Source organism: Mycolicibacterium rutilum, assembly GCF_900108565.1.
Taxonomy (GTDB): Bacteria; Actinomycetota; Actinomycetes; order Mycobacteriales; family Mycobacteriaceae; genus Mycobacterium; species Mycobacterium rutilum.
Map to the genome: position 1 here is coordinate 2776262 of NZ_LT629971.1, position 111625 is coordinate 2887886.

Sequence of the window (111625 nt, forward strand, 5' to 3'; positions counted from 1 at the left end):
CCGGTCGACGAGGTGCTGCGACAGCGCGAGTTCGTCGGTCGCGAACCGCACCGCCTCCTCGGGCCTGCCCATCTCGACCATCGTGACGATGGTGTGCAGCTTGTTGGCCGCCTCGTGCGCCTGCGACCGCAGCGTGTCGGTCAGCACCTTCAGCGAGGTGAGTTCGCCCAGCGCGCCTTGCAATTCGGTGCGATCGCGGATCGTGACGACCTCGGAGTCCGGCGGCGCGGTCTCGACATGCGACCGGTTCACGACCAGCACCCGGTCACGGGTGACGTGCACCTCGTCGCGGGCGCCGGGGTCGGCGCTGCGCAGGAAGTCGGGCAGGTCGTCGCGGTCGACGGGCCCGGGCGGCAGCGCGAGCAACCGGCGCGCCTCGTCGTTGACCAGGGCCACGCCGGTGCGGTCGAGCACGATCAGGCCCTCGGACACCGAATGCAGGATCGCGTCGTGGTGTTCGTACATCACCCGCAGTTCGTCGGGCCGCAGCCCGTGCGTCTGACGCAGCAGCCGTCGCCGGATGAGCCAGACGCCGGCGAGCGAAACGGCAAGCGCCGCAACGCTGACGGTGACGATGATCGGCACCTGCGCGCGCCACCGGTCGGCCAGGCTGGTCTGCAGGATGCCCGCCGACACCAGGCCGACGATCCGGCCGGATCCGTCCCGCACCGGCGCGACCGCGCGGATCGACGGTCCCAGCGTGCCGGTGTAGGTCTCGGAGAACGTCTCGCCGCGCAGTGCCGGTTCGATGGTGCCGATGTACTTGGCCCCGATCTGCTGCGGGTCGGTGTGGGTGAACCGGGTGCGGTCCGGCGCCATGATCGTGATGAACGCGATGTCGGTCTCCCTGCGCACCGCTTCGGTCACCGGCTGCAGAACCTCGGTGGCCCTTCCCGATTCGATGGCGGCCGCGGTCGACGGTGAGTCCGCCAGCGCGGTCGCGATGCCGATCACCTGTTCGCGGGCCGCGGCGTCACCGTCCTGGCGGGCGTCCAGCAGCGCCAGCGCGCTGCCCGCGAGCACGATGACCGCGATCACCAGGATCTGCAGCGCGATGGCCTGGGTGGCCAGCGACCGGGGTCGCCACCTGTTCACGGCGCGCCCAGTTCGGCGGCGGCCACACCCAGGATGTCGTCGGCGGACCCGACGGCGACGAAGTGGCCGGCGCCCTCGACCTGGTGCCACACCGCCCCGGGCATCGCGTCGGCGACCGTCCGGTTGATCACCGCCGGCACCAGCAAATCGTCGGTGCCCTGCCACATGTGCACCGGGCGCTGGATCGCACCGACATCGAACGACCAACGGCGGTACAGCAATTCGGCGTCGCGCACCAGACCCGCCGAACCGTGCGCGAAGCACTCGGCGCAGGTGTCGCAGAACGCCGACTCGACACCGGGGCGGGACAGGACCTCCCGGTCGTAGTCGTTCACGCCGGCACGGATCTGCTTGGCGAACGAGGCGCGAAAACGTCTGGCGGACAGCCCGAGTGCGGCGTACATGAGCCGGAAACCGGGCCGGAACCGCAGCGCGAGCGTGCCGCCGAGCGCATCGATCCGCGACAGGTACCGCGCGGCCCAGTTGTCGCCGAAGGCGCCGTAACTGCCGCCGGCGATGCTGCTGACGTGGCGCAGCCGCGCGGGGTCGAGGTGGGCGGCCGCGGCCAACGCCCACGGCCCGCCCTCTGACCAGCCCGTGACGCCGAACGTCTGGCGGCCCAACGCGTCGGCGACCGTCAGCAGGTCGTCGGCCCAACCGGCATAGGTGCGTGGCCGCTGCGCGGTGGATCCGCCCATGCCCGGACGGTCGATGCACACGAACCGCACGCCCTGCCCGAGGGCCGCGTCCGAGAACAGTCGCGCCTCCAGTCGGCTGCTGGGCCCGCCGTGGTTGTGCAGGACGAGCGGCCCGGCCGGATCACCCACCTCGAGGTAGGTCAGACGGCGGCCGTCGGGCGTCGCGACCTCGCTGACCATCGCACCTCCGCTGAACGAAATGAACTAAAGCGTGACCTGGCTCACGTCGGGGTTGACCCTACTTGCAGACCACAGCTCGTGACCGGAGGTAGAAATGACCGTCCTCGACCGCCCGCCCGTACCCGAGCCGGAACAGCCGGCGCGAAAACGCGACCGCACGCACTGGCTCTACATCGCGGTGATCATTGCGGTGTTCGCCGGTGTCGGGGTCGGCATCCTCGCGCCCGGCGTCGGCAAAAGCGTCGGCGTGCTCGGCACCATGTTCGTCGACCTGATCAAGATGATGATCGCGCCGGTCATCTTCTGCACGATCGTGCTGGGCATCGGGTCGGTGCGCAAAGCCGCGACCGTCGGCAAGGTCGGCGGCCTGGCGTTCGTGTACTTCCTGGTGATGTCGACCTTCGCGCTGGCGATCGGGCTGGTCGTCGGCAACATCCTGCATCCGGGCACCGGGATGAACCTGACCGAGAGCGCGGCGGGCAAGGGCGCCGAACTCGCCGAGAAGGCGCACGAGGCCGGCGGCCTGATGGACTTCGTCGCAGGCATCATCCCGGAGACGCTGTTCTCGTCGCTGACCGCGGGCAGCGTGTTGCAGGCGCTGTTCGTCGCGCTGCTGGTCGGGTTCGCGCTGCAGGCGATGGGATCGGCGGGCGAGCCGATCCTGCGCGGCATCGAGCACCTGCAGAAGCTGGTGTTCAAGGTCCTGGTGATGATCCTGTGGCTGGCCCCGATCGGCGCGTTCGGCGCGATCGCCAACGTCGTCGGCCAGACCGGCTGGACCGCGGTGACCCAGCTGCTGGGCCTGATGCTCGGGTTCTACGTGACCTGCGTGGTGTTCGTGTTCGGTGTGCTGGGCGCGATCCTGCGGATCGTGTCGGGGGTGTCGATCTTCCGGCTGGTGCGCTACCTGGCCCGCGAGTACCTGCTGATCGTGTCGACGTCGTCGTCGGAGTCCGCGCTGCCGCGGCTGATCGCCAAGATGGAACACCTCGGTGTCGACCGCAGCACCGTCGGCGTCGTGGTGCCCACCGGCTACTCGTTCAACCTCGACGGCACCGCGATCTACCTCACGATGGCGTCGCTGTTCATCGCCGGTGCGCTGGGTGACCCGCTGTCGCTGCCGGAGCAGATCGGTCTGCTGGTGTTCATGATCGTCGCGTCGAAGGGCGCCGCCGGGGTGACCGGCGCTGGGCTGGCCACGCTGGCCGGCGGGCTGCAGAGCCACCGGCCGGACCTGCTCGACGGCGTCGGCCTGATCGTCGGCATCGACCGGTTCATGTCGGAGGCCCGCGCGCTGACCAACTTCTCCGGCAACGCGGTCGCCACCATCCTCGTCGGGTCGTGGACCAAGACCATCGACCGCGACCGGGTCGACACGGTGCTGCGCGGCGGCGATCCGTTCGACGAGCTGACGATGGTCGACGGCGCCCACGGCACCGAAACCCCTGCGGTACAGCGAGAGCCCGTCCCCGCCTAGCTGCACCGCCTCATCGAGACTGCGGGCAGATCGCACTTCCCCCGAACGCGATCTGCCCGCAGTTTCGGCTTTTTCGAAAAGGCGTTGAACCCTTCCGGGCACTGGCTCGTCGTACCGCGTGACGGCCACCGGGGCCGCGAGAACATGAAGGGAGCGCGTCATGCGCGCAACGCTGTTACTGATGACGGGATTCGCCGCGGCGGCCTGCGGGCTGATGCTCGGTCCCGCGGCCCACGCGTCGGCCGCGGAGTCCGCCCAGCTGACCATCGCCACGCTGGAAGCGCAGGGTTTCGATGTGCGGGTCAACAAGATCGGCAGCGCATCGCTGGACAAGTGCGTCATCACCGATATCCGAAACCCGCGTGAGCGAACGGAATTGGTGCGGCGCGGGGATGACTTGATCCAGGTGGTCGCGCAACGGTCGATCACCGTCACCGCCGACTGCTCGCGGCGGTGAATCACGAAGAAGCCCGGCCGGGCGATCCCCGGCCGGGCTTCTTACGTCTCAGCTCAGCGGGAGCAGTCCAGCGACACCGAGACCGGCTGGCTGGTCACCTGCGGCACCAGGAACTGCTGACCGCGCGCGCCGGGCCCGATGTAGGGCACCAACTGGCCGAACTGCTGGGGATTGCGCACGTTGGTCACCACGCAGTCCTCGATCGGTCCGGTGCCGATGCGGTCGATGGTGACCGTGTAGCCCTCGGACTGCAGCTTGTTGATCACCTCGGTCGCCGACTGCTGTTGCGCCGACGCCACCGCTGCCGGCGCGGCGAGCAGGCCGCACACGCCGGCCGCGGCGGCGATCATCCGTATGTTCCGCATGGGTCCATCATCCGCCATCAGCGCTCGGCGCGCTGATAGGCGGTCACCACCGCCGCGCCACCGAGGCCGATATTGTGCTGCAGCGCCGCGGTGACGCCCTCGACCTGCCGTTTGTCGGCGGTGCCGCGCAACTGCCAGGTCAGCTCGGCACACTGCGCGAGGCCCGTCGCGCCCAGCGGGTGGCCCTTGGAGATCAACCCACCCGACGGGTTGACGACCCAGCGGCCCCCGTAGGTGGTGTCGTTGTTGTCGATCAGCTTGGGCGCCTCACCCTCACCGCACAGGCCCAGCGCCTCGTAGAGCAGCAGCTCGTTGGCCGAGAAGCAGTCGTGCAGCTCGATGACCTGGAAGTCGGCGGGCCCCAAGCCGGACTGGTCGTAAACCTGTTGTGAGGCCTGCACATTCATGTCGTAGCCGATGACGTTTTTGGCGCTGCCGTCGAACGTGGACTCGAAGTCGGTGGTCATCGCCTGGCCGACGATCTCGACGGCCTGGCCGGCCAGCCCGTGCTTGTCGACGAACTCCTCGCCGGCCAGGATCGCCGCGCCCGAACCGTCGGACGTCGGCGAGCACTGCAGTTTGGTCACCGGATCGGAGATCATCCGGGCGGCCAGGATGTCGTCGAGGGTGTACTCCTCCTGGAACTGCGCGTACGGGTTGTTCACCGAGTGCTTGTGGTTCTTGTAGCCGATCTTTGCGAAATGTTCGGCGGTGCTGCCGTACTGGCGCATGTGCTCACGGCCGGCCGCGGCGAACATCCACGGCGCGACCGGCAGCGCGAATTCCTCGATCTCGGCGAGCGCCTTGATGTGGCGGCCCAGCGGCGGCTCGCGGTCCTCGGCGCCGCCGGCCAACGCGCCGGGCTGCATCTTCTCGAAACCCAGCGCGATCGTGCAGTCGGCGAGCCCGCCGCGGATCGCCTGCGCGGCCAGGAACAGTGCCGTGGAGCCCGTCGAACAGTTGTTGTTGACGTTGACGATCGGGATGCCGGTCATGCCCAGCTCGTAGAGCGCGCGGTTGCCCGACGTCGAGTCGCCGCTGCAGTACCCGACGAAGCCCTGCTGAACCTGCGAGTAATGCACACCGGCGTCCTCGAGCGCCTTCGTCCCGGACTCGCGCGCCATGTCGGGGTAGTCCCAGCCCTCGCGACGGCCGGGCTTCTCGAACTTCGTCATCCCGACCCCGACGACGAACACCTTCTGTGGTTTGGCGGGCATGTCCTGGCTTCCTCTCGGTACTGCTCGCTGCGGCGAGCAGACGCAGAATCCCACGAACCGGGGCTGGATTACGACGTTTTGCGTCTGCTCGCGGGAGGAAGTGGTGTAGACCTGCAGAGTAGCCTGCAGAGTAGAACGTGTTCTAGTTCGGAAGGAGTGGCCATGGGCCTGCGGGTCGTGCAATGGGCGACCGGAGGGGTCGGCGTCGCCGCCATCAAGGGCGTGCTCGAACACCCCGAACTCGAACTCGCCGGCTGCTGGGTGCACTCCCCGGACAAGGCGGGCCGCGACGTCGGCGACCTGATCGGCACCCAACCGCTCGGCGTGGTCGCGACCAACAGCGTCGAGGAGATCCTGGCGCTGGACGCCGACGCGGTGATCTACTCGCCGCTGCTGCCCGACCCGGATCAGGTGGCCGCGCTGCTGCGGTCCGGCAAGAACGTCGTCACGCCGGTCGGGTGGGTGTATCCCAGTGACCGGCAGGGCACCCCGCTGCGGGAGGCGGCGCTCGCGGGCAACGCGACACTGCACGGCACCGGCATCGCGCCGGGCGGGATCAGCGAGAAGTTCCCGCTGCTGTTCTCGGCGTTCTCCACCGGCGTGACTTTCGTTCGCGCCGAGGAGTTCTCCGATCTGCGCACCTACGAGGCGCCCGATGTGGTGCGCCATGTCATGGGCTTCGGTGAGGTGCCCGACAAGGCGCTGTCGGGGCCCATGCAGAAGCTGCTCGACGGCGGCTTCATCCAGGCGGTGCGGATGATCGTCGACAAGATGGGTTTCGCCGCCGACCCGAAAGTGCGGTCCTCACAGGAGATTGCGGTGGCCACCGCTCCGATCGAGTCGCCGATCGGGGTGATCGAGCCGGGCCAGGTCGCCGGGCGCAAGTTCCACTGGGAGGCGCTCGTCGGCGACGAACCGGTGGTGCGCGTCACCGTGAACTGGTTGATGGGTGAAGAAAACCTGGATCCGGCATGGGATTTCGGCCCGGAGGGACAGCGCTACGAGATGGAGGTGCGCGGCAATCCGGACGTCTCGATCGTCGTCAAGGGCTTCCAGTCGGTCGTGGGCGGCGAGGGGCCCGAGTACGGGATCGTCGGAACCGCCGCGCACTGCGTGAACTCGGTGCCCGCCGTGTGCGCGGCCGAACCGGGCATCGCGACCTACCTGGACCTGCCGCTCATCAGCGGGCGCGCGGCACCGGACCTGGCCTGACCCGCGGCGCCGGAGCCTGGCACACTCACGGGCTGTGACGAGACGAGCACTGGTGCTCGCCGGCGGCGGGCTGGCGGGCATCGCGTGGGAAACCGGCGTGCTGACCGGAATCGCCGACGAGGCGCCTGCGGCCGCGCAGGTGCTGCTGGCCTCCGACGTTCTGGTCGGCACGTCGGCGGGGTCGACAGTGGCCGCGCAGCTCGGCAGCGGGCTGGACCTGCCCGCGCTGTTCGACCGCCAGATCGCGCCGACGACGGCGGAGATCAACCCGGGGGCGGGCATCGAGGACATCACTGAGATCTTCCTGTCCGCGGTGACCGCGCCCGGATCGAAAACCGAGAAGCTGCAGCGGATCGGGGCGATCGCGCTCTCGGCCGACACCGTCGCAGAATCCGTGCGCCGCACCGTGATCGAGCACCGGCTGCCGTCCCACGAGTGGCCGGACCGCGAGCTGCGGATCACCGCGATCGACACGGCCACCGGCGAACTGGTCGCCTTCGACCGGACCTCGGGGGTGTCGCTGGTCGACGCCGTCGCCGCCAGCTGCGCGGTGCCCGGGGTGTGGCCGCCGGTGACGATCGGGTCCCGGCGGTTCATGGACGGCGGGGTGGGCAGCACGATCAACATGGCCGTCGCCGACGACTGCGATGTCGCGGTGGCGCTGCTCCCGCAGGGTGAGGCGTCGCCGTCGCCGTGGGGCGCGGGCGCCGTCGAGGAGGTGGCCGCGCGCAACGCGCTCGGGGTGTTCGCCGATGACGAGGCGCTGGCCGCGTTCGGCGCCAACCCGCTCGATCCCGCGTGCCGGGCCCCGTCCGCGCAGGCCGGCCGGGCGCAGGGCAGGCGGGTCGCCGCCCGGGTGGCCGACTACCTCGGTGTCTGATCCCCGGTGACGACGCCGGCCCCGGGCTCGGTGGGCGCCGGCTTCTTCTCCAGCGCGTCCAGCGCGGCGGTGGCCAGCTCGATCCCGACATCGATGACCTCAGCGGCGCGATGGAATTCCAAACTGCGACAAGCGGATCGGGGCACTTCGATGAGCAGGTCGGGCGGATAGCTGGCGAGCTGGTGGCGCGCGAGCGCCGCCTGGGCGATGTCGATCGTGCGGTTCATCACCTCGAAGCTGCCGAGCCTGGGCACGGTGACTTCGCGGGCCGCCTCCTTGGCGACCTCGGCTTCCTTGGTGGCGTCGACGAGTTCGTCGGTGCTGTCGCCGGACCGGCCGAACACCGTGCTGGACTCGAACAGCGCGGTGGTGCTGCGCCAGACCCGCGACAACCATTCCGTGCGCGCCCGCGAACCCGGTTCGGCGGGTTCCTCCGCGCCGCCCGCCTCGCTGCCGGCCAGCGACACCGCGATCGTGAGGTCGGCGTTGACGGCGGCGATCGGCGCCATCGGCAGCGGTTCGAGGATGCCGCCGTCGGCCAGCAGCCGGCCGTCGAGCACGTGCGGGGCGATGACGCCGGGGATCGCGATCGACGCGCGGATCGCGGCGTCGACTGGGCCGCGCTGCAGCCACACCGACTTGCCGGTGATGAGATCCGTCGTCACCGCGGTGTAGGGGATCGGCAGGTCCTCGATGCGGACCTCGCCGAGGATGTCGCGCACCGCGTCGAGGATCTTGGTCGCCCGCAGCACACCGGCCGCGGTGATCGACGGGTCGAGCAGGCGCAGCACCGCGCCCTGCGTCAGCGATTTCGCCCACTCGGAGAAGTCGTCGAGCTTGCCTGCCGCGTGCAGTCCGCCGACGAGCGCGCCCATCGACGACCCGGCGACGCCGACGATCTCGTAGCCGCGGTCCTGCAGTTCCTCGATGACGCCGATGTGGGCGTATCCCCGGGCGCCGCCGCTGCCCAGCGCCAGCGCTACCCGCTTGCCAGCCATTCCGTCATTGTGCGCCCGGCGGCCGGCCGGTTCAGCCGCACAGGCCTTCGGCGGCCGCCTGCACCGCGACGATGACGGCGGCCTGCCGCGGCGGGGGCAGCTGCGACCACGCGGTGTCGTAGGTGCCGGGCCCGGCCGAATCCGTGGACTGCAGCATCCCGAGATACGGCTCGATCTGGGTTTTCGGATCGCCGCCGCGCTCGTCCATCCACTGCTTGGCCGCCGTGCAGGCCTTGGAGTACTCCTCCTCGGTGGAGTCGGCGGGCGCACCGACCGCGGTGGTGACGCCGCCGGGGGAGACGGCGACCGATCCCGGTGCCGCCGTCGGGGTTTCCTCGCTCGTCGGCGTGGACGTCGACGGCGTGGTCGACGGTGCGGGGGTGCCCGAGCCGCCGTCGGTGCCCGACGAGCAGCCCGCCATGATGACCGCCGCAGCCACCGTCGCCGTGAGTCCGATGTGCCTGCCCATGAAGATCAATCTAAGCGCGCCGGTCGCGGGCGCCGGTCTCGGGCCCGTCTCCGGGCCGACTTTCTTTCACGGTGAATCTTTGTCGCGGACTCCGTCGGCCTGCGGTGATGGCACGCGGGTCGACGCCGCTCGAGCGGGACGGTGGCGAGCGGGTCGCGGGTTCGGCCAGACTGGCGGCCGTGATGAGTGGACGCCAGGAGTGTTGTCGGGCTTAGCGCCCCGCCCTGTCCGTCCGTCCTTTCTGGAGCTTTCCATGGCCACCCCTGCCGTTCTGTCCCCTGCTGCGCTGCCCGCCGTCTCCTCGCCGACCCGGCTGCGGCTGCCCGACCTCCTGCTCGCCACCGACCGCGCCGCCGACGACGTGCTCACCGGCCGCTACGACCACCTGGTGCCCCGCGGCGGCCCGCCGCGCGACGAGCGGTGGTTCACCCGCCTGCACGGCGACGACGAACTCGACATCTGGCTGATCAGCTGGGTGCCGGACCGGTCGACCGAACTGCACGACCACGGCGGCTCACTCGGCGCGCTGACCGTGCTGTCGGGATCGCTGCGCGAGACCCGCTGGGACGGTGGGGCGTTGCGGCGCCGACGGCTGACCGCGGGCGATCAGGCCGCGTTCCCGCTGGGATGGGTGCACGACGTGGTGTGGGCGCCGTCAGCGGTCGCTGCTCCGACGCTGAGCGTGCACGCGTACTCGCCGCCGCTGACCGCGATGTCGTACTACGAGGTCACCGACCGGAACACGCTGCGGCGCAACCGCACCGAACTGACCGACGCTCCGGAGGGCTGATCATGACGAGTCGTATCGACCGCGTGCTCGACGAGGCCCGCGCCCGGCTGCGCCGGCTGACGGCGGCGGAGGTGCCCGCCGCACTGCAACGCGGCGCGCTGCTGGTCGACATCAGGCCGCAGGCGCAGCGCGCCCGGGAGGGCGACGTGCCGGGGGCACTGGTGATCGAGCGCAACGTGTTGGAGTGGCGCTGCGACCCGACCAGCGAGGCGCGGCTGCCGCAGGCGGTCGACGACGACGTCGAGTGGGTGGTGCTGTGCTCGGAGGGATACACCTCCAGCCTCGCCGCGGCGTCGCTGGTCGACCTCGGCCTGCACCGCGCCACCGACGTGATCGGCGGCTACCACGCGCTCAAGGCCGAGAACGTTCTGGTCTAGGCGTTCTCGTCGCTCGACAGCAGCGGCCGCAGCCGCTCGGTCTTCTCCGGTGTCCAGCCCGGCGGCTGCAGGACCGCCGCCCACGCATTGGCGACGTCCTTGACGTAGACGTGACCGTGTCCGTCGGGCACGTCGACGGCCACCGCCATGTCGGCCGACACCTGAAGGAACGTCACCACCGGTATCCACTGCATGCGGCCCGAAACGTCGTATCCCCGAGGCTCTTTGAGCCAGTCGGGCTCGGCGAACAGCAGATCGGGATTCCACCAGGCGATCGGGTCAGAGGCGTGTTGCAGATACACCACCCGCGGCTGACCCCACGGATCGTCGGGCCGGCCGAGATTCTCTGCGCATGCGGCGAAGTGGACGTTCTCGCCCTTGTCGTAGATGGGCAGCCACATCGGCGAGCCGGGGTCGCGGTCGCGGGTCAGCTGCGTCCAGATCGTGTTGTTGAACGTCGGGCCACTGAACAGTGCGCCGTCGGTGCGGGCGATCAGGTTGTTGAGCGCCAGGAACGGGGCCTCGCCGCCGAACGAGCCCAGGCTCTCGCCGAAAACCACGAGCCGCGGCCGCTGTGCCTCGGGCAACTCGCGGATGAGTCCGTCGACCGCCTCGAAGAGCGCTTGTCCTGCCTGCCGCGCGTTCTCCTTGTCCACGAGGAACGACAGCCAGCTCGGCAGGAACGAGTACTGCATCGACACGATCGCGGTGTCGCCGTTGTACATGTACTCCAACGCCGAGGCCTCGGCCTCGTTGATCCAACCGGTGCCGGTCGTGGTGGCGACGGCGACTACGGCGCGGTCGAGCCCGCCCTTGCGCTGCAGTTCCTGCGCGGCCAGCGCGGCGGTCGCCTTGATCCCGTCGGCCGAATGCAGGCCCGCGTAGGCGCGGATCGGCTCGATCGCGGGCCGGCCGTTGAATTCGGTGAGGTCCTCGACCGTCGGCCCCGCCGAGACGAACACGCGGCCCTGATGGCCCAGCGACTCCCACGACACCAAGGAGTCGGGTCCGCCCGACCGCAGCGGTGACGTCGGCGCCGCGAAGTCGGGGTCGGCCTCGTCGTTGACCGCCGCGAACGTCTTGTTGATGGTGTCCATCGCGAAGCGCACCACGACGCCATTGAGCAGCGCGATCGACAACGCCAGCAGCAGCACCACCACGACGACTGCCGAAACCCGCGGCGGGGCAACGCGTTCGAGCTGGCGCACCAGAAAGCGCACCAGCCTGCCGATCAGCTGGCCGACCTCGACGAGCACGAACAGCGTGACGATCGACAGCACCGCGGTCAGCGGGTGATCCCAAAAGCCCATCCGCGGTACGCCGTTGAGGTCGCGTACCTCGTCCTGCCAGATGTGGAAGTAGACGATCATCAGGATCTGGCCGACCACGCCGATGACCACCAGCGCGATCCACGCGCTGCGCGGTGCGGGTGGGCTGGAGTCCCGCGAGAGCATGTAGCGCACCAGCCACACCACGAAGACGCCGAGCCCGTACCCGAACGCGCCCGCGCCGCCGCTGACCAGACCTTGGAACAGCGGGCCACGCGGAAGCAGCGACGGTGTCAGCGACAGCCAGATGAAGATGAGGCCGAGCGCGGTGCCGGTGAAGGTGTAGTGGCGCACCCACCAGGGCTTGTCGGGCTTGTCACCCGGTGTCGCCCGCATGTCGACGGCCGGGGTCGTCTCGTCGCGGGTGTCGGTCACCCCCGCAGATTAACGGTGGCGGAAGTTTGGTGGGCGCTTCTCGGTGAACGCGTTCATGCCCTCGGTCTGGTCGTCGGTCGCGAACGCCGAATGGAACAGCCTGCGTTCGTAGAGCAGTCCCTCGGCGAGCGTGGTCTCGAACGCCCGGTCGACGGCCTCCTTGGCCATCCGCGCCGCCGACAGCGACATTCCGGCGATGGTTCTGGCGATCGACGCGGCCTCGTCGAGCAGCGAGTCGGCCGGCACCACGCGCGAGACCAAGCCCGCGCGTTCGGCCTCCTCGGCGTCCATGTTGCGGCCGGTGAGGATCAGGTCCATGGCCTTGGCCTTGCCGATGGCGCGGGTGAGTCGCTGCGAACCGCCCATACCCGGAAGTACGCCCAGCTTGATCTCCGGCTGACCGAATTTCGCGGTGTCGGCGGCGATCAGCAGATCGCACATCATCGCCAGTTCGCAGCCGCCACCGAGCGCGTAACCGGCGACCGCGGCGATGGTGGGGGTGCGGGTGGCGGCGAATTTCCCCCAGGCAGCGAAGAAGTCGCTGCTGTACACGCCGGCGAACGTCAGGCTCGCCATCTCCTTGATGTCGGCACCGGCGGCGAACGCCTTCTCGTTGCCGGTGACGATGATCGCGCCGACACCCGGGTCGTTGTCCAATTCGGCTGCGGCGGTGGTGACTTCGTGCATCACCTGGCTGTTGAGCGCGTTGAGCGCTTTCGGCCGGTTCAGCGTGATGGTGGCGACGCGGTCGTCGCGGGTGACCAGAATCGTCTCGTAGTCGCTCATCAGAACTCCAGTTCGCGGTCGGCCGGCGCGAAATAGGCCTCGACGTCGGCGGGGGTGACGGCCGCCAGCGAGGCAGGCGACCACTTCGGGTTGCGGTCCTTGTCGACGACCTGGGCGCGGATGCCCTCGACGAAATCGTGGGAGCGCAGCGACGCGCATGACGTCCGGTACTCCTGGCGCAGCACGTCTTCGAGTGTGTCGAGTTCGGCGGCGCGGCGCAGGGCTTCCAGCGTCACCGAGACCGAGACCGGCGAGCGGGTCTCGATGAGGTCGGCGGCCTTCTCGGCGGCGGGCCCGTGGCTGCGCAGGGCGGCGACGATGTCGGCGGGGGTGTCGCCGGCGTAGCACTGGTCGATCCAATCACGCTGCGCGGCAAGGTTACTCGGAGGCGGTTCGACGGCGAAGGTCTTCAGGGCGGCGTCGACGCCATCGGCGATGACCGCGGCCTTGAACTCGGCGAGCTTGTCGTGGGGCACGTAGTGGTCGGCGAAGCCGAGCGCGATCGCGTCCGCGCCGTCGAAGTTCGCCCCGGTGAGCGCCGCGTGGTAGCCGAGCAGGCCGGGTGTGTGCGACAGGATGCGCGTGCCGCCGACGTCGGGGATGAAGCCGATGCCGACCTCGGGCATCGCCATCTTGGTGGTGTCGGTGACGACCCGCACGCTGCCGTGCGCGCTGACCCCGACGCCGCCGCCCATCACGATGCCGTCCATCAGCGCGACATACGGTTTGGGGAACCGGCCGATCTGGGCGTTGAGCAGGTATTCGTCGTACCAGAACGTGCGCGCCTCGGACCCGTCGGCGCGGGCGCTGTGGTACAGCGCGACGATGTCGCCGCCTGCGCACAGGCCGCGTTCACCGGCGCCGTCGATCAGCACGGTGGAGACGTCGTCGCTGTTCTCCCACTCGGTGAGCGCGCGGGCCATCGCGGTCACCATCACGTGGTTCAGCGAATTGATCGCCTTGGGCCGGTTGAGGGTGATCAGGCCGACGCCGCGGTCAACAGTTACTAGGACATCCTCGTTTTCGCCCACGAGTATGCAATGTAGAACGTCTCCCGCCCCGGGGTGGCTCCGGGTAGGGTTTCCTGTGAAGACGCTGGGAAAGTTGCCGGGCGAAACCGGGAACCGACCAGAGTCGCAGGACGTTGACGGTGTGTTCGCCGCTTGACGAATGACATCACGGAGAGGAACGACGGTGCGGGAATCCAGCAACCCCGTATTCCGGACCCTGCCAAAGACGCAGGGCGGATATGCGCAATTCGGTACCGGGGCTGCCGCCTACGGTACGCAGGCGGTTCACACGGACCCCTATGCGACGCAGTACCCCGACCAGCAGCAGGCGGGCGTCGCGCGGCCGCTGACCATCGATGACGTCGTCACCCGCACGGGCATCACGCTCGCGGTGCTGTCGGCCGTCGCGGTGGTGTCGTACTTCCTGGTGGCCCAGAACATCGGGCTGGCCATGCCGTTCACCTTGGTGGGCGCGCTCGGCGGCCTGGTGCTCGTGCTGATCGCGACGTTCGGCCGCAAGCAGGACAACCCCGGCATCGTGCTGAGCTACGCGGCGCTCGAGGGCCTGTTCCTCGGTGCGTTCTCGTTCGTCGTGGCGAACCTGATGGTGTCCGGTGTCAGCGCCGGCGCCTTGATCAGCCAGGCGGTGCTCGGCACGATCGGCGTGTTCGCCGGCATGCTCGTGGTCTACAAGACCGGTGCCATCCGGGTGACGCCGAAGTTCACCCGTTTCATCGTGGCCAGCCTGTTCGGTGTGGTGGCCCTGATGCTCGGCAACCTGGTGCTCGGCCTGTTCGGTGTCGGCGGCGGCGAGGGCCTCGGCCTGCGCAGCGGCGGCCCGATCGCGATCATCTTCTCGCTGATCTGCATCGGCCTGGCGGCGTTCAGCTTCCTGATCGACTTCGATGCCGCCGATCAGATGATCCGCGCCGGTGCGCCGGAGAAGGCCGCGTGGGGCATCGCCCTCGGCCTGACCGTCACGCTGGTCTGGCTGTACATCGAGATCCTGCGACTGCTGTCCTACTTCAACAGCGACTAGCAGTTTTGACGACGAGGCCCGGCACGAAATGTGCCGGGCCTTTTCGTTTGATGGGCGTTGACTCTGCGTCCAGGGCGCGATTCATCCACAGATTCGCGCCGTGGGCGCAGAATCAACGCCGATCGGTCGGTGGTGGGCGGCACGCTGCGGTCATGGGGGAGAAGAAAAGACAACAACTGCCGTTCATCGGCAGCGAGGCGTTGGCGTCCGGGGCGCTGAACCGGTACGAGTTGCGGCGCTATCACCGGCCACTGATGCCGAACGTCTACCTGGACGAGCACATCGACCCGTCGCTGGCGCAGCGCACCGTCGGGGCGTGGCTGTGGTCACGCCGGCAGGCCGTGATCGCGGGGTTGGCGGCGTCGGCGCTGCACGGCAGCAAGTGGATCGACGACGACGTACCGGTCGAGCTGATCTGGCGCAACGCCCGCGCGCCCGAGGGGGTGATCACCCGCGACGATCTATTGCTGCCGAACGAGTTTCAGTGTCTCGACGGTCTGCCCGTCACCACGCCGGAGCGCACCGCGTTCGACATCGGCAGGCGGGGATCGCTCGGTGCGGCGGTCGCCCGGCTCGACGCGCTCGCGGCCGCAACCGGATTGAAAGCGTCCGCGGTCGAGGCGCTCGCCCGAGAACACGCACGGGCGCGCGGACTGCGTCAGCTCGAACGGGCGCTCGACCTGATGGACGCCGGCGCCGAGTCGCCGAAGGAAACGTGGTTGCGGCTGTTGGTCATTCGCAACGGCTATCCGCGGCCCCGCACGCAGATCCCGATCCTGGGCCCGGACGGGTGGCCGATGTACTTCCTCGACATGGGTTGGGAGCACCTGAAGCTGGCGCTCGAGTACGACGGCGGGCAGCACTGGGACGACGCCGTTCGCGTCGCCTACGACATCAAGCGGGGCGAGTACGTCGACGATCTCGGCTGGACCGTGATCCGCGTGACGAAGGGCCACCACGCCTACGACGTGCTGGCCCGCGTGCAGCGAGCGTGGAACCGGCTGAGTCGTTGACTCTGCGTCAGGGGCGTGCCGCGACGGCTGTTTCGCGCCCTGCACGCAGAGTCAACGCAAGCGACTCAGGACAGCCGCTCGATCACCATCGCCATGCCCTGGCCGCCGCCGACGCACATGGTCTCCAGACCGAACGTCTTGTCGTGCGTGGTCAGGTTGTTGAGCAGCGTCGCGGTGATCCGCGCGCCGGTCATACCGAACGGGTGGCCCAGCGCGATCGCGCCGCCGGAGACGTTGAGCTTGTCCTCGTCCATGCCCAGCGCCCGCGCCGAGCCCAGCACCTGCACCGCGAACGCCTCGTTGATCTCGTAGAGGTCGATGTCGCCGATCGACATCCCGGCGTTGGCCAGCGCCTTCTTCGTCGCCTCGATCGGGCCCAGCCCCATGATCTCCGGCGACAGCCCGCTCACACCGGTCGACACGATGCGCGCCAGCGGGGTCAGCCCGAGCTCCTTGGCCCGCACATCGCTCATCACGACCAGCGCCGCGGCACCGTCGTTCAGCGGGCAGGCGTTGCCCGCGGTCACGGTGCCGTTCGGCCGGAACACCGGCTTGAGCTGGCTGATCTTCTCGTAGGTGGTGCCGGCGCGCGGACCGTCGTCCTTGGACACCACGGTGCCGTCGGGCAGCGTCACCGGCACGATCTCGCGATCGAAGAAGCCGCTGTTGATGGCCTCCTCGGCGCGGTTCTGCGACCGGACGCCCCAGTGGTCCTGGTCCTCGCGGCTGATCCCGGTGTGCAGCGCGACGTTCTCGGCGGTCTGGCCCATCGCGATGTACACGTCGGGCAGCGCGCCGTCCTCGCGCGGGTCGTGCCATTCGTCGGCGCCCGCGGCGGACTGGTCCGACCGGCTCATCGCGTCGGCGAACACCGGGTTCTTGCTGTCCGGCCAGCCGTCGGCCGTGCCCTTCGGGAATCGCGAAACCGTCTCCACGCCAGCCGAAATGAACGCATGACCCTCGCCGGCCTTGATCGCGTGGAACGCCATGCGGGTGGTCTGCAGCGACGACGAGCAGTACCGGTTGACGGTGGTGCCGGGCAGGAAGTCGTAGCCCAGCTGCACGGCGACCGCCCTGCCGACGTTGAAGCCGGCCTCACCGGCGGGCTGACCGCAGCCCATGATGAGGTCGTCGATGTCGCGCGGATCGAGCGCGGGCACCTTGTCCAACACCGCGCGCACCATCTGGGCGGCCAGGTCGTCGGGTCGCATGTCGACCAGTGATCCCTTGGCGGCGCGGCCGATCGGCGACCGCGCGGTCGCGACAATGACGGCTTCAGGCATGGTGTCTCCTCGCATCGATCGATATAGCAGTGAACCTAGCTGGCGGGCACCGCGGCCGGGGTGGGGACCCCACCGAGCACCGGTGCGGGGACCCCCGTCGAGCGCCGCCAGAGCCTGCTCAGTCCGCCGACGCGGCCCAGCAGCGCGAAGCCCTCGCCCGACCGCGACTGCCACGGCAACTCGGGCACCGCGCCACCGAGCCAGTCGCTCAGCGCATTACACAGCGCGGGCAGCAGCTGGTTGGCGGCCAGCTCGTAGCCGGCACCCGACGGGTGGAACATGTCCGGCGAGAACAGCACGTCGGGCGTCTTGCGGAAGTGCGGCGCCAACAGGTCGGCGAGCGGCACCGGGATCCCGCCTGCCGACCGCACCGCCGCCGCCTGGACCCGGGCCAGGTGCAGGCCGCGGCTGCGGGCGTAGGCGCGAAGCGGCTGGGGGATCGCGGTGATCACCCCGAAGTCCGGGCAGGTGCCGACGACCACGACCGCGCCCGCGTCGCGCAGCCGGCGCACGCCCTTGCCGAGCCGGCGTGCCGACGGCCCGATTCCGTTGGGGCGGGTGATGTCGTTGGCGCCGATCATGATCACCGCGGCGTTCGGCGGCGGGCCGGCAACGAACATCGCGTCGATCTGACCGGACAGCCCTTTCGACGTCGCGCCGACGATGGCCTTGGTGCTGAGCCGGATTCGCCTGCCGGAGACCTCGGCGAGCCCGCGCGCCAGCAGCACGCCGGGCACCTCCTCCGCGCTGGTCGCGCCGTATCCGGTCGCGGTGGAGTCGCCGAAGATCATCAGATGCAGATCGGCGGGCACGTCGCGGTGCCACCGCTCGACCGGACCGCCACCGGGTGAGTACACGCCGTCCGCGCGCGGCGGGATGTCCCACGCCTTGGGGATCGCCTGCCGCGCCTGGTCGGCCTGCCCGATCAGCAGGTTGCGGGCGCCGATATACGCAGAACCCGTCGCCGCGGCCGCAACCGCGATGGAGGTCGCCAGGCGGGATGTGCCCACGGCCGCAAGTTTAGGTCGGTTTTCCGGGGTTATCCGCGTGGCACAGGTGTCGACGGATCACATTGCGGTATCAAGTCCGGTATCGAAATTGACTCGTCGATTGTTTATATCGAATAGACGGTGTCAAGCTAAGATACGGATCTCGCTTCAGAAAATTAGGCGTGCTTCGCACTACGACGTGCTGGATCGTCAGAGGGAGTGGTTGTCATGACCGCACCGAGCAAGATCGGCAAGGCCCCACATTCGCGGATATCGCCTGTTCAGACGCGCAAGCCCCGCAAGTTCCCGGTCAGCGACGGCGCGCCGGTCGAGGTCGTCGAAGACGGTCCGAGCATCGCGGGCAGGCTCACTTCGCTGGCCGCTGCGCTAACTATTCGGCCGACCCTAGCTATCGGCAGCTATGCGCCGCGCCTGCCGTGGCCGTGGGGTCTGGTGGATTTCGTCGCCCGCGTCGCGCGCCCCGCGCCCGGCACGATCCGCGCCACGATTTCTTTGCCGAACTGCACCGCGCAACTGGTTCGCGCACCCGGTGTGCTGCCCGCCGACGGCAAACGCGGCGTCATCCTCTACATGCACGGCGGCGCGTTCCTGACGTGCGGCGTCAACTCGCACGGCCGGCTGGTGCAGGCGATCTCGGGCTACGCCGACTGCCCGGTCCTGGTGGTCAACTACCGGATGATCCCGAAGCACTCGGTGGGGATGGCTGTGGAGGACTGCTACGACGCCTACAAGTGGTTGCGGCTGAAGGGATACGAGCCCGACCAGATCGTGCTCGCCGGCGACTCGGCGGGCGGCTACCTGGCGCTGGCCCTGGCCGAGCGGCTGCAGCGCGAGGGGCTCGAGGGCGAGACTCCCGCCGCGATGGTGACGATGTCGCCGCTGTTCGAGATCGACAACGAGTCCCGAGCCAACCACCCGAACATCCACAGCGACGCGATGTTCCCGTCGCGCGCCTTCTACGCGCTGGTCGACCTGGTCAAAGAGGCCGCGGGCAGGCACTTCACCGACGGCAAGCCCGAGGAGGTCTACGAACCGCTCGACCACATCGAGCCGGGACTGCCGCGCACCCTGATCCACGTCTCCGGCTCCGAGGTGCTGGTCAGCGACGCCCGCAAGGCGGCCCGCCGGTTGGCGGCGGCCGGCGTTCCGGTCGAGGTCCGGGTCTGGCCGGGCCAGATGCACGTGTTCCAGCTCGCCTCGCCGTTCGTGCCCGAGGCCACCCGGTCGCTGCGGCAGATCGGCGACTACATCCGAGAGGCCACCTGGTAACCCGGCTGACATCGGCGTCCGCCGCCTGACACGATGGAGTCATGCGGATCGCCCGGCACGTCAGTGAGCTCATCGGCAACACCCCTCTGGTGCAACTGAACTCCGTGGTCCCCGAGGGTGCGGGCCGGGTCGTCGCCAAGATCGAGTACCTCAACCCGGGCGGCAGCTCCAAGGACCGCATCGCGATCAAGATGATCGACGCCGCCGAGGCCAGCGGTGAGCTCAAGCCGGGCGGCACGATCGTCGAACCGACGTCGGGCAACACCGGCGTCGGCCTGGCGCTGGTGGCCCAGCAGCGCGGATACAAGTGCATCTTCGTCTGCCCGGACAAGGTCGGTGAGGACAAGCGCAACGTGTTGCGCGCGTACGGCGCCGACGTCGTCGTGTGCCCGACGGCTGTCCCGCCCGAGCATCCGGACAGCTACTACAGCGTCTCCGACCGGCTGGTGGCCGAGGTCGACGGCGCGTGGAAGCCCGACCAGTACTCCAACCCGATGGGCCCCGAGTCGCATTACGAGTCGACGGGCCCGGAGATCTGGTCCGACACCGACGGCCAGATCACCCATTTCGTCGCCGGCGTCGGCACCGGCGGCACGATCACCGGCGCCGGCCGCTACCTCAAGGAGGTGTCCGGCGGGGCGGTGAAGGTGATCGGCGCGGACCCCGAGGGTTCGGTGTACTCGGGCGGCAGCGGCAGGCCGTATCTCGTCGAAGGCGTTGGCGAGGACTTCTGGCCGGCCGCCTACGACCCGGCCGTGCCCGACGAGATCATCGCAGTGTCCGACGCCGACTCGTTCGACATGACGCGGCGCCTGGCGCGCGAAGAGGCGCTGCTCGTCGGCGGGTCCTGCGGGATGGCCGTCGTCGCGGCGATCAAGGTGGCCGAACGGGCCGGGCCCGACTCCGTGGTCGTCGTGCTGCTGCCCGACGGCGGTCGAGGCTATATGGCGAAGATCTTCAACGACGACTGGATGTCGTCGTACGGGTTCCTGCGCAACCGGCTCGACGGGTTCGTGGAGGAGTCGACGGTCGGCGACGTGCTGCGCGGAAAGTCCGGGGCGCTGCCGGATCTGGTGCACACGCACCCGTCGGAGACCGTGCGCGACGCTATCGGCATCCTGCGCGAATACGGCGTCTCGCAGATGCCGGTGGTGGGCGCCGAACCTCCGGTGATGGCGGGCGAGGTCGCAGGCAGCGTGTCCGAACGCGAGCTGCTCTCGGCGGTGTTCGAGGGCCGCGCGAAACTGGCCGACGCGGTCGCCGAGCACATGAGCCCGGCGCTGCCGCTGATCGGCGCGGGCGAACTCGTCAGCGAGGCTGCGACGGCGCTGCGCGAAAGCGATGCGGTGATGGTGGTCGAGGAGGGCAAGCCGGTCGGGGTGCTCACCCGCCACGACCTTCTCGGGTTCCTGTCCGACGGCAGCAAGCGCCGCGTGCGCTGAGCCGCCGTAACGGCAGTTACGAAGCCCGGCAAACAAATCCATACCGTCGGGCATGTGCTCGACTTGGCGGCAGAAATCCCAGCACAAAGCCGCTTCTCAGGTAAGGTGGGCACGCTCGATCCCAGCTAAGGCACAGACTGGAAGGCGTCATGACCGATTCACCGCCACCAGGAAGCTATCCACCTCCGCCGCCGGGGGGATATCCGCCGCCACCACCGTCGGAAAGCGCCTATCCGCCGCCGGCACAAGGACTTCAGCCGCTGCCCACCGACGCGTACACGTCGTGGTTCACCCGCGTCCTGGCCTGGCTGATCGACTACATCCCGGTCTTCCTGCTGCAGGGTATCGGTTACGCGCTGCTGCTCGGCACCCGCGAAACCGTCTGCATCACCGACACTTCCGAGTTCGAACTGGGCGAGTTCTGCGCGACGGGCGCGTCGACGACCGGCCAGCTCGCGGTCGTCGTCACGTCGATCCTGGTGCTGGTCTACGCGATCTGGAACTTCGGCTACCGGCAGGGCACCACCGGCTCCAGCATCGGCAAGTCGATCCTCAAGTTCCAGGTCGTCAGCGAAAGGACCGGTCGGCCAATCGGTTTCGGAATGTCGATCGTGCGCCAGCTGGCCCACGTGATCGATGCCCTCATCTGCTATATCGGATATCTGTTCCCGTTGTGGGACGCCAAGCGGCAGACGATCGCCGATAAGCTCATCAAAACCGTCTGCCTGCCTTTGTAAATCCGTAGTCGACAACCTGGAAGGTCGCATGTCTGATCAACCGCCTCCTCCGCCGGGGAACTATCCGCCGCCCCCGCCCGGTGGCTATCCGCCGCCACCGCCGCCGGGTGGCTACCCGCCGCCACCGCCGCCCGGTGGTTATCCGCCACCGCCCCCGCCGGGTGGCTACCCGCCGCCACCGCCGCCCGGTGGTTATCCGCCCCCGCCGGGAGCCGGCTATCCGCCGCCCGCACCGGGCGGGTACCCGCCGCCGCAGGGCTATCCGGGGGGTTATCCACCGGCCGGCCAGGGCTTCGGCGGGCCACCCGCCTACAGCGTCGGCGACGCGTTCTCGTGGGCGTGGGGCAAGTTCACCGCCAACGCCGCGGCGCTGATCGTCCCCACGCTCGTCTACGCGCTCATCGTCATCGTGCTGCAGGCGCTGTTCGGCATCCTGTCGGCGGCCGTGGCTCCGGAGGCGACGAGCTACACCGCCGACGAGAACGGATTCGCGTTCTCCTACAACGTGTCCGGGCCCGCCAGCCTGGCCGTCACGGTCCTGGGCTACATCGTCGCGCTGATCGTCGGCGGGGCGATCCAGTCGGCCTACTACGGCGGCATGCTCGACGTCGCCAACGGGCGACCGGTGACCATCGGGTCGTTCTTCAAGCCGCGCAACGTCGGCAGCGTCATCATCGCCGGCGTGATCGTCGGGATCCTGACGTCGATCGGCTTCGCGCTGTGCATCCTGCCCGGCGTCGTGGTGGCGTTGTTCACGATGTTCACGGTGGTCGCGCTGCTGGACCGCAACCTGTCGCCGATCGATGCGATCAAGGCGAGCTTCGACATCGCCAAGAACAATTTCGGGCAGGTGCTGCTGACGTTCATCGTCGTGGTGGCCGTGTTCATCGTCGGCCTGCTGCTGTGCGGTGTCGGCCTGCTGGTGGCCTTCCCGTTGATGACGCTGATCGAGGTGTACGCCTACCGCAAGCTCAGCGGCGGGCAGGTGGCCGAGCTCAACCCGCAGCCGCTGCCGCCGGGACCGCCGCCGCAGACGACGCCGCAGCAGTGACGGCTCATCGGAAGGCGCTGACTCCGGTCAGCGCCTCTCCGATGACCATCTGGTGCACCTCCGACGTGCCCTCGTAGGTCAGCACCGACTCCAGATTGTTGGCGTGCCGGATCACCGGATACTCGAGCGTGATGCCGTTGGCGCCCAACAGGGTTCGGCACTGACGCGCGATCTTGATGGCTTCGCGGACGTTGTTGAGCTTGCCGAAGCTGACCTGCTCGGGCCGGATGCGGCCGTCGTCCTTGAGCCGGCCCAGGTGCAGCGCCAGCAGCTGGGCCTTGCCGAGTTCGACGGCCATGTCGGCGATCTTGGCCTGCGTCAGCTGGTACGCGGCCAGCGGCTTGTCGAACACCTCGCGGGTGCCGACGTAGTCCAGCGTGGCCGCCAGGCAGTCCCGCGCCGCACCAACGCTGCCGAACACGATGCCGAACCGCGCCTCCGACAGACAGCTCAGCGGTCCCTTGAGCCCGCGCGCCTCCGGCAGCTTCGCGTCCTCGGGCAACCGGACGTCGTCCAGATGCAGTTCGGAGGTGACCGACGCCCGCAACGACAGCTTGTGCGTCATGTCGGTGGCAGTGAAGCCGGGCGTGCCCGCGGGCACCAGGAACCCGGCTACACCGTCGTCGGTCTGCGCCCACACCACCGCGACGTCGGCCACCGAGCCGTTGGTGATCCACATCTTCGAACCGTTGAGGACCCAGTCGGACCCGTCGCGCTTGGCGTTGGTGCGCATGCCGCCCGGATTCGAACCGAAGTCCGGCTCGGTCAGCCCGAAGCAGCCGATCGCCTCGCCGGCGGCCATCGCGGGCAGCCACTGCGTGCGCTGCTGTTCGCTGCCCCAGCGGTGGATCGCGAACATCGCCAGCGAGCCCTGCACCGAGACCAGGCTGCGCAGGCCGCTGTCGACGGCCTCGAGTTCCTGGCACACCAGGCCGTAGGCCGTCGCGGTGGACCCGCCGCACCCGTAGCCGGTCAGGTGCATGCCCAACAGCCCGAGCTTGCCGAACTCGGCGGCCAGATCCCGCACCGGCACCTGACCCGTCTCGAACCACTCCGCCACCGACGGGCGCAGCCGCTGGTCGCCGAACCGGCGCACGGTCTGGCGCAGTTCGAGGTCCTCGGGCGACAACATTGAATCCAACTCGAGCAGATCGTCGAGACGGCTGGTGGGGCTCATGATCCCTGTCTACACCGGTCCGGCCGCGAACCCGACATCGCTAGGCTGATCGGTGATGACCGAACACAGCAGCCACGGCCTCTCCACGAAGGCGATCCACGCCGTGCGGCCCGACCTGACGACCGGGGCCGTCAACACACCGATCTACGCGAGTTCGACCTTCGCCCAGGACGGCGTCGGCGGGCTGCGCGACGGCTTCGAATACGCCAGGACCGGCAACCCCACCCGACGGGCGTTGGAGACCTCGCTCGCCGCGGTCGAGTCGGCCGCCTACGGGCGTGCGTTCTCCTCGGGGATGGGCGCGACCGATTGTGCGCTGCGCGCGCTCCTGCGGCCCGGCGACCACGTCGTGATGCCCGACGACGCCTACGGTGGCACGTTCCGGTTGATCGACAAGGTGTTCACGCATTGGGGCATCAACTACACCGCGGTGTCGCTGGCCGACCTCGACGCGGTGCGCGCGGCGATCACCGCGCAGACCCGGCTGATCCTGGTCGAGACGCCCACCAACCCGCTGCTGTCGATCGCCGACATCGCCGGCATCTCCCAGATCGCCGCGGACGCGAACGTAAAAGTGTTGGTGGACAACACGTTCGCCTCGCCCGCTCTGCAGCAGCCGCTGGTGCTGGGCGCCGACATCGTGCTGCACTCCACCACCAAGTACATCGGCGGGCACTCCGACGTGGTGGGCGGGGCGCTGCTGACCAACGACGAGGAACTCGACGCGGCGTTCGCCTTCCTGCAGAACGGCGCGGGTGCGGTGCCCGGCCCGTTCGACGCCTACCTCACGTTGCGCGGCCTCAAGACCCTGGTGCTGCGCATGCAGCGGCACAGCGACAACGCCGCAGTGATAGCGGAGTTCCTCGAGGGGCATCCCGCGATCTCGACCGTGCTCTATCCGGGGCTGCCACAGCATCCCGGCCACGAAGTCGCGGCCAGGCAGATGTCGGGCTTCGGCGGCATGATCTCGGTGCGGCTACGCGGCGGCGCCGACGCGGCACGCAAATTCTGTTCGCGCACCGAGATTTTCATCCTCGCCGAGTCGCTGGGCGGCGTCGAGTCGCTGATCGAGCATCCCGGCGCGATGACGCACGCGTCGACGGCGGGCTCGCAGCTCGAGGTGCCCGACGACCTGGTGCGGCTGTCGGTCGGCATCGAGGACGTCGCCGATCTGCTCGCCGACGTCGAACAAGCGTTGAGCTAGCGCTACCGCAGCGCCTGACGCACCGCCGACGCGGTGACCGCCAGGTTGACCTCCGGCAGCGCGGTCGGATACTCGTCGACCCAACTGCCCAAGGCGATTTCGCCGGCGCGGGCGTGGACCCAGCGCCACCCGCGGTCGTTGAGGCTGAGCAGTGCGCCGAGCCCGTCGGCCGCGTGCAGCAACGAGATGATCGCGGCGGTCGCCGGCGGGGGCGGGGTGCGGTCGAACAGCGCCGCCATCAGCGCCGCCCTGGCGTGGCCGACCCGGTCGCGGTTCGTCAGCGGCCACGCGAAGTGCTGACCGAATCGCTTGCCCGGCAACGGGACCCGGCGAATCTGCCCGGTCCGCTCCAGATGGCCGACGACGTGGCCCTCGGTGTGTTTGGCCAGCCGCTTGACCGCGGTCGCCGGCGCCAGCGGCCGGCGCTGCAGCAGCTGGAACGCCGGCTCGCTGACGGGGTCGGTGCCGCCGGGCGCCGCCAACGCGATCAGCCGGCCGGCTTCGACCGCTTCACCGTCGACGGCGGGCCGGATCCAGCAGGCGTGCGCGAGGTCGAGCAGGACTGCCGCTGACAGCACCCGCTCGCGGCGGGCACGCTCCAGACCCGGCTGGGCGGAGGCGTTGTCGAGCAGCAGCAGATACAGGTCCTCGGCGATTCTCGCCATGCCCGGATGCTAAACCGGGTGCGCGGAATCAGGCTTGGGCGGGCTGGGCGGGAGTCAGGCTTGGTAGGGCTCGGCCTCGAGCAGCTTGACCTTCACCGTGCTGCCGTTGGGCACCGTGTAGGTGCGCACGTCGCCGACCTTGGCGTCGATGAGCGCCTCGCCCAGCGGCGACTTCGGCGAGTACACCTCGAGCTTGCCGTCGCTGATGCCCTCCTGGCGGGTGGCGATCAGGAATGTCTCGGTGTCGCTCTCGTCGTCGCCGTACTGCACCTTGACCACGGAGCCGGGCAGCGCGACGCCGGACTGCTTGGGGGCCTCGCCGACCTTGGCGTTGTTGAGCAGCTCCTGCAGCTGGCGGATGCGGGCTTCTTGCTGGCCCTGCTCCTCACGTGCGGCGTGGTAGCCGCCGTTCTCGCGCAGGTCGCCCTCTTCGCGACGGTCGTTGATCTCGGCGGCGATGACCGGGCGGTTGGCGATCAGCTGGTCCAGTTCGGCCTTGAGCCGGTCGTACGCCTCCTGCGTCAGCCAGGTGACCTGTGTGTCGGTCATGTCGTCGCGCTCCTGTCTATATAGGTACTGCGGGTGTTCTCGCGCTTGTCTCGCGTAAGAAGTCTCGTGGTGCGGCGCCGGGGCGGTGGACGTGTATTGCCGCGCTGGTCACGCCTGAAACAGAACGTCCCCCTCAGAGCACCAAATGCAGCAATACACGGCCCCAGCGGGAACCGTGTACCGGTCCATGATAGCACCGCGCCGACAACTGAATTTCGCGAATTCGCAGTTCGCCATTTGTTGCGGCGTCTCGATCAGGGTGATTTCAGGGCGCGACGAGGTACTGCGGCACGTCGATGCCGCAGCCGTAGATGTCGCCGAGCACGGGCTCGCGGGTGGCGGTCACCTCGGTGGTGATGACCACGGTTTTCTCCGTCGACGGCGGTATCAGAACCTCTCGACGGCCGGTCTCGGCGCCGTCCTTGGAGCGGGCCCGCACGATGCACGCGGCCGGCCGCGACGGGTCCTTGCGGGTGACGCTGATCGTCACCGACACGGTGTTGTTGCCCACCAGCTGATAGGCCCCGGCCTCGCCCGTGACGTCGTTGCCGCCGAACCGGCCGGCCGCCACGATCGCCACGATCACGCCGGCCACCAGCACCAGCGCCGTCAGCGCGATCGCGGCCCAGCGGCGCTGCCGCCCGGTCAGCCGCTGGCGCCCGTAGCGGGAAGCGGGACGATCGATCATCTGGTTTTCTATGCCCGTCGGTCGGATAGATCTACAGAACTGGAACTATAGGACTACCGATTCGGGTTGATATCCCTCGAGACGAGCAGTCGAAGACAACAGGTATGCGACAGGTAAGGCAGAGCAGGTTGAGCGAACTGCGGTTGATGGCCGTGCACGCCCACCCGGACGACGAGTCCAGCAAGGGCGCCGCCACGATGGCCCGCTACGTCGACGAGGGCGTGCGGGTGCTGGTCGTGACCCTGACCGGTGGTGAGCGCGGCGACATCCTCAACCCGGCGATGGATTTGCCCGAGGTGCACGGCCGGATGTCCGAGATCCGCCGCGACGAGATGGCCCGCGCCGCCGAGATCCTCGGCGTCGAGCACCACTGGCTGGGCTTCGTCGACTCCGGCCTGCCCGAGGGCGATCCGCTGCCGCCGCTGCCCGAGGGCTGCCTGGGCGTCGTTCCGCTCGAGCAGCCGACCGAGGCACTGGTGCGGGTGGTGCGCGAGTTCCGGCCCCACGTGATGACGACGTACGACGAGAACGGCGGCTATCCGCACCCCGACCACATCCGCTGCCACCAGGTGTCGATGGCGGCCTACGAAGCCGCCGGCGACTACCGGTTGTTCCCCGACGCCGGCGAGCCGTGGAACGTGGCCAAGCTGTACTACACGCACGGTTTCCTGCGGCAGCGGATGCAACTGCTGCAGGACGAGTTCGCCAAGCACGGCGAGGTCGGGCCGTTCGAGAAGTGGCTCAAGCACTGGGAGCCTGACGCCGACATCTTCGCCAAGCGGGTGACCACCCGCGTCGAGTGCGCGAAGTACTTCGCCGTGCGCGACGACGCGCTGCGTGCGCACGCCACCCAGATCGACCCCAACGGCGACTTCTTCCGCGCGCCGATCGAATGGCAGCAGCGGCTCTGGCCGACCGAGGAGTACGAACTGGCCAGGTCGCGGGTGCCGGTGACGCTGCCCGAGACCGACCTGTTCGCCGGGATCGAGGAGCGATGAGCATCGTCCCCGCGCTGAGCCTGCTGGCCCAGAACGCGCCCCGCGACACCGGCCCGGACTTCGGCAAGGCCAGCCCGGTCGGGCTGGTGGTCGTCGTGCTGCTGCTGATCGCGACGTTCCTGCTGGTGCGGTCGATGAACAAACAGCTGCGCAAGCTGCCGGAGTCGTTCGACGAGCCCGACCAGCCCGTTGTCGACGCCGAGCCGGACGCCGGAACACCCGAGAGCGCGCCGCCCGACGCCAACGGGACGAAACGTGAGCCCGGCGGCTAACCAGCTCGCCAGGGCCACCAGCCCGTACCTGCGCCAGCACGCCGACAACCCGGTGCACTGGCAGATGTGGACGGCCGAAGCGCTCGCCGAGGCCGCCGCCCGCGACGTGCCGATCCTGCTGTCGATCGGCTACGCCGCCTGCCACTGGTGCCATGTGATGGCCCACGAGTCGTTCGAGGACGAGCAGGTCGCCGCGGCGATGAACGACGGCTTCGTGTGCATCAAGGTCGACCGCGAGGAGCGGCCCGACCTCGACGCGGTGTACATGAACGCGACCGTCGCGCTGACCGGGCAGGGCGGCTGGCCGATGACGTGTTTCCTCACCCCCGACGGGCGGCCGTTCTTCTGCGGCACCTACTTCCCGAAGGCGACATTCCTGCAACTGCTGGCCGCGGTGACCGACACGTGGCGCACACGGCGCGCCGACGTGGAGGAGACCTCCGACCGGATCACCGACGAACTGCGGTCGATGGCCGCGGGCCTGCCCGGCGGCGGTCCGGCTGTGCAGCCCGCGCTGTGCGATCACGCGGTCGCCGCGGTGCTGGCCGACGAGGACGTGGCGCGCGGCGGCTTCGTCACGAATCAGGCTGCGGCTCCGAAGTTTCCACCGTCAGCGCTGTTGGAGGCGTTGCTGCGCAACCACGAACGCACCGGCGAACCGCTCGAGACCGTCGAGCGGACCGCCACCGCGATGGCCCGCGGCGGCATCTACGACCAGTTGGCGGGCGGGTTCGCGCGCTACAGCGTCGACGCGTCCTGGGTGGTCCCGCATTTCGAGAAGATGCTCTACGACAACGCGCTGCTGCTGCGCGTGTACGCGCACTGGGCGCGCCGGTCCGCGAATCCGTTGGCGCGCCGGGTGGCGGCCGAGACGGCCGGGTTCATCGTCGACGGCCTCGGCGTCGACGGCATGTTCGCCTCGTCGCTGGATGCCGACGCCGACGGCGTGGAAGGCCTCACTTACGTGTTCACGCCGTCGGAGTTGCACGACGTGCTCGGCGGCGACGACGGGCGTTGGGCGGCAGAGGTTTTCGCAGTCACCGAACAGGGCACGTTCGAACACGGCGCTTCGGTGCTGCAGCTGCCCCGCGACCCCGACGACCCGCAGCGCTTCGACCGCGTGCGCGCCGCCCTGTTGGCCGCCCGGCTCGCCAGGCCGCAGCCCGGCCGCGACGACAAGGTCGTCACCGCCTGGAACGGCCTGGCGGTCACGGCGCTGGCCGAGGCGAGTGTCGCGCTGAACCGACCCGAATTGCTCGACGCGGCAACGCAATGCGCGCGCGCCGTGTGGAATCTGCACGTCGTCGACGGCCGGTTGCGTCGGGCCAGCCTCGGCGGCGTGGTCGGCGACAGCGCGGCCATCCTCGAAGACCACGCCGCACTCGCGACCGCGCTGCTGACGCTGCACCAGCTGACCGGGGGATGGCTCGACGAGGCCACCCTGCTGCTCGACATCGCGCTCGACCACTTCGCCGGTGCCGACGGCCGCTGGTTCGACACCGCCGACGACGCCGAGGCGCTGATGGTGCGCCCGGCCGATCCGCTCGACGGGGCGACCCCGTCGGGCGCCTCGCTGGTCGCCGAGGCGCTGCTGCTGGCCGGGCATCTCGTCGACGGTGCGCGCGCCGACCGGTACGCCGAGGCCGCCGGCGCCACGCTGGCGGCGGCCACGCCGATCCTGGCGCGCCTGGCGCGCTTGGGCGGGCACTGGCTCGCCGTCGCCGAGGCCGCGGTGCGTGGGCCGCTGCAGATCGCGGTGGCCTGTGATCCGGCCCGGTCCGAACTGCTCGACGCCGCACGGCAACTCGCGCCCGGTGGCGCGGTCGTCGTCGGCGGCCCGGTGAACTCGTCGGCCCTGCTGGCCGACCGCGACCGGGTCGGTGGCGCCGACGCGGCGTACGTGTGTCGCGGGCGCACCTGCGACCTGCCCGTCACGACCGTCGAGGATCTCGCCGCTGCGCTGGGCGCTTCCGTGTAGCCTTCGGCGCATGCCGTCTCCGGAAGACAACGCCAAGACCGTCGCCCGCTACCTCGAACTCGTCGGGCAGGGCAAGACCGACGACATCGCCGAGCTCTACGCCGACGACGCCACCGTCGAGGATCCGGTCGGCGGCGGCGAGGTGCACATCGGCCGGGAGGCGATTCGCCGCTTCTACGGGAACCTGCCCGCCGGCGGCGCGCACGCCGACGTCGTGACGCTGCGCGCGCTGGGGCAGGAGGCGGCGTTCTTCTGGTCGCTGACCGTCGACCTCGGCGAGAGCAAGATGCGCATCGAGATCATCAGCGTGATGACCTTCCACGACGACGGGAAGATCGGTTCGATGAAGGCCTACTGGGGCCCGGAGAACGTCACCCAGCTCTAGAAGACGGCGAACCACATCGCGATGTAGTGGCAGATCGCCGCGACCGCGGTGCACGCGTGGAAGAACTCGTGGTGGCCGAACGTCGTCGGCCACGGATCGGGCCACTTGAGCGCGTACAGCACGCCGCCGATCGAGTACAGCGCCCCGCCGACGATCAGCAGCACCAGCGCCGCGATGCCCGCGCCCTCCATGATCGGGCCGACGAACCACGCCGCCACCCAGCCGAGCAGGATGTAGAGCGGCACGCCCACCCAGCGCGGCGCCGACGGCCAGAAGCACTTGAGCAGCACCCCGGCGGTCGCACCGCCCCACACGATCCAGAACAGCACCATGCCGTCGTTCTGCGGCAGTGCCAGCAGCGCGAACGGGGTGTAGCTGCCCGCGATGAACACGAAGATCATCGAGTGGTCGAGGCGCTTCATCCACTTGCGGGCGGTCGGCGACTTCCAGTTCACCCGGTGGTAGGCGCCGCTGACGGTGAACATCGCCACGATCGTCAGGGTGTAGATCAGCGTCGCGATCCCGGCCCGCGTCGACTGCACCGACCACGACACCGACACCAGCGTCGCACCGCAGATCGCCGCGATCACCGCTGCGTACACGTGGATCCAGCCCCGCAGCCGCGGCTTGCCGATGAAATTCGCGGCGGCGCCGACTACGGCTTCCGGGAAGTCCTCGGCTTGGTCGCGCGGTGCGCGAGAACGATCAGAGTCGGTGGCGTCGATGGACTGCGTCATGTCACCTCCGGAGATGCCAGGCCCTGGTGAAGACCCTACGAAGTTCGTGTGCACGCGGGGAGCATCACCCCCACAGTAGTCTGGATCTTCGTGGAGCTCATTCCCCCGCGCCTCAAGGAGCCGGCCTACCGGCTCTACGAGATGCGGTTGCGCCAGGAGCTGGCTCGGTCGAAATCCCAACTGCCGCGCCATATTGCCGTTCTGTGCGACGGCAACCGCCGATGGGCGCGTGATCTCGGCCACGACGACGTCAGCTACGGCTACCGGATGGGCGCCCGCAAGATCGCCGAGATGCTGCGCTGGTGCGCCGAGGCGGGCATCGAAATGGCCACCGTCTACCTGCTGTCCACCGAGAACCTGCAGCGTGACCCCGACGAGCTGGCGCCGCTGATCGAGATCATCACCGACGTCGTCGAAGAGATCTGCGCGCCCGCCAACCACTGGAGCGTGCGCACGGTCGGCGACCTCGAGCTGATCGGCGAGGAGCCGGCGCGCCGGCTGCGTGACGCCGTCGAGTCCACCGACGCGGGGCCCGGGTCCTTTCACGTCAACCTCGCCGTCGGCTACGGCGGGCGTCAGGAGATCGTCGACGCGGTGCGCCAACTGCTGGGCAAGGAACTGGCCAACGGCCGCTCCGGCGAGCAGTTGATCGAGGCCGTCACCGTCGACGCGATCTCGGAGAACCTCTACACCTCGGGGCAGCCCGACCCGGACCTCGTCATCCGCACGTCGGGGGAGCAGCGGCTGTCGGGGTTCCTGCTGTGGCAGAGCGCGTATTCGGAGATGTGGTTCACCGAGGCCTACTGGCCGGCGTTCCGCCGCGTCGACTTTCTGCGCGCGCTGCGCGACTACACCGCACGGCACCGCCGGTTCGGCACCTGATGCGAGACTGACGGTATGGCTGCGCTGTCGGCTCTGGTCTTCGCGCTCAGCTGGTGGTTGGGGCTCTATCTGCTGGCCCGCGACCCGCGCAAACCCGTGCTGGTGCTGGCCGCGGTCGGGCTGACCAGTTTCGCGGTGGTCGTCGCGCTGGATGCGGTGCGCACGGTCAGCGGCGCGGAGGTCCTCGGCCGCATCGAGATCTACCTCGTCGCGGTGCCGGGCATCGCGTGGTTCGCGGTGCTGCTCGAGCTGTCCCGGCCCCGCGACACCTGGCGCAGCCGGGCAGGCGAACTGGGGCTGGTGGCTGCCGTCGCCGCGGTCGCGTTCGTCGGCGCGGCGATGGCGGGCAGCGTCGACGGGCCGCTGCGCACGGGCCACTGGGTGATGTTCGCCGCGATCTCGTTGTCGGCGCTGGGCGCGCTGGTGCACGCGGTGGCGCGGCGGTCCCAGCCGGGCCCGGTGGTCGGTTTCGTCGTGATCGCGACGCTGTTCTTCGCGCTGGGCAACGCGATCCTGGTCATCCCGCTCGGGCTGGTGCCGAGCTGGTTGGCGTTGGCGTCGACGGGGTTCGACGTCGCGCTGCTCGGCGTCGCGGTCGCGATCGGGGACGCGTTCGACGAGGGTCAGGCGCTGCGGGCCGACATGCTGCGCTCGTTCACCGCGACCGCCGTGGTGGCGGCGCTGTTCGGCGGGCAGGCGCTGGTGGTGCTGGCCGTCACCGGCCATGAGACGGCGCTGACCGTGCTGCTGTTCACCAGCCTGGCGGTCGCGATCGCGATCAACGTGCTCGCCGACCCGCTGGCCGGGATCCTGGACCGGCTGGCGTTCTCGCGCTCACCGGCGCTGCGCGCCGACCGGGCCGCGCTGCGCAGCACCGAGGCGGCGCTGCCGCTGCGCAAGGACAATCCGCTCGACGGCATCGACGAGGACACCTTCGCGCGGCTGACCCGCCGTGCGCTCGGCCACTACGGCGACCTGTCCAAGCTGATCGCCAGCCCGCTGACCAAGCTGCCCGTCATCGACGAGCGGCTGGCCGCGCGCGGCGCCCCGGACCAACCGCTCGAGCGCGCCAACGAACTCAAGGCGCTGCTGGCCGAGCGGATCGCCCGGCTCAAACCGCGCGACGCCGGCGACTTCGGCACCACCGAGGAGTGGCGGCACTACAACTCGCTGTACTTCCCGTACGTCGTCGGTGTGCGGGCCTACGCGCAGAACGCCACCGCCGCCGGGCTCGACCCCGTCGCGCGCCAGGCCTGGCAGTGGTTCGTCACCGAGGTGCCGCAGCGGTCGCTGCACAACTGGCAGAACGCCGCCGCGCGGCTGATCGCCGCCGACCTGCGCGGCACCCTGGTCACCGCCCCCGACTGACACCTGCGCTGACCTGCTTCTGGCAGTGGTTGGCAGCGTTCTGTGTACAGCTGGCAGCGGCTGCTGCGCAGTGTCGAAGCCATGACCACCGCCACTCGCACCGGCCTCGATGGCCGGGCCCCGACGGACTCGCTGCTGCGTTTCGCGCTGCGCGCCGACGCAACCCTGTGCGCGGCTCTCGGCCTGCTCATCGCCACCGCCGCCGACCCGCTCAGCCGGCTGTCCGGCCTGTCGGCCACCAGCGAGTGGATCGCCGGCGTCGCGCTCGTCGCCTACGGCACGGCGCTCTACCTGGCCGCCGGGGTGCCGCGCGTGCGCCGCGTCGGCGTCGGTGTGCTGGCGGGCAACGTCGCGTTCGCGGCCACCGTCGCGGTCGTCGTCACCGCGGGCTGGCTGCCGCTGACCGAGTTCGGCGCCGTCTCGGTCCTCACGTTCGCCGCCCTCACCCTCGGGCTTGCCTACGTCCAGTACCGCGGGGTCCGTCGCCTCGATGCGGCCCCTACATGACCGGTCCGGAGCCGCCGTCGTAAGAGGTTGCGGCGTCGGCTCCGGAACGGTTCCCCCACCACAGAAAGGAAGTTCGATGACCGCCATCTCCCTGCCGAGGCTCAACGAGTCCACCGACGCGCTGCTGCGCTTCGCGATGCGCGCCGACGCGGTCCTGACCGGCCTGGCCGGCATCGCCTCCGTCCCGCTGGCGCGCTGGCTGGCCGAGACCTCGGGCACCACCGTCGCTTTCGAGTACGCGATGGCCGCGTTCTTCGTCGTCTACGGGCTGGCGGTGCTGGCGCTGGCGGCGCTGCCGTCGGTCTCTCGCGCCGGCATGGCCGTGATCGTCGCCAATGTGGTGTACGCGGTCGCGGCCGTGGTGCTGGTGCTGTCCGGGGTGTTCGCGCTGACCACGATCGGCGTGGTGCTCATCCTCGCGACCGGTGTCTACACGCTGGCGTTCGCCGAGCTGCAGTACCAGGGTTGGCGTCGGCTGAAGCGCTGACCTGTTGCGGCTCAAGCCCGTTCGGCGGTGACGCCGGGCGGGCTTGGGCATGTCAGAGCTTGCGCAGCCGCAACCGGTTGATGGAGTGGTCGGCGTCCTTGCGCAGCACCAGCGTCGCGCGCGGCCGGGTCGGCAGGATGTTCTCGATCAGGTTGGGCCGGTTGATCGAATGCCAGATGTCGCGGGCGGCGAACACCGCCTGCTCGTCGGTCAATGTCGCGTAGTGGTGGAAGTGCGACGCCGGATCGGCGAACGCCGTCGACCGCAGACCCAGGAACCGGTCGATGTACCACTGCTCGATGTCGTCGATGCGGGCGTCGACGTAGACCGAGAAGTCGAACAGGTCCGAGACCATCAGCGTCGGACCGGTCTGTAACACGTTGAGACCCTCGAGGATCAGGATGTCGGGATGCCGCACGACCTGCTTCTCGCTCGGCACGATGTCGTAGAGCAGATGCGAGTACACCGGCGCGCACGCGTGATCGGCCCCGGACTTGACCGTCGTGACGAAACGCATCAGCGCACGCCGGTCGTAGCTTTCCGGAAAGCCTTTGCGGCCCATCAGGTTTCGTCGCACCAACTCGGAGTTGGGGTAGAGGAAGCCGTCGGTGGTGACCAGGTCGACGCGCGGATGGTGTTCCCAGCGGGCCAGAAGTGCCTGCAGCACACGGGCGGTGGTGGACTTGCCGACGGCCACGCTGCCGGCCACCCCGATGACGAACGGCACCGGCCGGTCCGGGTTCTGCTGCACTCCGGACGAATCACCGAGGAACTCGGCCGTCGTCGCGAACAACCGCTGGCGCGCGGCGACCTGCAGGTGGATCAACCGGGCCAGCGGCAGGTAGACCTCTTCGACCTCGAGCAGGTCGATCTTCTCGCCGATACCGCGGAGCTGCTTGAGTTCGTCCTCGGTGAGCTTGAGCGGCGTCGACATGCGCAGATTCCGCCACTGACTCCGGTCGAACTCCACGTATGGGCTGGGTTCACTCAGCCGCGCCATGCGCTCAGTCTTGCATTTAACGTTGAGGCCATGGACGTCAGCACCTCAGATTCGTTGGTCCGCGAGTATCTGCTGCTCGGTCTGCGCTTCGACCGGGTGGAGGACGGCTACGTCGACGCGTTCACCGGGGACCCCGCGCTGCGCCGGGCGGTGGCCGCCGAACCGCAGCCCGATCCGGCCGACCTTGCGCGGCAGGCCGAGCGGCTGCTGACCGAGCTCCCGGCCGCCGACGGGCTGGACCCGGCGCGGGCCGACTACATCGCCGCGCACCTGCGGGCGCTGGCCTGCGCGGGCCGCAAGTTCGCCGGCGAGGACGTCGGCTTCGTCGACGAGGTCGAGGCCTACTTCGACGTGCACATCAGCAAGGGGGACCCGGACCGCTACCGCGACGCGCACCGCAGGCTCGACGAGGTGCTCGCCGGCGCGGGCCCGCTGGCCGACCGGATGCAGGCCTACCGGGCCGGCGAGGAGATCCCGCCGGCGCGCCTCGAGGAGTGCATCCACGCGTTCTCCAGCGCGCTGCGCGACCGGGTGCGCGCCGAGTATCCGCTGCCCGACGCCGAGACCATCAGCTACGAGGTCGTCACCGACAAGCCGTGGTCGGGTTTCAACTACTACCTCGGCGACTACAAGTCGACCGTCGCGGTCAACGCCGACCTCAAGCAGCAGATGGCCAACCTGCCGCGGCTGGTGGCCCACGAGTCCTATCCCGGCCACCACACCGAGCACTGCCGCAAGGAAGCGGGTCTCGTCGAGACCAGAGGTCAGGCGGAGCAGACGATCTTCCTGGTCAACACGCCGCAGTGCCTGATGGCCGAGGGCCTCGCCGACCTGGCGCTCTACGCGGCGATCGGCCCGGAGTGGGGCGGCTGGGCCGCCGAGATCTACGCCGACCTCGGCCTGCGGTTCGACGGTGAGCGCGCGCAGACGATCGCCGACGCGACGGCCGCGCTGGCCGACGTGCGCCAGGACGCGGCGCTGATGCTGCACGACGAGCACCGCGATGTCGACGACGTCGTCGCGTTCCTCAAGCGGTGGCTGCTGGTCAACGACGAACGCGCCCGCCAGATGCTGCGGTTTCTGTCGTCGCCGCTGTGGCGGGCCTACACCAGCACCTACATCGAGGGCTACCGGCTGCTGCGCGGGTGGCTGGACGCGCGCCCCGACGGCGTCAGCCTGACCCAGCGGTTCACCACCCTGCTCGACGAGCCGCTGATCCCGTCGTCGCTGCGGGCCGCCTAGAAGTCTCCGCCGATGCGCGGGGATTAGGCTGAGCACCATGACTGCAGACCCCGTGACCTCCCACGCTCCGGGCGCGGAATACGCCGAGACCGCGAGCGCCGCCTACCGGGCCGCGCTGCAGGTCATCGAGAGCGTGGAACCGCGCATCGCCGCCGCGACCCGCAAAGAGCTTGCCGATCAACGCGACTCGCTGAAGCTGATCGCCAGCGAGAACTACGCCTCGCCGGCCGTGCTGCTCACGATGGGCTCCTGGTTCTCCGACAAGTACGCCGAGGGCACGATCGGGCACCGCTTCTACGCGGGCTGCCAGAACGTCGACACCGTCGAGAGCCTGGCCGCCGAGCACGCCCGCGAACTGTTCGGCGCGCCGTACGCGTACGTGCAGCCGCACTCGGGCATCGACGCCAACCTCGTCGCGTTCTGGGCGATCCTGGCCACCCGCGTCGAGGCGCCCGAACTGGCCAACCTCGGCGCCAAGCACGTCAACGACCTGTCCGAGGCGGACTGGGAGACGTTGCGCAACAAGCTCGGCAACCAGCGGCTGCTCGGTATGTCGCTCGACGCCGGCGGGCACCTCACCCACGGGTTCCGGCCCAACATCTCCGGCAAGATGTTCCACCAGCGCAGCTACGGCACCGACCCGCACACCGGGTTCCTCGACTACGACGCGGTTGCCAAGGCCGCGCGCGAGTTCAAGCCGCTGATCATCGTCGCCGGCTACTCGGCCTATCCGCGGCGGGTCAACTTCGCCACGATGCGCGAGATCGCCGACGAGGTCGGCGCGACGCTGATGGTCGACATGGCCCACTTCGCCGGCCTGGTCGCGGGCAAGGTGTTCACCGGCGACGAGGACCCGGTGCCGCACGCCCACGTCACCACGACGACGACGCACAAGTCGCTGCGCGGGCCGCGCGGCGGCATGGTGTTGGCCCAGCCCGAGTACTCCGACGCCGTCGACAAGGGCTGCCCGATGGTGCTCGGCGGTCCGCTGTCGCATGTGATGGCCGCCAAGGCCGTCGCGCTCGCCGAGGCCCGGCAGCCCGCCTTCCAGGCGTACGCGCGCCGCGTCGCGGACAACGCGCAGGCGCTGGCCGACGGCTTCCTCAAGCGCGACGCCAACCTGGTCACCGGCGGCACCGACAACCACATCGTGCTGCTCGACGTCACCTCGTTCGGGCTGACCGGCCGCCAGGCCGAGTCCGCGCTGCTCGACGCCGGCATCGTCACCAACCGCAACTCGGTGCCCGCCGACCCGAACGGCGCCTGGTACACCAGCGGCATCCGGCTGGGCACGCCGGCGCTGACCACCCGCGGGTTCGGTCCCGACGATTTCGACCGGGTGGCCGAGTTGATCGTCGACGTGCTGTCCAACACGACGCCGACGCAGGCCTCGTCGGGACCGTCGAAGGCGAAGTACACGTTGGCCGACGGCACCGCCGAGCGGGTGCACGCCGCGTCCGCGGAGCTGCTCGAGGCCAACCCGCTGTATCCGGGGCTGACGCTGTAGAACGCCGCGCGACGCGCGGCCGCGGAATTTTATGATTCCCACAGAATTGGGTTACTGTAACCGCATGGCACAGAAACCTGTACCCAATGCGCTGATCCTCGAACTCGAGCCGGTCGTGCAGCAGGAGCTGCGTCGTCATATCGACAGCGAGGACCTGTGGTACGCGCACGACTACGTGCCCTTCGATCAGGGCGAGAACTTCGCGTTCCTCGGCGGGCGGGACTGGGATCCGTCGCAGGTGACGCTGCCCAGCGACGTCACCGATGCGCTGGAGATCCTGCTCATCACCAAGGACAACCTGGCGAGCTTCCACCGCGAGTTCGTGTTCAGCTTCATCCTCGAGGAGAAGTGGGGCCGCTGGATCGGTCGCTGGACGGCCGAAGAGCATCTGCACGCGATCGCGCTGCGCAACTACCTCGTCGTCACCCGTGAGATCGACCCGGCCGCCAACGAGGACGTCCGCGTCGAGCACGTGATGAAGGGCTACCGCGCCGACACCTACAGCCAGGTCGAGCGGCTGGTGTTCATGGCGTTCTTCGAGCGCGCGCACGCGGTGTTCTGCCGCAATCTCGAGGCCAGGATCACCGAGCCGGTCCTCAAGGGCCTGATCGGGCGCATCGCCACCGACGAGGAGCGGCACGAGGAGTTCTTCGCCAACCTGGTCGCGCACCTGCTGACGTCGAGCCGCGACGAGACCGTCGAGGCGATCGCGCGGCGCGCGGCCGAACTCGAGGTCGTCGGCGGCGACATCGACGCGTACGCCGACAAGGTGAAGCACATGGCCGAGGTCGGCATATTCGGGCCCGACCAGTTGCGCCAGGTGATCGCCGACCGGATTGCCGCCTGGGGCCTGGCCGACGAGCCCACGCTCCGCGAGTTCACACCCGCGTAACCGCGTTTTCACCGTCGCCGCAGCGCGACGGCAAACACTCCGGCGCGCCTGCACGGCGCAAGTGCCACAACGGGAGTAGCGTCGTTTCCGATGGCTAGCGACGTGCTCTGCTATCCGGGCGGTACCCGATTGCGATCGCGAGAGGGCCGGCCCCGGCCCTGGTGCCGCAGTGTCCGCCGACAGGTTCGCGGGGGACCCGCGGATAGCAGGAGCGCTACGTGATCGATTCGCCTCTCCGGACTTATGTGCTCGACACCTCCGTGTTGCTGTCAGATCCCTGGGCCTGCACGCGCTTTGCCGAGCATGAGGTCGTGGTGCCGCTGGTGGTCATCAGCGAGTTGGAAGCCAAACGGCACCACCACGAACTCGGCTGGTTCGCGCGCCAGGCACTGCGCATGTTCGACGATCTGCGGCTGGAACACGGGCGGCTTGATCAGCCGATTCCCGTTGGCACGCAAGGCGGCACGCTGCATGTCGAGCTGAACCACAGTGACCCGACGGTGTTGCCCGCCGGATTCCGCAACGAGAGCAACGACGCGCGCATCCTCACCGTCGCGGCCAACCTCGCCGCCGAAGGCAAGCACGTCACGTTGGTCAGCAAGGACATCCCACTGCGGGTCAAGGCCGGTGCGGTGGGGTTGTCGGCCGACGAGTACCACGCGCAGGACGTCGTGACGTCCGGCTGGACCGGCATGGCGGAGGTCGAAGTCGGTGGCGACGACGTCGACGCGTTGTTCGCCGACGGCGAGATCGATCTGGAAGCTGCGCGAGATCTGCCGTGCCACACCGGAATTCGACTGCTCGGCGGCAGCTCACACGCACTCGGCCGGGTGACCGCCGAGAAGCGGGTGCAGTTGGTGCGCGGCGACCGGGAGGCGTTCGGGTTGCGCGGCAGGTCGGCCGAACAGCGGGTGGCGCTCGACCTGCTGCTCGACGAGTCCGTCGGCATTGTCTCGCTCGGCGGCAAGGCGGGCACCGGCAAGTCGGCGCTGGCGTTGTGCGCGGGCCTGGAGGCGGTGCTGGAACGCCGGACACAGCGCAAGGTCGTGGTGTTCCGGCCGCTCTACGCCGTCGGCGGTCAGGACCTCGGCTACCTGCCCGGCAGCGAGAGCGAGAAGATGGGCCCTTGGGCCCAAGCGGTTTTCGACACGCTCGAAGGTCTGGCCAGCCCCGCGGTGCTCGAAGAGGTGCTCTCGCGCGGCATGCTCGAGGTGCTTCCGCTGACCCACATCCGCGGCCGCTCGCTGCACGACTCGTTCGTGATCGTCGACGAGGCGCAGTCGCTGGAACGCAACGTCCTGCTGACCGTGCTGTCGCGGTTGGGTGCGGGTTCGCGCGTGGTGCTGACTCACGACGTCGCGCAGCGGGACAACCTGCGCGTCGGCCGCCACGACGGCGTCGCGGCGGTGATCGAGAAGCTCAAGGGCCACCCGTTGTTCGCCCACATCACGCTGCTGCGCAGCGAGCGCTCGCCGATCGCCGCGCTGGTCACCGAGATGCTCGAGGAGATCAGCCCGGGCGCGCTGCCGTGACCCGCTAGTGGCGGCGGCCGGTCTGGACCAGGTACCAGCCGGCGGCCGCCGCGCCACCCAGCGCCAGCACCCGATCGCCCCGACCGCTCCTCGGCAGGTCCAGCAGTGACACGAGACCCAGCACAGCGAACCCCGCGCCGAGGGCGGGCTGACTGGTGGCCGTCGTGACCAGCGCGGGAGCTTGAGCGGTCATCGGTGGGGCAGCTTCATCGGTGCGCACCGGTTCTCCTGTCGATGGCGTGGCCGGGGGAGCGACTCGACGGTAAACCTGTTGCACCGCACAGGGGAATAGGGACTTTCCCTACGTTTCCGATTCGTGCGGCCTGCCGATGTGGCGGCCCAGCTCGGCGCGCGACTTGATCCCGAGTTTGCGGTAGATCCGCGCCAGGTTCGCCTCGACGGTCTTGGGGCTGATGAACAGCGCGGTGGCCACGTCGCGGTTCTTCATCCCCGACGCCGCCAGCTCGGCGACCCGCTGTTCGGACGGCGTCAGCTGCCCGTCGCGGCGCGGCCCGACGTTGGACCGCGACAACTCCGCGCGCGCCCGGTCGGCCCACAGCGGCACGCCGAGGTCCTCGAACGTCTCCAGCGCCTCCTGCAGATGCGCCGACGCCGATTCCTTCTTGCGTTGCCGGCGTTCGATCTGCCCGAGGATCAGCAGCGTGCGGCCGCGCTCGAACGGCATGGGCAGGTCTTCGTGGACGGTCAGCGCATACTCGGCGGCCGCCTGCGCGCCGTCGAGGTCACCCTGCGCGGCCAGCAGCATCGCCCGCGACCGGGATCCGACGGCGAGCATCCACGGGCGGTTGACCCGCCGGCCGTTGCGCTCCAGCGCCGCGATCAACGGCTCGGCCTCGGCGAGCCGCTCGAGGTGGATGAGCGCCTCGACGGCGTCGGGCATGTAGTTGGCGTCCGGCAGCTCGGTCGGCGTGGTCTGCGGATCGAAGGCCGACAGCATCGGCTCGACCGCGGCCACCACGGCCTCGTAGTTGCCCAGCGACAGCTCGAGGAAGCCCAGCGCCGAGCGCACCCGCGCCGCGAGCCGCAAGGTGCCGGTGCGCCTGCCGGATTCGAGCGCCTCCTCGATCGCCGCCCTGGCGGCGGCCTCCTCGCCGGCGAACGTGGTCAGCAGCGCCCGCAAGCTCTGCGTGAGGAACTGCGGGGTGTGCCCGCCGAGCTGGCGCGCCTTGTCCAGGGCGTCCTCGGCCACCGACCGGGCCTCGTCGAAGTCCCCGTGCATGATCGCCGTCGTCACCACGTGCTGCGAGATGAACACGTGCTCGCCTTCTTCGCCCTTCTCCAGGCAGCGCGCGCGGATCTTGTCCAGCTGCGCGCGGGCCTGCTCGAGCTGGCCGGTCCACTCGAGCAGCAGCGCGTGCTGGATGCTGGGCCGAAACACCAACGGCGTCAACGCTTCCTGATCTTCGAGCTCGAGCGCCCGCTGTAGCAGCTCGTCGTCATAGCCCGCACCGGTGGCGAACCGCAGGGTGACCACCATGCCCAGCGCCATGCTCAGCAGGTGCGGGTTGTCCAACTGTTCGGCGTCGGCGGCGGCTTCCTCGGCCGTCGCCAGGGCGTCGGCCAGCGTGTTGCCGTGAAACCGCGCGTAGGCCAACGTGATCAGGGCCTGTACGCGCAGCGGCCGGTTGTCGCGCACCTCGTCGAGGGCCTCCCGCAGGACGCGCGCGGCCTCGAAGAATCCTTCGTTGTAGAGCCGCACCACGGCCAGCCGGGTCAGGGCTTCCGCACGCAGATCGCCCGACGGCAGTTGTCCGATCGCCTCCTCGAGCACCGCCGCCGCCCGCTCCTGGTCACCCGCATCGAAGTGGTGCAGCGCCGACAGCAGCCGCCGGTCCGGGGTGTCGCCGCCGAGCCCGATCGCCAGATCGAGCAGTTCGGCCGCCGCCGCCGGCGCGCCCCGCACCCGCGCCGACTCGGCGGCCATGTCGAGCGCCTTGAGTGTGACCTCGTCACCGCTGGTCGCGGCGAGCGCCAGATGCCGGGCCCGCAACTCGGGTTCGTCGACGATCTCGGCGAGCCTGCGGTGCATCGACCGGCGCCTGCCGGGCGGCGCCTGGGTGTACACGCCGCGGGCGAGCAGCGGGTGCGCGAACTGGATCCGGTTGCCGTCGATCGCGATGATGCCTTTGCTCTCAGCGGTTTCCAGCAAGTCGACCAGATCGTCGTCGTCGCTCTGCGTGGCGCTCGACACGAGTTCGACGGTCGGGGCGGCCAGGCAGGAGGCCGCCAGCAGCGCGTCGTGGACCTCGGGTTCGAGACTGCCGAGCCGGGTGCGCACCACGTCGGTGAGTGTGCGGGGCAGCGCCGTGTCGATGCCCGACGCGTGCTCGTCGATCGCGCGGGCGAGTTCGATTGCGTAGAACGGGTTGCCGCCCGATACCTGGTGGATCCGCCCGATGGCGGGCCGGGAGAACGGTCGACGCAGCCGTGAGGACACCGCGGCGTGCAGGTCGGACACGTTGAGCGGCCGCAGCCGGATCCGGTTGACCGCCTCCGGTCGCGGCAGCTGCAGCCACGCCGCGCCCGCGCCGTCACCGGCCTCGGTGCGGACGGTGGCGAGCAGCCCGGCGGGGCCTGTGAGGCGGCGCGCGGCGAACGCCACCACGTGCATGCTCGACGGGTCCAGCCACTGCAGGTCGTCGACGGCCAACAGCACCGGGCCCTGCTCGGCCAGGCGCTCGACCACCGACAGGAACGCCGCAGCCACCGCCCGCTGGTCGGTGACGACGTCGGTCTCGGCCCGCAGCAGCACCTGGTCGACGGCGAGCAGCTGCGGGGTGGGCAGCTCCGCCCACGCGCCCGCGTCCACCTCGTCGAGCAGATCGGCCAGCGCGGTGTACGCGAGCACGGATTCGGCGGCCGCCGCGCGGGTGGACAGCACCCGGAACCCGGCCTGCTGCGCTTTCTCGACGGCAGCTAACCACAGGGTGGTCTTGCCGATGCCCGCCTCACCCTCGATCAGCAACGCCGACGGGCCATCGGCAGCCGCCCTCAGGAAGGCGGCAATCGCCCGCTGATGGGTTGGCTGGCCGACCACGACGTCCCCCGGCATGTTGATCAGGATTACAGGTGGACTGCAGCAAACGCCAATGTTTGGCAATCACGAACGCAAGGCTTGACAACGGCGAACAGGTTATACCCGTTAAGCGTCGGGCCTACCCATCAGCCGGCCCAGCTCGGCGCGCGACCGGATGCCCAGTTTGCGGTAGACCCGCGCGAGCGTCGCTTCGACGGTCTTGGCGCTGAGGAACAGCTCGTTGGCGACGTCGCGGTTGGTCAGCCCGGCAGCGGCCAGTTCGGCGATGCGCGATTCGGCGGCGGTCAATGCGGACGGGGTCGCAGGCCCGCTGCTGAGCCCGCTCAGCGCGCTGCGGGCGCGGTCGGCCCACAGCGGCGTGCCGAGGCGCTCGAACGTGGCCAGCGCCTGGCGCAGCGACGCCGTCGCCGCATGGTCGCGGGCCCGCCGCTGCAACTGGCCCAGCACCAGGGTGGTGCGCGCCTGCTCGAACGGCATCGGCAGCCGGTCGTGCTGCTCGACCGCCCGACGCGCACCGCGCACCGCGCCACGCAGGTCCCCGGCGGCGGCCAGCAGCAGGGCACGGCAGCGCGCGCCGTGGGCCAGCATCCACGGCCGGTCCAGCCGCTCGCCGTTGCGCTCGAGCGCCGCCACCAGAGGTTCGGCCTCTTCGGTGCGGCCGAGTTCGACGAGCGCCTCGACCGCGTCGGGGATGTAGGAGGCGGCCTGAATTTCCGTCGAGTCCGGGACGAACCGGTCGATCAGCGGCTGCAGCGATCCCACCGCGGCGGCGTAGTTGCCGAGCGAGACCTCCAGCAGCCCATGCGCGGTCACCGTCCAGTCCCGATGCCACGCCGTGCCGCTGCGCTCGCTGGCGTCGGTCGCTTCGGCGATGGCCCGCCGCGCCTCGCGCTCGTCGCCCCGGTAGACCGCGAGCCACGCGCGCAGCACCGCGCTGAGCATCGCCGGGAACCCGCCGCCGAGCTGCTGGGCCAACTCGTCGACGTTGTCGGCGAGCTGTTCGGCGGTCGCCAGATCGCCCCGCCAGATGCGGGTCAGCGCAACGTAGAACTCGACGAAGACGAGCTCGCCCTCCTCGCCTCGTTCGACGCAGCGCCGTTCGATCTCCCGCATCAGGTCGAACGACGCGTCGAGCTCACCGATGCAGGCCAGGATCAGCGCGTGCTCGAGGCTCGGTCGGAGCATGACGGGCGCGAACAGGTCGTGGTCCTCGAGGTCCAGGGCGCGCTGCATGCTGGCCTCGTCCACCCCGCCGCCGGTGAAGTACCGGATGATCGCCTGCGCGCCGAGCGCCTGGCTGAGCAGGCCGGGCACCCCGACCCCCTCGGCGCAGGCGACGGCTTCCTCGGCACGCCGGTGCGCGGTGTCCGGGTCGCCGGTCATGTACAGCCCGTAGGCCAGCGTGGTCAGCACCACCGCGCGCAGCGGACCGTCGGGCCGGTCCTCGGCCAGTGCGCGCTGCAGCAGTTCGACCGCGTCGACGAAGCCGTCGTCGATGAAGCGCACCACCGCCAACAGGTGCAGCGCCTGCGCGCGCCCGGGGCCGGGCCGCAACTCGGCGATGGCGCGTTCCAGCAGCGTCCGGGCGCGGCCCGGGTCACCACCGTCGAAGACGTGCGCCGCCAACCGGATTCGGCGCTCCGGCGTCGACCCGCCGAGGGTGATCGCCAGTTCCATCAGTTCGGCAGCGGCGGCGGGCGCACCGCGGGCCTGGGCGCCGGCCGCCGCGCGTTCCAACGCGGTCACGGTCTCGTCGTCACCCGTCGTCGTCGTCGCCAGTGCGAGGTGCCGGGCCCGCATTTCGGGTTCGCCGACGACACCGGCGAGCCTGCGGTGCATCTGCCTGCGCTCGTCGGTCGGGGAGCTGGTGTACACGCCGGTGGCCAGCAGCGGGTGGGTGAATCGGATCCGGTTCCCCTCGATCGCGATGATGCCCTGCTGCTCGGCGGCTTCGAGCAGCTCGACGGTCCGGTCGTGTCCGGCGCCGATCGCCGCGACGACGAGGTCGACGGTCGGCGCGGCAGCGGTGGCGGCCGCCAGCAGCGGAGCGTGCACGTCGGCCTCCAGCCCGTCGAGCCGGGCCTGCACGACGGCGGACAGCGTGTGCGGCAACGGCTTGTCCTCACCGCTGTCGAACACCTTGGCCAATTCGATGGCGTAGAACGGGTTTCCGCCGGAGATGTCGTAGATCCGGGCCATCTTCGTGCGCGGCACCGGCCGGCCGAGGTGCTCGGTGACGACGGACTGCAGTGCGCGAGAAGCCAACGGTCGCAGCGCGATCCGATGCACAGCATCCGGGCGGCGCATCTGCAGCCAGGAGACCGGATCGCCCGGGCCCTCGGTGCGGACGGTGCCGAGCACCCCCACCGGTCCGGACAGCCGGCGCGCGGTGTAGGCCAGCACGTGCACGCTGGACTGGTCGATCCACTGCGCGTCGTCGAGAGCGAGCAGCACCGGCGCCTGCTCGGCGAGCTGCTCGACGACCGACAGGAACGCCGCCGCGACCGCGCGTTGATCGGTGGGTGCGGCCTCGGCGTCACCGCGGACCTGTTCGAGCGCCACGCGCTGGGCGCTCGGCAGATCCGCGACGACGTCGGCAGGCACGTCGCCGAGCAGCTCGGCCAGCGTGGCGTAGGCGGCGACGGACTCCACGAAAGCCGTTCGGGCGGACAGGATTTGGAATCCCTGGCCGGCTGCCCGGTCCAGCGCCGCGAGCCACAGCGTGGACTTGCCGATGCCGGCCTCACCGTCGATCAGCAGTGCCGACGGCGCCTGCGACGCGGCGTTGAGGAACTCCGCGACCGCGGCCTCCTCCGTGGGCCGGTTCGCGAGGTAGGTCGGCATCCGCGCAGTCAACGCCTTAGCGGTCGCCGTCCTTCACCTTGGCCATCGCCAGTACGTCGAGCCGCTTGTCGAGCTCTTCCTCGGACAGCTTCTCGCCGATCAGGTCGCGGTCGATGACCGTCTGCCGGATGGTCTTCTTCTCCTTGAGCGCCTGCTTGGCGACGGCCGCGGCCTCCTCGTAGCCGATCGCCGAGTTCAGCGGCGTCACGATCGACGGTGACGACTCCGCGAGCTCGCGCAGCCGCTCCTCGTTGGCGACCAGGCCGTCAATGCAGCGCTCGGCGAACAACTTCGAGGCGTTGGTCAGGATCTTGAACGACTCGAGGATGTTGCGCGCCATCATCGGGATGTAGACGTTGAGCTCGAAGGCGCCGTTGCCGCCGCCCCAGGCGATCGCGGCGTCGTTGCCGATGACCTGGGCGGCCACCTGCGTCACCGCCTCCGGGATCACCGGGTTCACCTTGCCGGGCATGATCGAGCTGCCGGGCTGCAGGTCGGGCAGCTGGATCTCGCCCAGCCCCGTCAGCGGTCCCGAGCCCATCCACCGGATGTCGTTGGCGATCTTGGTCAGTGACACCGCGATGGTGCGCAGCGCGCCGGACGCCTCGACCAGACCGTCGCGGGCGGCCTGGGCCTCGAAATGGTCGACGGCGACCCGCAGTTCGGCCAGCCCGGTCTGCTCGCTGAGCACGGCGACGACGCGCTCGTCGAAGTCGTCGGGGGCGTTGAGCCCGGTGCCGACGGCGGTGCCGCCGATCGCGAGCTCACCGAGCCGCGGCAGCGTCGCCTTGACGCGCTCGATGCCCGCCTCGACCTGGCGGGCATAGCCGCCGAACTCCTGGCCCAGCGTGACCGGCACGGCGTCCATCAGGTGCGTGCGGCCGGACTTCACCACCGTGCGCCACTGGCGCGCCTTGGCCGCCAGCGACTCGTGCAGCACCTCGAGCGCCGGGATCAGGTGGCGCACAGCGGCTTCCGTCGCGGCGATGTGCGTCGCGGTGGGGAAGGTGTCGTTGGAGCTCTGCGACATGTTGACGTCGTCGTTGGGGTGCACGGTCACCCCGTTGCGCCCCGCGATGCCCGCGATCACCTCGTTGGTGTTCATGTTCGAGCTGGTGCCCGAGCCGGTCTGGAACACGTCGATCGGGAACTGGTCGTCGTGCAGCCCGTCGGCGATCTCGGCGGCCGCGGCGATGATCGCGTCGGCCTTGGCGGCGTCGAGCAGCCCCAGGTCCTTGTTCACCTGAGCGCAGGCGCCCTTGAGCAGGCCGAGCGCGCGGATCTGGGTGCGCTCGAGGCCGCGCCCGGAGATCGGGAAGTTCTCCACCGCGCGCTGGGTCTGCGCGCGCCACAGCGCGTTGACCGGCACCCGGACCTCGCCCATGGTGTCGTGCTCGATGCGGAACTCGGTGTCGTCGGTGACAGACGGCTCGGCGCTCATGTGTGCCCTTCTCGTGGTTGGGGTTACGGCAGCGGGTAGACGGCGTTCTTGTCGCCGGTGAAATCGATCGCGGAGTACTCGTTGAGCTTGGAGAGCCGGTGGTAGGCCTCGATCATCCGCACGGTGCCCGACTTGGACCGCATGACGATCGACTGGGTGGTGCAGCCGCCGCCGTAGAAGTGCACGCCCTTGAGCAGGTCGCCGTCGGTGACGCCGGTCGCGCAGAAGAACACGTTCTCGCCGGACACCAGGTCCTCGGTGTGCAGCACCTGGTCCAGGTCGAGGCCCTTGTCGATCGCCTTCTGGCGTTCCTCGTCGTCCTTGGGCGCCAGCGTGCCCTGGATGGCGCCGCCCATGCAGCGGATGGCGGCCGCGGCGATGATGCCCTCCGGGGTGCCGCCGATGCCGACGAGCAGATCGGTGCTGGTGTTGGGGCGGCACGCCGAGATCGCACCCGCGACGTCGCCGTCGGAGATCAACCGGCAGCGCGCACCGGCGTCGCGCACGTCGCGGATCAGCTGCTCGTGGCGGGGCCGGTCGAGGATGCAGACGGTCAGGTCCGACACCGACACGCCCTTGGCCTTGGCGACCTGGCGGATGTTCTCGCCGATCGGCGCGGTGATGTCGATCGCGTCGACCGCGTCGGGGCCGACGGCGATCTTGTTCATGTAGAACACCGCCGACGGGTCGTACATGGTGCCGCGCTCGGACACCGCGAGCACCGAGATCGCGTTGGACAGGCCCTTGCTCATCAGCGTGGTGCCGTCGATCGGGTCGACGGCGAAGTCACACTCCGGCCCGTCGCCGTTGCCGACGTCTTCGCCGTTGTAGAGCATCGGCGCGTTGTCCTTCTCGCCCTCGCCGATCACCACGACGCCGCGCATCGACACGGAGTTCACCAGCTCACGCATGGCGTCGACCGCCGCGCCGTCGCCGCCCTCCTTGTCGCCGCGGCCGACCCACCGGCCGGCGGCCATGGCGCCGGCTTCGGTGACCCGGACCAGCTCAAGGGCCAGATTTCGATCAGGTGCTTCACCGCGCGAGGGGCTCATGCGCCAGATTCTCCCATTAGCGGATCGGAGTTTGGGAGCTGGGATACTGGCAGGCATGACCACGCCACAGCCGCAGCCGGTACCCAAACCTGCCAAGTCGCGGCTGCTCCACGACGGCCGCGACATGTTCTGGTCGATCGCGCCGCTGGTGGTCGCCTGCATCGTGCTGGCCGGGCTGCTCGGCATGTGTTCGTTCCAGGCCGGTGGCCCGGGCAAGGGGCCCGCACCCTCGCACGACGCACCCGCGGCGCTGCGAGCCGACGCCGACGCGCTCAAGATCCCGATCCGGGTGCCCGCGCTGCCCGAGGGATGGCAGTCCAACTCCGGCAGCCGGCAGGGCATCGACGCCGGACGCATCGACCCGGCGACCCGCCAACCGGCGCGGGCGGTGAGTTCGACCGTCGGCTACCTGGCGCCCAGCGGTATGTACGTGAGCCTCACCCAGAGCAACGCCGACGAGGACAAACTGGTCGGCTCGCTCAACGCCGACGTCGTGCCGACCGGGGTGGTCGACGTCGACGGTGTGCGCTGGGTGGTCTACGAGGGCAGCGACGACGACGGCGACCCCGCCGAACCGGTGTGGACCACCCGCCTGACCGGCGCCGGGGGCCCCGCCCAGATCGCGCTGACCGGGGCCGCGAACGCCGCGGAGTTTCGTACGCTGGCGTCGGCGACGCAGACCGCGTCCCCGCTGCCCGCTGCCTGACCCACGGAGAGCCCATGACCGCCGATACCGCCCCGGAGCCCAATGTCGCCGGCCAGGCGGCTCCGCAAGCCGACCTCACCGGGTGGGCCCTCGCGCCGTTCACCGCGTCCGGATACACCCACGACGTCTACCGCAAGGGCGAGGGCCCCGGCGTGGTGCTCATCCCGGAGATGCCCGGCGCACATCCCGGGGTGCTGGCGCTCGGTAACCACCTGGTGGACAACGGGTTCACGGTCGCGATGCCGTCGCTGTTCGGGACGCCGGGAGCGCCGCCGATGCGGCCCGGGATGGTGCCGGTGATGCTGCGCGGCTGCGTGGCCCGCGAGTTCGCCGCGTTCGCGACGAACGCCGACCGTCCCGTCGCGCACTACCTGCGGGCGCTGGCCCGTGACCTCAACGAGCAGACGCCGGGCAAGGGCGTCGGCGTGATCGGGCAGTGCTTCACCGGCGGCTTCGCGCTCGCGGCGGCCGTCGACGACAGCGTGCTGGCGCCGGTGCTGAGCCAGCCGTCGCTGCCGCTGCCGTTGACGCCCAAGCAGCGCCGCGACCCCGGGCTGTCGGAGGCCGAGCTGAAGATCGTCGAACGCCGGGCCGCCAACGAGGGCCTGTGCGCGCTGGGGCTGCGGTTCAGTAAGGACCCGTTGTCACCGGCCGAACGGTTCACGACGCTCAAGGACCGGCTCGGTGACGCGTTCGAGGTGATCGAGATCGACTCGGGCAAGGGCAACGAGCACGGGTTCACCGCGATGGCGCACTCGGTGCTGACGCTGGAACTGCGTGAGCGCGAGGGTCATCCGACCGACGTCGCACTCAAGCGCGTCGTCGCGTTCCTCAAGGAGCGGCTGGTTTAGGTTCCGGGCGCGCCTTCTTGGCCCTGGCCTCCTTCAAGCGGCGGCCCAACCACCAGAACGGGTTTCGTCGCTTGGGCTTCTCGTCGGTGTCGTGGCGCTGCATCGGCACGCCCTTGTACTCCTGCAGATAGACGCTGATCGTGGTGACGATGACGATCATCAGCACCGGGCCGATCACGATGCCCCACGCGCCGAACATGGTGATGCCCGCGAACACCGCCAGCAGCATCAGCGCGGAGTCCAGCCGGGCTTCCCGCGGCACCAGGATCGGGCGCAGGAAGTTGTCGATGTTGGTCACCACGATGAGGTGGAACAGGATCACGAACACCCCGCCGAACACGTTGCCGAACAGGATCATTCCGACACCGAACGGGATCGTGATGATGCCGCTGCCCAGCGGGATGACCGACAGCGCCGACAGCAGCACGGCGAACAGGAAGAAGCCCTGGTGGAAACCCGCGAGGTAGATCGACACCGCACCGGCGACGCCCTGGCACACCGCGATGACGAACTGGCCCATCACGGTGCCCTTCACCATCGCGCCCATCTTCGACATGTAGACGTCGGTGACGTCCTCGCCGAGCGGGTTGAGCTGACGCACGACGGTCACGACGCGCTCCCGGTTGACCAACAGCGACAGGAACACGTACAGGAACAGGATCAGCGCGGTGATCGCGCCGAACACGCCACCGGCAGCGCCCTGCAGCAGACCCAGCAGCCACTGGCCGGCCTCCTGCGCGACCTTGGTCATGGATTCGCGCAGCGACTCCGGGGTGACCGTGGTGTCGATGTAGGGCACGCGGCGCAGCAGGTCGTTGACGAACTGCAGCGCCCGGTCGCCGAGCGCCGAAAGGTCTGTGCGGCCCACCCATTCGGCGACCCGCTCGACCATCGTGGTGATCTGCACGACCGCGAGCAACACGAACAGGCTCAACGGCACGATCACCGCGGCGAAGGCGGCCAGCAGGGTCAGCGTCGCCGACAGCCCGGTGCCGAGCCGGCGGTTGAGCCGTAGATACAGCGGCGAGAACAGGTACGCCGCGACCGCGGCCACCACGATCAGGATGAAGTAGCCGCGCAGGAAGTACGCCCCGAACGCGACCGCGACGACGGTCGCGACGGCCAGGGCCCGCCGCTGCGGCATGGAGAATTCGGTAGCCATCGCCGCTATGTCTACAGCGTCGACGACCTCGCTTGCGCTTGTTTGGCCCGCTGGTCGGCGATGAACCGCATCGACACCCGGTTCATCAGGCCCGGGGCGAGCCGCGCGAACAGCCACTGAGCGTGCGCGATGCGCGGTTTGACCAGGATCGGCTTGTTCTTCTCGACGGCGCGCAGGATGTCGCGGGCCAGCCGGTCCGCGTCATAGGCCTTGCCGCCCTGGGCTTGCAGGAAGTAGTCGCGGCCGACGAACCCGCCGACCGAGCCCTTGTCCAGGATCGGCGTCTCGACCGCGGCGGGGCACACGGCCAGCACGCCGACGCCGCGGGCGGCGGCCTCGCTGCGCAGCGCCATGCTCAGCCCGACGACGGCGTGCTTGGTCATCACGTAGCTGGTGACCTGGCCCGCGGCGGTCAGACCTGCCATCGATGCGGTGTTGACGATGTGGCCGTGGCCCTGCCGCACCATCAGCGGATAGGCGGCCGCGACGCCGTGCACCACGCCGCGGATGTTGACGTCGATGATGGCGTTCCACTGCTCGAGCGTGAGCAGTTCGGTGTCGCCGCCCCAGACGATTCCGGCGTTGTTGAACATCAGGTCGAGCCGCCCCGCCCGCTGCACCACCTCGTCGACGGCGCCCTGCACGGCGTCGGCGTCGGTGACGTCGAGGCGCGCCGCGCGGGCAGCGGGGCCGAGGCCCGACGCCGTGCGGCCGGCGGCCTCACCGTCGACGTCGGTGCACATCACCTCCGCGCCCGCGGCGACCAGTGCCCGGCACAGCGCCGCGCCGATGCCGGATCCGGCGCCGGTGACGAGCGCCTGCTTACCCGCGAAAGTCATGACTGCTCTGCCAATTTCATCACGTGCCCGAGCACGTCGGGATACTTGTTCAGGTGGGCGCCGCCGTTGAGGTCGAGCACCTCACCGGTGAGCCAGCCGGCCTTCTCCGAGCACAGGAACACCACCGCGTCGGCGATCTCCTCGGGCTGTCCCGCCCGCCCGAGCGCGGTGTTGCCGACGTAGTCCTCGACGAGACCGGGGACGAGCGACGATCCCTCGGTCAGCGGGGTCTCGACGAATCCGGGTGCCACGGCGTTGACCCGGATGCCGCGCGGGCCCATCTCCAGCGCGGCGACCTGGGTCAGCATCGACAGCCCCGCCTTGGCTGAGCAGTAGGCGCTCATGCCGACGGCGGGTTGGCGGCCGTTGAGCGAGCTGATCGACACCAGCGAGCCGCCGGGTTGCAGGGTCTGTCCGGCGTACTTGGCGACGATGAAGGCGCCGGTGAGGCAGACGTCGATCACCGAGCGGAACTCCTCGACGGCGAGATCGGTGATCAGCCCGAGGCTGCCGAAACCCGCGCAGTTGACCGCGATGTCGAGCGGCCCGAGCCCGTCGAACAACGCCTTCACCGACGCTTCGTCGGTGACCTCGACGTGCGCGGCGGTGTGCGGCGCGCCGAGTTCGCCGGCGCGCTGCTCGGCGCCGTCGAGGTTGCGGTCGGCCAGGGTGACCCGGTCGCCTTCGGCGGCCAGTGCGCGCGCCGTCGCCCAACCGATGCCCGACGCGGCGCCGATCACCACTGCCGAACGACCGTTGCTCATACAGTTGCCCTTTCGACCCGACTGGAACGCGTTCCAACTTAGCGCTTTGACACACTCGGTTCGTGACGGATCTGAAGATGTCGGAGTCGATCCACGTGGCGGTGCCGCCCGATCAGCTCTACGAGATGGTGTCCGACGTGACCAGGATGGGTGAGTGGAGCCCGATCTGCCGCGCCTGCTGGTGGGACGAGGGCGACGGGCCGCGGGTCGGCGCCTGGTTCACCGGTCGCAACGAGACTCCCGAACGGACGTGGGAGACGCGGTCGCAGGTGGTGGCCGCCGAGCCCGGCCGCGAGTTCGCGTGGGAGGTCAACGACGGCTGGGTGTACTGGGGCTACACCTTCGAGCCCGCCGACGGCGGCACCACGCTGACCGAGCACTGGGAGTTGCGGCCCAAGGGCGTCGCGGGCTTTCACGAACGCTACGGCGAGCAGGGCGACGCGCAGATCGCCGAGCGCCGCGAGGCCGCGCGTACCGGCATCCCCGCCACGCTCGCCGCGATCAAGCAGGCCGCCGAAAGCAGCTGAGCGACAAGCGGGTTCACCCCACACCGTCGACATGGTCACGGACCAGCGCCGGGTACCGGTCGCGGTCGGGACGGAAGATGTCGTGCGGGGAGTCGGCGAACACGTGCAGCGCCGCCGACGGGAACAGCTCCCGGTACCGCGCCCACGCCTCGTCGGCGATCAACGGGCTGTGCGGACTGCGCACCACCAGCAGCGGCGGCTGCCACTGCGCCAGCGCCTCCCAGAACGACTGCCGACGCGCCGCCCGGAAGATCGCCTCGCCGGCGGCCCGGTTGAGCCGCTCGTGCACCGGGGTACCGCGCCACCGACCGTCCAGCAGGAACGTCGACACGTCCCCGGGCAGCGTGATCTCCTCGGGCACGTAGTCGCCGATCGACAGCGAGCGCACCCGGTCGCGATGGGCCAGCGCCCAGCTCAACGCGTACGGGGTGCCGCGCGAGAACGTCACCAAATGGACCGGACCGTCGGTCACCGCGTCGACGACGGCTCCCACGTCAGACGCCAGTGTTGTTGAGTCGTAACTGCTTTCGGGTGCACTGCTGCGGCCATGTCCGCGCAGCTCCACCACGACGGTGCGGCGCCCGAACACCGGCAGCACCTCGACGTAGTCGGCGGCGACGCAGGTGAAGCCCGGCACGAACACGATCGGCGCGCCCCGGTCGTCACCGCCCGAGTCCAGGTAGTGGATACGAGCCCCGGCGTTCGTGGTGAAGCGTGATTCGGCCATCGCCACCACAATGCGCGATCCAGACGTGCCGAGTGGCCACTTATCGCGCGCGAACGGCGCTCTCGCGAGGGATAACTGGCCGCTCGGCAGCACCCTCGCCGCTCTGCATCTGCTGGAACAGGTCGACGTAGTACGGCAGGCACTCCGCCATCGCCTGTTCGGTCGTGAACAGCGGGCGGTAGCCGAGGTCACGCTGCGCCTTGGCGATGGAGAAGTAGTTGTCGAGGTAGAGCCGTTCCACGCCAAGCGGTTCGATCATCGGCTTGGGCAGCCCGAACTTGAAGTGCAGCCACTGCCACACGGTCATCGCCAGCCAGACCAGCCGCCCCGGCACCCGGATCCTCGGGTAGCTGCGGCCGCACGCCTCCACCACCGGACGGGAGAACTCGAACATGTTGACCGGCTCACCGTCGTTGATGAAGTATGCCTGACCGGGCGCCGAGCCGCCGGGCACCAGGTGCTGCGCGGCCAGGATGAAACCGTGAATGAGGTTGTGCACGAACGAGTTGTCGAGCTTGACGTTCTTGCCGCCGACCAGCACCTTGACGTGGCCGGCCAGCACGCTCTCGAACACCTTGCGAAACATCGTCTGGTCGCCGCGGCCCCAGATGCCGCTGGGCCGGATCGAACACGTCAGCAGGCCGGCGACGCCGTTCTGCGCCAGCACGAACTTCTCGGCGACCACTTTGGTCTCGGTGTACAGATCGTTGAAACGTTCGGTGTAGGGCAGGGTCTCGTCGCCGCCCGCGATGCGCTTGCCACCCATCACCACGCTGTTGGACGCGGTGTAGACGAACCGCTGCACACCGGCGGCCTGCGCGGCGCGCACCAGGTTCTCGGTGCCGGTCACGTTGACCGCGAAACTGCGCGCGCGGTACTCCTCGGTGACCGACGCGCCGCCCATCAGATCGATGATCGCGGCGGTGTGGAACACGGTGTCGATCCCGGCGACCGCGGCCGCGACGGTGTCGGCGTCGCAGATGTCGCCCTCGACGACCTCGAGGCGGTCATGGTCGGGCAGGGGAGAGGGCGCGCGGTCGAACGAGCGCACGTGGCAGCCGCGGTTGAGCAGTTCGGTCACCAGGTTGGCGCCGACGAATCCGGAACCACCCGTGACCAGCACTCGGCCCAGTTCGGTGGTCAACGTTGGGTCACCCATGCGGCGAGCATAACTGAAACGTGTTCCAGTTTGAACCCTCTACTGGTGGATCCGTTGCCGAATCAACCTTAGTCGGGCTCCTTGGCGGCCAGCGCGTCTTCGACCCGCTTGCGGGCGCCAGCTAAGTGCTCTTCGCATCGTTTAGCCAGTTCTTCGCCGCGTTCCCAGAGTTTCAGCGACGCATCCAGATCAAGCCCGCCCTGCTCGAGACGCTGCACGACCTCGATCAGCTCGTCGCGCGCCTCTTCGTACCCGAGCTCACTAATAGGCTTCATTTCGCGTCCCTTTCCGGTCCCTCGCTGACCGCGGTGATGGCCCCGTCGGACACCCGCACGCGCAATCGGACACCCGCGGCGGCGTCGGCCGTCGTGCGCAGCACCTCGCCGTCGGCGGTCTGCACAACCGCGTAGCCGCGCGCCAGCGTCGCGGCCGGCCCGAGCGTGGACAGCCGCGCCGCCAGATGGCCGACCCGCTCGCCCTCCACCGCGAGCAACCGGGTGATGTCGCGGCGGGCCGCGGTGCGGGCGCGGTCGATCTCCTCGGCGCGCGCGGTGATCGCGGCCAGCGGTTGGGCCAGCACCGGGCGGCTGCGCAACTGGTCGATGAGGCGTTCTTCGCGGTGCACCCAGTTGCGCAGCGCACGCCCGCCGCGCCGGCACAGGTCGGTGATCAGCGCCTGCTCGGCGGCGGCGTCGGGCACCACACGCTTGGCGGCGTCGGTCGGCGTCGCGGCGCGCAGGTCGGCCACCAGATCGCACAGTGGGTTGTCGGGCTCGTGGCCGATCGCGCTGACCACCGGCGTGGTGCACTTGGCGATCTCGCGGCACAGCGTCTCGTCGGAGAACGGCAGCAGATCCTCGACGCTGCCCCCGCCGCGGGCGATGATGATCACGTCGACCTCGGCGTCGGCGTCGAGTTCGCGTAGCGCCTCGACCACCTGCGGCACCGTGTTGGGCCCCTGCACGGCGGTGTTGCGGATCGCGAAATGCACTGCGGGCCAACGATCGCCGGCCACCGACACGACGTCGCGCTCGGCGTGGCTGGCGCGGCCGGTGATCAGCCCGATGGTGCGCGGCAGGAACGGCAGCGGACGCTTGAGCCGCGGGTCGAACAGCCCTTCGGCGTCGAGCAGCCTGCGCAGCCGCTCGATGCGGGCCAGCAGCTCGCCGAGCCCGACCGCGCGGATCTCGTAGATGCGCAGGCTGAACGACCCGTTGCGGGTGTAGAACTGCGGCTTGCCGTGCATCAGCACCTGGGTGCCCTCGGTCAGCGGCACCGGCGCATTGGCCACCAGGTCGCGCGGGCAGCTCACCGACAGCGACATGTCGGCGGCCGGGTCGCGCAGCACCATCCACGCGGTGGACTGGCGCATCTTGAGCTCGGTCAGCTGCCCTTCGATCCACACGGTGCCGAGCCGGTCGATGTACTTGGCGACGCGGGTGGCCACGGCGCGCACCGGCCAGGGGTTGTCCGGGGACTTGCCCGGCTCGGCTTCAGTCACTTGGCGGACGCGCGGGTGATCCTGTTGGCCAGCAGGGTCTGGAACGGGGCGCGGGCCTTGGTGGCCTCCTCGTAGGACAACAGCGCCTCGAGGTCGGCCACGCTCAGCGTGTTCAGCCGCGCCCGCAACTGGGCCAGCGTCAGCGACTCGTAGTCCAGTTCGGTGACGATCTCGGGCGCCTCACCGGGGGCCGTGTCCTGCGGTTCGGGCTCGGCCGTGTCGGGCTCGCCGTCGCTGAACAACGCGAAGCGGCCCTCGGTCCGGCGTTCACCGTCGGTGACCGGGGCCGACGGTCCGTCGTCGACGTCCTCGTCGAACGTCGCCCATTCCGGCTGCTCGTCCTTGGGCGGGAAGATCGACTCGAGCGTCTCGTCGCCCCTGATGACCAGGTCGGCCACGTCCTGCTGCACCTTCATCACGAGGTGCGCGACCTGGCTGGCCACGGTCATCGGGTACATCAGGATGGTCTGCGGGAGCTTGCGGGTTTCCTCGATGGCGGTGACCGCCGCGCCAACCAGCAGACGGACCCCATACGGTGCAGTTGCCATGGCCACAGCCTACGGGCGACGTCTCCGCTGGTCCGGGATGGCCGGGGATGCGTACCCTGGAAGCCATGCCGCCGACTGTCAACATGGGGATTCCGGGCGCCGCCAGCTCGGTCACGAGCGGCGTAACCGGCAAGAGGGTGCTGCTGGCCGAGCCTCGGGGGTACTGCGCGGGCGTGGACCGCGCCGTCGAGACCGTCGAGCGTGCGCTGGAGAAGCACGGAGCGCCGGTCTACGTGCGCCACGAGATCGTGCACAACCGCCACGTGGTGGAGACCCTGGCCAAGGCCGGCGCGGTGTTCGTCGACGAGACCGACGAGGTGCCCGAGGGCGCGATCGTGGTGTTCTCCGCGCACGGTGTCGCCCCGACCGTGCACCAGACCGCCGCCGAGCGCAATCTTCAGGTCATCGATGCGACCTGCCCGCTGGTCACCAAGGTGCACAACGAGGCCAAGCGCTTCGCCCGCGACGACTACGACATCCTGCTCATCGGCCACGAAGGCCACGAGGAGGTCGTCGGCACCGCCGGTGAGGCCCCCGACCACGTCCAGGTTGTCGACAACCCCGACGCGGTCGACAAGGTCACGGTGCGCGACGAAAGCAAGGTCATCTGGCTGTCGCAGACGACGCTGAGCGTCGACGAGACCATGGAGACGGTGCGCCGGCTGCGCGAGAAGTTCCCGACCCTGCAGGACCCGCCCAGCGACGACATCTGTTACGCCACCCAGAACCGTCAGGTCGCGGTCAAGGCCATGGCGCCGGAATGCGAGCTGGTGATCGTCGTCGGCTCCCGCAACTCGTCGAATTCCGTGCGCCTCGTCGAGGTCGCGCTCAACGCGGGCTCCGACGCCGCGCACCTCGTCGACTACGCCGACGACATCGACCCGGCCTGGCTCGACGGGGTCACGACGGTCGGCGTCACCTCCGGAGCGTCGGTGCCCGAGATTCTCGTGCGCGGCGTGCTGGAGCGGCTCGCCGACCACGGCTACGACACCGTGCAACCGGTGACGACGGCCAACGAAACGCTGGTGTTCGCGTTGCCGAGGGAGATTCGGCCCGCCCGCGCGTAGCCTTCCCGGGTGTGAACTCGTCGCGAAAGTCGTTGCGAACTACCGCAATAGCGTCGCTCGGCGCGCTGATCTTGGTGCTGGCCGGTTGCTCGTCCGCGCAAGACCGCCTTGGAGACACGGTTCGCCAGTTCGCTGAGGCGCTGTCCCACGGCGACGCGGCGGCGGCGGCCGCGGTCACCACCGACCCCGCGCAGGCCACCGACACGCTGGGCAAGCTGTTCGCCAGCCTCGGCACCGACGTCGAGTTCCGGCCCGACACCGTCGAGGTCGACGAGGACGCCGGCAGTTTCACCCTCGACGTGCATTGGAAGTTCCGCGACGGCACCACGGAGTGGACCTACCGCACGGCAGGCGCCGCGACCGCATCCGGCGACGACTGGAAGATCGACTGGGCGCCCACGACCGTCGCTCCCGGCCTCGACGCCGGCCCCCTGTCCTACAGCACGCTGGCCCCGGACCCCGCGGTGCGCGTGCTCGACCGCACCGGGTCCGAGTTGCTCACCCAACACGTCGTCACGCTGGTCGACGTTTCACCCGGCGCCGACGTGAATGCCGTTGCCGCGCTGCTCAATCCGCTCGCCCCCGGGATCACGGCCGACTCGCTGCGCACCGACCTCGCCGCCGGTGAGCCGGTCACCGCGATCACGCTGCGCCAGGAGGACCTCGCGCCGATCGAGGCCCAGCTCTCAGCGCTGTCCAACGTCACGCTGCAGCCGCAGACGCGGCTGCTGGCGACCGACAAGACGCTGACCGCGCCCACGCTGGCCGGGCTCTCCGAACTCTGGCAGCAGCGCACCGACGAGGCCGCCGGATGGGCCATCACCGCGCAGACCAACGCGGGCGCGCGGCGCGTCGGCGGTCAGGACCCCAAGCCGGTCGGCGACATCGCCAGCACCCTCGACATCAACCTGCTGCGCGCGGGCGAGGCGGCGCTGGCGCCGCTGCCCACCCCGGCGGCGCTGGTGGCCATCCAGCCGTCCACGGGAGCGCTGCTCGCCGTCGCGCAGAACGCGCCCGCCGACGCGCAGGGCCCGATCGCGCTGACCGGCCTCTACCCGCCGGGCTCGACGTTCAAGACCGTGACCGTGTCGGCGGCGCTGCAGGCCGGACAGGTCACCCCGGACAGCGTCGTCGCGTGCCCGGGCACCGAGAACATCGAGGGCAGGCAGATCCCCAACGACGACAACTTCGACCTCGGGCAGGTGCCGCTGCACACCGCGTTCGCCCGGTCCTGCAACACCACGATGGGCCGGCTCGCGGTCGACCTGCCGCCGGACGCGCTCACCAACGCCGCCGCGCAACTGGGCCTGGGCATCGACTACACCGCGCCCGGCATGACGACGGTCACCGGGTCGGTGCCCGTCGCCGACACCGCGGCGCTGCGGGTGGAGGAGGGTATCGGCCAGGGCAAGGTCACCGCGACACCGTTCGGGATGGCGCTGGTGGCCGCGGCGCTGGCGCACGGGTCGGTGCCGGCACCGTCGATCGTCGAGGGCCGGCCCGGCACGCCCGACCGCGTTCCGGACGCCCTGCCGCCCGCCGTCGCCGAACAGGTCCGCACGATGATGCGCGAGACCGTGACCGCGGGCACCGCCACGCAGTTGCAGGACATCCCGGATCTGCTCGGCAAGACCGGCACCGCCGAATACATCGACGACACCCACGCACACGGCTGGTTCGTCGGCATCCAGGGCGATCTGGCGCTGGCGGTGTTCGTCAGCGACGCCGGCAGCTCGGCCCCGGCGGTCGACGCCGCCGGTCGGTTCCTGCGTGGGGTTCCCTAGACGTCGTACTCCCAGGAGTCGGCTTCCCAGCCGCCGCGGCGACGGGTGCGGTACTCGGCGCGGTCGTCGTTCTCCTCGCCGCGGTAGCGGACCCGCGAGACGGGGTGGTGCGTGCCACTGCCATTCCCGCTGCCGTTGCCGTTCGAGCTGTGCGGCTCACGGGGCTGATAGTCGTCGAGCCGGCGGCGACGCTCACTGCGGTCGTAGCCGTTGCGTTCGTATCCGGGGCGCTCGTAGCCGTTGCGGTCGTACCGGGAGCGGCGCTCGGACGGGGGAGGGCCGGGCTGGCGCGGGTTCGAGGTGCGTGCCCGACGGCGTGGCTCGCCTGTGTCGGGCGGCTCGGCCTGCCTGCGGGTGCGACGCGGACGGTCGGCAACCGGCTCGATGATCTCGGTTTCGGGGGGCCGCACGTGCCGCGAGCGTGACGCCGCGGTGCGCTTGGCCGGCCGCTCGCCGCGTTCTCTCGCCGCCCGCTCGCGATTGGCGCGGGCCGGTCGGGACGCGCGCTCGGAGGCGGGCCGTTCGGATGCGGGCCTGCGTCGTCGCGGGGGTGGGACGTCGTCAACGTCGTCCTCGTCGTCGCGGCCGAACAGCGACGAGACCTTGGCGGTCAGCGCCGAGGCGAACCCGGTCGAAGGCTCGTCGTCGGCGTCCTCTCGTGCTGGTGCCGCGCGCCGCGTCGCCATCCCGATGTACCAGCGCACCATGCCGATCAGCAGCACACTGGCCGACGTGAAGAACATCAGCGGGAAGCGTTCGATCAGCGGGTAGCCACAGTTGATCGCGAGGTCCTTGAGGCCTTCGATCTGGCCGCTGGTGAACAGGAAGTAGGCGGTCGGCACGCTGACGAACAGCACCAGCGGTGGCTGGATGACGGCGGTGAACACCGCCGACTGGCGCACCGCGAGGACGGCGGCCAGGCAGCCGATCACGTAGCAGCCGGCGAACACCAGGCTCAATTGTTTGCTGCCGGCCCCCGCGTCGAAGGCGAAGCCGATCGCGGTCGCGGTGATCGCGATGAGCACAGCACCCCACCACGGGACACCCGGGATATTGGGATGCGCGGATCGGTGGTCGGCGGCCACCGCCGACCGTGCGCGCTGTGCTGACACAGGTAGACCGTACCGGCTTTCGTCAGAAGTAGCTGTCAGCGCGGTTCGGGCGTGCCCGTCACAGTCTCCTAGACTCTGGTGCCTGTGAGCTTGAACCTGGGAATCGTCGGCCTGCCGAACGTCGGAAAATCGACGCTGTTCAACGCGTTGACGCGGAACGACGTGCTGGCGGCCAACTACCCGTTCGCGACCATCGAACCCAACGAGGGGGTCGTGCCGCTGCCGGACCCGCGACTGGCCGAACTCGCCAGAATGTTTGAGTCGGAAAAGATCGTCCATGCGCCGGTCACCTTCGTAGATATCGCCGGCATCGTCAAGGGCGCCTCCGAAGGCGCAGGGCTGGGCAACAAGTTCCTGGCCAACATCCGGGAGAGCGACGCCATCTGTCAGGTGGTGCGGGTGTTCAGCGACGACGACGTCGCACACGTCGACGGGCGCATCGACCCGAAGTCCGACATCGAGGTGATCGAGACCGAGCTGATCCTCGCCGACATGCAGACGCTCGAGAAGGCGCTGCCGCGATTGGAGAAAGAGGCCAGGACACACAAGGACCGCAGGCCCGCGCACGAGGCGGCCGCCGCCGCGCAGGAGATCCTCAACGGCGGCACGACGCTGTTCGCGGCCGGCGTAGACACGGCGCCGCTGCGCGAGCTCAACCTGCTGACCACCAAGCCGTTCCTGTACGTGTTCAACGCCGACGAGGCGGTGCTGACCGACGAGGCGCGCAAGACGCAGTTGCGTGAGCTGGTGGCGCCGGCCGATGCGGTGTTCCTCGACGCGAAGATCGAGGCCGAGCTGCAGGAGCTCGACGACGAGTCGGCAGCCGAGCTGCTGGAGTCGATCGGCCAGACCGAACGCGGACTGGATGCGTTGGCCCGCGCGGGTTTTCACACGCTGAAGCTGCAAACGTTCCTGACCGCCGGGCCCAAGGAGTCGCGTGCCTGGACGATCCACCAGGGCGACACCGCGCCGAAGGCGGCCGGGGTGATCCACACCGACTTCGAGAAGGGCTTCATCAAGGCCGAGATCGTCTCTTACGACGACCTGGTCGAGGCGGGCTCGATGGCCGCCGCGAAGGCCGCGGGCAAGGTCCGGATGGAGGGCAAGGACTACGTGATGGCCGACGGCGACGTGGTGGAGTTCCGCTTCAACGTCTAGTTCGCCCACCAACACCAGGGCATCATGGATTGCATCAGTGATGCGTATGGAGGTGCAGGGTGAGAACTACCGTCACCATCGATGATGATCTGCTGGCCAAAGCTGCCGAGCTGACGGGGGTGCACGAGAACGTCGCACTACTCAAGCGAGGTCTGCAGACGCTGATCCGGGTGGAGAGCGCCCGGCGCCTCGCCGCATTGGGCGGATCGGATTCTGAGGCGAAGGCGGCGCCGCGACGACGCGGCACGCCCGGGTGATCCTGGTCGACACCGCGGTGTGGATCGATCATCTCCACACCGCGGAGTCCAGGCTGGTTGAGCAGTTAGAGCTGGATCGAGTCGGCTGCCATCCACTGGTCATCGAAGAATTGGCTCTCGGCTCGATCGCACGCCGGGATGTTGTGCTCGAGCTTCTCGCGAACCTGCGGCAGTTCCCGACCGCTCAGCATGCTGAAATCCTGCATCTCGTTGATCGGCGCCAACTTTGGGGACGCGGGCTTAGCGCTGTCGACATCCACCTGATGGCCGCGGTCTTCATGGTCGACGGTGCGCAACTATGGACCCGAAGCAAGCGATTGAAAGCTGCGTCAAGAGAAGTCGGCGTCCGGTTATTCGACGAATGAGACCTGTCGGTGGCCGGGTCTAGCGTGCGGGTCATGAAGCTGCTGTCGATCCGGATCATCACCTCCGATGTGAAGCGTCTCGTGTCGTTCTACGAGATGGTCACCGGCGCCGAAGCGGTGTGGGGCAACGAGCTGTTCGCCGAGATTCCGACGTCAGTGGGCACGTTGGCCATCGGCAGCGACAAGACCGTCCCCCTGTTCGGCGTCGGCTCCGCCGAGCCGGCGGCGAACCGCAGCGCGATCGTCGAGTTCATCGTCGATGATGTCGACACCGAATATGACCGTCTGCGCGGGCAATTGGACGCTGTCGTCACCGAACCCACCACGATGCCATGGGGCAACCGGGCGCTGTTGTTCCGCGATCCCGACGGCAACCTCGTCAACCTGTTCACCCCGGTCACCGACGAGGCGCGGTCCAAGTTCGGTGTCTGACCGACCGGTCCACGGTCACAGCTCGGACTTACTGGTTTCTCGTGACCGTCCGGCATAGGGTTTGCACCATGGTCCGAGGAGACGACTCCGACGCCGGGCCCACGGAGCCGGACGATCGCAGACTGCGTCTGGATCGCCGCGCGGACGAGCTCGCGCGGCGGGAGCATGTGGCCGATGAACGCGATCGTATTGCTGACGAACGGGACCGGATCGCCGACGAACGCGAGTTCGAGGCCGACGAGCGGGAACGACGCGCGGATGAACGCGAGGGTACGGCGGCTCAGCGTGAGCGTGAGCGCCTGCATCGCGTACAGGACCGAGCGGAGCGCGACCAAGCCGCAGCCCGTCGCGAAAGCGCCGAGATTAGGCGCGCGGTGGCCGAAACGCGGCGGCATTCCGACAATTGACTCTTCAGCGGCAGCAGTTCGGATCGAGCACCGCACACAAGGCGCCGAGCGCATCGGGTGCGGGACGGTGAAAGACGTTCATTCCGCGGCGATCTGACACGACGAACCCGGCCCGTCGTAGCTGGGCCAGATGATGACTGACGGTGGACTCGCTCAACCCCAGCATCGCCGACAGGTGGCCGCTGTTTTCCTCGCCCGCCGTGGAACTGAACAGCATGGACATGATCCGCACCCGCATCGGGTCGGCCAGCGCCTTGAGCCGCAGCGCCACCTGTAGGGCGTCATCCTCGCTGATGGGACCGGAGGCCACCGGTGCGCAACACACCGGAGTAGACATGTCGATGGTCGGCAGAGTCTTCGGCATGACTCCAGTGTGCCACCATATTGACATTTATCAAAAAGGTGGCATTCTGGCCGCATCGATAGTTCGATATATGTCACGGAGGTTCCCATGTCCCGCATCCAACTCGCACTCAACGTCGACGACCTCGACGAGGCCATCACGTTCTACTCGAAGCTGTTCAACACCACACCCGCCAAGGTGAAGCCCGGCTACGCCAATTTCGCGGTCACCGAACCGCCGTTGAAACTCGTCCTCCTCGAAAACCCCGGCAAAGGCGGAACGCTCAACCACCTCGGCGTCGAGGTCGAGTCCAGCGACACCGTGCACGCCGAGATCGCTCGACTCGCGGGTGAAGGGCTGTTCACCGAAGAGGAGATGAACACAACCTGCTGCTTCGCCACGCAGGACAAGGTTTGGGTGACCGGCCCCGGGGGCGAGAAATGGGAGGTCTACACGGTGCTCTCCGATTCCGAAACCTTCGGCACCAGCCCTCAGCACCTCGACGACAGCGGCGGAGCCAGGTGCTGTGGCGGTTCGGAGGTCGACACCGCGGAGGCCAAGCCGGTGAATTCCTGCTGCTGATGGGAAAGACATCTGCATCGAGTCGGCAGCCGGTAGTGGACAAGATGTCGACACTGGACCGGTTCCTGCCGGTCTGGATCGGCATCGCCATGGCTGCCGGACTACTGCTCGGGCGATGGGTGCAGGGGCTCGATACCGGTCTCGACAAGGTTCAGGTCGACGGCATCTCGTTGCCGATTGCGTTGGGACTTCTCGTCATGATGTATCCGGTGCTGGCGAAAGTCCGCTACGACCGCCTGGATACCGTCACCGCAGATCGGAAGCTGCTCGTCAGTTCCCTGGTGCTGAACTGGGTGCTGGGGCCGGCGCTGATGTTCGCGTTGGCGTGGCTGCTGCTGCCCGATCTTCCCGAGTACCGCACGGGCCTGATCATCGTGGGGCTGGCTCGTTGCATCGCCATGGTGATCATCTGGAACGACCTCGCCTGTGGTGACCGCGAAGCGGCGGCCGTGCTGGTTGCGTTGAACTCGCTCTTCCAGGTGGTCATGTTCGCCGCGCTGGGCTGGTTCTACCTGTCAGTGCTACCCGGCTGGCTCGGGCTGGAACAGGCTTCGATCAGCACATCGCCGTGGCAGATCGCCGAATCCGTGTTGATCTTCCTGGGCATTCCGCTCGCGGCGGGGTTCCTGTCTCGGCGGTGGGGCGAGCGGGCGAAAGGCCGGCAGTGGTACGAGTCGACGTTCTTGCCCAAGGTGAGCCCATGGGCGCTCTATGGCCTGCTGTTCACCATCGTGGTCCTCTTCGCGCTGCAGGGCGAGCAAATCGCTTCGCGCCCCGCCGATGTCGTCCGCATCGCGGTGCCGCTACTGGCGTACTTCGCGATCATGTGGGGCGGCGGCTATCTGCTGGGCGCGGCGCTCGGCATGGGCTATCAGCGCACCACCACTTTGGCGTTCACGGCGGCGGGAAACAACTTCGAACTCGCCATTGCCGTGGCGATCGCCACCTACGGTCCACTTTCCGGACAGGCCCTGGCCGGCGTCGTCGGGCCGCTCATCGAAGTGCCCGTCCTGGTCGCGCTCGTCTACGTATCGCTGTTCCTGCGCACACGATTTCGTGACTCGACCGAGAGTCCCGACGTGCCGAGGGAGGTCGAAGATGCGCGATAACAAGCCCGCGGTGCTGTTCCTGTGTACCCACAACGCAGGGCGCTCACAGATGGCGATGGGTTTTCTCAAGCACATCGCCGGTGATCGCGCCACGGTCTACTCGGGAGGCTCCGAACCCGCAGATGAAGTGAACCCCGCCGCCATCGAGGCCATGGCCGAGAAGGGCATCGACATCAGTGGCGAGCAACCCCGACGATGGACCGTCGACGACCTCGAAGCGGTTCAGGTGGTCGTCACCATGGGTTGTGGCGACGAGTGCCCGTATCTGCCCGGCAAGCGGTACGAGAATTGGGACCTCGCAGACCCCGCCGGCAAAGGCGTCGACGCTGTGCGTCCCATCCGGGACGACATCGAAAGGCGTGTCCGGTCACTCCTGACCGAACTCGGCGTGGAACCGGCCGTGTCCTGAATACTGTCTCTGCGTGACAGGCGATTTCGCGCTCACCGACGACGAGCTCCGTGCCGTGGTCCGGTTTGTCGAGGCCGCCGCCGCCGACGTGTTGCCGGTGTTCGAGACCGCCAGGCCCGACGATCCGCGACCGCGCGCGGCGCTCGACGCCGCCCGGCAGTTCATCGAGGGAGCCCGTCGCACCAAGCTGCAGCGGGCGACCGCGCTCGACGCCCACCGCGCCGCACGTGAGGCGCCGACCGAGGCGTCGCGGCTGGCGGCACAAGCCGCCGGCGACGCCGCGGCGGCGGCCTACCTGCATCCGATCGCCAAGGAGCATCAGGTCGGCCACATCCTGCGCGCCGCAGCGAACGCCGCCCGCATTGCCGAGCTCGAAGGCGCGGACGCCGACGCCGGCCTGGCGCGGGTACGTGCACGTGCGACACCAGTCCTGATCGACGTGCTCTGCCGGTATCCGCGGCCGAGAACAGGCACCAGCCGGATCGTCCAACTTCTGTCTACCCTCGACGCGTCGCTGCGTACATTGGGGCCATGACCGAAGATTGGCGCGTCGACCGGGTCGATGAGATTCGGTCGCTCATCAAACAAGCCGAACCGGACGTCGTCGAGCAGATCAAGTGGCGCACGAAGTCGAACCCCGACGGCGTTCCCGCCTTCTCGCTCGCTGGCCTGATCTGCACGGTGGAGAAGTACAAGGGCAAGGTCAAGGTGAACTTCGCCAAGGGCTCGTCGGTGAAAGATCCGGACCACCTGTTCAACGCCAGTCTCGAGGCTCCGGTCGGGCGGTCCATCGATCTGCGCGAGGACGACGAGTTGGACGCCGACGCCTTCACCGCGCTGATCTGCGAGGCGGTCAAGGTCAACCGGAAATGAGCGACTTGGCGGCGATCTACCGTGAGTACCTGCGCTGCCTCAACGAACGCCGATGGTCGGACCTCGGCGACTTCGTCGCAAATCATCTGTCCTACAACCGGAATCGCATGACCCTCGCCGACTACCGGGCGTTGCTCGAGGCCGACACCACCGCGACACCGGATCTGCAGTTCCGTCCCGACCTTCTGCTCGCCGACGCTGACAGCGTTGCCTGCCGGCTGTGGTTCGAGTGCACCCCGCGATACCGGTTTCTGGGCATAGAACCGACGGGCGTGCAGGTGCGCTTCGCCGAACACGTCTTCTACCGGTTCCGCGAGCAGCGGATCGTCGAGGTGTGGTCGCTCATCGACAAGGATGCGGTGCGCGACCAGCTCTCGGGCGGGGCTTAGTATCTCCGGCTATGGCTGAAGACTGGCGCATCGACAGACTCGACGAGATCCGCACCCTGATCAAGCAAGCCGAACCCGATGTCGTCGAGGAAGCCAAATGGCGTAAACCGTCGAATCCGGATGGCGTTCCGGCATTTTCGCTGGACGGCCTGATCTGCACGCTGGAGATGTACCAGGGCAAGGTGAAGCTCACGTTCGCCAAGGGCGCGTCGATCGACGACCCCGACAAGCTGTTCAACGCGAGCATGCAGGCCGGTGTCCGCCGCGCGATCGACCTGCGCGAGGACGACGAACTCGACCCCGAGGCGTTCAAGGCCCTGATCCGGGAGGCGGTGCGGGTCAACCGCCGGTAGACCGATCTGACTCGAACCGTAGACACCGCACCATGTGAGTACTACATTTCGTAGTAGTCGATGGGAGGCGCGATGCGGTGGCGAGGTGTCAGTCACGTCGAGTTCGCGGTGCTCGACTACGACAAGTCCACAGCGTTCTACGACGCGCTGTTCGGCTGGCTCGGCTACAGCAGCTTCTCGTCGATGAACATGGAGTACCAGTCGATCTACTACATGACGCGATACCTCAACCCGCACAGCTACATCGGTATCCAACCGGCCCGTACCGGCGACAAGCTGACCCACGCCGACCAGGCTGTCGGCATCAATCATGTTGCGCTGTGGGCACGTAACCGAAAAGAGGTCGACCGCTTCCACCGCGACTTCCTCATTCCCAATGCGATACCCGTCACCGACGAACCCAAGGACTATCCGCAGTACTGGCCCGGCTACCGCGCGGTGTTCTTCGACGACCCGATCAACGGCATCCACTGGGAGCTGGCGTGGGTGCCCAAAGTGCCCAGCCCGCGCCAGGTATGGGCGTTCTACCGCGCGATCCGCGGCTTCGTGAAGAGCAGGCCGGACCTGGCGCGCACTGTGCCCGGCGTGACGTGGCAGGCCCGACGGACGCTGCCGAATCATCGGGTTCAATAAGGTGCCATGGCACGCACAGATGTCGCATCGCGGGTCGTCAAGGCGCCGCTCAGCCGTGTCTTCGAAGCGCTCGTCGACCCCGACGCGCTGATCGAGTGGCTGCCGCCGTCCGGGATGACGGGCCGCTTCGAGCATTTCGACGGCCGCGCCGGCGGCTCCTACCGGCTGGTCCTCACCTACACCGACCCGCCGGCCGGCGGCGCGAAGACCGACGCGGACTCCGACGTCGTCGAGGGCCGGTTCGTCGAGATCGCCTCCGACGACCGCGTCGTGCAGGCCGTCGACTTCGCCTCCGAGGATCCGAGCTTCGGCGGCACCATGACCATGACGTGGACCGTGACGCGGGTCGACGGCGGCACCCGGGTCGAACTGCGCGCCGACGACGTCCCGCCGGGCATCTCGGCCGCCGACCATGCCGACGGCATGACCTCGTCGCTGAACAACCTCGCGGCCTACCTGGACCGCCGGCAGACCGTTTTTCGCGCCGACTGACCCCCAATCATCAAGCGATGCAACCACGATGCATTTGCGGAAATTCAGCACGCGAAGGATTGGACCCGTTTCCCACGGGTAGACGGTGGCTCGGCAGCTAGCGGGGGTGGACACTCGGTCCAGGGTCGACTAGCTCCAATACACCGAAGGAGCAATCAGCATGCAAAAGCCATTGGCAGTAGGCGCGGTGACGCTTTCCTTGCTGTTCGGCGGTGCCGGCGTCGCCAACGCGACCGAGATCACCGAACCGGTTACGACAACGACCGTTGCCCAGCAAGCCGACGACGACGAGGGCGGCGACAACGGTCTGTGGGGACTCGCAGGGTTGCTCGGGTTGCTCGGATTGCTGGGGCTGAAACGCCGCAAGGACGCCGACTATCCGGCCGCGCGGACCACGGCCACCGTGAATCCACCCCGGGGCGCGTAACCGCACAACGTCGCACCACTGTGGATCCCCGCCGGGATTCCCCGGTCCGACGTACAAGTCGTGTCCCGCTTTCCCGTCGACGATGAGGCAGAATCGCGGAAGTGACGCAGCCGCCGCACCGCCCCGGGCCGCCCGACTGGCGTGGCAGGGGCGCGCCCCCGCCCAATCCGGGTCAGCGGCGGCCACCACCACCTCCACCCGGCCCGGCGCGGCCCGCTCCGCGGCAACCACCACCCCCGAACCGGCCCGCGCCGCCCCGCCGGCCGGAGCCGCCCACCGAACAGCTCCGCCGCAGGTTCGAGCGGCCCCCGTCGCCCGCCGACGTCCGCCCCACCCAGCAGATCCACCGGCAGGCGCCACCGCCGCCCCCGCCGCCGACCTTCGGGCCGACCCCGGGCAGCGAAGGCAAGCCCCGCCGCCGCCGCGGCGTCAACACCACCCTCGTCCTGCTGATCGTGCTGATCGTGGTGGCCCTGCTCGCCGGTGGGCTGGCGGCCGGCGAGCTGTACGCCCGGCACCGCGCCGACGGCATCCTGACCGAGGTCGCCGAATGCGTGACCGAGGACGGCGTGACGATCTCGTTCGGCGTGAACCCGCCGTTCCTGTGGCAACACATCACTGGCCACTACACCAACATCTCGGTCACCACCGACGGCAACCGCGTGCAGAGCGCCGACGGGATGACCGCGGAGGTGACGCTCGCCGACGTCCGGCTGCAGGAGACCGACGACTCCAAGGGCACCATCGGGGCGCTCGACGCCACGCTGAGCTGGAAATCGTCGGGCATCAAGGACACGGTCGCCGAGAACCTGCCCGGTGTCGGCAACCTCATCACCGGCGTGCGCACCGATCCCGCCGCGGGCACCGTGATCCTCGAGGCCGGCGACAACAGCGTCACCGCCAAACCCGTCGTCGAGAACGGCGACCTCAACCTGCAGGTGCTCGACGTCGTCGGACCGCTGCCCAAAGACGCCGTGCAGAGCGCGCTCAACGACCTGACCAAGAAGCTCAACGACAACTACCCGCTGGGCATCAAGGCCGACAGCGTCGAGGTCACCGACTCGGGCGTGGTCGGAAAGTTCTCCAGCCGCGACGCCTCGATCCCGAAGGAAGACGCGAACCCCTGCTTCGCGCGGCTCTAACGGCGGTTGGCCAGATAGCGCGCGGCGACGGCGACCGCGGTCAGCACCACGACCAGCGCGACGACGGCGCCGACGACCGTGAGCGCAACGGACCCCGCATCGACGGGCCGGCCGATCAGCTCGGCGCGGCGCCAGTACACCGCGCCGATCAGCACTGCCTTGACGACGACGATGATCGAGGCGATCCGGACGACGGTGCGAAGCGACACCCCACCAGCGTAGGGACCGCGGCGTCAGTCCAGCTCGACTGCGATCTCGGCGCCGAGTTGATACCCCGGAGTCAGCGGCAGGAAGTCGCCGCTCCAGAACTTGCCCGGGTCGAACCAGTTGTAGTGCTTCTCGGTCGACAGCAGGCCCATCTGCTCGTAGGTGATCGCGACGGTCTCGGCGCAGTACGCCGTCTCCAGCCCGACCTGCAGCTCCTCCTGCTTCCTGCGCTGGGTGGCGTCGCGAACCTTCCTGTGCACGAACGGAATTCCGCGGGTGAAGTCGGTCACGGCCAGCCGGCCGCGAAACCACCGGCCGGTCAGCCGCGCGGTGCTGGGGAAGGGGGTGCCGTCCATCCGGGCCACCACCTTCAACGCGCTGTCCTCCTGCTCCCGATTCGCGTACGGGTTCAGCTGCCGCAGCCAGCACCGCTGGTGATAGCTGGTGACCCACCGCTCGACGACCTGGCGGGCGTCGTTGAGCTGCACGCCCCGATGGTTGTCGCCGGTCCACAGGTCGACGAGCTTGTCGCCGAGCTCGGCATGCCAGATCAGCGGCGGCAGATCCTCGATCGCGATCGTCATCCCGACGTGGTTGACCGGGCTGTTGGTCATCGACTGGATGGCCCGGTCGGGCCCGGACCGGCCGCGGAACAGCCAGAGGTCGCCGGTGCGCGTCGCATCGAGCGCCTGCGTCAGCGACACGGTGCTTGGACTCACGGGAGCAGCTTAGGCAGACTGACCGCCATGCGCGGCATATGGAAGTGGGTCGGTCTGGCCGGCGTCGCCGGCGTGGTGGCGGGCGGTGTGCTGGTCGCGCGCGACCAGCGTCGTCGCAACTCCTACACGCCCGACGACATCCGGGCCCGGCTGCATCAGCGGGTGGCCGAGGCCGACCGGGGCGCCGGGAGCTAAGCGGCGACGGCGTAGAGCCGGTGCTTGCCGCCGAACCCCTTCAGTTCCGCGTCCCGGCCGTCGTCGAACTCCAGGCCGTCGACGTCGCGCACGGCGTTGCGCACCACCTCGCTGACCAACACCTCACCGCCGTCGGCCTCGCCGGCCACCCGCGCAGCCATCGCCACGTTGCGGCCGAACAGGTCGTCGCCGCGGCGCACCGACTTGCCCATGTGGATCCCGATGCGCACCCGAATCCCGTTCGGCTGCCGACGAAGTGAGCGCTGGATGTCGACGCTGCACCGGACCGCCTGTTCCGGCTGCGCGAAGGCCAGCATGAAACCGTCGCCCTGGCTTTTCACCACATAACCCGAGTGCTTCTTGACGTGCCGGCCGACCATCTTGTCGTGGCGGCCGAGCAACCGGACCCACGCGCGGTCGCCGATGCGCTCGTTGAGCGCGGTGGACTCCTCGATGTCGGAGAACGCGATCACGATCTTGCCGCCCGGCGCCAGCCGCGCCAGATCCGGCCGCTCGACCTCGGCCCAGTCCGCCAGGTCCTCGATCGAGGACCGCACCGCTGCGCCCAGGCCGTCCTTGCGCAGGATGTTGGCCGTCTGCCACACCTGCTTGACCGCCTCCCGGCCACCGGTGAACAGCATGTTCTTCGTGTCGAGGCGAGACCGGGCCTCGTCGAGCTCGGCGCGCTGGCGGGTGTAGCGGATCCACAGCACCCCCAGCGCGACGGCCTCCGCCGCCGCGACGACGCCCAGCACATATGCCGCGATCTGCACACCCATCACCGTTCAAGTATTGGATGCTGAGACCCGTGACGTCCGCGGAGCCCCGGTATTACGAGAGTCGCTACATCCGCGCCAACCATCCCCAGCTGCCGCGCGCGCTGTGGGTGCGCGAGACGCTGCTGCGTCCGACGGCCGGCGCGCCGACGGCCGACGTGTGGGTGATGCTGTTCGATCCCGACGGCGCAGGCAACCGGGCGCTCAAGCAGTCGTACCCGATCGACACGGCCGAATTCGGGGACGACGAGTGGACCGCGCGCATCGCCGCCACCAGCCTGCACGACCGCGCCGCCGAAGGGGTGGTGACCGGCAGCGGCCGCTCGGCCCGCTGGGATCTGTCGATCGACCCCGGCGACGCCGACCCGGTCAGACTGCTCACCGAACGGGCGTACGCCGCACGGTTTCCGACCGCGAAGACCACCGTGCGTCATCCGCTGGCGACGTTCGACGGGCTGCTCGAACTCGACGACACTCGGGTGCCGGTCGACGGATGGACCGGCAGCGTCAACCACAACTGGGGCACCCGACACACCCCCGCATACGCCTACGGCCAGATCTGCGGCTTCGACGACGCCCCCGACTCGACGCTGGAGATCGTGACGGCCCGCGCCGCGTTGGGTCCGGTGCTGCTGCCGGGCGTGACGCTGTTCGTGTTCCGGCACGCCGGAACGGAATTCGCCGTCCGGTCGATCCGCGCCAGCCTGTCGACGCACGGCCGCTACCGGCCGTCCTCCTGGACCTTCGGCGGACGGATCGGCGAGAAGATGATCGAGGGGGAGATCGTCGCCGAACCATCCGACGTAATCGGACTGACCTACACCGACACCGACGGGCGCACGAAGTACTGCTACAACTCTGCGATCGCGACATGCCGAATTCAGGTGGCAGGCAAGGCTTTCGAACGAGCAGAGCTGACGGCCGACCGGCGAGCGATGCTGGAGATCCTCACCGACACCCCGCACGACACGGTCCCGCTGCTGGCTTGACGGTCACCAGCCCTCGGAGAGCACACGGTCGAGGGTGTCGACGTAGAAGTCGGCGCCGTCGGTGTCGATGCACAGCGGCGGCTTGGTCTTGAGGATGTTTTGGTGGTCACCGGTGGGCTGGATGACGACACCGAGTTCGAGCATGCGGTCACAGATCGCCGCGGTCTCCGCGGTCGCCGGCTCCAGGGTCTGCCGGTCGCGGACCATCTCCACGCCCAGATACAGGCCGATGCCGTGCACCGTGCCGATGAGCGGGTGCCGGTCCTGCAGCTCGACCAGCCGCCGCTTCAGGTATCCGCCTACGCGGGAGGCGTTGCCCTGCAGGCCTTCCTCGCGGAGTACGTCGAGCACCGTGATCCCGATGGCGCACGACAGCGGGCTGCCGCCGGTGGAGGAGAAGAAGTAGCCCTGCGACCGGAACCGCTCGGCCACGGCGCGGCTGGTGATCACCGCGCCCAACGGATAGCCGTTGCCTGTCGACTTCGCGACCGAGACGATGTCGGGCACCGCGTCCTGCTGCTGAAAACCCCAGAACCACTCGCCGAGCCGGCCGTAACCGACCTGCACCTCGTCGGAGATCGCCAGTCCGCCGCCGGCGCGCACGGCCGCGTACACCTGCTGCAGGTAACCGTCGGGCAGCGCCATGCCGCCGGCGTTGCCGTACACGGATTCGCAGATGAACGCGGCGGGCGGCCGACCCGAGGCGATCAGCTCCTCGATCTGACGTACGGCGTCCTCCGCGTAACGGACAGCGTCGGGGCCGCGGTACTTGCCGCGGAAGCTGTTCGGCGACTCCACGGTGTGCACCCATTCGGGGCGGGTGGCCAGCGCGTTGGGGTTGTCGGCGATCGACGTCGACACCGCGTCGGTCCCGTACGTCCAGCCGTGATAGGCCTCGCGCACCGCGACCACGTCACCTCTGCCCGTCGCGGCCATGGCCAGTCGCAGCGCGAGATCGCTTGCCTCAGAACCGGAGTTGACCAGGAACACGGTGTCGAGCGGATCGGGCAGCGTCGCGGCCAACCGCTCGCTGAACTCCACCACCACCTCGTAGTTGAACCGCGAGTTCGTGTTCAGCTTGCGTAGCTGGCGCTCCGCGGTGTCGGCGACACGCGGGTGCGCGTGCCCCAGCACGGTCACGTTGTTGACCATGTCCAGGTAGCAGCGTCCGGCCGTGGACAGCAGGTAGTTGCGCCAACCGCGTTCGATCTGCGGCGGCCTGCGGTAGTAATGCTCCTGCACCGCAGCGAAACTCGCGTCGCGCCGGGCCAACAGGTCGGGTTCCGCCGCGGGCGCCGCCACCGGCAGGCCCAGCAGCGGGCGCGGATCGCCTGTCAGCGCCAGCCAACCCGGCGCCAGTTCCGCACTGACGTACGGCGGCGCGACCGGGGCGCCCGTCGGTCGCACACTCACCCGGACCGGTTGCCGCGCAGCGGTTCTGGCCAGCTCCTGGCCCGCGTGGATGGCGCCGAGCGCCGCGCTGACCTGCGCGCCGGTCAGCGTAATCTCGTGGTCGACGCCGCGCAGTGTGATCTCGTCAGCCGACGCGTGCACCACCTCACCGCCCCACGGCGCCTGCAGCCCGGCCTCCGACGACGACCACAACGTGACGCCGGTGGGCACCACGTCGGGGCTGTCCTGCGACAGCTTCCCAGCTTGGCTCAGCCGGGGCACGCCGTATTCGGAGATGACAATCCCAGGACGGTTCTGCAGTGCCGCGCAGGCGATTTCGTCGTCCACATCGGCGCTCTGCCACCGGCCGTCGTCGTAGGCGTCGGACAACACGCCGAGGTCCAGCGTCGCCACCGGCGCAGCGCCGGGCGCCAGCAGCGCGCCCCGCACCGGCGCCGACGCGACGTCAAACCCGAGGTCGGCCAGAATCACCGCGGTCATCACGTCGATCGGCACCGAGGTGGCCTGGTCGAACATGCGCCGCTCCTCGTCGGCCTGCTCCGTGATGTAGGCGTTGTCCGGATCGAGCGTGGCCTGCTGCGCGCCGCTGACAATCAGCACCGCCGTGCGCAGCACCAGCATCGGCCACACCGCCGCGGCCTCGTCGCGCGACAGCGGCCGAATGCCGTTGAACGCGCGGATCGCCGGGAGCACCGAGATCGGACCGCTGCCAGGATGGCCGAGCACGCTCGACGCGGTGATCGCCAACTCCGATACCGCCCAGGTGTCGGTCAGGTCGCCGAAGTCGATGACGCCGTCGGCCACCACCGAGGCGCCGTCGCGGGACACCACGACGTTGGCGTCGGTCAGATCCAGGTGCACCGCCTGGCGCGGCAGCCGGTCGGCCAGCGCCGAGATCCGTGACCACGCCTCGCGCGCGGCCGCGTCGATGCTGTCCCGCAGGGCGGCATCGGGCACATGCGACAGCAGGGCCGCGACCACGTCGGCGCCGTAACGCAGATCCCACTGCAGCACCCGGTCCAGGCCCGGGTGCGTGAAGCCGGCCAACGCCCGGCTGACCCGCCCCGCAACCTCACCGAGGCCGGCCACCGCCGCCGGAGCGAGGTACCCCGACTCGAGCAGCGTGCCGCCGGACAGGTGGCGGAGCAACCGCACATACGCGGTGCCGTCGAGCAAACCCTGTACCGCCGTGAGTTTTTCGCCAGACAAGTTCGGCAGCGGCACCGACACCCGCAGGCCCGGTTCGGCGGCCGCGATCACGTCGGCCGCGAGGTCCTGCGCCGTCAGCTCGGTGGCGTTGAACGCCGAATTGGCCACCTTCAGCACGCCGACCACGGTGCCGTCGCCGGCGGTCACCAGGAAGTTCTTGTCCTGCTGGCTGCCCAGGGAGGCGGCGCGGGCCTCGATGCCGTACTGCTCGACGAGGATGCGCTCGGCCTGCGCCTCGCTCACGCGGGGCGCGGGCAGTTCCGGTTCGGAGAGGAAGTTGAAGCCGACGGTGCGGCGGTGGGCGTTCACCGGTTGACGAACTGCACCACGACTTCGGAGAACGCGTCGTTGTCGTCGCCGGCGGCGGTGTGCCCGGCGTTGCTGAGTTCGGCGAACTCCGCGTGCGGCACCTTGTCCAGGAAGTCCGTGACGCCCTCCATGCTGACCACGTCGGAGAGTCTCCCACGGATCAGCAGGATCGGGATGGTCAAGTTCGTCACCGCCGCTTCGAGTTTCTCGACGCGCACGAAGCGGTCGTCGAGAGGCGCGGTGAGAAACGCCGGGTCCCAGTGCCAGTACCACCGCCCGTCGCGCAGCCGCAGATTCTTCGTCAACCCGTCGGAGCTGCGCGGGCGTTCGCGGTGGGGCAGATACGCGGCCACCGCGTCGGCGGCCTCGTCGAGCGTGGCGAACCCGTCGACGCCGCCGGCCATGAACTCGCGGATGCGGGCGCTGCCGTCCTTCTCGTAGCGCGGGACCACGTCGACGAGCACCAGCTTGGTCACCTTGTCGGGGCCCGCTGCGTCGGCCACCAGCATGCCCGTCATCCCGCCCATGCTCGCGCCGATCAGCACGACCGGCCGCCCGATCTGGTCGACGACGCGCACGGTGTCGTCGCACAGCGCGTCGACGGAGTAGTTCGCATCGGGTGCCCGGTCGCTGTCACCGTGGCCGCGGCTGTCCACCGCGACCACGTGCAGCCCGTCGTCGGCGAGCAGCTTCGCAGTCTTCGTCCAGGAGAACCGGTTCTGGCCGCCGCCGTGCAGGAACAGCACCGACGGTCGTCCGTCGGCGTCCGTCGCGGGCGGGTTCCACTCGTCGGCCACCAGCGTGATGCCGTCGGCGCCGTCGAACTTCACCACCTGCGGTGCGCTTGGTGTCATGCTCACGGACGGTACCCAGCGAACAAAAACGTCCGATCCCCGGTGCCATTGATGAGGGCGTCAATATACTTTGCCCTCGTGCAGCCTGAGCCGATCGCCGACGACCGGGAGAGCATCATCGATGCTGCCTACCGGTGCCTGTCCGAACCGCACGCCGGCCCGATCCCGGTCGCGGCGATTTTGCAGCGCGCGGGAGTGTCCACCCGGGCCTTCTACCGGCACTTCGAGTCCAAGGACCAGCTGTTCCTGGCGATGCTGCGTCAGGAGACCGACGCGCTGGCGCAGCGGCTCGACCGCATCGTCGAAGACATGCCCGGCGACCCGACCCGGCTGCTCGAAGCCTGGATCGAGGGCATGTTCGGGCTGATCCACGACGACCGCACCCGCATGCACTTCACGGTCATCGACTCCGACGAGGTGCGCGCCGCGAAGGGCTACCGCGAGACCCGGGAGCAGGCACACGCCGACCGGGAGCGCTCGCTGGCGGAGATTTTGCGCCGGGGCTGCCGCGACGGGTCGTTCCCGCTGGCCAAGCCCGAACAGGATGTGGTGGCCATCAACGCCATCATCAGCCGGATGATGATCACCCAGCGCTACGACGACCACCCGGGGCTGCGCCGGGCCAAGGCCGCGGTGCTCGACTTCGCGCTGCGCGCGCTGGGAGCGACGACCGAGCGGCGATGAATTCCGGTCGCGGGACCGGTCACCACCGTATGCCTGCGATCACCCCGTCCCTGTGGTTCGACAACAACCTCGAAGAAGCCGTGCAGTTCTACACGTCGGTCTTCCCGAACTCCGCGCTGGAGACGCTCGAGCGCTACACCGACGCCGGCCCGGGCACCCCGGGCGAGGTGGTGTCGGGGACCTTCGTGCTCGACGGCACCCGCTTCATCGGCATCAACGGCGGCCCGGCGTTCGCGTTCACCGAGGCGGTGTCGTTCACCGTGCACTGCGCCGACCAACGCGAGGTCGACTACTACTGGGACCGGCTTGTCGACGGAGGAGAGGAATCGCAGTGCGGCTGGCTCAAGGACCGCTACGGGCTGAGCTGGCAGATCGTGCCCGACCGACTCAACGAGCTGCTCGACGACCCCGATCCCGCCCGCGCTGCCGCGGTGACGAAAGCGATGCTCGGAATGCGCAAGATCGACATCGCCGAACTCGAAGCGGCCGTACGCGATATGTGACGCGTACCTGGCACGACCCCTTTGCTGGGTGGCCTTTATCACCCTGAACAGGTGCGATGTTGCTGGCGGCGAAATCTGTGATGTACGGTTCTGCCGCGCGTTGACGTGTAACGTCACCCACAGCCTGGATGGGCGCGGTTGGTAACGGAGGGATCTGCGGCCTATGGCAGTGCGGTGCACACGAGGAATCACCGTCCGATGGTGACCTCGGCTGCGGTCGCGAAGCCGGTGCGCGCATTCGGTGGCTTCTTCTCGATGGCGCTCGACACGTTCGTGTGGATGTTCCGCCCGCCCTTCGCCTGGCGTGAATTCATCTCCCAGGCGTGGTTCGTCGCACGGGTGTCGCTGCTGCCGACCCTGATGCTGACCATTCCGTACACGGTGTTGTTGACGTTCACGTTCAACATCCTGTTGCGGGAGTTCGGCGCCGCGGACTTCTCCGGCACCGGCGCCGCGCTCGGCACCGTCCGCCAGATCGGCCCGATCGTGACGGTGCTGGTCGTCGCGGGCGCCGGCGCCACCGCCATGTGCGCCGACCTGGGCGCGCGCACCATCCGCGAAGAACTCGACGCGCTACGGGTGATGGGCGTGAATCCCATTCAGGCGCTGGTCGTTCCGCGCGTGCTGGCCGCCACGCTGGTGTCGCTGGCGTTGTCGGCGACGGTGATCCTCGTCGGACTGGCCGGCGCCTACTTCTTCGTGGTCTACATCCAGAACGTCTCACCGGGTGCGTTCGCGGGCGGTCTGACACTGCTGATCGGCACCACCGATGTCATCATCGCGTTGCTCAAGGCCGCGCTGTTCGGCCTGTCCGCAGGCATGATCGCCTGCTACAAGGGCATTTCCGTCGGCGGCGGCCCGGCGGGTGTCGGCAACGCGGTCAACGAGACCGTCGTCTTCACGTTCATGGCGCTGTTCGCGATCAACATCGTCGCGACCGCAGTTGCGGTGAAGGTGACGATGTGACCGTCTCGAGGCCGCATTCCCAGTTCCCCTGGCTCAAGGCCCGGTTCAAGAGCGTCGCCGAGCCGTGGAACCGGATCGGGATGCAGGCCAAGTTCTTCGGCCGCACCCTGAGTTCGATCCGCTACACCGTCCTGCACTACCAGGTGGAGCTGATCCGGATCATCGCTCAGATGGGCCTCGGCGCAGGCGCACTCATCATCATCGGCGGCACGGTCGCGATCGTCGGCTTCCTCACCGTGACGACGGGCGCGCTGGTCGCGGTCCAGGGCTACACCGACTTCTCGGAGATCGGCGTCGAAGCCCTGACCGGTTTCGCGTCGGCGTTCTTCAACGTGCGCCTGATCGCGCCCGCCACCACCGCGGTGGCGTTGTCCGCCACCATCGGCGCAGGCGCCACCGCGCAGCTCGGTGCCATGCGGATCAACGAGGAAGTGGACGCACTGGAAGTGATGGGCGTTCGCAGCATCGCGTATCTCGCCTCCACACGGGTCGTGGCCGGCTTCCTCGTCGTGATCCCGCTGTACTGCGTCGGTGTGATCGCCGCGTTCTGGGCGGCCCGGTTCGGCACCACCGTCCTCTACGGGCAGTCGACGGGTGTGTACGACCACTATTTCCGGACGTTCCTCAACCCCACCGATCTGATGTGGTCGTTCGGTCAGACGATCGCGCTGTCGGTGATGATCATGCTCGTGCACACCTACTACGGGTACACCGCCAGCGGTGGCCCGGCGGGTGTCGGCGAGGCGGTCGGGCGCGCGGTGCGCACGTCGCTGATCGTCTCGGCCTTTGTGCTGGTGATGCTTTCGCTCGCGGTTTACGGTCAATCCGGCAACTTCAACCTGGCGGGCTGACGATGGATCTGGAAGACGAAGGCCTGCACCCCGCGTGGTGGACGTTGATCCTCGCGGTGATCGTCGCCGTCGCCATCTGGCTGACGTATGCCTTGTTCGTCGGATCGTTCCGGCGCACCGAGACAGTCACTCTGACATCGGACCGCGCGGGTCTGGTGATGGAGACCGACGCCAAGGTGAAGTTGCGCGGCGTGCAGGTCGGGCGGGTGTCGGCGATCCAGGGCGGCAAAGAGCCTGTCGCGCTGAAGCTCGAAATCGACACAGACAAGCTCGAATTCATCCCGTCGAACATCGAGGCGCAGATCAGGGCGACGACGGTGTTCGGCGCCAAGTTCGTCGACCTGATCTATCCGAGCGACCCCAGTTCGCAGCCGCTCGCCGCCGGTCAGGTGATCCGGTCGCGCAACGTCACCGTCGAGGCCAACACGGTGTTCCAGAACATCGTCGGGGTGCTCGAACAGATCGACCCGGCCAAGCTCAACAGCACCTTGTCCGCGCTCGCCGAGGGTGTGCGAGGTCAGGGCGAGTTGATCGGTGAGGCCACCACCGCCGCCAATCAGGTTCTGCTCGAGGTCAATCCGCGCTACGAGACGGTGACCGCCGACCTGCGCGCGCTGCGCGACTTCAACGACACGTACAGCGCTGCCGCACAGGACATCCTGACGACCCTCGACGCGCTGAGCACCACGAGCACCACGATCACCGCACAGGCCAGCCAGCTGGATGCGCTGCTGCTGGCCACCATCGGCCTGTCCAACAGCGGGATCAACCTGCTGGCGCCGAACCAGGCGAACCTGATCAAGGCCATCAACGTACTCGAGCCGACGACGAACCTGCTGCACAAGTACAGCCCCGAGTACACCTGCCTGCTGACCGGCGCCAAGCACCTGCTGGACAACGGCGGGTACGACGGGCCCGGCGGCAACGGCCGGACGCTGATCCTGGACGTGGCGCTGGGCGTCGGCGACGACCCGTACCGCTACCCCAATCACCTGCCGATCATCGGCGCCAAGGGCGGACCCGGCGGCAAGCCCAGCTGCGGCTCACTACCCGACGTCGCGCAGAACTGGCCGGTGCGCAACCTCGTGACCAACACCGGATTCGGCACCGGAATCGACTGGCGCCCCAACCCCGGCATCGGTTTCCCCGGCTACGCCAACTACTTGCCGACGACGCGCGCTGTGCCCGAACCGCCGAGCGTCCGCAACCTCTTCGGCGGACCGGCGATCGGCCCGGTCCCGTATCCGGGTGCTCCGGCGTACGGCGCAGATCTCTACGCCGACGACGGCACGCCGCTGTGGCCGGGCCTGCCTGCCGCACCGCCGCCGATGGCGCCGCGGGATCCGGGCCCGACGCCGGGTTCGGAGCCGTTCATCGTGCATTCGCCGGCGCAGGTGCAGCCGACGCCGCTGCGACCGACACCCCTGCCGACCCCGGCGCGACCCGGCCCGCCGTTCGGATGATCAACGACGCCATGAGGAGTGACACGGCATGTCCAGCATGAACGCCAGAGTCCGGCGAGACGCGGTGCGTCTCGCCGCGTTTCTGGCTGTCTGCCTGCTCGGCGTGTTCGGGTTGTTCGCGGTCTTCGGCCAGCTGCGCTTCGGGGAAGCCACCAACAGCTATGTCGCCGAGTTCACCAACGTCACCGGGCTGGAGAACGGCGACTTCGTCCGGATCGCCGGTGTCGAGGTCGGCAGCGTCAAAAAGGTTGCGATCCAACCCGATACCACCGCCCGGGTCGAGTTCACCGCAGACCAGTCGGTGGTGCTGACCGAGGGCAGCAGGGCCGTCATCCGCTACGACGACCTCATCGGCGGCCGCTACCTGGCGCTGGAGGAAGGCGCCGGCGGCGTCAAGAAACTCGAGCCCGGCGGCACGATCCCGTTCGCCCGCACGTCTCCCGCGCTCGACCTCGACGCGCTGATCGGCGGGTTCCGGCCGCTGTTTAGGGCGCTGGACCCCGATCAGGTCAACGCGCTGTCCAGCCAGCTGATCCAGGCCCTGCAGGGCCAGGGCGCGACGATCAACTCGTTCCTCGCCCAAACCGCCGCGCTGACAACGACTCTGGCCGACCGTGACCGACTGATCGGGGATGTCATCGTCAACCTCAATGTGGTGCTGGGATCCCTCGGCGACCAGAACGAACAGTTCGCGAAGGCGGTCGACGCGCTCAGCGAACTGGTCGGGACGCTGTCGGAGCGTCGGCAGGACATCAGCAACGGGCTGGCGTACACCAACGAAGCGGCCGGAACGGTCGCCGATCTGCTGTCGCAGGCTCGTCCGCCGTTCAGCAAGACCGTGCAGGAGACCGACCGCGCCGCCGGGATCGTGGTGGCTGATCACGAGTACTTCGACAACCTGCTGAACACCCTGCCCGACGCCCATCAAGCGCTTGCGCGACAAGGTCTTTACGGCGACTTCTTCAACTTCTACCTCTGCGACATCGTGCTCAAGCTCAACGGCAAGGGCGGCCAGCCGGTCTACGTGAAGGTCGCCGGGCAGTCCACGGGGAGGTGTGCGCCGAGGTGAAGCCCTTCTCTGAACGAAACCAAACCGTCATTGGTGCCGTCGGGCTGGCGCTGACGTTCGGCATCGTGTTCGGGTCGTTGAACTACGACCGGCTGCCGTTCCTGCAGGGCAGCCAGTACTCGGCCTACTTCGCCGAGGTGGGCGGGCTGCAACCCGGTAAGGCCGTGCGCGTTTCGGGTTTCGAGGTCGGCCAGGTCAAATCCATTGAGGTCGACGGCCCTCGTGCCCTGGTGACGTTCACCGTCGACAGCGACATCCGGCTGGGTGACCGTACCGAGGCGGCGATCAAGACCGAAGGCCTGCTGGGGACGAAGATCCTCGAGGTCACCTCCCGCGGCGAGGGCAAGCAGGAGGGCACGATCCCTCTCGACCGCACGACGTCGCCCTATGAACTGCCCGACGCGCTCGGCGAATTGGCCACCGCGATCAGCGGCTTGAACACCAACCAACTGTCGGATTCGCTGCGGGTGCTGTCGGAGACGTTCTCCGACACACCTCCGGAGCTGCGGGTCGCGATCGAGGGGGTGGCGCGGTTCTCCGACACGCTCAACCAGCGTGACGAGCAGCTGCGCGGTCTGCTCGGCAACGCCAACAAGGCCACCACGGTGCTCGCCGAGCGCAGCAACCAGATCGTGAGCCTGGTCAACGACACCAATGCGCTGCTGGCCGAGCTCGAAAACCAAAGTGCTGCACTCGATGCGATCTCCGGCAACATCTCCGCACTCAGCGGGCAGTTGCAGGGCTTCATCGGGGAGAACCGCGAAACCCTGCGCCCCGCCCTGGACAAGCTCAACGGGGTGCTGACGATTCTCGACAACCGCAAGGAGCGACTGCAGAAGTCGATCGAACTGTTCACCGACTACGTGATGTCGCTGGGTGAATCGGTGTCGGGCGGGCCGTTCTTCAAGAACTACGTCGCCAACCTGCTGCCGGGTCAGTTCTTGCAGCCGTTCATCGACGCCGCGTTCTCCGACCTCGGCCTGGACCCCAATGTGAAGCTGCCGTCGGAACTCAGCGACCCGCAGGTCGGTCAGCCGGGCACGCCGGCGCTGCCGGTGCCGTTCCCGCGCACCGGCCAGGGCGGCGACCCGCGGCTGACGGTTCCCGACGCCATCACCGGCAATCCGGGCGATCAGGCGTGCGGACCGCCCGGGCTGCCGTTGCCCGGCCCCGGCTGCTATCCGTACCGCGAGCCGCTGCCCGCGCCGCCTCCCGGCGGGCCGCCACCCGGGCCGCCTGCTGAGGCTCCGCCGGGTCTGCAGTCGACCCCGGGTCCGACACCGTCGCCGGTCGCGGTGCCCGCGCCCGGTGGGGTCGCTCACCTCGCACCCGCGGAGGCCGGACAATGACGCGCTCAGCTCGCAACCTGTTGGCCGTCGCGCTGGTCGTGATACTGGCCGGCGGCGCGATCGTGCTGTTGCGCAACACCGGAGGGATCAACCGCACGCACGTCGTCGCCTACTTCGAGAACGCCAACGGCATCTATCCCGGCGATGACGTCAACATCGTCGGCGTGCCCGTCGGCAAGATCGAGTCGATCGAAGCGCAGCCCGGACGGGTCAAGATCTCGTTCTGGTACGACAGCAAGTACAAGGTGCCTGCCGACGCCAAGGCCGCGATCCTGTCGCCGACGCTGGTCACCGCGCGCGCCATCCAACTGACCCCGCCCTACACCGGCGGACCGGTGATGGGCGACGACACGGTGATCCCGCAGGAGCGCACCGCCGTTCCGGTGGAGTGGGACGAGGTCCGCCAGCAGTTGGAGAAGCTCGCCGAGACGCTGCAGCCCACCGAGCCCGGGGATGTCAGCCCCTTGGGGTCGGTCATCAACACCACTGCCGACAACCTGCGCGGCGAAGGCGCCAACATCCGCGAGACCGTCATCAAGCTGTCGCAAGCCATCACGGCGCTGGGCGATCACAGCACCGACGTCTTCTCCACCGTCAAGAATCTCGCGATCCTGGTTTCGGCGCTGCAGGACAGCACCGACGTGATGCGCCAGCTCAACCAGAACCTCGCGAGCGTGACCGGGCTGCTGGCCAACGACCCGAACGAGGTGGCCGACGCGCTGCGCGACCTCAACAACGTGGTCGGCGAGGTCCAGACGTTCGTCGCCGACAACCGCGAAGCGCTGGGCACCACGTCGGACAAGCTGGCCGGGGTGACCCAGGCGCTCACCGACCGTCTCGCCGACATCAAGCAGTTCCTGCACGTCGCGCCCAACACGCTGCAGAATTACGTCAACATCTGGCAGCCGGCCCAGGGTGCGGTGAGCAGCCTGCCGATGCTGAACAACTTCGCCAACCCGATCTCGTTCCTGTGCGGCGGAATTCAGGCGGCGTCGCGGCTGGGCGCCGAGCAGTCGGCCAAGCTGTGCGTGCAGTACCTGGCGCCGATCATCAAGAACCGCCAGTACAACTTCCTGCCCATCATGCAGAACGTCTTCTCCGGTGCCACGACACGGCCGAACGAGCTGACCTACAGCGAGGACTGGCTGCGGCCGAATTACATCCCGCCGCAGCCCGTTCCGGCGGCCGCGCCGCCGCCGGCGGCAGGTCCGCCACCGCCCGCCACGGGTCCGCCGCTGCCTGCGGAGGCGCCGGTCACCACGAATCCGGCCGACGGTCTGCACGGCCTGATGGTGCCGCCTGGGGTGGGACCATGATGGCGCGCAGGCTGTTCCGTAGGGCCGCGGTCGTGCTCGTGTCGGCCGGGCTGCTGTCGGGCTGCTCGGACTGGCAGGGCTTGAACTCGCTTCCGTTGCCGGGCGTCGAGGGCACCGGGCCGGGTGCGTTCACGATCCAGGCGCAGATGCCTGACGTGGACAACATCGAGCAGAACTCGCGGGTCCGCGTCGGCGATGTCAACGTCGGCACCGTGCGCAAGATCGAGCGCCAAGGCTGGCACGCGCTGGTGACGATGGAACTCAACAGAGACGTCGAGCTGCCCGCGAACTCGACGGCCAAGCTCGGGCTGACAAGCCTTCTGGGTTCTCTGCACATCGAGTTGGCGCCGCCGACCGACGCGCCGCCGACCGGCAGGCTCAAAGAGGGCTCGCTGATCCCGCTGGAGTCGTCGAGCGCGTATCCGAGTACAGAGCAGGCGCTGGCCGCCGTCGCGCTGCTGCTCAACGGTGGCGGGATCGGCAACATCCACGACATCACCGAAGCCCTCAGCGTCGCGTTCACCGGCCGCGAGAACGACCTGCGCAGCCTCATCGAGCAGCTCGACATCGCGATCGGCCACCTCGATGACCAGAAACAGGACATCATCGACGCCACCGAGAGCCTCAACAATCTGATGGGGCAGATCGCCGAGCAGAAACCGGTGGTGGACAAGGCGTTACGGACCATCCCCGACGCGCTGGCGGTGCTGCGGGATCAGCGGCAGAACCTCGCCGAGGTGCTGACCCAGCTCGGCAGGTTCAGCGCGCTGGCCGCCGACTCGGTCGACCAGACCAAAGAGGCCCTGGTGCAGGAGCTCAAGGACCTCGGCGTCGTGCTCGAGGAGTTGGCCGACGCCGGCCCGGCGCTGACCCGCGCGCTGAGCTTCCTGCCGACTTTCCCGTTCCCCAAGGAGACACTGCTCAATTGGATGCGCGGCGACTACGCGAACCTGACGTTGGTCGTCGACCTGACGTTGAGCAGGATCGATTCAAGCTTCTTCACCGGAACGCGGTTCGAGTGCAACCTGACCTGGTTGGAACTGCAGTGGGGACGGACCATCGGCCAGTTCCCGAGCCCGTGCAACCACAACGTTCCGCCACCCGGCGGGAACCCGTTGGTCGCTCCGTACCGCTGGGATCAGGGGCCATAGCATGCGAATGACCCGGCAGATTCTCATCCAGATGGCGATCTTCTCCGCGATCGCGATCCTCGCCCTGGGCATCATGGTCTTCGGCTACATGCGGCTGCCCACCCTCCTCGGTGTGGGGCAGTACACGGTCACGGTCGAATTGCCCGAAACCGGCGGGCTGTATCCGCGGGGCAACGTCACCTACCGCGGGGTGCAGGTCGGCGAGGTGAAGAGCGTCGACCTGACGCCCACCGGTGTGCAGGCGGTGCTGTCGCTCGACTCCGACGTCCGGATCCCCGCCGACCTCGAGGCCGAGGTGCACAGCGTGTCGGCCGTCGGCGAGCAGTACGTCCAGTTGCTTCCGCGCAGCGGCGACGGTCCGGAGCTCAAGGACGGCGACGTGATCCCGTTGAGTCGCACCACGATTCCGACGGACATCAACACGGTCCTCGACGACACGTCGCGCGGGCTGGAGGCGATCCCGCAGGAGAACCTGCGGACCGTGGTCGACGAGGCCTACGCCGCGGTGGGCGGGCTCGGGCCCGAGCTGCGCCGGCTGGTCAGCGGCAGCGCCAGATTGGCCGTCGACGCCCGCGAGAACCTCGACCCGTTGATCACGCTCATCGACCAGTCCAAGCCGGTGCTCGACACCCAGACCGACACCGCCGGCTCGATCCAGGCGTGGGCGGCGAACCTGGCGAGCATCAGCGGTCAACTGCAGAGCCAGGATCCGGCGGTGCGCAGGATTCTGGCCAAGGGACCGGGGGCCGCCGACGAGGTGCGCGCTTTGTTCGAGCGGCTGCAGCCGACGCTGCCGATCGTGCTGGCCAACCTGGTCAGCCTCGGCGAGGTCGCAGTGGCCTATCAGCCGAGCCTCGAGCAGCTGTTGGTGCTGCTGCCGCAGGGCACCGCGGTCACGCAGGCCGTCGGTGTGCACAAGCGCGGCACCAAGCAGGACTACATGGGCGACTCGTTGATCTTCAACCTGAACGCGATCCTGCCTGCGTTCCCGGCGCCGCTGCCGCTGCCCCCGCAGAACCTGCCGCCGCCCTGCACGACCGGGTTCCTGCCGGCTCAGCAGCAGCGGGTGCCGATCTTTGAGGACTACCCCGACCGGCCGAAGGGCGACCTGTACTGCCGCACACCGCAGGACGCGCCGTTCAACGTCCGCGGCGCGCGCAACCTGCCCTGCGTCACGGTGCCCGGTAAGCGCGCGCCGACGTGGCAGCAGTGCGAGAGCAACGAGCAGTACGTGCCGCTCAACGACGGCTACAACTGGAAGGGCGACCCGAACGCGACGCTGTCCGGGCAGCCGATTCCGCATGTGCCGCCAGATGTTCCGGTCGCGGTGACGCCTCCGCCGCCGGGCACGCCGCCGCTGCCGGTCGCGGCCGCCGAATACGACCCCGCGACAGGTGAATACGTCGGCCCGGACGGCAAGGTGTACACCCAGTCGAACCTCGCCGACGGTGCGGCGGGGGAGCGGCCGTGGCAGTCGCTGCTGGTCCCGCCCGGCGGGTAGGGGTCCTTGCCCGACTTCGCGGCTGGCTCGCGCTTTCGCGGTGATGGCGAAGTAGTCTTCATGAAATTGAAACTCATCGAGCCCTTCAGGAGTGGCTGATGCGCGACACGTCGCAGGTGCACCGATCTCAATCCGCCTCACTACCGCGTTACGCCATCGAGTTCGGCGAGTGGATGGCGCGGGTCGGCAACGAACGGGCCAGGGCGTTGGGGCACGCGAAGTTGCGACCCGCTCACAATCGGCTGATCGGCTTCATCGAGTTCGAGGGCAGCCGAATCGTAGACATCGCTCAGGCCCAGGCCGTTTCGAAGAACGCTATCGGTCAACTGGTGACCGATCTCGAGGAACTCGGTTACCTCGAACGGGTGCCTGATCCTGCCGATGGCAGGGCCAAGATCGTCCGGTACACCGACCGGGGCAAAAAGCTGCTCACCGACACCGCCGCGATCGTGGAACAACTTGACTCGGAGGTTCGTGCGGTCATCGGGGAAAGGCGGCTGGCCGAATTGCGTTCGACGCTCGCTGAGATCTGCCACCACTTCGGGTTGAATCCGTCGGCGTAATATTCGCTTAATCCATGATGTCGCGAACTCGGGTTCTCTCGTGGCCTCTCAACATTGCCGCGCTGGCGGCCACCATGTGTCTGCGCCAATGTGTTTCGGCCGCCTCGCCCTTCCGTGACTCGACCAAGTCAGCCAGCCGCACGTAGGACTTGTGCAACTTCGTGTACTCCGTTTTGGCGACTGTGTTGTCCGGAGTCGCACCGGAAATCGCTGCGGCGGTGTGCCGTTCGCCGATCTCATGAAGCATTCCTGCGATTATTCCGAGCGTCGCATTGCCCGATAACTCGACCATTCGCCGGTGCAACTGCGCCGATGCTGCCGCCAGGTTGCCCGCTTCCCATGCCGCCGGCACCGCCTCGACCAGCCGGCGAAGTTCATCGTGCGCTTCGACGGTGCCGTCCTCTGCGAGCATCTTGGCGGCAGGCGGTTCGATAGCGGTGCGGGCGGTCATCACGTCGGCGAGTGTGGTGCCCGACAGTGCCAACAGCAGGGCAGCGGGACGGGCAACAATTTCTGGGCCAGGAACGCATACCTTGGCGCCTGTCCGCGAGCCGCGCCGAACCTCCACGAGTCGCTCGGACTCCAGAACGCGCACGGCCTCTCGAAGCGTGGGCCTGCTGACGCCGAAGTGGGCAATAAGTTCCGCCTCGTGCGGCAGGAAGTCGCCGTCCTGGAGTTGACCCTCGACAACCATGCGCCGCAGTGTGCGCGCCACCAGTTCGGCCGTCTTGGGCGACCGCACCGCACCAGGCGCCGTTTGTGGTGAGATCATCGGTGCCAGCGACTCGGGTCGAGACACAGCGATCCCTTCGTCGTCCGTAAGTTGTACTACTCAGTAAACCATGTCGCGCATACTGGCGGACCGCAACCTCGCTGGTCATCGCCTCCCGGGGATGGCGTCAGACGCTGCCGACCACGAGGCCTGCAGGGTCCGCGGCCTTCAACGCCACGCGGCCGAGGCGGCGTGAGTATCCGGCCGCACCGGGGACTGGACGCCTCATTCACTGACCTAGCCACGAATCGACGTCGCGTTCTCAACCGGATTCCGTGCGGTCGGTTCTCAGGGACTGGCGCTGCCACAACTCGCCCGCCTTCCGAGCGTCCCCGGCCCTGATGCAGTCAAGCACCATGCGGTGCGCTTTCGGGAAACGCTTAACCGCCGGCTCGGCGGGGCCTCGGGCGCTGCAGCGACCGATTCGCCTCGTCGATGATGTGATGCAGATGTCGGTGACGATCTGCAGCGTCTTGTTCCCTCGACAGACGAGCGATTGCGGCATGGAAGTCGCTTAGTTGGTTGGCCGTGTCCAGTTGTCCTCGACGATCTGCTCCAGTTCGGCGATGACCGCGGGACCGCGTTTGTGCGCGGGGCGACGCGCGATCGGCGTCTCGAGCGCCATCCTGACCCCGTCCATGTCCGTGACGCCTTTGCGCCAGGAGCAACCCGGCGCATCGCGCGAGCGTGTCTCCCGCGCACGCCCCGATGCGGTCCGTCATCTCCGGCGCGCGACTGTTCGTGACCTTCAGATCTCCCCCTCGGTCGTTGGAATCGACTACCTGCTTCTAGAAATCAACCGGGCGTGGTTTGGCCCCCGACTCGGCTAACGAACCCAGCCGTGGACGGCCACCGACCGAGTTCATGTCACGATGGTGCTGAGTGTGGCGCGAGCCTGATATCCGGCGTGATCTCGCCGTGGACCGACAGTCGGCGAGAAATTGAGGAGCGACATGAGAACCACTGGAGACCGGCCACCGCACGAGACGCTGGAGATCCCGGCGGGCGACGTCACGATGGTCGCCGACGCCTATGGAGACCCGTCCGATCCGCCGGTGGTCTTGTTGCATGGCGGCGGGCAGACCCGGCATTCATGGGGCTCCACCGCAGCTGACCTCGGCGCCAAGAACTGGTACGCCGTGACCGTCGACCTGCGCGGGCACGGGGACAGCACTTGGTCTCCGGACGGCTACTACGGTCTGGACCGATTCGCCGGTGACGTGATCCAGGTGGCCGACTACCTTGGCGGCCCGCCGGTCTATGTGGGCGCCTCGCTGGGCGGAAACTCGTCGCTGGCAGCGATCAGTGTGCGGCCCGACCTGGCGCTCGGCCTTGTGCTGGTGGACGTTTCGCCGTTCCTGCAGCCCGCCGGTACCAGCCGGATCCGCGATTTCATGGTTTCGCACGCTGAAACCGGCTTCGGCACATTGGAAGAGGCCGCCGATGCCATCGCGGCCTACGTGCCGCACCGGCCGCGGCCGCGCAACCTCGAAGGTCTGAAGAAAAACCTGCGGCACCGCGACGGGCGATGGTACTGGCACTGGGATCCAGCGTTCTTGGCGTCGCCCACGGACCAGCCTGTGCAGCGCGATCCGCTGATCGACCCGGCGCGGCTCGGCGCCGCCGCGCGAGACTTGCGCCTGCCGACGCTGCTGGTGCGCGGAGGAGAGTCTGACGTGCTCAGCGTCGATGACGCGAAGCGGTTCCTGGAACTGGTACCGCACGCCGAATTCGCTTCGGTCGCTGGCGCGCACCACATGGTCGCCGGCGATGACAACGCAGTTTTCGAGGACGTGCTCGACGACTTCCTTGAGCGCCGGGTGCGCTCGCGACTCAATCTGGTTCGCTCTGCGGAGTAACGCCGAGCGCGACATCAGCCAGGGGTATGGGACTTCGACCTCGAGCGGTCGTCGCGGTGCCAAATTGATCCGTCAAAGGAGTCAATACTTGGAGTCTTGGCCCGTCAAACTCCGGTGCGTGCGATTCCGCTGTCCCGCCGACGCTATGGTGTCGGACACATAGGTTGGGACCGACCTGTGACTGACCCCGATCTGGCCGCCGGCCGCTGAGGAAACATAGATGGCAGACGAAGAGACCCCCGCGGAGGGCGAGGAGTCGACCGCGCAGGTCGGCGACCCGGATCCGCAAGACAAGGAAGCCGAGGCCGAGGCCACCGAGGCCGTCGAGGACTACGACTCCGCTGAGGACGCCGCCGAGGAGGCCGCTCCGAAGCCGCGCATGTCGCATGTCAAGCTCGCGACGATCGCCGGCCTGGTGCTGGTGCTCGTGCTCGGCGGGCTGACCGGGTGGCTCGGCTACCGCGCCTACGAGTCCCGTCAGGCCGAAGACGTGCGCAACCTGTTCCTGCAGGTGGGGCGCCAAGGCGCGCTGAATCTCACCACGATCAACCACGAACAGGCCGAGGCCGACGTGCAGCGCGTGCTGGACTCGTCGACGGGCACGTTCTACGACGACTTCCAGCAACGCTCGGCGCCGTTCATCGAGGTCGTCAAGCAGGCCCAGTCGAAATCGGAGGGCAAGATTTCCGAGGCCGGGCTCGAGTCGTCCAACGACAACGAGGGCCAGGTGCTCGTGGCCGTGACCGTCAACACGACCAACGCCGGCGCACCCGAGCAGCAGCCGCGGTCGTGGCGGATGCGGATCTCCGTGCAGAAGACCGGTGACGATGAGGCCAAGGTCTCGAATGTGGAGTTCGTACCGTGAGCGAAAGACACCGACTGCCCAAGCGCTCGCAGGGCGCTGACGCCGCCACGGAGGAGACCGTGCCCGAACAAGAGACCGAAGCGGTGGAGTTGACCGAGTCGACCGCTGAGTCAACCTCCACTGACGCCACGACTGACGACTCGACTGAGGACTCGGTTCCCGACGAGCCCGTCGCGCCGAAACGCAGGATCAATTGGGGGCGCGTCGTCGCCTTCGGTGTCCTGCCGGCGCTCGCCTTGATCCTGGCGGCCGCGGCCGGCTACCTGAAGTGGGTGGACAACTCGGTGCGCAACAGCGAGGTGTCCCGCATCGAGACGGTGCAGGTGGCCAAGGACAGCACGATCGCGATGCTGTCGTACAAGCCGGACACCGTCGAGCAGCAGCTCAACGATGCACGCAACCTGCTGACCGGCGACTTCCAGGACTCGTACACCGGCCTGATCAACGATGTGGTGATCCCGGGCGCCAAGGAGAAGCAGATCTCGGCGGTGGCGTCGGTGCCGGCGGCCGCGTCGGTGTCGGCCGAGCAGGACAAGGCTGTGGTGCTGGTGTTCGTGAACCAGACCGTGGTGGTGGGCCAGGACGCCCCCACCGACACTGCGTCGAGTGTGCGGGTGGAGCTGGAGAAGATCGACGGCCGCTGGCTGATCTCGAAGTTCGACCCGGTGTAGAGCCGCGGTGGCCGAACCTGAACTGATCGACGTCGAGGCGCCGGGTGTGCGCCTGCGTGCGCTCGCGTGGGGGCCCGCCGGTGCGCCGATCGCGTTGTGCCTGCACGGTTTTCCCGATACGGCGCATGGCTGGCGCAAGGTCGCCCCGGTGCTGGTCGACGCCGGGTGGCGGGTGGTGGCGCCGTTCATGCGGGGCTACGCGCCGTCGTCGCTCGCCGAGGACGGCAGCTATCACGTCGGCGCCCTGATGGACGATGCGCTGCAGGTGCTGGCCGCCGCCGGGGCGACGGGTCGCGATGTGCTGATCGGACATGACTGGGGCGCGATCGCGGGTGCCGGGCTGGCCGCGATGCCCGACAGCCCGTTCAGCAAGGCGGTGATCATGTCGGTGCCGCCGTCGGCGTCCTTCCGGCCGCTGGGGCGGGTGCCGGACGGCCTGCAGCTGGCCGCGCAACTCCCGCGCCAGGTGCTGCGCAGCTGGTACATCATGTACTTCCAATTGCCCGGGCTGCCTGAGCGATCCGCCGACTGGGTGGTGCCGCGGCTGTGGCGGCAGTGGTCGCCGGGGTACGACGCGACCGAGGACGTCGCGCACGTGCACGAGGCGATCGGGGCGCCGGAGCACTGGCGCGCCGCGCTGGGCTACTACCGCGCGACCGTGCGCAACAGCAAGCCGCCGGCTCGGTACGAGGAGCTGCATCGGCATTGGTTGTCGGCCCCGCAGCTGCCGACGTTGTACCTGCACGGACTCGACGATGGTTGTGCCTCAGCGGATTACATCCGCTGGGTGGAGCCCGCTCTGCCCGAGGGAAGCCGCGCGGTCGCCGTTGCGCGCGCCGGCCACTTCTTGCAGCTCGAACAACCCGACGTGGTGGGTGGCCACATCGTGGACTTCGTCGGGCGCGCCTAGCCTGGTGGCGCGTCGACTGTCCGCGGTGGACGCGCAGATGTACTGGATGGCGGCGAAGATCCACAGCGACCAGTTCCTGCTCTACGGTTTCGCGGGTCCGGTGCCCGATGTGGGTGCCGTGGTGCGGGAGCTGCGGACACGGGCGGGGCTGTGCGCGGACCTCAGGCTACGGATTTCGGACCGCAACCCGATGACGTATCCGCGGTGGGTGTCTGCGGATGTCTCGGCGAGCCAGTTCGTGGTGCACGACGCGGGCGCGCGGTGGTCGGAGTGCCTGGCGGCGGTCGCGGGGCTGGACGACGATCAGCTCGACCCGAGGGCGATGGCGTGGCGCCTGCACGTGTTTCCCGATGTCGACGAGATGCCGGGTGCCGGTCGCGGCACGGTGGCGGTGATGCAGGTGGTGCACGCGCTGGCCGACGGTGTGCGAGCGTCGGCGTTGGCGGCGTGGTTGTTCGGGCGGGCGGTACCGGTGCCGGCGGTGGACCCGCCGCGTCGGCTGCAGGCGTTGGCGATGCCGGTCCGCGGATACCGCGCGGCGCGGACGCACCGGCAGCTGGTGAGGGACACCGAAGCGGGACTGGTTCCGGGCCCCGCCGAGTCGTGTCCGGTGCTGCAGTGCAATTCGCGCCCGGAAGGGAGGCGCAGCCTTCGGACGGTGGTGCTGCAGCGGTCACAGGTCCCGGGACCGACCGTGACTGTAGGGGTGCTCGCGGCGATGTCGACAGCCTTGACCGGACACCTGCGTGCAGCGGGGGAGGACCCGTCGCAGCTCGGCGCCGAGGTGCCGATGGCCAAGGCGGGTAAGCGGTTCTCGCACAACCATTTCGGAAACGTCGGGGTGAAGCTCTACCCGGACCTGCCGTTCGCGGAGCGCGCCGACCGCATTGCCGCCGACCTCGAACGGCGGCGGCAACGGGCCGCACACCCGGCGATGGTCGCCGCCGACCGCGCTTTCGCGGCGACGCCCGCACCGCTGTTACGTTGGGGAGTAGGGCTTTTCGGCCCGGCTCGCCGATCGTCGACAGTCACGGGAAACACTGTGGTGTCGAGTGTCAACCGGGGCCCGGCCGATCTGCATTTCGGCGGCGCTCCGGTGGTGCTGACAGCGGGGTACCCCTCACTGTCGCCGATGATGGGACTCACCCACGGCGTGCACGGCATCGGCGACACCATCGCCGTGAGTGTGCATGCCGCCGAATCCGCGATCGGTGACATCGATGCGTACACGGAGCGCTTGGCCCATGCGTTGAACCGTCCGAGCTAGCTCAGAAGGGTGGTGGTTCGTAGGTGGCGGCCAGCCAGGCTTGGTGTTGGCGTTGTTGTTCGGTGATGATTTCGGTGCGTTTGCGGCGTTCGGTGGCGATGCGCTCGCGGCGGTCTTGTTCTCGGGTCTGTCGGCGTCGCGGCATCATCGCGATGCGGTCGGGGCTTTCGGGTGGTAGTGGCGTGGTTTCGACGGTGCCGGTGGGTTGTCGCAGCGCGGGGAACATGCTCGCGCCGTGTGCCTGTGAGCGGTAGATGTGTCCGGTGGGGGTGGTGAGCACGATGGTGCCGTCAGGTAACTGTTCGTCTGTGAAGCCGCCGGCACCGGTGTTGAACGTTTTGGTGATGTGGTGGATTCGGCAGTAGTGCTTGGTGTTGGACGGGTGTGTCGGTCCGTAGGGCCAGGGCACCGTGTGGTCGATGTCGCAGCGCTGCACGGGTTTGTCGCATCCTGGCCAGCGACATGTCAGGTCGCGCCAGCGCAGGAATTCGGTCAGCTTGGCGTTGGGGCGATAACCGGTTTGTGCGGCGGTGTCGACGGTCGGCACGGTCACCGGTTTGGTCTGGGCCGCAGGGAGCAGGTTGCGCACGGACTGGGCCGGAAGAACGCCGAATCCGGGTAGGTAGCCGGGTTTGTCGCTGGTTCCTGCGATGGTGCCCTGTTCGGCGAGTACATGGATCACCGCGGCATTGGCGGCGGCGCGGTTGGCGCGTGCCGGGCAGTCGTCGAGCCCGCACTGGCAGGCCAATGTCGCCTCGCCGCGTGCCAGCGGGCCGCACGCGTCGGCGCGTCGCTGGGATTTGGTGCGCGGATCGTTGCTACAGACGGTGTCGGCCAACGCATCCAACCGTTGATCGAGGGCTGCTCCGTCTTCGGCGTGCAACCTGCCTGACACGAAGGCCGTTCCGGCGGTGTCGCCGGGGTCGATATCGATGTATCGGTGCTTGTCGGCGTCCGGTGGCACCCGCACGGCGGCCGGGTCGAATTCGGCGATGAACAGATCGATGCGGTCGCGCAGTTTGTTCTTCGACAGTTTCATCCACTTTTCGACCCGCCCCGCCATGGCTTCATCGAGTTCGACCATGACGTCGTCGGCGACGTTGTCGGTGCGCGAGACGATCATCGAGACCATCCGGTAGTCGATCAGGCCGCGACACAGCCGTTTGAACACCTGCGGGTGCCGGTCGCGCAGCGTGATCGCCGTCTCGACCTGCCATACCGCCCGCGAGTGGCTGATGTTGAGTACCGGCGATATCTCTGCGGCCACCGAGGAGATCGAATCAGCACAGTACATCTGACGTCCGACCATCTCCGGGAACCGCCGACCGGCCAACTCGGCAACCAGAAACCACCGCCGCCCCAACGCCGCAGACTCCTCACGAACCTCCTCACCCATGAAGGTGATCAGATCCGCGTCCGTGGCGCCGTAAGCGGGATCGTACATATGTTCGATACTACTCGCGCCCACTGACACGCCGAGGCGCCCGGCGCAGCGACTCGATCGCGGTGTCCAGCGCCGCTTCGAGATAGCTCAGATCACCGGTCGCGAGCATGATCGCGACACCGCCCTGTATCCCGGCGAGTAGCGCCGCGGACACTCGGTCGGCATCCAACGAGGTCGCCATCTTCCCCTGCTCCTGCATCGCCCGAACGCCCGCGGTGATCTCGTCGTGCCATTGCCGCATCAGCGCGGAGGTGACCGCCTGAGCGCCGGGGGTGTTTCTGCCGATCTCCGACATCAGTACCGACATCGGGCAGTGCTGGCCCTGTTCGCGGTAGCGGTCGACCACGGCGTCGCGCCACCGCTGCCATGCGGCCCACGACGTCAATTCGCCCAGGTACGGCTGCTGGTCGTCGAGCACCCGTTGCGCCTCGTGTGCGGCGACCGCGAGCAGCAGCTGCTCCTTCCCGTCGGGAAAGTAGTGGAACAGCTGGCTCTTCGACGTGCTGGTGCGCGCCCGGATGTCGTCGAGGGTGGCGACGTCGACACCACGTTGACGGATCACGGCCGCGGCGCCCTCGATGATGCGTTGCCGGGTCGCCTGTCCTTTGGCCGTCAGTTTCTGGACTTGCGAGTCCATTTTGAGAAGCGGAGCATCTGGACTCATGAGTCCAAACAGTACGCGGCTCGAGGGCCGCACCGCGCTGGTCACCGGATCCACCGGCGGCCTCGGAATCGCCATAGCGAAGAGGCTGGCCGCGGAGGGCGCCGTCGTCGTCGTCAGCGGTCGGGATGATGCGCGGGGTGCCGCCGTCGTCGCCGACATCCGGGCCGGCGGCGGTGACGCCGTGTTCGTCGTCGCCGACCTCGGGGCGGGGCAACGGGAGGTGCACCGGGTCGCGCGGGCCGCGACGGACGCCGCCGGCGGTCGGCTCGACATTGTGGTGAACAACGCCGCCACGCTGCTGATGCCGACACCGACGGCAGACATTCCTATGCAAACGCTGCGAGATGCCTTCGAGGTCAACGTCTTCGCGCCGTTCCTGCTCGTCGGTGCGATCGCGCCCGAAATGGCTGAGCGGGGTGACGGCGCGATCGTCAACATCGGGTCGATCACCGGGCTGCGCGGCGCCGCCGGGTCGGCGATCTACAACGGGACCAAGGCGGTGATCCACTCCTTCACGAAATCGTGGGCCGACGAGTTCGGACCACGCGGCGTGCGGGTCAACGCGGTGGCACCGGGGCCGATCGCCACTGATCGTCAGGCCGAGTTCGCCGACCACGTGCAACCGGTCCTCGACCGGCTCCCGTCGCGCAGGATGAGCACTCCCGCCGAGGTCGCCGCCGCGGTTGCGTTCCTGGCCAGCGACGATGCCGCCAACATCCACGGTGCGGTGCTCAGTGTGGACGGAGGCTGGTCAGCGGTTTAACACATGGCCTAGATTTTGTTGCATGACTGCCTACGACGTCGGAGTACTGATTCTGCGTGTGGTCCTCGGCCTGACCATGGCCGCCCACGGCTACAACAAGTTCTTCGGGCCCGGCGGCCTCAAAGGCACCGCCGGCTGGTTCGACAGCATGGGGATGAAGCCCGGGATCTTCCACGCGCGCGTGGCCGCGACGACCGAGATGGCAGCCGGCATCGGCCTGGCCGTCGGGCTGCTCACCCCCATCCCGGCCGCGGGCTTCGTCGCGCTGATGCTCGTCGCCGCCTGGACCGTGCACAAACCCAACGGCTTCTTCATCGTCAAGGAAGGTTGGGAGTACAACCTCGTGCTCGCCGCGGCCGCCGTCGGCGTCGCGACCATCGGCGCAGGCAAGCTCAGCCTGGACTACGCCCTCTTCCGCACGACTGCCCTCTACGACCTGCTGCACGGCTGGTGGGGACTGGTCATCTCGCTCGGCCTCGGCCTGCTCGGCGGCATCGGTCAGCTGGCGATCTTCTACCGACCGCCCGCCAAAGCCGACGCCTGACCTCCTGTTCGCGGAACCCTTACCTGCGTCGCTAGAACACGTTCTAATCTTTGACGCATGGGGTTTCTCAAGCAGGACGCGCCGGTTGTCGACTTCGAGCAGTGGAGCAAGGGCAGCCGCGCGGAGAAGATTGTCCCGATGGCCCGGCACTGGGCCGAGGTCGGCTTCGGCACGCCGGTCGTGCTGCACCTCTTCTACGTCGTCAAGATCCTGCTCTACATCCTCGGCGCCTGGCTGATCGCGCTGTCCACGGCAGGCATCGACGGCTTCACCAACGTGGCGTCCTGGTACGCCGAACCCGTCGTGTTCGAGAAGGTCGTGCTCTACACGATGCTGTTCGAGGTCGTCGGCCTCGGCTGCGGTTTCGGCCCCCTCAACAACCGGTTCTTCCCGCCGATGGGCTCGGTCCTGTACTGGCTGCGGCCCAACACGATCCGGCTCCCACCGTGGCCGAACCGCATCCCGCTCACCAAAGGCACTACGCGCACGCCGCTCGACGCGTTGCTCTACCTCGCGCTGCTGGTGATGCTCGTGGTGGCGTTGGCGTCCGACGGCACGGGCCCGATCCCCGAACTCGGCACCACGGTCGGCGTGCTGCCGGTATGGCAGATCGCCACGATCCTCGGCCTGCTCGCGGTGCTCGGCCTGCGCGACAAGGTCATCTTCCTGGCCGCACGCGGCGAGGTGTACGCATCACTGGCGGTCTGCTTCCTGTTCAGCGGGGCCGACATCATCATCGCGGCCAAGCTGGTCTGCCTGACGATCTGGCTGGGTGCCGCGACGTCGAAACTCAACAAGCACTTCCCGTTCGTGATCTCGACGATGATGAGCAACAACCCCGTGTTCCGTCCGCGGTGGATCAAGCGCAAATTCTTCGAGCACTTTCCCGACGATCTGCGGCCCGGCCGGCTGTCGCGGTGGCTGGCGCACTTCTCCACCGCCATCGAAGGTCTGGTCCCGCTGGTGCTGTTCTTCTCGCACGGTGGTTGGCCCACGTACGTCGCCGCGTTCGTGATGCTGGTGTTCCACTTCGGCATCCTGTCGTCGATACCGATGGGCGTGCCGCTGGAGTGGAACGTGTTCATGATGTTCAGCGTCGTCGCGCTGTTCGTCGGCCACGCGGACATCGGGCTCGGCGACCTGCACAGCCCGTGGCCCCTCGTGCTGTTCGCCGTCGTCGCGGGCACGGTGGTGCTCGGCAACCTGTTCCCGCGCAAGGTGTCGTTCCTGCCCGGCATGCGGTACTACGCAGGCAACTGGGACACCGGCCTGTGGTGTGTGAAGCCGTCGGCGTCGGAGAAGATCGAGCGCGGCATCGTCTCGATCGCGAGCATGCCGCAGGCGCAGATGGAGCGGTACTACGGCAGCCCGGAGACCGCGCAGATGTACCTCTACATGGGATATGCGTTCCGCGCGTTCAACACTCACGGTCGCGCGATGTTCACGCTCGCGCACCGCGCGATGGCCGGCTACAACGAGGACGACTACGTCCTGACCGACGGCGAACGGATCTGCAGCACCGCGATCGGCTGGAACTTCGGCGACGGGCACATGCACAACGAGCAGCTGATCGAGGCGCTGCAGCAGCGGTGCGGCTTCGAGCCCGGTGAGGTGCGGGTGGTGCTGATCGACGGCCAGCCGATCCACCGGCAGACCCAGCAGTACCGGTTGGTCGACGCGGCGACAGGCGAGTTCGAGCGCGGCTACATCAAGGTCGCCGACATGGTCACTCGGCAACCGTGGGACGACACCGTGCCCGTACAGGTGACCTGGCAGAAGGACGGCGTCGACGCGCCCTGACCCGCTCAGCTGCTCGACCAACCAGTGAGTTGACCTAGTAAACCTTGTTCGTTTACGTTCGGGGGTGAACCCCCGCGCGTGGGTGCAAACATCCGACTTCGAAGGAGCTGTGTCATGGCTGAAGCCGTCATCGTGGAGGCAGTACGGTCGCCCGTCGGCAAGCGCAACGGAGGTCTGTCGGGGGTGCATCCCGGCGAACTGTCCGCGCAGGTCCTCAACGGTCTCGTCGAGCGCGCGGGCGTCGACCCGGCCCTGGTCGAGGATGTCATCTGGGGCTGTGTCATGCAGGCCGGTGAGCAGGCCCTCGACATCGCCCGCACCGCGGTGCTGGCGGCGGGCTGGCCGGAGACCGTTCCCGGTGTGACCGTCGACCGCCAGTGCGGCTCGAGCCAGCAGTCCGTGCACTTCGCCGCTGCCGGCGTGGTTGCGGGTCACTACGACGTCGTCGTCGCCGGCGGTGTCGAGGTGATGTCGCGGACCCCGATGGGTTCGTCGCTGGCCAACGGCGGCCACCCCTACCCGGAGGCCTTCCGCAACCGCTACAGCCAGACCCCGAACCAGGGCATCGGCGCCGAGATGATCGCCGAGCAGTGGGGCCTCGACCGCACCACGCTCGACCAGTTCTCCCTCGACTCGCACGAGAAGGCCGCCGCCGCACAGGATTCCGGCGCATTCGACGATCAGATCGTCGGCATCAAGACCAAGGACGCCGACGGCAACGACACCGTCGTGCTCAAGGACGAGGGCATCCGTCGCGGCACGCCGATCGAGAAGATGGCGCAGCTGAAGCCGGCGTTCAAGGAGGACGGCGTGATCCACGCCGGAAACTCCAGCCAGATCTCCGACGGTTCGGCCGCGCTGCTGTTCATGTCGGCGGAGAAGGCGAACTCGCTGGGCCTCAAGCCGATCGCCCGCGTGCACACCGCGGTGCTCGCCGGTGCCGACCCGGTGATCATGCTGACCGCGCCGATCCCGGCCACCCAGAAGGCGCTGAAGAAGTCGGGCCTGCGGCTCGAGGACATCGGCGTGTTCGAGGTCAACGAGGCGTTCGCACCCGTTCCGATGGCCTGGCTCAAGGACATCGGCGCCGACGAGAAGAAGCTCAACCCCAACGGCGGAGCGATCGCGCTGGGTCACCCGCTCGGCGGTTCCGGCGCCCGCATCATGACCACGATGCTGTATCACATGCGCGCCAACGGTATTCAGTACGGACTGCAGACCATGTGCGAGGGCGGCGGCCAGGCCAACGCCACCATCCTCGAGCTGCTGTGACGTCCGACGTGACGACGCCCGCGGCGCTCGCCGAGCGCCGCGGGAACGTCATGATCATCACGATCAACCGTCCCGAGGCACGCAACGCCGTCAACAGCGCGGTGAGCACCGCGGTCGGCGACGCACTGCATCTGGCGCAGAACGACCCCGAGGTCCGCGCGGTGGTGCTGACCGGTGCCGGTGAATCGTTCTGTGCCGGAGCAGATTTGAAGGCAATCTCGCGGCGGGAGAACCTGTTCCATCCCGAACACGCCGAGTGGGGCTTCGCCGGGTACGTGCACCACTACATCGACAAGCCGACCATCGCGGCCGTCAACGGCACCGCGTTGGGCGGCGGCACCGAACTGGCGCTCGCCAGCGACCTGGTGGTGGCCGAGGAGCGGGCGAAGTTCGGCCTGCCCGAGGTCAAGCGCGGCCTGATCGCCGCGGCGGGCGGGGTGTTCCGCATCGTCGACCATCTGCCGCGCAAGGTCGCGATGGAGTTGTTGTTCACCGGTGAGCCGATCTCGGCGGCCGACGCGCTCAAGTGGGGTCTGATCAACGACGTGGTGCCCGACGGCACCGTCGTCGACGCTGCGCTTGCCCTCGCCGACCGCATCACCTGCAATGCGCCCCTCGCGGTTTGGGCCAGCAAGCGGGTGGCGATGGGCGTGGACAAGGGAGTCATCGTCGGCGATGAGCCCGGCTGGGCGCGCACCCTACGGGAGATCGTGCCCGTGATGCGTTCTGAGGACGCCAAGGAAGGACCGCTGGCATTCGCCGAGAAGCGCCAGCCTGTTTGGAAGGCCAAGTAACAGTGAAGAGAACGATCTACGACGCCGAGCACGAGGCGTTCCGCGAGACCGTCCGCGAGTACATCGAGCGCGAACTCGTTCCGCATCAGGAGAAGTGGGAGACCGAGCGCATCGTCGACCGGTCGGCCTACACCGCCGCGGGCAAGTACGGGCTCATCGGCTTCAACATGCCCGAGGAGTACGGCGGCGGCGGCGCCGACGACTTCCGGTTCAACGCGATCATCGACGAAGAGCTCGCCCGCTCCGGTGCGCACGGCCCGGCGCTGAGCCTGCACAACGACGTCGTCGGCCCGTACTTCAAGGAACTGGCCAACGACGAGCAGAAGAAGCGCTGGATGCCCGGCATCGTCAGCGGCGATCTGATCATCGCGATCGCGATGACCGAACCGGGCGCGGGCAGCGACCTGGCCGGCATCCGCACCTCGGCCGTGCGCGACGGTGACGACTGGATCCTCAACGGCTCCAAGACGTTCATCTCCTCGGGCATCAACTGCGATCTGTGCGTCGTCGTCGCGCGCACCGACCCCGAGGCGGGCCACAAGGGCTTCACGCTGCTGGTCGTCGAGCGTGACATGGAGGGCTTCACGCGCGGGCGCAAGCTCGACAAGATGGGGCTGCACACGCAGGACACCTCCGAGCTGCACTTCGAGAACGTCCGCGTGCCCGCGGCCAACGTGCTCGGCAAGGAGGGCCGCGGCTTCTACCACCTGATGACCAACCTGCCGTCGGAGCGGCTGGGCATCGCGATCTCGGCCTTGGCCGGCGCGCGCGCCGTCTGGGAGGAGACGCTGCAGTATGCCAAGGACCGCAAGGCATTCGGCCAGCCCATCGGCAGCTTCCAGCACAACCGGTTCCTGCTCGCCGAGATGGACACCGAGCTCGAGGTCACCGAGAACTACCTCGACCGGTGCCTGCAGGGCGTCGTCGACGGTGAGCTGACCGCCGTCGAGGCGGCCAAGGCCAAGTGGTGGGCCACCGAGGTCGCCAAGAAGGTCATCGACAGCTGCGTGCAGCTGCACGGCGGCTACGGCTACATGATGGAGTACCGCGTCGCCCGCGCCTACGTGGACGGCCGCATCCAGACGATCTTCGGTGGCACGACCGAGATCATGAAGGAGATCATCGGCCGCGACCTGGGTCTGTAACCCTCGCGTCCGTACGCGAAAGCCCCTGAAACAATGGAGTTTCAGGGGCTTTTGCGTTGCGTGGGCGCGTCAGCCGATCGGTGCGTCCGTGGCAGGCATCGGCTCGGTCGTGGCCGGAGCCTCGGCCGGCGCGGGCGTCTCGGTCGGGGTGGTGCTCGTGGTCGACGTGCCGGTCGGGGTGACCGCGTCGGGTGCCGCGTTCACATCAAGCACCGAGTCGATCAGGTAGATCCGGGCGTTGGCCGCCTGGATGCCGCCGCACACCACCTTCGCGGTGTCGTTGATCTTCACGTCGGCGTTCTCGCCGGTCACCTTGATCTCAGCGCCCTGCTGCGTGGGCCGCTGCCCCTTGACGTCCTTGGGGCCGAGAATGCCGAGGAACGCGTGGTAGTAGTCGAAGTCGCTGAGCGCGGCCGGGTCGGCCTTCAGCGCGTCGAGCTGCGCGGGCGGCAGCGCGGCGAACGCCTCGTTCGTCGGCGCGAACACCACGTACGGGCCGTTCTCCAGCACGGGCACGATGTTCACCGCGGGGTTGAAGCCGCCGGAGATCGCCGAGTAGAACGTGCTGGCGTCGGGGATGCTCTGCAGCGCCTGGCCGACGGGCAGCTCGCTCAGCGACTTCCAGTTCGGCACCGCTTCCTTGAACGCGTCGCAGCCCGACCCCTCGGGGTTGGGGATCTCGACCGTGGCGGTCGAGGTGGGCTCCGCCGGCTGTTCCGGCACGGGCGGTTCGGCGTACGCGGTGACGGCGAACGGCACCGACAACGCGATCGCGGTGATACCGGCGGCGGCGCCGATAGCTTTGCTGGTGCGAGTCTTCACTTACGTCTCCTCAATAAGGCAGGTCGCCTCGCATGTTAAAGGCAGTGATCGGCCGTCGCCAAAGTCGGGACTCCGCCGGTACGCGGCCGCAGCCGCGTTGACTAGGCCTTTTGCGGCGGTGTGCGAACCTGCCCACACAGCGCCGCGGCCACCAGGCAAAGCCCCGCCGCAGAGTAGAACGCGAGGTCATAGGTGCCCTGCAGATCGCGCAGCCAACCGGCACAGGCGGCCGCGAGAGCCGCGCCGACCTGGTGGGCGGCGAACACCCAGCCGAACACCACCGGCGTGCGGGCGCCGAAGTAGTACCGGCACAGCACGATCGTCGGCGGCACGGTGGCCACCCAGTCCAGGCCGTAGAAGATGACGAACACCCAGGTGCCCTGCTCGGCCTGCGGAGAGAGCAGCGCAGGCAGCAGCGCCAGCGACAACCCGCGACCGGTGTAGTAGACGACGAGCAACAGGCGCGGGTCCACGCGGTCGGTCAGCCAGCCGGAGAACACCGTGCCCGCGACGTCGAGGATGCCGATCGTGGCCAGCAGCCCGGCCGCAACCGTCGTCGGCATCCCGTGATCATTGGCGGCCGGAATGAAGTGCGTGCCGATCAACCCGTTCGTCGTCATCCCGCAGATCGCGAAGCTCCCCGCCAGCAGCCAGAACGCCGGCACCCGCGCGCCGATCAGCAGCCCGTCGAACGCGGCGCGGAATCCCGAACCGCTCACCGCGGGCGGGTCCGCGCTCGTCGCGCCGTAGGCCGTCAAGCCCCGGTCGTGCGGGTAGTTGCGCATGAAGATCAGCACCAGCGGGACCACGCACAGCGCCGCCGCCGCGACGATCAACGAGGCCCAGCGCCAGCCATGCCGCGTCGTGACCTCGGCGACCACCGGCAGGAAGATCAGCTGACCGGTCGCACCCGCAGCCGTCAGCACCCCGGTCACCAGCCCGCGGCGCGCCTCGAACCAGCGGGTCGCGATGGTCGCGACGAAGCCCATCGAGATGGACCCGGTGCCCACCCCGACCAGGACGCCCCACAGCAGGACGAGCTGCCAGCTGGTCGTCATCGTGACGCTGAGCGCCGAACCGGCCGCGATCAGTCCCAGCGCCACCGACAGCACCGGCCGCACCCCGAACCGGTCCATCAGCGCCGCGGCGAACGGGGCGGTCAACCCGAACAGCGTCATGTTGACCGACATCGCCAGGCCCACCACGCCGTGCGACCAGCCGAACTCGTCGTGCAGCGGGTTCATCATCACGCCCGGCACCGACCGGAACCCCGCCGCGCCGAGGATCGCGATGAAGCTGACCGCGGCGACCGCCCAGGCCCAGTGAACTCTCCGCGTCGCCCGCGGAACCGTGATCGTCACCCGAACACTGTCGCCGACCTGCGGTCACCACGACTAGTGGCAAGAATGACACCTCTCGTCAAAAACATGCCAGAATGGCGGTCGTGCACCGAGTCGCCGTCCTGCTGCTGCCGCCCGTCGTCGGATTCGACGCGACGATCCCGGCGCTGATGTTCGACAGCGCCACCGATGCCGACGGCGCACCGCTCTACGACGTCGTCACCTGCGCGCTGAGCCCCGAACCGGTCGCCGCGACCACCGGGTTCGCCGTCGTCGCGCAGGCCGGCCCCGAGACGCTGGCCACCGCCGACACCGTGGTGATCCCGGGGACCCGCTACGCCCCCGCCCGCCACGAGGGAGTGCTGGAACCCGCGGTGGCGTCCGCGCTGGCGACGATCCGCCCCGGCACGCGGATCGTGTCGATCTGTACGGGCGCGTTCGTGCTGGCGGCCGCCGGCCTGCTCGACGGCAGACCCGCGACCACGCACTGGAAACATGCCGACCACCTGCGGGCGCTGCATCCGCGCGTGCAGGTCGACGAGAACGTGTTGTTCGTCGATGGCGGTGACGTGCTCACGTCGGCGGGTCTGGCCGCCGGAATAGACCTGTGCCTGCACATCATTCGCTCTGACCACGGCACCCAGGTAGCCAACGCCGTCGCCAAATACTGCGTGGTGCCGCCGTGGCGCGAAGGCGGTCAGGCCCAGTTCATCGAACGTCAGGTGGCCGAGCCGGACCACTACTCGACGGCCGCGACCCGCGAGTGGGCGCTGCGCCATCTCGACGAGGACCTGACGATCGAGCGGTTGGCGCGACACGCGCAGATGAGCCCGCGGACGTTCATCCGGCGGTTCCGCGAGGAGACCGGACAGGCGCCGGGCGCCTGGGTGCGCAACCGCCGCCTCGACCACGCTCGCGAGCTGCTCGAGTCGCACCAGCTGCCGGTCGACGAGGTGGCCCGCCGGTCCGGCCTGGGCACCGGCGCCAACCTGCGGCACCATCTGCGCCGCGGCGTCGGGATGTCCCCGTCGAGTTACCGCAAGGTGTACCAAGGCATCTGACCGCTACCGCTACGATGACGCGCATGCCTGAGCCCCTGATCGTCTCCGTCGGAGGACACAGCCCAACGCTGGACGCCGAAGCCTGGATCGCGCCGAACGCCAGCCTCATCGGTAACGTGACGCTCGCCGCTCGGGCCAGCGTCTGGTACGGCGCGACGTTGCGTGCCGAGGCCGAACCGATCGAGATCGGCCCCGGCTCCAACATCCAGGACGGCGTCACCGTGCACGTCGACCCCGGTTTCCCGGTCCGCCTCGGCGCCGATGTCACCGTCGGGCACAACGTCGTGCTGCACGGCTGCACGATCGAAGACGGCGCGCTGATCGGCATGGGCGCGGTCGTGCTCAACGGCGCGACGATCGGGGCAGGCTCACTGGTCGCCGCCGGCGCGGTGGTGCCGCAGGGCTTCGTGGTGCCACCCCGGTCGCTGGTCGCGGGCGTGCCGGGCAAGGTCCGTCGTGAGCTCAGCGACGACGAGGTCGCCCACAACCGGTTCAACGCACAGGCCTACCAGCACCTCATCGACGTACACCGCGGGGCGGCCTCTTAGATTCTCCCGGGGCCGATTCGGGTACAGCCGTACCGTGAATAATGTGCGCACCCTGGTGACCGGCGCGACCGGTTACGTCGGCTCCCGACTGGTGACCACCCTGCTCTCCGAGGGACACGAGGTCGTCGCCGCGAGCCGAAATCCCAACAGGCTGGCCGATTTCGGGTGGCACGACCGTGTCTCGACCGTCGCCCTGGACGCGCACGACGAGGCGTCGGCGCGGTCGGCGTTCGCCGAGGCCGGCCCGGTCGACGTGCTGTATTACCTGGTGCACGGCATCGGCCAGCCCGGTTTCCGCGAAGCCGACAACCGCGCGGCGGCCAACGTGGCGCGCGCCGCCAAGGAGGCCGGGGTCCGTCGCATCGTGTATCTGGGCGGATTCGTGCCCGACGGCGACGACCTGTCTGAGCACTTGGCGAGCCGCGCCGAGGTCGCTGACGCGCTGCACGTCGACGGCGGGCCCGACGTCGTCTGGCTCGGCGCGGCGATCATCATCGGCGCCGGCTCGACGTCGTTCGAGATGCTGCGCTACGTCGGCGACCGGTTCCTGGTCATCCCGATGCCGTCGTGGTCGGCCAACCCGCTCGACCCGATCTCGATCTGCGATGTGCTGCACTACCTCGTCGCCGCGGCCGACGGTGACCGCGTGCCCGCCGGCGCGTACGACATCACCGGGGCCGAGACCACGTCGTACGGCGACCTGTTGCGCACCTACGCGCGCATCGCAGGCAAGTGGCGCGCCGAGGTGCCCGTCAACGGTGTCGACACCGGGCTGGTGTCGCTGGTGACCGCGGCGGTGCTGCCGGTGCCCGGCGGGCTGGCGGCCGATCTGGTGCAGTCGCTGGACCATCCGATGATGGCGTCCGACACGCGGCTGCGTGAGCTCGTGCCGGACCCGCCCGGCGGGCTGATCGGCATCGAGGAATCGATCACGCGGGCGCTGGCCAGCCGTCGGCGCCGTCCGGTCGACGAACTCACCGACATGCACCACCTCGCCGACACCGACCCGGGCTGGGCGGGCGGCGACGTCCCGCGCATCCGGCAGCTCGCGGGCGCGGTGACACCCGGGATCGTCCGGCCCGCGCTCGGCCTGATCGGCGCGGTGCCCGGTCCCGTCGCCGGGGCGGTGCGCACCGGGCTCGACACCGTCTTGCACCTGCTGCCGAAGGCGAGTCCGGCATGACCCAAGCCCGGACTCCTTGGCTCGCCGAGGTCAAGGACATCGTCGGCGCCTGCCCGGTCCCGCGCAACGAGCCGCCGGCCGTCGTGCGGCGGCGCCGCATCGTGGTCGCGGTCGTGCTCGTCATCGGCGCTGCGCTGCTGGGATATTCGCTGACGCGTCCGCCCGGTGACTCGTCGTTCTACTGGCTGACGCTCGCGCTGGCGGGGGTGTGGGCGCTCGGCGCGTTCGCGTCGGGTCCGCTGCACATGGGCTGCATCCGCTTCCGCGACCGCAATCAACGGCCGGTGATCACCGGCACCGCAGTGGGTTTGGCCCTGGCCGCGGTGTTCGTCGTCGGCGGCCTGATCGCCCGCGAGATCCCCGGCGTGCGCGAATACATCACGCGGGTACTGGAATACGCCGACTACGGACCGCTGGCGCTGGTCGCGTTCATCACCGTGATCAACGGGTTGGCCGAGGAGATGTTCTTCCGCGGCGCGCTGTACTCGGCGCTGGGCACGGTCAAACCGGTGCTGATCTCGACGGTCTTCTACGTGATCGCGACGGCCGCCACCACCGGCAACCCGATGCTGGGGTTCGCCGCGATCATCCTCGGCACCATCTGCGCGTTCGAGCGCCGGATGACCGGCGGCATCCTGGCACCGATGCTGACCCACTTCTTCTGGGGGCTGGCGATGGTGCTGGCCTTGCCGCCGATCTTCGGCGTCTAGTTGAGCGGATGGGCCGCCTCGTCGCGGCGCATCCCCGCCGCCCACATCGCGATGCCGGCGAACAGCACCGGCGCGAGGGCCGCGACCAAGAAAATGGTCTGCATCGACACGACTTTCGACAGCGGACCGACGATCGCGAACGACACCGGCATGAACGCCAGTGAGACGAAGAAGTCCAGGCTCGACACCCGGCCCAGCATCGACGTCGGCACCCGGCGCTGCAGCAGCGTGCCCCAGATGACCATGCCCGCGCCGTCGGTGACACCGATGACGAACGTCGCCGCCGCCATCAGTGCGAACGACGAGGTGAAGCCAAAGACCACCAACGGGACCGATCCCAGCCCCCACATCGCCATCATCACCGTCAGGTAGCGGCGCGGCATCCGCCTCGAGGACACCGCGAGCGCACCGAGCGCACTGCCGACCCCGAAGAACGCCAGGATGAACCCGTACATGCGGGCGCCGTCGGCGAAGCGGTCCTTGGCGATGAACGGCAGCAGCACCTCGATCGGGCCCAGCACCACCAGCACGAACATGCTGGCGAACAGCAACGTCCACAGCAGCCACGGGGTGCGGACGACGAACGCGAAGCCGTCGCGCAGATCCCGCAAGACGTGCGAGTGCTGTTCGGGGACAGCCGGTTTCAGCGCAGGCCGGGTCGCGACGAGTATTGCCAGACCGACGGCGAACAGCGCAGCGACGACGGTGGCGCCCAGCGCCGGGAACGTCGCGCCGATCACGACACCCGCGACCGCGGGGCCGACGGCACGCTGAAACACCGGGCGCACCACGCCTTCGACGCCGTTGGCGGCAAGCAACTGCTCCGGCGGCAGGATCCGCGGCAGGATCGCGCTGTAGGCCGGGAAGAAGAAGGCCGCCGCGCCGCCCAGCGCCGCCGCACCCACAGCCAGATGCCAGATCTGCAGGGCGCCAGATAATCCCAGCACCGCGATCGTCGACGAGGCGAGCACGTTGACCGCCTCGACCGCGATGATGATCGCGCGCTGCGGGAAGCGGTCGGCGGCGATGCCACCCACCAACACGAAGGCCACCAGGGCCGCGCCGAAGCACGTCGTCACCAGCGACAGCGAAACCGGGTCATTGCTGAGCTCGATGACCTGCAACGCCAGCACGACCGCGAACATGCCGTCGGCGAAGATCGACAGCGTCACCGCCGCGATCAGCAGGCGGTACTCGCGGAACCGGAACGGTGCGAGTACGCGCCATCCGCGGACGTCGCGGATCTCGAATTGCGTACTCACCCACAGATGGTCGCCGACCGGTGCCGGCCGCGTCCACCGATTTTTCGCGGGGGAGGGGCCCTCAGAAGTCCGAGAACTTGGCGGGGCGGCGCTGCTGGAACGCGGTGATGCCCTCGATGAAATCCGGTGAGGTCAGCAGCGACAGCTGGCCTTCGCGTTCGCGGCCCAGCGCCGGTTCGAACTCGGTGAGCGTCGCGGCGTTGATGGCGTGCTTGGTCTTGCGCAGCGCCACCGCCGGACCCGACTTCAACGCGGTGAGGACCTTGCCGACCTCGGCGTCGAACTCGTCGGCCGGATAGACCGCCGCCGCCAGGCCCCAGTCGAATGCCTCGCGGGCGGAGATCTTTTCGGCCAGCAGCGCCATCCGGGCCGCGCGGGTACGGCCCACCGCCGCGGCCACCAACGCCGAGGCGCCGCCGTCGGGCATCAACCCGATCTTGGTGAACGCCAACATGAAGTACGCGTTCTCCGCAGCCAGGACGACATCGGAGGCCAGCGCCAGCGATACGCCCACCCCGGCGGCGGCGCCATGAACGGCAGCGACCACGGGTTGGGGCAGGTTGACGATCGCGCGGACTGCGTCGTTGGCGGCGTCGAGTACCGAGGCGGGGCCGTCGACGGTCTTCTGGGCCTGATCGTCGTCGCTGATGCCTGCGCCCGAACAGAAGCCACGGCCCGCGCCGCCGAGTCGCACGACCTTG

At 68.8% G+C, this 111625-nt stretch carries 118 protein-coding genes and 1 pseudogene (2 of these 119 cut by a window edge); 74 read left to right on the forward strand and 45 right to left on the reverse strand.

The window, feature by feature from the left end; translation table 11 throughout:
• Both BLW81_RS13565 and BLW81_RS13570 read right to left on the reverse strand, forming a co-directional pair.
• Positions 1–1095, reverse strand: partial view of a sensor histidine kinase gene (locus BLW81_RS13565; protein WP_083407603.1) — the 5' portion only. The gene continues 459 nt to the left of window position 1, outside the view; only the first 1095 of its 1554 coding nucleotides appear in the window; its start codon is at positions 1093–1095; the stop codon falls past the left edge of the window.
• On the reverse strand, positions 1092–1973 hold the full coding sequence (locus BLW81_RS13570; RefSeq protein WP_083407604.1) for an alpha/beta fold hydrolase: 882 nt from the start codon (positions 1971–1973) through the stop codon (positions 1092–1094). Before BLW81_RS13570 ends, BLW81_RS13565 begins: the two co-directional genes overlap by 4 nt.
• A gap of 94 nt (positions 1974–2067) precedes the next feature.
• Here BLW81_RS13570 and BLW81_RS13575 point away from each other — a divergent pair, with 94 nt between their 5' ends.
• Together BLW81_RS13575 and BLW81_RS13580 are read left to right on the forward strand one after the other, a co-directional pair.
• On the forward strand, positions 2068–3450 hold the full coding sequence (locus tag BLW81_RS13575; protein WP_083407605.1) for a cation:dicarboxylate symporter family transporter: 1383 nt from the start codon (positions 2068–2070) through the stop codon (positions 3448–3450).
• 160 nt (positions 3451–3610) lie between these two features.
• Positions 3611–3907, forward strand: a complete 297-nt coding sequence (locus BLW81_RS13580; protein WP_083407606.1) for a hypothetical protein — start codon at positions 3611–3613, stop codon at positions 3905–3907.
• Positions 3908–3960: 53 nt separating this feature from the next.
• Here the strand turns inward: BLW81_RS13580 and BLW81_RS13585 are convergent, their stop codons facing one another.
• Both BLW81_RS13585 and BLW81_RS13590 read right to left on the reverse strand, forming a co-directional pair.
• Positions 3961–4272: a hypothetical protein gene (locus tag BLW81_RS13585; RefSeq protein WP_083407607.1), complete on the reverse strand. Its 312-nt coding sequence runs from the start codon at positions 4270–4272 to the stop codon at positions 3961–3963.
• A gap of 17 nt (positions 4273–4289) precedes the next feature.
• The gene (locus tag BLW81_RS13590; RefSeq protein WP_083407608.1) at positions 4290–5489 is read right to left on the reverse strand and encodes a lipid-transfer protein; all 1200 of its coding nucleotides are present in this window, start codon (positions 5487–5489) and stop codon (positions 4290–4292) included.
• A gap of 162 nt (positions 5490–5651) precedes the next feature.
• On the opposite strand from BLW81_RS13590, the gene BLW81_RS13595 reads away from it, so the two are divergent.
• Both BLW81_RS13595 and BLW81_RS13600 read left to right on the forward strand, forming a co-directional pair.
• Entirely contained in the window at positions 5652–6701 is a 1050-nt protein-coding gene (locus BLW81_RS13595; RefSeq protein WP_083407609.1) for an NAD(P)H-dependent amine dehydrogenase family protein, read from the forward strand.
• A gap of 34 nt (positions 6702–6735) precedes the next feature.
• Positions 6736–7581 (forward strand): patatin-like phospholipase family protein, encoded by an 846-nt coding sequence (locus BLW81_RS13600; protein WP_197680371.1) that lies wholly within the window; start codon positions 6736–6738, stop codon positions 7579–7581.
• Here BLW81_RS13600 and BLW81_RS13605 read toward each other — a convergent pair.
• Both BLW81_RS13605 and lpqV read right to left on the reverse strand, forming a co-directional pair.
• A complete protein-coding gene (locus BLW81_RS13605; RefSeq protein WP_083407611.1) occupies positions 7566–8579 on the reverse strand; it encodes a patatin-like phospholipase family protein in 1014 nt (337 codons plus the stop codon). The two genes, BLW81_RS13600 and BLW81_RS13605, sit on opposite strands and share 16 nt — an antisense overlap.
• Positions 8580–8610: 31 nt before the next feature.
• On the reverse strand, positions 8611–9048 hold the full coding sequence (lpqV, locus tag BLW81_RS13610) for a lipoprotein LpqV (RefSeq protein ID WP_083407612.1): 438 nt from the start codon (positions 9046–9048) through the stop codon (positions 8611–8613).
• 253 nt (positions 9049–9301) lie between these two features.
• Between lpqV and BLW81_RS13615 the strand changes: the two genes are divergently transcribed.
• Together BLW81_RS13615 and BLW81_RS13620 are read left to right on the forward strand one after the other, a co-directional pair.
• Entirely contained in the window at positions 9302–9838 is a 537-nt protein-coding gene (locus BLW81_RS13615) for a cysteine dioxygenase (RefSeq protein ID WP_083407613.1), read from the forward strand.
• A 2-nt stretch (positions 9839–9840) separates the two neighbouring features.
• Complete coding sequence (locus tag BLW81_RS13620; protein WP_083407614.1) at positions 9841–10215, forward strand: rhodanese-like domain-containing protein; 375 nt, start codon at positions 9841–9843, stop codon at positions 10213–10215.
• Here the strand turns inward: BLW81_RS13620 and BLW81_RS13625 are convergent.
• The 3 genes from BLW81_RS13625 to BLW81_RS13635 are packed head-to-tail and all read right to left on the reverse strand — an operon-like array spanning position 10212 to position 13735.
• A complete protein-coding gene (locus tag BLW81_RS13625) occupies positions 10212–11879 on the reverse strand; it encodes an alpha/beta hydrolase (protein ID WP_083410523.1) in 1668 nt (555 codons plus the stop codon). The genes BLW81_RS13620 and BLW81_RS13625 overlap by 4 nt on opposite strands.
• Positions 11880–11927: 48 nt before the next feature.
• Positions 11928–12704 carry an enoyl-CoA hydratase gene (locus tag BLW81_RS13630; RefSeq protein ID WP_083407615.1) on the reverse strand — a complete coding sequence of 259 codons (777 nt, stop codon included), beginning with the start codon at positions 12702–12704 and terminating at the stop codon, positions 11928–11930.
• A complete protein-coding gene (locus tag BLW81_RS13635; RefSeq protein ID WP_083407616.1) occupies positions 12704–13735 on the reverse strand; it encodes an enoyl-CoA hydratase/isomerase family protein in 1032 nt (343 codons plus the stop codon). Before BLW81_RS13635 ends, BLW81_RS13630 begins: the two co-directional genes overlap by 1 nt.
• Positions 13736–13898: 163 nt before the next feature.
• Between BLW81_RS13635 and BLW81_RS13640 the strand changes: the two genes are divergently transcribed.
• Positions 13899–14753, forward strand: coding sequence for a Bax inhibitor-1/YccA family protein (locus BLW81_RS13640; protein WP_083407617.1), 855 nt, complete (start codon positions 13899–13901; stop codon positions 14751–14753).
• A gap of 152 nt (positions 14754–14905) precedes the next feature.
• On the forward strand, positions 14906–15766 hold the full coding sequence (locus BLW81_RS13645) for an endonuclease domain-containing protein (RefSeq protein WP_083407618.1): 861 nt from the start codon (positions 14906–14908) through the stop codon (positions 15764–15766).
• Between the two features lie 65 nt (positions 15767–15831).
• Here BLW81_RS13645 and BLW81_RS13650 read toward each other — a convergent pair whose 3' ends face one another.
• Together BLW81_RS13650 and BLW81_RS13655 are read right to left on the reverse strand one after the other, a co-directional pair.
• Complete coding sequence (locus BLW81_RS13650) at positions 15832–17049, reverse strand: acetyl-CoA C-acetyltransferase (protein ID WP_083407619.1); 1218 nt, start codon at positions 17047–17049, stop codon at positions 15832–15834.
• A 35-nt stretch (positions 17050–17084) separates the two neighbouring features.
• Positions 17085–18059, reverse strand: coding sequence for an SGNH/GDSL hydrolase family protein (locus tag BLW81_RS13655; RefSeq protein ID WP_083407620.1), 975 nt, complete (start codon positions 18057–18059; stop codon positions 17085–17087).
• A 207-nt stretch (positions 18060–18266) separates the two neighbouring features.
• Between BLW81_RS13655 and BLW81_RS13660 the strand changes: the two genes are divergently transcribed.
• The 4 genes from BLW81_RS13660 (at position 18267) to BLW81_RS13675 (ending at position 22558) form a co-directional block, all read left to right on the forward strand.
• A complete protein-coding gene (locus tag BLW81_RS13660) occupies positions 18267–19328 on the forward strand; it encodes an alpha/beta hydrolase fold domain-containing protein (protein WP_083407621.1) in 1062 nt (353 codons plus the stop codon).
• A 41-nt stretch (positions 19329–19369) separates the two neighbouring features.
• Positions 19370–20770, forward strand: a complete 1401-nt coding sequence (locus BLW81_RS13665) for a cystathionine beta-synthase (protein ID WP_083407622.1) — start codon at positions 19370–19372, stop codon at positions 20768–20770.
• 149 nt (positions 20771–20919) lie between these two features.
• Positions 20920–21507, forward strand: a complete 588-nt coding sequence (locus BLW81_RS13670) for an Rv1078 family RDD domain-containing protein (protein WP_083407623.1) — start codon at positions 20920–20922, stop codon at positions 21505–21507.
• Between the two features lie 28 nt (positions 21508–21535).
• Positions 21536–22558: a hypothetical protein gene (locus BLW81_RS13675; protein ID WP_083407624.1), complete on the forward strand. Its 1023-nt coding sequence runs from the start codon at positions 21536–21538 to the stop codon at positions 22556–22558.
• Between the two features lie 4 nt (positions 22559–22562).
• On the opposite strand, the gene BLW81_RS13680 is transcribed toward BLW81_RS13675, so the two are convergent.
• Entirely contained in the window at positions 22563–23735 is a 1173-nt protein-coding gene (locus BLW81_RS13680) for an acyl-CoA dehydrogenase family protein (protein ID WP_173839621.1), read from the reverse strand.
• Positions 23736–23790: 55 nt separating this feature from the next.
• Here BLW81_RS13680 and BLW81_RS13685 point away from each other — a divergent pair, with 55 nt between their 5' ends.
• The gene (locus BLW81_RS13685; RefSeq protein WP_083407625.1) at positions 23791–24939 is read left to right on the forward strand and encodes a cystathionine gamma-synthase; all 1149 of its coding nucleotides are present in this window, start codon (positions 23791–23793) and stop codon (positions 24937–24939) included.
• Positions 24940–24941: 2 nt separating this feature from the next.
• Here the strand turns inward: BLW81_RS13685 and BLW81_RS13690 are convergent, their stop codons facing one another.
• The 3 genes from BLW81_RS13690 to BLW81_RS13700 form a co-directional block, all read right to left on the reverse strand.
• Positions 24942–25604 (reverse strand): GOLPH3/VPS74 family protein, encoded by a 663-nt coding sequence (locus BLW81_RS13690; protein ID WP_083407626.1) that lies wholly within the window; start codon positions 25602–25604, stop codon positions 24942–24944.
• Positions 25605–25658: 54 nt separating this feature from the next.
• Positions 25659–26153: a transcription elongation factor GreA gene (gene greA / locus BLW81_RS13695; RefSeq protein WP_083407627.1), complete on the reverse strand. Its 495-nt coding sequence runs from the start codon at positions 26151–26153 to the stop codon at positions 25659–25661.
• Between the two features lie 265 nt (positions 26154–26418).
• The gene (locus BLW81_RS13700) at positions 26419–26841 is read right to left on the reverse strand and encodes a DUF4307 domain-containing protein (protein WP_083407628.1); all 423 of its coding nucleotides are present in this window, start codon (positions 26839–26841) and stop codon (positions 26419–26421) included.
• 128 nt (positions 26842–26969) lie between these two features.
• On the opposite strand from BLW81_RS13700, the gene mca reads away from it, so the two are divergent.
• From mca to BLW81_RS13720, 4 genes are read left to right on the forward strand one after another with little or no spacing between them, the layout of a single operon-like run.
• Entirely contained in the window at positions 26970–27839 is an 870-nt protein-coding gene (gene mca / locus BLW81_RS13705; RefSeq protein ID WP_083407629.1) for a mycothiol conjugate amidase Mca, read from the forward strand.
• Positions 27836–28111, forward strand: a complete 276-nt coding sequence (locus tag BLW81_RS13710; RefSeq protein ID WP_083407630.1) for a hypothetical protein — start codon at positions 27836–27838, stop codon at positions 28109–28111. The genes mca and BLW81_RS13710 overlap by 4 nt, the downstream gene beginning before the upstream one ends.
• Positions 28095–30089: a thioredoxin domain-containing protein gene (locus tag BLW81_RS13715; protein WP_083407631.1), complete on the forward strand. Its 1995-nt coding sequence runs from the start codon at positions 28095–28097 to the stop codon at positions 30087–30089. Before BLW81_RS13710 ends, BLW81_RS13715 begins: the two co-directional genes overlap by 17 nt.
• A 10-nt stretch (positions 30090–30099) precedes the next feature.
• Entirely contained in the window at positions 30100–30474 is a 375-nt protein-coding gene (locus BLW81_RS13720) for a nuclear transport factor 2 family protein (protein WP_083407632.1), read from the forward strand.
• Here the strand turns inward: BLW81_RS13720 and trhA are convergent.
• Positions 30471–31211, reverse strand: coding sequence for a PAQR family membrane homeostasis protein TrhA (gene trhA / locus BLW81_RS13725; RefSeq protein WP_083407633.1), 741 nt, complete (start codon positions 31209–31211; stop codon positions 30471–30473). The two genes, BLW81_RS13720 and trhA, sit on opposite strands and share 4 nt — an antisense overlap.
• 90 nt (positions 31212–31301) lie before the next feature.
• Here trhA and BLW81_RS13730 point away from each other — a divergent pair, with 90 nt between their 5' ends.
• The 4 genes from BLW81_RS13730 (at position 31302) to BLW81_RS13745 (ending at position 34455) form a co-directional block, all read left to right on the forward strand.
• A complete protein-coding gene (locus BLW81_RS13730) occupies positions 31302–32093 on the forward strand; it encodes a (2Z,6E)-farnesyl diphosphate synthase (RefSeq protein ID WP_083407634.1) in 792 nt (263 codons plus the stop codon).
• Positions 32094–32108: 15 nt separating this feature from the next.
• Entirely contained in the window at positions 32109–33461 is a 1353-nt protein-coding gene (locus BLW81_RS13735; protein WP_083407635.1) for a hypothetical protein, read from the forward strand.
• A gap of 81 nt (positions 33462–33542) precedes the next feature.
• A complete protein-coding gene (locus BLW81_RS13740; RefSeq protein WP_083410525.1) occupies positions 33543–33968 on the forward strand; it encodes a hypothetical protein in 426 nt (141 codons plus the stop codon).
• A 76-nt stretch (positions 33969–34044) separates the two neighbouring features.
• On the forward strand, positions 34045–34455 hold the full coding sequence (locus BLW81_RS13745) for a hypothetical protein (protein ID WP_173839622.1): 411 nt from the start codon (positions 34045–34047) through the stop codon (positions 34453–34455).
• Positions 34456–34507: 52 nt separating this feature from the next.
• Here BLW81_RS13745 and coaA read toward each other — a convergent pair whose 3' ends face one another.
• Entirely contained in the window at positions 34508–35455 is a 948-nt protein-coding gene (gene coaA / locus BLW81_RS13750) for a type I pantothenate kinase (RefSeq protein WP_083407636.1), read from the reverse strand.
• Between the two features lie 30 nt (positions 35456–35485).
• Between coaA and BLW81_RS13755 the strand changes: the two genes are divergently transcribed.
• From BLW81_RS13755 to BLW81_RS13770, 4 genes are all read left to right on the forward strand, one after another.
• The gene (locus BLW81_RS13755) at positions 35486–36697 is read left to right on the forward strand and encodes a DUF885 domain-containing protein (RefSeq protein ID WP_083407637.1); all 1212 of its coding nucleotides are present in this window, start codon (positions 35486–35488) and stop codon (positions 36695–36697) included.
• 37 nt (positions 36698–36734) lie between these two features.
• Positions 36735–38204, forward strand: a complete 1470-nt coding sequence (locus tag BLW81_RS13760) for a glycine hydroxymethyltransferase (protein ID WP_083407638.1) — start codon at positions 36735–36737, stop codon at positions 38202–38204.
• 64 nt (positions 38205–38268) lie between these two features.
• Positions 38269–39096 carry an acyl-ACP desaturase gene (locus BLW81_RS13765; RefSeq protein ID WP_083407639.1) on the forward strand — a complete coding sequence of 276 codons (828 nt, stop codon included), beginning with the start codon at positions 38269–38271 and terminating at the stop codon, positions 39094–39096.
• A gap of 218 nt (positions 39097–39314) precedes the next feature.
• Positions 39315–40628 (forward strand): RNA 5'-3' helicase PhoH2, encoded by a 1314-nt coding sequence (locus BLW81_RS13770; RefSeq protein WP_083407640.1) that lies wholly within the window; start codon positions 39315–39317, stop codon positions 40626–40628.
• Between the two features lie 4 nt (positions 40629–40632).
• Here the strand turns inward: BLW81_RS13770 and BLW81_RS13775 are convergent, their stop codons facing one another.
• The 5 genes from BLW81_RS13775 to glpX form a co-directional block, all read right to left on the reverse strand.
• On the reverse strand, positions 40633–40821 hold the full coding sequence (locus BLW81_RS13775) for a hypothetical protein (protein ID WP_083407641.1): 189 nt from the start codon (positions 40819–40821) through the stop codon (positions 40633–40635).
• Between the two features lie 108 nt (positions 40822–40929).
• The gene (locus BLW81_RS13780) at positions 40930–43701 is read right to left on the reverse strand and encodes a helix-turn-helix transcriptional regulator (protein WP_083407642.1); all 2772 of its coding nucleotides are present in this window, start codon (positions 43699–43701) and stop codon (positions 40930–40932) included.
• Between the two features lie 90 nt (positions 43702–43791).
• Positions 43792–46530 (reverse strand): AAA family ATPase, encoded by a 2739-nt coding sequence (locus BLW81_RS13785; protein WP_083407643.1) that lies wholly within the window; start codon positions 46528–46530, stop codon positions 43792–43794.
• Between the two features lie 16 nt (positions 46531–46546).
• Positions 46547–47971, reverse strand: a complete 1425-nt coding sequence (locus BLW81_RS13790; RefSeq protein WP_083407644.1) for a class II fumarate hydratase — start codon at positions 47969–47971, stop codon at positions 46547–46549.
• A 23-nt stretch (positions 47972–47994) separates the two neighbouring features.
• Positions 47995–49023 (reverse strand): class II fructose-bisphosphatase, encoded by a 1029-nt coding sequence (gene glpX, locus BLW81_RS13795; RefSeq protein WP_083407645.1) that lies wholly within the window; start codon positions 49021–49023, stop codon positions 47995–47997.
• 55 nt (positions 49024–49078) lie between these two features.
• On the opposite strand from glpX, the gene BLW81_RS13800 reads away from it, so the two are divergent.
• Positions 49079–49729, forward strand: coding sequence for a DUF4245 domain-containing protein (locus tag BLW81_RS13800; protein ID WP_083407646.1), 651 nt, complete (start codon positions 49079–49081; stop codon positions 49727–49729).
• 14 nt (positions 49730–49743) lie between these two features.
• The gene (locus BLW81_RS13805) at positions 49744–50580 is read left to right on the forward strand and encodes a dienelactone hydrolase family protein (protein ID WP_083407647.1); all 837 of its coding nucleotides are present in this window, start codon (positions 49744–49746) and stop codon (positions 50578–50580) included.
• On the opposite strand, the gene BLW81_RS13810 is transcribed toward BLW81_RS13805, so the two are convergent.
• The 3 genes from BLW81_RS13810 to BLW81_RS13820 are packed head-to-tail and all read right to left on the reverse strand — an operon-like array spanning position 50561 to position 53345.
• Positions 50561–51742, reverse strand: coding sequence for an AI-2E family transporter (locus tag BLW81_RS13810; protein ID WP_083407648.1), 1182 nt, complete (start codon positions 51740–51742; stop codon positions 50561–50563). The genes BLW81_RS13805 and BLW81_RS13810 overlap by 20 nt on opposite strands.
• A gap of 11 nt (positions 51743–51753) precedes the next feature.
• A complete protein-coding gene (locus tag BLW81_RS13815) occupies positions 51754–52581 on the reverse strand; it encodes an SDR family oxidoreductase (protein ID WP_083407649.1) in 828 nt (275 codons plus the stop codon).
• The gene (locus BLW81_RS13820) at positions 52578–53345 is read right to left on the reverse strand and encodes an SDR family NAD(P)-dependent oxidoreductase (protein WP_083407650.1); all 768 of its coding nucleotides are present in this window, start codon (positions 53343–53345) and stop codon (positions 52578–52580) included. Before BLW81_RS13820 ends, BLW81_RS13815 begins: the two co-directional genes overlap by 4 nt.
• Before the next feature lie 77 nt (positions 53346–53422).
• Between BLW81_RS13820 and BLW81_RS13825 the strand changes: the two genes are divergently transcribed.
• Positions 53423–53872, forward strand: coding sequence for an SRPBCC family protein (locus BLW81_RS13825; protein ID WP_173839721.1), 450 nt, complete (start codon positions 53423–53425; stop codon positions 53870–53872).
• Positions 53873–53885: 13 nt separating this feature from the next.
• On the opposite strand, the gene BLW81_RS13830 is transcribed toward BLW81_RS13825, so the two are convergent.
• The 5 genes from BLW81_RS13830 to BLW81_RS13850 all read right to left on the reverse strand — a co-directional run bounded on the left by BLW81_RS13830 (position 53886) and on the right by BLW81_RS13850 (position 57807).
• Positions 53886–54599 (reverse strand): alpha/beta fold hydrolase, encoded by a 714-nt coding sequence (locus tag BLW81_RS13830; protein ID WP_083410527.1) that lies wholly within the window; start codon positions 54597–54599, stop codon positions 53886–53888.
• A 40-nt stretch (positions 54600–54639) separates the two neighbouring features.
• Positions 54640–55758 carry a 3-beta-hydroxysteroid dehydrogenase gene (locus tag BLW81_RS13835; protein WP_083407652.1) on the reverse strand — a complete coding sequence of 373 codons (1119 nt, stop codon included), beginning with the start codon at positions 55756–55758 and terminating at the stop codon, positions 54640–54642.
• Between the two features lie 68 nt (positions 55759–55826).
• Positions 55827–56033, reverse strand: a complete 207-nt coding sequence (locus BLW81_RS13840; protein ID WP_083407653.1) for an exodeoxyribonuclease VII small subunit — start codon at positions 56031–56033, stop codon at positions 55827–55829.
• The gene (gene xseA, locus BLW81_RS13845; RefSeq protein ID WP_083407654.1) at positions 56030–57259 is read right to left on the reverse strand and encodes an exodeoxyribonuclease VII large subunit; all 1230 of its coding nucleotides are present in this window, start codon (positions 57257–57259) and stop codon (positions 56030–56032) included. The genes BLW81_RS13840 and xseA overlap by 4 nt, the downstream gene beginning before the upstream one ends.
• On the reverse strand, positions 57256–57807 hold the full coding sequence (locus BLW81_RS13850) for a lipid droplet-associated protein (protein WP_083407655.1): 552 nt from the start codon (positions 57805–57807) through the stop codon (positions 57256–57258). The genes xseA and BLW81_RS13850 overlap by 4 nt, the downstream gene beginning before the upstream one ends.
• Positions 57808–57872: 65 nt before the next feature.
• Here BLW81_RS13850 and BLW81_RS13855 point away from each other — a divergent pair, with 65 nt between their 5' ends.
• Both BLW81_RS13855 and BLW81_RS13860 read left to right on the forward strand, forming a co-directional pair.
• A complete protein-coding gene (locus tag BLW81_RS13855) occupies positions 57873–58874 on the forward strand; it encodes a 4-hydroxy-3-methylbut-2-enyl diphosphate reductase (protein ID WP_083410528.1) in 1002 nt (333 codons plus the stop codon).
• 11 nt (positions 58875–58885) lie between these two features.
• Positions 58886–60658, forward strand: a complete 1773-nt coding sequence (locus tag BLW81_RS13860; protein ID WP_407662329.1) for a penicillin-binding transpeptidase domain-containing protein — start codon at positions 58886–58888, stop codon at positions 60656–60658.
• Here BLW81_RS13860 and BLW81_RS13865 read toward each other — a convergent pair.
• Positions 60655–61770 (reverse strand): DUF6542 domain-containing protein, encoded by a 1116-nt coding sequence (locus BLW81_RS13865; protein ID WP_083407656.1) that lies wholly within the window; start codon positions 61768–61770, stop codon positions 60655–60657. The two genes, BLW81_RS13860 and BLW81_RS13865, sit on opposite strands and share 4 nt — an antisense overlap.
• An 84-nt stretch (positions 61771–61854) precedes the next feature.
• On the opposite strand from BLW81_RS13865, the gene ychF reads away from it, so the two are divergent.
• The 5 genes from ychF (at position 61855) to BLW81_RS13890 (ending at position 64389) form a co-directional block, all read left to right on the forward strand.
• A complete protein-coding gene (ychF, locus tag BLW81_RS13870; RefSeq protein WP_083407657.1) occupies positions 61855–62928 on the forward strand; it encodes a redox-regulated ATPase YchF in 1074 nt (357 codons plus the stop codon).
• 59 nt (positions 62929–62987) lie between these two features.
• Positions 62988–63185, forward strand: coding sequence for a type II toxin-antitoxin system VapB family antitoxin (locus BLW81_RS13875; RefSeq protein WP_083407658.1), 198 nt, complete (start codon positions 62988–62990; stop codon positions 63183–63185).
• The gene (locus tag BLW81_RS13880; RefSeq protein WP_083407659.1) at positions 63182–63550 is read left to right on the forward strand and encodes a type II toxin-antitoxin system VapC family toxin; all 369 of its coding nucleotides are present in this window, start codon (positions 63182–63184) and stop codon (positions 63548–63550) included. Before BLW81_RS13875 ends, BLW81_RS13880 begins: the two co-directional genes overlap by 4 nt.
• A 33-nt stretch (positions 63551–63583) precedes the next feature.
• Complete coding sequence (locus tag BLW81_RS13885) at positions 63584–63982, forward strand: VOC family protein (protein ID WP_083410530.1); 399 nt, start codon at positions 63584–63586, stop codon at positions 63980–63982.
• Positions 63983–64050: 68 nt separating this feature from the next.
• Positions 64051–64389, forward strand: coding sequence for a hypothetical protein (locus tag BLW81_RS13890; protein WP_083410531.1), 339 nt, complete (start codon positions 64051–64053; stop codon positions 64387–64389).
• A 4-nt stretch (positions 64390–64393) separates the two neighbouring features.
• Here the strand turns inward: BLW81_RS13890 and BLW81_RS13895 are convergent, their stop codons facing one another.
• A complete protein-coding gene (locus BLW81_RS13895) occupies positions 64394–64753 on the reverse strand; it encodes an Rv2640c family ArsR-like transcriptional regulator (protein ID WP_083407660.1) in 360 nt (119 codons plus the stop codon).
• A gap of 87 nt (positions 64754–64840) precedes the next feature.
• Between BLW81_RS13895 and BLW81_RS13900 the strand changes: the two genes are divergently transcribed.
• From BLW81_RS13900 to BLW81_RS13950, 11 genes and pseudogenes are all read left to right on the forward strand, one after another.
• Positions 64841–65314, forward strand: a complete 474-nt coding sequence (locus tag BLW81_RS13900) for an ArsI/CadI family heavy metal resistance metalloenzyme (RefSeq protein ID WP_083407661.1) — start codon at positions 64841–64843, stop codon at positions 65312–65314.
• On the forward strand, positions 65314–66423 hold the full coding sequence (gene arsB / locus BLW81_RS13905) for an ACR3 family arsenite efflux transporter (protein WP_083407662.1): 1110 nt from the start codon (positions 65314–65316) through the stop codon (positions 66421–66423). Before BLW81_RS13900 ends, arsB begins: the two co-directional genes overlap by 1 nt.
• Positions 66416–66832 (forward strand): annotated as a pseudogene (locus tag BLW81_RS13910) (arsenate reductase ArsC); the annotation flags it as partial. The gene arsB and the pseudogene BLW81_RS13910, both read left to right, overlap by 8 nt.
• A 13-nt stretch (positions 66833–66845) precedes the next feature.
• The gene (locus BLW81_RS13915; protein WP_083407664.1) at positions 66846–67367 is read left to right on the forward strand and encodes a putative immunity protein; all 522 of its coding nucleotides are present in this window, start codon (positions 66846–66848) and stop codon (positions 67365–67367) included.
• The gene (locus BLW81_RS13920; RefSeq protein ID WP_083407665.1) at positions 67364–67705 is read left to right on the forward strand and encodes a DUF1801 domain-containing protein; all 342 of its coding nucleotides are present in this window, start codon (positions 67364–67366) and stop codon (positions 67703–67705) included. The genes BLW81_RS13915 and BLW81_RS13920 overlap by 4 nt, the downstream gene beginning before the upstream one ends.
• Entirely contained in the window at positions 67702–68094 is a 393-nt protein-coding gene (locus BLW81_RS13925; RefSeq protein ID WP_083407666.1) for an ester cyclase, read from the forward strand. Before BLW81_RS13920 ends, BLW81_RS13925 begins: the two co-directional genes overlap by 4 nt.
• Before the next feature lie 11 nt (positions 68095–68105).
• Complete coding sequence (locus BLW81_RS13930; RefSeq protein ID WP_083407667.1) at positions 68106–68447, forward strand: DUF1801 domain-containing protein; 342 nt, start codon at positions 68106–68108, stop codon at positions 68445–68447.
• A 72-nt stretch (positions 68448–68519) separates the two neighbouring features.
• Positions 68520–69080: a VOC family protein gene (locus tag BLW81_RS13935; RefSeq protein ID WP_083407668.1), complete on the forward strand. Its 561-nt coding sequence runs from the start codon at positions 68520–68522 to the stop codon at positions 69078–69080.
• A gap of 6 nt (positions 69081–69086) precedes the next feature.
• Complete coding sequence (locus tag BLW81_RS13940; protein WP_083407669.1) at positions 69087–69572, forward strand: SRPBCC family protein; 486 nt, start codon at positions 69087–69089, stop codon at positions 69570–69572.
• A 160-nt stretch (positions 69573–69732) separates the two neighbouring features.
• A complete protein-coding gene (locus BLW81_RS13945; protein WP_083407670.1) occupies positions 69733–69999 on the forward strand; it encodes a WGxxGxxG family protein in 267 nt (88 codons plus the stop codon).
• 101 nt (positions 70000–70100) lie between these two features.
• Positions 70101–71141 carry an LmeA family phospholipid-binding protein gene (locus BLW81_RS13950; RefSeq protein ID WP_235632272.1) on the forward strand — a complete coding sequence of 347 codons (1041 nt, stop codon included), beginning with the start codon at positions 70101–70103 and terminating at the stop codon, positions 71139–71141.
• On the opposite strand, the gene BLW81_RS13955 is transcribed toward BLW81_RS13950, so the two are convergent.
• Both BLW81_RS13955 and BLW81_RS13960 read right to left on the reverse strand, forming a co-directional pair.
• Complete coding sequence (locus BLW81_RS13955; protein ID WP_083407671.1) at positions 71138–71350, reverse strand: hypothetical protein; 213 nt, start codon at positions 71348–71350, stop codon at positions 71138–71140. The genes BLW81_RS13950 and BLW81_RS13955 overlap by 4 nt on opposite strands.
• Positions 71351–71374: 24 nt before the next feature.
• Positions 71375–72052, reverse strand: coding sequence for a guanylate cyclase (locus BLW81_RS13960; protein ID WP_083407672.1), 678 nt, complete (start codon positions 72050–72052; stop codon positions 71375–71377).
• A 42-nt stretch (positions 72053–72094) separates the two neighbouring features.
• Between BLW81_RS13960 and BLW81_RS29620 the strand changes: the two genes are divergently transcribed.
• Complete coding sequence (locus BLW81_RS29620) at positions 72095–72262, forward strand: hypothetical protein (protein ID WP_173839623.1); 168 nt, start codon at positions 72095–72097, stop codon at positions 72260–72262.
• Here BLW81_RS29620 and BLW81_RS13965 read toward each other — a convergent pair.
• On the reverse strand, positions 72259–73041 hold the full coding sequence (locus BLW81_RS13965) for an adenylate/guanylate cyclase domain-containing protein (RefSeq protein WP_083407673.1): 783 nt from the start codon (positions 73039–73041) through the stop codon (positions 72259–72261). The two genes, BLW81_RS29620 and BLW81_RS13965, sit on opposite strands and share 4 nt — an antisense overlap.
• Before the next feature lie 29 nt (positions 73042–73070).
• On the opposite strand from BLW81_RS13965, the gene BLW81_RS13970 reads away from it, so the two are divergent.
• A complete protein-coding gene (locus BLW81_RS13970) occupies positions 73071–74027 on the forward strand; it encodes a hypothetical protein (RefSeq protein WP_407662330.1) in 957 nt (318 codons plus the stop codon).
• 3 nt (positions 74028–74030) lie between these two features.
• On the opposite strand, the gene BLW81_RS13975 is transcribed toward BLW81_RS13970, so the two are convergent.
• Both BLW81_RS13975 and BLW81_RS13980 read right to left on the reverse strand, forming a co-directional pair.
• Positions 74031–76958, reverse strand: a complete 2928-nt coding sequence (locus BLW81_RS13975; RefSeq protein WP_083407674.1) for an aminotransferase — start codon at positions 76956–76958, stop codon at positions 74031–74033.
• A complete protein-coding gene (locus BLW81_RS13980) occupies positions 76955–77812 on the reverse strand; it encodes an alpha/beta fold hydrolase (protein WP_157897694.1) in 858 nt (285 codons plus the stop codon). Before BLW81_RS13980 ends, BLW81_RS13975 begins: the two co-directional genes overlap by 4 nt.
• Positions 77813–77890: 78 nt before the next feature.
• Between BLW81_RS13980 and BLW81_RS13985 the strand changes: the two genes are divergently transcribed.
• The 11 genes from BLW81_RS13985 to BLW81_RS14035 all read left to right on the forward strand — a co-directional run bounded on the left by BLW81_RS13985 (position 77891) and on the right by BLW81_RS14035 (position 89228).
• Positions 77891–78496 (forward strand): TetR/AcrR family transcriptional regulator, encoded by a 606-nt coding sequence (locus tag BLW81_RS13985; RefSeq protein WP_235632273.1) that lies wholly within the window; start codon positions 77891–77893, stop codon positions 78494–78496.
• A 29-nt stretch (positions 78497–78525) separates the two neighbouring features.
• Positions 78526–78999: a VOC family protein gene (locus tag BLW81_RS13990; protein ID WP_083407676.1), complete on the forward strand. Its 474-nt coding sequence runs from the start codon at positions 78526–78528 to the stop codon at positions 78997–78999.
• Between the two features lie 198 nt (positions 79000–79197).
• A complete protein-coding gene (locus BLW81_RS13995) occupies positions 79198–79965 on the forward strand; it encodes an MlaE family ABC transporter permease (protein ID WP_083407677.1) in 768 nt (255 codons plus the stop codon).
• Entirely contained in the window at positions 79962–80816 is an 855-nt protein-coding gene (locus BLW81_RS14000) for an ABC transporter permease (protein WP_083407678.1), read from the forward strand. The genes BLW81_RS13995 and BLW81_RS14000 overlap by 4 nt, the downstream gene beginning before the upstream one ends.
• A 2-nt stretch (positions 80817–80818) precedes the next feature.
• Positions 80819–82279, forward strand: coding sequence for an MCE family protein (locus BLW81_RS14005; RefSeq protein WP_083407679.1), 1461 nt, complete (start codon positions 80819–80821; stop codon positions 82277–82279).
• Between the two features lie 37 nt (positions 82280–82316).
• Complete coding sequence (locus BLW81_RS14010) at positions 82317–83348, forward strand: virulence factor Mce family protein (protein WP_083410535.1); 1032 nt, start codon at positions 82317–82319, stop codon at positions 83346–83348.
• Positions 83345–84697 carry a virulence factor Mce family protein gene (locus tag BLW81_RS14015; protein WP_083410536.1) on the forward strand — a complete coding sequence of 451 codons (1353 nt, stop codon included), beginning with the start codon at positions 83345–83347 and terminating at the stop codon, positions 84695–84697. The genes BLW81_RS14010 and BLW81_RS14015 overlap by 4 nt, the downstream gene beginning before the upstream one ends.
• On the forward strand, positions 84694–86013 hold the full coding sequence (locus BLW81_RS14020; RefSeq protein ID WP_083407680.1) for a virulence factor Mce family protein: 1320 nt from the start codon (positions 84694–84696) through the stop codon (positions 86011–86013). The genes BLW81_RS14015 and BLW81_RS14020 overlap by 4 nt, the downstream gene beginning before the upstream one ends.
• A complete protein-coding gene (locus tag BLW81_RS14025; RefSeq protein WP_083407681.1) occupies positions 86013–87164 on the forward strand; it encodes an MCE family protein in 1152 nt (383 codons plus the stop codon). Before BLW81_RS14020 ends, BLW81_RS14025 begins: the two co-directional genes overlap by 1 nt.
• A 1-nt stretch (position 87165) precedes the next feature.
• A complete protein-coding gene (locus BLW81_RS14030) occupies positions 87166–88665 on the forward strand; it encodes an MCE family protein (protein ID WP_083407682.1) in 1500 nt (499 codons plus the stop codon).
• Positions 88666–88763: 98 nt separating this feature from the next.
• On the forward strand, positions 88764–89228 hold the full coding sequence (locus BLW81_RS14035) for a MarR family winged helix-turn-helix transcriptional regulator (protein ID WP_083407683.1): 465 nt from the start codon (positions 88764–88766) through the stop codon (positions 89226–89228).
• Between the two features lie 7 nt (positions 89229–89235).
• Here the strand turns inward: BLW81_RS14035 and BLW81_RS14040 are convergent, their stop codons facing one another.
• On the reverse strand, positions 89236–90000 hold the full coding sequence (locus BLW81_RS14040) for a FadR/GntR family transcriptional regulator (RefSeq protein ID WP_157897695.1): 765 nt from the start codon (positions 89998–90000) through the stop codon (positions 89236–89238).
• 514 nt (positions 90001–90514) lie between these two features.
• Positions 90515–90640 (reverse strand): hypothetical protein, encoded by a 126-nt coding sequence (locus BLW81_RS30155; protein WP_268875598.1) that lies wholly within the window; start codon positions 90638–90640, stop codon positions 90515–90517.
• A 376-nt stretch (positions 90641–91016) separates the two neighbouring features.
• Here BLW81_RS30155 and BLW81_RS14050 point away from each other — a divergent pair, with 376 nt between their 5' ends.
• The 5 genes from BLW81_RS14050 to BLW81_RS14070 all read left to right on the forward strand — a co-directional run bounded on the left by BLW81_RS14050 (position 91017) and on the right by BLW81_RS14070 (position 95572).
• On the forward strand, positions 91017–91859 hold the full coding sequence (locus BLW81_RS14050; RefSeq protein ID WP_235632274.1) for an alpha/beta fold hydrolase: 843 nt from the start codon (positions 91017–91019) through the stop codon (positions 91857–91859).
• 220 nt (positions 91860–92079) lie between these two features.
• Positions 92080–92724, forward strand: a complete 645-nt coding sequence (locus tag BLW81_RS14055) for an Rv1363c family protein (RefSeq protein WP_083407687.1) — start codon at positions 92080–92082, stop codon at positions 92722–92724.
• Positions 92721–93395 (forward strand): Rv1363c family protein, encoded by a 675-nt coding sequence (locus BLW81_RS14060; RefSeq protein WP_235632275.1) that lies wholly within the window; start codon positions 92721–92723, stop codon positions 93393–93395. Before BLW81_RS14055 ends, BLW81_RS14060 begins: the two co-directional genes overlap by 4 nt.
• 7 nt (positions 93396–93402) lie before the next feature.
• Positions 93403–94305 (forward strand): alpha/beta fold hydrolase, encoded by a 903-nt coding sequence (locus tag BLW81_RS14065; RefSeq protein WP_083407688.1) that lies wholly within the window; start codon positions 93403–93405, stop codon positions 94303–94305.
• A 1-nt stretch (position 94306) separates the two neighbouring features.
• Positions 94307–95572, forward strand: coding sequence for a WS/DGAT domain-containing protein (locus tag BLW81_RS14070; protein WP_083410538.1), 1266 nt, complete (start codon positions 94307–94309; stop codon positions 95570–95572).
• A gap of 1 nt (position 95573) precedes the next feature.
• On the opposite strand, the gene BLW81_RS14075 is transcribed toward BLW81_RS14070, so the two are convergent.
• Together BLW81_RS14075 and BLW81_RS14080 are read right to left on the reverse strand one after the other, a co-directional pair.
• On the reverse strand, positions 95574–97046 hold the full coding sequence (locus BLW81_RS14075) for an HNH endonuclease signature motif containing protein (RefSeq protein ID WP_407662331.1): 1473 nt from the start codon (positions 97044–97046) through the stop codon (positions 95574–95576).
• Complete coding sequence (locus BLW81_RS14080) at positions 97027–97653, reverse strand: TetR/AcrR family transcriptional regulator (protein WP_083407690.1); 627 nt, start codon at positions 97651–97653, stop codon at positions 97027–97029. The genes BLW81_RS14075 and BLW81_RS14080 overlap by 20 nt, the downstream gene beginning before the upstream one ends.
• Before the next feature lie 25 nt (positions 97654–97678).
• Between BLW81_RS14080 and BLW81_RS14085 the strand changes: the two genes are divergently transcribed.
• From BLW81_RS14085 to BLW81_RS14110, 6 genes are all read left to right on the forward strand, one after another.
• Positions 97679–98443, forward strand: a complete 765-nt coding sequence (locus BLW81_RS14085) for an SDR family NAD(P)-dependent oxidoreductase (protein ID WP_083407691.1) — start codon at positions 97679–97681, stop codon at positions 98441–98443.
• A 22-nt stretch (positions 98444–98465) separates the two neighbouring features.
• Positions 98466–98987 carry a DoxX family protein gene (locus tag BLW81_RS14090; RefSeq protein ID WP_083407692.1) on the forward strand — a complete coding sequence of 174 codons (522 nt, stop codon included), beginning with the start codon at positions 98466–98468 and terminating at the stop codon, positions 98985–98987.
• Positions 98988–99044: 57 nt separating this feature from the next.
• Positions 99045–100787, forward strand: a complete 1743-nt coding sequence (locus tag BLW81_RS14095) for a DUF3556 domain-containing protein (RefSeq protein WP_083407693.1) — start codon at positions 99045–99047, stop codon at positions 100785–100787.
• Positions 100788–100901: 114 nt separating this feature from the next.
• A complete protein-coding gene (locus tag BLW81_RS14100) occupies positions 100902–102059 on the forward strand; it encodes a thiolase family protein (RefSeq protein ID WP_083407694.1) in 1158 nt (385 codons plus the stop codon).
• On the forward strand, positions 102056–102853 hold the full coding sequence (locus BLW81_RS14105; protein ID WP_083407695.1) for a crotonase/enoyl-CoA hydratase family protein: 798 nt from the start codon (positions 102056–102058) through the stop codon (positions 102851–102853). Before BLW81_RS14100 ends, BLW81_RS14105 begins: the two co-directional genes overlap by 4 nt.
• 2 nt (positions 102854–102855) lie before the next feature.
• Positions 102856–103998, forward strand: coding sequence for an acyl-CoA dehydrogenase family protein (locus BLW81_RS14110; protein ID WP_083407696.1), 1143 nt, complete (start codon positions 102856–102858; stop codon positions 103996–103998).
• A gap of 69 nt (positions 103999–104067) precedes the next feature.
• Here BLW81_RS14110 and BLW81_RS14115 read toward each other — a convergent pair whose 3' ends face one another.
• Complete coding sequence (locus BLW81_RS14115) at positions 104068–104820, reverse strand: fasciclin domain-containing protein (protein WP_083407697.1); 753 nt, start codon at positions 104818–104820, stop codon at positions 104068–104070.
• Positions 104821–104921: 101 nt separating this feature from the next.
• Positions 104922–106181 (reverse strand): MFS transporter, encoded by a 1260-nt coding sequence (locus tag BLW81_RS14120; protein ID WP_083407698.1) that lies wholly within the window; start codon positions 106179–106181, stop codon positions 104922–104924.
• An 83-nt stretch (positions 106182–106264) separates the two neighbouring features.
• Here BLW81_RS14120 and BLW81_RS14125 point away from each other — a divergent pair, with 83 nt between their 5' ends.
• Genes BLW81_RS14125 through BLW81_RS14140 form a run of 4 tightly spaced genes read left to right on the forward strand, consistent with a single transcriptional unit; the run spans position 106265 to position 109662 of the window.
• The gene (locus BLW81_RS14125; protein ID WP_083410539.1) at positions 106265–107221 is read left to right on the forward strand and encodes a GlxA family transcriptional regulator; all 957 of its coding nucleotides are present in this window, start codon (positions 106265–106267) and stop codon (positions 107219–107221) included.
• Positions 107222–107244: 23 nt separating this feature from the next.
• The gene (locus BLW81_RS14130; RefSeq protein WP_083410540.1) at positions 107245–107769 is read left to right on the forward strand and encodes a gamma carbonic anhydrase family protein; all 525 of its coding nucleotides are present in this window, start codon (positions 107245–107247) and stop codon (positions 107767–107769) included.
• Between the two features lie 34 nt (positions 107770–107803).
• Entirely contained in the window at positions 107804–108952 is a 1149-nt protein-coding gene (locus BLW81_RS14135; RefSeq protein ID WP_083407699.1) for an NAD(P)H-binding protein, read from the forward strand.
• Positions 108949–109662: a CPBP family intramembrane glutamic endopeptidase gene (locus BLW81_RS14140; protein ID WP_083407700.1), complete on the forward strand. Its 714-nt coding sequence runs from the start codon at positions 108949–108951 to the stop codon at positions 109660–109662. Before BLW81_RS14135 ends, BLW81_RS14140 begins: the two co-directional genes overlap by 4 nt.
• Here the strand turns inward: BLW81_RS14140 and tet(V) are convergent.
• Both tet(V) and BLW81_RS14150 read right to left on the reverse strand, forming a co-directional pair.
• On the reverse strand, positions 109659–110906 hold the full coding sequence (gene tet(V) / locus BLW81_RS14145; protein WP_173839722.1) for a tetracycline efflux MFS transporter Tet(V): 1248 nt from the start codon (positions 110904–110906) through the stop codon (positions 109659–109661). The two genes, BLW81_RS14140 and tet(V), sit on opposite strands and share 4 nt — an antisense overlap.
• Positions 110907–110985: 79 nt before the next feature.
• Positions 110986–111625, reverse strand: the 3' portion of a protein-coding gene (locus tag BLW81_RS14150; RefSeq protein ID WP_083407702.1) for an enoyl-CoA hydratase. Its footprint extends 179 nt past the window's final position; the window shows 640 of its 819 coding nt (coding positions 180–819); its start codon lies off the right edge, out of view; it ends in the stop codon at positions 110986–110988.

Coding starts and splice junctions, on each gene's coding strand:
- BLW81_RS13595 (WP_083407609.1), top strand. CDS start 5,652: ATGGGCCTGCGGGTCGTGCAATGGGCGACCGGAGGGGTCGGCGTCGCC.
- BLW81_RS13755 (WP_083407637.1), top strand. CDS start 35,486: ATGGACGTCAGCACCTCAGATTCGTTGGTCCGCGAGTATCTGCTGCTC.
- BLW81_RS14030 (WP_083407682.1), top strand. CDS start 87,166: ATGCGAATGACCCGGCAGATTCTCATCCAGATGGCGATCTTCTCCGCG.
- BLW81_RS14040 (WP_157897695.1), bottom strand. CDS start 90,000: ATGATCTCACCACAAACGGCGCCTGGTGCGGTGCGGTCGCCCAAGACG.
- BLW81_RS13685 (WP_083407625.1), top strand. CDS start 23,791: ATGACCGAACACAGCAGCCACGGCCTCTCCACGAAGGCGATCCACGCC.
- BLW81_RS13980 (WP_157897694.1), bottom strand. CDS start 77,812: ATGACACCAAGCGCACCGCAGGTGGTGAAGTTCGACGGCGCCGACGGC.
- BLW81_RS14025 (WP_083407681.1), top strand. CDS start 86,013: ATGGCGCGCAGGCTGTTCCGTAGGGCCGCGGTCGTGCTCGTGTCGGCC.
- BLW81_RS13935 (WP_083407668.1), top strand. CDS start 68,520: ATGCGGTGGCGAGGTGTCAGTCACGTCGAGTTCGCGGTGCTCGACTAC.
- BLW81_RS13810 (WP_083407648.1), bottom strand. CDS start 51,742: ATGGCTACCGAATTCTCCATGCCGCAGCGGCGGGCCCTGGCCGTCGCG.
- BLW81_RS13840 (WP_083407653.1), bottom strand. CDS start 56,033: ATGAAGCCTATTAGTGAGCTCGGGTACGAAGAGGCGCGCGACGAGCTG.
- BLW81_RS13710 (WP_083407630.1), top strand. CDS start 27,836: ATGAGCATCGTCCCCGCGCTGAGCCTGCTGGCCCAGAACGCGCCCCGC.
- BLW81_RS14140 (WP_083407700.1), top strand. CDS start 108,949: ATGACCCAAGCCCGGACTCCTTGGCTCGCCGAGGTCAAGGACATCGTC.
- BLW81_RS13735 (WP_083407635.1), top strand. CDS start 32,109: ATGGCTGCGCTGTCGGCTCTGGTCTTCGCGCTCAGCTGGTGGTTGGGG.
- BLW81_RS13785 (WP_083407643.1), bottom strand. CDS start 46,530: ATGCCGACCTACCTCGCGAACCGGCCCACGGAGGAGGCCGCGGTCGCG.
- BLW81_RS13930 (WP_083407667.1), top strand. CDS start 68,106: ATGGCTGAAGACTGGCGCATCGACAGACTCGACGAGATCCGCACCCTG.
- BLW81_RS13680 (WP_173839621.1), bottom strand. CDS start 23,735: ATGAGCCCCACCAGCCGTCTCGACGATCTGCTCGAGTTGGATTCAATG.
- coaA (WP_083407636.1), bottom strand. CDS start 35,455: ATGGCGCGGCTGAGTGAACCCAGCCCATACGTGGAGTTCGACCGGAGT.
- BLW81_RS13630 (WP_083407615.1), bottom strand. CDS start 12,704: ATGAGCGACTACGAGACGATTCTGGTCACCCGCGACGACCGCGTCGCC.
- BLW81_RS13805 (WP_083407647.1), top strand. CDS start 49,744: ATGACCGCCGATACCGCCCCGGAGCCCAATGTCGCCGGCCAGGCGGCT.
- BLW81_RS13820 (WP_083407650.1), bottom strand. CDS start 53,345: ATGAGCAACGGTCGTTCGGCAGTGGTGATCGGCGCCGCGTCGGGCATC.
- BLW81_RS14080 (WP_083407690.1), bottom strand. CDS start 97,653: ATGGACTCGCAAGTCCAGAAACTGACGGCCAAAGGACAGGCGACCCGG.
- BLW81_RS13800 (WP_083407646.1), top strand. CDS start 49,079: ATGACCACGCCACAGCCGCAGCCGGTACCCAAACCTGCCAAGTCGCGG.
- BLW81_RS13940 (WP_083407669.1), top strand. CDS start 69,087: ATGGCACGCACAGATGTCGCATCGCGGGTCGTCAAGGCGCCGCTCAGC.
- BLW81_RS13690 (WP_083407626.1), bottom strand. CDS start 25,604: ATGGCGAGAATCGCCGAGGACCTGTATCTGCTGCTGCTCGACAACGCC.
- trhA (WP_083407633.1), bottom strand. CDS start 31,211: ATGACGCAGTCCATCGACGCCACCGACTCTGATCGTTCTCGCGCACCG.
- BLW81_RS13660 (WP_083407621.1), top strand. CDS start 18,267: ATGACCGCACCGAGCAAGATCGGCAAGGCCCCACATTCGCGGATATCG.
- BLW81_RS13620 (WP_083407614.1), top strand. CDS start 9,841: ATGACGAGTCGTATCGACCGCGTGCTCGACGAGGCCCGCGCCCGGCTG.
- BLW81_RS13665 (WP_083407622.1), top strand. CDS start 19,370: ATGCGGATCGCCCGGCACGTCAGTGAGCTCATCGGCAACACCCCTCTG.
- BLW81_RS13995 (WP_083407677.1), top strand. CDS start 79,198: ATGGTGACCTCGGCTGCGGTCGCGAAGCCGGTGCGCGCATTCGGTGGC.
- BLW81_RS13850 (WP_083407655.1), bottom strand. CDS start 57,807: ATGGCAACTGCACCGTATGGGGTCCGTCTGCTGGTTGGCGCGGCGGTC.
- lpqV (WP_083407612.1), bottom strand. CDS start 9,048: ATGGGCAGGCACATCGGACTCACGGCGACGGTGGCTGCGGCGGTCATC.
- BLW81_RS14005 (WP_083407679.1), top strand. CDS start 80,819: ATGGATCTGGAAGACGAAGGCCTGCACCCCGCGTGGTGGACGTTGATC.
- BLW81_RS14055 (WP_083407687.1), top strand. CDS start 92,080: ATGGCAGACGAAGAGACCCCCGCGGAGGGCGAGGAGTCGACCGCGCAG.
- BLW81_RS14100 (WP_083407694.1), top strand. CDS start 100,902: ATGGCTGAAGCCGTCATCGTGGAGGCAGTACGGTCGCCCGTCGGCAAG.
- BLW81_RS13885 (WP_083410530.1), top strand. CDS start 63,584: ATGAAGCTGCTGTCGATCCGGATCATCACCTCCGATGTGAAGCGTCTC.
- BLW81_RS13645 (WP_083407618.1), top strand. CDS start 14,906: ATGGGGGAGAAGAAAAGACAACAACTGCCGTTCATCGGCAGCGAGGCG.
- BLW81_RS13895 (WP_083407660.1), bottom strand. CDS start 64,753: ATGCCGAAGACTCTGCCGACCATCGACATGTCTACTCCGGTGTGTTGC.
- BLW81_RS13925 (WP_083407666.1), top strand. CDS start 67,702: ATGAGCGACTTGGCGGCGATCTACCGTGAGTACCTGCGCTGCCTCAAC.
- BLW81_RS13605 (WP_083407611.1), bottom strand. CDS start 8,579: ATGGCTGGCAAGCGGGTAGCGCTGGCGCTGGGCAGCGGCGGCGCCCGG.
- BLW81_RS13890 (WP_083410531.1), top strand. CDS start 64,051: ATGGTCCGAGGAGACGACTCCGACGCCGGGCCCACGGAGCCGGACGAT.
- BLW81_RS13670 (WP_083407623.1), top strand. CDS start 20,920: ATGACCGATTCACCGCCACCAGGAAGCTATCCACCTCCGCCGCCGGGG.
- BLW81_RS13580 (WP_083407606.1), top strand. CDS start 3,611: ATGCGCGCAACGCTGTTACTGATGACGGGATTCGCCGCGGCGGCCTGC.
- BLW81_RS13700 (WP_083407628.1), bottom strand. CDS start 26,841: ATGATCGATCGTCCCGCTTCCCGCTACGGGCGCCAGCGGCTGACCGGG.
- BLW81_RS13765 (WP_083407639.1), top strand. CDS start 38,269: ATGGCACAGAAACCTGTACCCAATGCGCTGATCCTCGAACTCGAGCCG.
- BLW81_RS13900 (WP_083407661.1), top strand. CDS start 64,841: ATGTCCCGCATCCAACTCGCACTCAACGTCGACGACCTCGACGAGGCC.
- BLW81_RS13585 (WP_083407607.1), bottom strand. CDS start 4,272: ATGCGGAACATACGGATGATCGCCGCCGCGGCCGGCGTGTGCGGCCTG.
- BLW81_RS13990 (WP_083407676.1), top strand. CDS start 78,526: ATGCCTGCGATCACCCCGTCCCTGTGGTTCGACAACAACCTCGAAGAA.
- BLW81_RS13790 (WP_083407644.1), bottom strand. CDS start 47,971: ATGAGCGCCGAGCCGTCTGTCACCGACGACACCGAGTTCCGCATCGAG.
- BLW81_RS13740 (WP_083410525.1), top strand. CDS start 33,543: ATGACCACCGCCACTCGCACCGGCCTCGATGGCCGGGCCCCGACGGAC.
- BLW81_RS13965 (WP_083407673.1), bottom strand. CDS start 73,041: ATGGGTGTGCAGATCGCGGCATATGTGCTGGGCGTCGTCGCGGCGGCG.
- BLW81_RS13675 (WP_083407624.1), top strand. CDS start 21,536: ATGTCTGATCAACCGCCTCCTCCGCCGGGGAACTATCCGCCGCCCCCG.
- BLW81_RS13920 (WP_083407665.1), top strand. CDS start 67,364: ATGACCGAAGATTGGCGCGTCGACCGGGTCGATGAGATTCGGTCGCTC.
- BLW81_RS13650 (WP_083407619.1), bottom strand. CDS start 17,049: ATGCCTGAAGCCGTCATTGTCGCGACCGCGCGGTCGCCGATCGGCCGC.
- BLW81_RS13720 (WP_083407632.1), top strand. CDS start 30,100: ATGCCGTCTCCGGAAGACAACGCCAAGACCGTCGCCCGCTACCTCGAA.
- greA (WP_083407627.1), bottom strand. CDS start 26,153: ATGACCGACACACAGGTCACCTGGCTGACGCAGGAGGCGTACGACCGG.
- BLW81_RS13760 (WP_083407638.1), top strand. CDS start 36,735: ATGACTGCAGACCCCGTGACCTCCCACGCTCCGGGCGCGGAATACGCC.
- BLW81_RS13945 (WP_083407670.1), top strand. CDS start 69,733: ATGCAAAAGCCATTGGCAGTAGGCGCGGTGACGCTTTCCTTGCTGTTC.
- BLW81_RS14050 (WP_235632274.1), top strand. CDS start 91,017: ATGGTCGCCGACGCCTATGGAGACCCGTCCGATCCGCCGGTGGTCTTG.
- BLW81_RS30155 (WP_268875598.1), bottom strand. CDS start 90,640: ATGGACGGGGTCAGGATGGCGCTCGAGACGCCGATCGCGCGTCGCCCC.
- BLW81_RS13745 (WP_173839622.1), top strand. CDS start 34,045: ATGACCGCCATCTCCCTGCCGAGGCTCAACGAGTCCACCGACGCGCTG.
- BLW81_RS14130 (WP_083410540.1), top strand. CDS start 107,245: ATGCCTGAGCCCCTGATCGTCTCCGTCGGAGGACACAGCCCAACGCTG.
- BLW81_RS13825 (WP_173839721.1), top strand. CDS start 53,423: ATGTCGGAGTCGATCCACGTGGCGGTGCCGCCCGATCAGCTCTACGAG.
- BLW81_RS14020 (WP_083407680.1), top strand. CDS start 84,694: ATGACGCGCTCAGCTCGCAACCTGTTGGCCGTCGCGCTGGTCGTGATA.
- BLW81_RS13780 (WP_083407642.1), bottom strand. CDS start 43,701: ATGCCGGGGGACGTCGTGGTCGGCCAGCCAACCCATCAGCGGGCGATT.
- BLW81_RS13815 (WP_083407649.1), bottom strand. CDS start 52,581: ATGACTTTCGCGGGTAAGCAGGCGCTCGTCACCGGCGCCGGATCCGGC.
- BLW81_RS13830 (WP_083410527.1), bottom strand. CDS start 54,599: ATGGCCGAATCACGCTTCACCACGAACGCCGGGGCTCGTATCCACTAC.
- BLW81_RS14085 (WP_083407691.1), top strand. CDS start 97,679: ATGAGTCCAAACAGTACGCGGCTCGAGGGCCGCACCGCGCTGGTCACC.
- BLW81_RS14095 (WP_083407693.1), top strand. CDS start 99,045: ATGGGGTTTCTCAAGCAGGACGCGCCGGTTGTCGACTTCGAGCAGTGG.
- BLW81_RS14090 (WP_083407692.1), top strand. CDS start 98,466: ATGACTGCCTACGACGTCGGAGTACTGATTCTGCGTGTGGTCCTCGGC.
- BLW81_RS14035 (WP_083407683.1), top strand. CDS start 88,764: ATGCGCGACACGTCGCAGGTGCACCGATCTCAATCCGCCTCACTACCG.
- BLW81_RS13835 (WP_083407652.1), bottom strand. CDS start 55,758: ATGGGTGACCCAACGTTGACCACCGAACTGGGCCGAGTGCTGGTCACG.
- BLW81_RS13855 (WP_083410528.1), top strand. CDS start 57,873: ATGCCGCCGACTGTCAACATGGGGATTCCGGGCGCCGCCAGCTCGGTC.
- BLW81_RS13775 (WP_083407641.1), bottom strand. CDS start 40,821: ATGACCGCTCAAGCTCCCGCGCTGGTCACGACGGCCACCAGTCAGCCC.
- BLW81_RS13570 (WP_083407604.1), bottom strand. CDS start 1,973: ATGGTCAGCGAGGTCGCGACGCCCGACGGCCGCCGTCTGACCTACCTC.
- BLW81_RS14010 (WP_083410535.1), top strand. CDS start 82,317: ATGAACGCCAGAGTCCGGCGAGACGCGGTGCGTCTCGCCGCGTTTCTG.
- BLW81_RS13575 (WP_083407605.1), top strand. CDS start 2,068: ATGACCGTCCTCGACCGCCCGCCCGTACCCGAGCCGGAACAGCCGGCG.
- BLW81_RS13590 (WP_083407608.1), bottom strand. CDS start 5,489: ATGCCCGCCAAACCACAGAAGGTGTTCGTCGTCGGGGTCGGGATGACG.
- BLW81_RS13625 (WP_083410523.1), bottom strand. CDS start 11,879: ATGCGGGCGACACCGGGTGACAAGCCCGACAAGCCCTGGTGGGTGCGC.
- BLW81_RS13615 (WP_083407613.1), top strand. CDS start 9,302: ATGGCCACCCCTGCCGTTCTGTCCCCTGCTGCGCTGCCCGCCGTCTCC.
- arsB (WP_083407662.1), top strand. CDS start 65,314: ATGGGAAAGACATCTGCATCGAGTCGGCAGCCGGTAGTGGACAAGATG.
- BLW81_RS29620 (WP_173839623.1), top strand. CDS start 72,095: ATGCGCGGCATATGGAAGTGGGTCGGTCTGGCCGGCGTCGCCGGCGTG.
- glpX (WP_083407645.1), bottom strand. CDS start 49,023: ATGAGCCCCTCGCGCGGTGAAGCACCTGATCGAAATCTGGCCCTTGAG.